We start from the raw sequence: 115,343 nt of genomic DNA, 5'->3' as shown, positions 1-115,343 counted from the left end.
AAGATATAACTGATGATGCCAAAAAGTACAAATCCTACATTGATGATTTAAATAATGTGTTAAAGGATACAACCATGCAAGACAAGAAGTCCACCAAAGAAGTTTTCGACAAAGTAGATCATTACGCCAAAGAACATTTTCCAATGTATTAAATCTAAAATAGATATCATTTAAATCATGCCTCTTCTGCTATGGAAGTCTCACTCCTTCCTTACAGAAGAGGTTTTTTCTAGGTCAAGTTGCTTACTCCTATACATAGTATGTTCGTCTTTTACTTTGACTAGAATACTTTAAACGTAATTCTTCATCCCTTTAACCATTATATTATCGGGAGATCCGAATCAGGCAAAAGTGCGCACTAACGATACCACCACCACCCTATTGACCTCTCCCCAATTCACGTCTATAATTAGTACCAGATACTAATACTTGATATCAACAAATTGGCCTTATTTTTTTAATTTCCTAATATACACCCCATCCTTTATACCCAAAAGAACTCAAATTTTCCTAAAAGGAGCGATTGATAATGAACCTTTCAGTATCGACAGCCCGCATTACGGCTATTGGCAGCTATGTTCCAGAAAAAAAATTGACGAACGCGGATCTGGAGCAAATGGTGGATACGAGCGACGAGTGGATCGTCCAGCGGACCGGTATGCGGGAGCGGCGGATTGCCGGTGAGAACGAATACTCCTCTACCATGGCTTATAAGGCCGTGGAAGACTTGGTCAGCCGTTACGGTCAGGACTTGACCGATGTGGACTGCATCATCGTGTCGACGACGACGCCGGATTACGCTTTTCCGAGCGTGGCCTGCCAAATTCAAGGGTACTTTCACATCCCCAGCAGTGCGGCATTTGACCTGAACGCCACCTGCGCTGGCTTCACCTATGCGCTGCATATGGCCAACGGCCTGATTACATCCGGTCTGCACCGGAAGGTCCTGGTCGTCGCGGCCGAGACGCTGTCCCGCGTAACAGATTATACGGATCGGTCGACCTGCATCCTGTTCGGCGATGGAGCCGCGGCCGTTCTGGTCGAGAAGGATGAGCAGCGCCCAAGCTTTATCGCGGCCCATCTGGGCACGAACGGCGAAGGCGGCATCCACGTCTATCGCACGAACCTTTCCAAAACGATGAATGGTGAGGATCTGCTAACGAGCGAGAAAATGGTCCAAAACGGACGGGAAGTCTACAAATGGGCGACGCGCACCGTGGCTCAGGGCGTAGAATCTTTGCTGGAGCAGGCGGGAATGACGGCCGGGGACGTGAATTGGTTCGTTCCGCACAGCGCCAATTTCCGCATGGTCGAATCCATCTGCGAAAAAGCCGGCATCCCCGTGGAGAAGACACTGACCAGCATGGAGTATTACGGCAACACGTCTTCGGTTTCGATCCCGTTGGCTCTCCAGCTGGGACTGAACGAAGGCAAGCTGCAGAACGGAGATACACTGCTGCTGTACGGATTCGGCGGCGGCTTGACCCACGCCGGACTGATCCTGAAATGGGATTTGGATGACCGCGGTTGATTTGACGACGTTTAAACGGTATTAACAGGCTTCCGGCCTTGTCGGGAGCCTGTTTTCATTGAATTCGTTATGTCCGGGCTCCTGCTCCCCCCACCTTTACGACCGATATCCTACACGTTAAAATAAGAACAACTCATCGATCTGATGGATGCAACATTTCGACGCATTAAAAAAATCGATGATTAGGTCATAAACAAGTATACAACTACAATTAATTGCAATTTGAATACAATCCAACGACAAAGGTGGGAAAAGGATGAATCTGCACGCATTGCGCGTATTCGCGGAGGTGGCTAGTACGGGAAGCGTGACCCGGGCCGCCGGCAAGCTGCTGCTCAGCCAGCCCGCAGCCACCGCCCAGCTGCGGAATCTGGAGCAGGAGCTCGGGATGAAGCTGGTAACCTCCAAGGGGCGCTCCATCCAATTGACGCCAGCCGGCGAGCGGCTGGCTGCCCGGGCACGGCAGCTGTTTTCGCTGGAATACGAGATGGAGCGGGAAATGAACGCACTCAAAATCGGGCTCGAAGGCAGCCTCCGGATCTGCGCCACAGATCTGCCCGGCCGGACGGTGCTTCCCGCTTGGATCGTCTGCTTCAAGCAGCAGTATCCGAAGGTGCATGTCCAGTTGACCCGGGGCAGCTCCCGTATCGCAATGGAGCGGCTGCTCGACCATTCGGTGGACATCGCGCTCATCTGCGGTGAGGGTCCGAAGAATTCCGGTTTGGAATACATCACACTCATGGAAGATGAGCTGATCTTCATCGCCCACCCGGACCACCCCTTAGCGGGTGCCGCCACTACGCTCCAAGAGCTGATGGCAACCGCCTTTATCCTCCGGGAAGAAGGCAGCTATACCCGCAGGAAGCTCTTCTCCCTCTGCGATGCCTACGAAGTACCGAAGCCGCGAACCGGGATCTGCATTGAAGGGATGCATGAAACGATTGAAGCCGTCAAATCGGGATACGGCGTTTCTTTTGTGCCCTCCCTTGCGGTAGCCCGGGAGCTCAAATCCGGCGAGCTTGCGGAGGTGCGTGTTCCCGGGATGCGCGTCAAGGACCCGATCCGGCTGTACACCCGGATTGGCGAAGAGCCTCTGGCGCCGGCGGCTAACTTTATGGCCATGGTTGCACCGCCGCTATCCCAGGTCGGATCATAAATCATCAATTATTTTGATGATATTGCTTGATATATATATTGGATTTATACTCAAAATCTCATTATGCTGAAAGCACAGCACGGTCATGAAACCGACTGTGGAGAAGCATGGATGAGATTTTTGTTTTTCAGACCGATATCCCAAAGGAGGCACAACCTATGACATCAACATTGTTCACAACATATCAAAGCGCGGTCAAAACCCGACTGGAAGAAATGAAACGCACGGCCGAAGCTGCCATCGGGCAGCTCGAGGATTCTGCCCTTGCTTGGGCCCCGGAATCCGGTTCCAACAGCATCACCGTGATCGTCAAGCACATGAGCGGGAATATGATTTCCCGATGGACCGAACCGTTTACCACCGACGGGGAGAAACCGGACCGAAACCGCGATGCGGAGTTCATTCATGAAGAGCTCGACCGCGCAGCCCTGCTGGATCGCTGGGAACATGGCTGGAGCCTGTTCCTGGGACAAATCGCCGCGCTCCGGGAGGAGCAGCTGCTGACGGAAATCACGATCAAAGGCCGGTCCGTCACCGTCATCGAGGCCATTGAAAAAAGCCTGTACCATAACGCATACCACATCGGCCAAATCATTTATATCGCCAAGCAGTACCGCAAGGATCAATGGGTCAGTTTATCGTGATCCGTGGGCGGCGGTGTCTTTCAAAACAGGGGCATGCTGGCATGCCTCCCTGTTCCTTTCCATACCGCACGAATTAAAGCAACACATTCGCTAGGTGGGCATACCCGAAACATTTACGGTTACGGCGGCGCTTCCCGTGCTGTTTGGCGTATTTTTGTACCATCAAAGTTCATGACAATAATTGTCACTATTAAGCGATGCAATGACAGCAAGAACACCCTCTCTAAAACCACGAAGAAGGAAAGGAGAAGTAAATATGAAACTTACTGCGTTGTTTTTTCTGATCATGTTTATGATAGGGACGGATACCTTCCTCATCTCCCCGATGATTCCAACGCTTCAGGACCTGTACGGCGTCCCCACGGGAATGTCCGGCTGGATGATGGGCTCCTACACGCTAGGCGCCGCGGTCTTCGCCTTGATTGCCGGCCCGCTCTCGGACGGTCTGGATCGGAAAAAGGTCATGCTGCTCGGACTGCTGGGCTTTGCGGTATCCACCGCGCTGTGCGGAATCGCCGCAGACTTCTGGATGATGTGCCTATTCCGGCTGCTCGCCGGGATCAGCGCAGCTTTTGCCGCACCGCAGGTGTGGGCGTCCATCCAAACACTGCTGCCCGCAGAGAAAAAAGGTAAGGCGATGGGGCTTGCCTATGCGGGGCTCGCGGTATCCCAAGCGTTCGGAGTTCCGATCGGCAGCTGGCTCGCGGCAGAACGCTGGTCCCTCCCCTTTTTCGCGATCGGAGCCCTGTCCCTGCTGCTTGCCGGCGCCGCCTTTTTCATCCTGCCTTCCATGAAGCCGCAATCGAATGCCGTTCCATCGCGGCAGGCCTTCTGGCGCAGATATGCACCTCTTCTCGGAAGCGGCAGGGCTAGAGGCGCTTTCCTGGCTTATTTCCTGATCCATCTGGGCAGCAATGCCGCGTTTGCGTTTTTGGGTAAATGGTCAGCGGAACGCTTTCACCTACCCGTTGACCAGATCGGCACGATTATGATTTTCCTCGGCGTGGGCAATTTGGCCGGCAGTCTCGTGAGCGGATATGTCAACAACCTGTGGACGCCGTCCAGGATCGTAGCCGCTGCGGTGCCGCTCCTGATGATCGGCTATGCCGCGCTCCCGCACCTGCCGTCTTTCATGGCCGCGTCGATTATGTATTTCGCTATCTTTTTCATCCTGGGCATTCTTTTTCCAATGATCATGGGCGTCCTGAACAACTTGAATCCCTCGCTGCGGGGGACGATTTCAAGCACGGCTACGGCGACCATGAACGCCGCCACGACAGTCGGCGCCTCCCTTGCGGGCCTGCTGTACGCCGGAGGGTATGCGGCCGTCGGCCTGTTCTCAGCCTGCTGCTTCGCCGCGTCCCTGCTTATCTTTGGCACGAGCCGCGTGCTGGCGAAAGAGCCGGTACCGCAGGTGTAAAAAGCTATCCACGCACATTCTAAGCATCCATGCCCCATTCAACGGAAGTTTTTCTTTAATGACATAAGAAAATCCTTGTCTCTGAAGCTTATGCTCCCTTATATCTAAAAAAGCCCCGCCGACTCTGTCGGCGAGGCTTGCTTTCTTTTACAACGAAACCTAACAGCACGGGTAGGAACAGGAAGCAAGGGTATAAATGAACCCCATACCATGCCCTAGCCTCACGCCCCGGACAATGCTGGACTCGGCTGCTGGACGGTCACCCGGTATACGCCGGATCCCAGCTCCAGCTTCAGCACTCCAGCGTCGTCTTCCTTGGCGCTCAGTACACCCGATGCCTGATCCGCCGGCTGCCCATTGACCCGCGTCGTAGCGATCGAAGCGCCCGGCAGTTCAGCCACAGCGGTCGTGTTCGGCGGAATTTCGAATTCGTAGGACGCCAGCGGGCTGTCCCCGTCCCCGTCCTCGTCCGACAAGCTCCATTCGCTCCGGATCGTACCGTACATCGAATCCAGCGCAGCTTTGGCGTAAGACAGCGCCGAGTCCGTCCGTGGACGAAGCCGGATCCGCTTATACCCCGGTCCTTCAGCTTCATTCAAATCCAGCCCTGCCACGGCCCGGTACAGCCAGTCGCCGATGGCGCCGAAGGCGTAGTGGTTATACGAGTTCATGTCATCGCTCCAGAACGAGCCGTCTGGCTTGATACCGTCCCAATGCTCCCAGATCGTGGTCGCTCCCTGCTTGACCGAATACAGCCAGGACGGGTAATCCTCCTGCATCGCCAGCTTCACGGCCAGGTCGTGGTAGCCGTTCTCCGTCAGCACATGGCACAGGTACGGCGTACCGACGAATCCGGTGGTCAAATGGTGGTTCTGTTCCTTGACGTACTCCGCCAGCGTAGCCGCCATCCGGCGCTGAACCTCCCCTTCCACCAGCCCGAACATCAGCGGAAGGATCATCGCGGTCTGCGTATGCGCGGCCAGCCTTCCGCCCGGCGTGACGAACTCGTTCAGGAACGCTTCGGCCACACGTTCGTACAGCTGGCGGTAAGCGGCGGCATCCTCGGTACGCCCGAGAACCTCGGCGGTCTTTACGAACAAGGAAGTCGAATATGCATAGAAGCAGGTGGCGATCAAATCCCTTGGCGTCGCCCCGACGTAGCTGCCTTCCTTCGCGTCAAGCGCCAGCCAGTCGCCGAAATGAAACCCGGTATTCCACAAATATTCATTGTCCCCTTGGGCGCGGATATGGTCGACCCATGCCTTCATGCTGTCATATTGCTCCTCCAGAACCCGCTTATCGCCATAACAAAGATAGATCGTCCAAGGGCAAATGACGGCGGCATCTCCCCACGCTGCGGACGAGCAGGCGTTATCGTCGAGAACCTGCGGTATGACATGCGGCACGCCGCCATCCTCCCGCTGGTCGGCCTTCAGGTCGTGCAGCCACTTGGAGAAAAACGGTGCCACGCCGAAATTAAACGCGGCGGTCCGCACAAACACCTGAGCGTCCCCGGTCCATCCCAGCCGCTCATCGCGCTGCGGGCAATCGGTCGGAATGTCCAGGAAGTTGCCCCGCTGGCCCCACTCGATGTTATGCTGCAGCTGGTTCAACAGCTCATGCGAGCACTCGAACCGCCCAGTCTGCGGCATATCCGTGTGCATGACACGGCCTGTAAACCGGTCCGGATTCAGCGGCTCGGCATCCGGCCAGCCCTCGACCTTCACATAACGGAAGCCCTGGAAGGAGAAATGAGGCTCATACGTTTCCTCACCGCCGCCTTTGCAGATATACGTTACGGACTGCTTTGCCTTGCGGAGATTGCCCGTGTAAAAATTCCCGCGGCTGTCCAGCACCTCTGCGTGCTTTAGCGTAATCGCCGTGCCGGCCGGCAGGTTCAGGCGCATATGCATGCGGCCCACCATGTTCTGTCCCATATCGAGTACGGTATCCCCTTCAGGCGTCCGCAGAACTGTAACCGGTTTCAAATCTTGGATGACCCTCACCGGTTCATTTTCCTGCATGACGAGGATGTCCTTGGCGTGATCCAGCTTCACCATCCCTGTCCAGTCTGCATCATCAAACCCGGGCTGGCTCCAGCCGCCCGCCTCCAGCCGCGCATCATACGTTTCGCCGTGGTAAATTTCCGACATGCGTACCGGACCGGTCGACGCTTTCCAGGAAGGATCGCTTCCGATGATTTCTGTACTGCCGTCCGCATATTCAAGATGCAGCTGAAGCAGCAGCGCCCGCTGGTCACCATACAGGTTGCGATGGTTCTCCCAAGCCAAATTGCCCTTATACCATCCGTTGGCCAGCGCCGCACCGATGGCATTGTCAGCCCGGGATCGGATCAGGTCGGTGACGTCATAGGCCTGAACCTGCAGCCGGTGCCGGTAGCTGGTCCAGCCCGGTGTGAATGCCCAGTCGCCCACCCGCTCGCCGTTCAGCTCCAGCTCATAGAAGCCTAGGCTTGTCGCGTATATTCGTGCCTTTTGGACGTCTTTACTCACATGGAACGCTTTGCGAAGAAGGAACTCTTCCTCCGCCTGGGGATCGATTCGTCCCGGTTCGGGCGTAATCCAGTCCGCACTCCAGTCCGCCGTCCGCAGCAGCCCCATTTCAAAATAGGACGTGTCGCTCCATTCCGACTCCTGCCCCTGCTGGTCCCACACTTTGACGCGCCAGCTGCAGCATTGTCCGGATTGAAGCGCGGCACCCGCATATTCGACAAGCACCGATTCGTCCGAGTCCACGACGCCCGTGTCCCAGATCAGATGATCCCCGGCAAAATCCCCTTCCTCTCCCGTCACCTGAAGATGATAAGCCGACTGCAGTACATGCATCCGGCCGGACGTGAGCTGCCAGCTGAAGCGGGGACGCTCCGTGCCGAGCCCAAGCGGCTCGCTGCGGTATTCGCAGGTCAATTTCGTAATGCCTAGCGTTGACATAGACTTCCCTCCCGTTTTTTGCGTTGGATGCTAGCCAGGGTCTTTGGCCATGTGTTTCAAGCGTCAATCGACGTACCTTCAAAGAAGACAGACCGCATTCAAAGGTAATTTTTCTTGCAATATCAGGATGCAATGCCTCTGGTGTTTATACTTGCTGATATTATAAAAAAGGCTGCTTGGCGATACAGGCGGTGATCAGGACGAAAATATAGGCTGATCTGGACATATCGCGAATGATCACCTAGGATAGGAGCAAAGGTTGATTTTCAGAAAATCCACCATCGAGGGGTGAAGGCAAGTGAGCATAAAACGAAGCCAGGCCTTGCTGCGGATGGACGCTTTTTTCGAGCCCGGTGTACCCTTCTACGTCAACCGCGTGTCCGAATCGTTCGATATGCTGGAACACTCTCACGAGTTTGTGGAGCTGACCTATGTCAGTGAAGGGTCGGGTGTCCATTATATCGGCGGGGAAGCCTGGCCGGCCGAGCAGGGCAGCCTGTTTCTCATCCCGGTCGGACTCTCGCATGTATTCCGGCCGAAGACGCCGCGGAAGGACCGGCAGCTGGTCGTGTACAACTGCATCTTTCCGGCCGATTATCTCCGGGAGCTTGAAGCTGCTTTTCCGCGCGATCGGGAGGTGTTCGCCGCCTTTCTGGATCCGGCTATGCCCTGGCTGGAAATTAAAGATCAGAGCGGCGAATACCACGCTTTGTTCCGTGAGCTTTACCGGGAATATGCCGGCCGAAGCCCCGGCTGGCTGCTGCTGCTGGCCTCGCTGCTGGTCCGCGTGCTGACCGGCCTGTACCGGCACCGGCTGCAGCTGGATCCGCCAGCCGTCAGGCGCCAAGGCTCGTTGACGATCAACGAATCGATCGCTTATATGGAGCGTCACTTCGCCTCCGATTTGCGGCTGGGCGAGCTGGCGGCGCAGGCCAGCCTCAGCCCGAGGCATTTCAGCCGGCTGTTCACCCGCCAGACGGGAATGAGCTTCACCGCCTATTTGCAGGGCATCCGCATGGACGCCGCCTGCCGTATGCTGATCGAAAGCGACGGCAGCGTGAGCGAAATCGCCGCCCGGGCCGGGTACAGCGATTTGAAGTTTTTTCATCGGCTGTTCAAGCAAAAGACCGGTCTCACGCCCAGGCAGTACCGACAGCAGTGGAAGGGCTGAGAGACGGGTGTCAACTGGAATTCATTCAATAGTTAGCAGAGGCCCCGTACCTCCCTTTTCAAAGCGTTATTACAGTAACATTCCAGGGTACAGAAAAGCCTCCTCAAGAGAGGGGGCTGAAGTACTTCATTAACCTTTTACTTTTATTTTCCTCCGGTAACCCGAATCAATTCGCCGTTAATATTCCCGTTTGCCTCAGACCCGAGAAAGACGACCAGGTTCGCGATATCCTCAGGTGCGCTATGTTTGCGCGTAGGCACGTTCTCCCGCTCTTTCTCGATCATCTCCGCCGGAAAAATCGCTAGGGCTTTCTCCGTCATCGTCCAGCCCGGCATCACCACATTCGTCAGGATTCCGGCGGGTCCCAGCTCTTTGGACAACGTCGCCGTCAAACCGTGCAGACCGGCCTTGGCCGCTGTATACGCCCCGCCTCCAGCCATGCCGTCCTCAGCCAGCTCCGAAGAAATATTGATGATCCTTCCCCAGCCGGATGTCCGCATCAATGGCAGCACTTTCTGAATGGTATAGTAGTATCCCTCAAGATTTGCGCGTATGGTTTGTCTCCAACCGCTTGCATCCGTGTCTTCAAAGGCCAGGCCCATGACGCCGCGGTCTCCCCACAGAACAGCATTGTTAACGAGTACCTGAATACCTCCCCACGTCTCGGCAATCTGATGTACGGCTTGATCCATGGAACGATCGTCCGTTAAATCATAATGAACTGCAATGGCCTCTGCGCCATGGCTTCTGATTTTCTCTGCCGTACGTTCCGCCGCTTCCCGCCCGCTCGCATACGTAACGGCAACCTTGGCCCCTTCCATACCGAATTTTTCAGCCGTCGCCGCTCCGATTCCGCTTGAGCTTCCAGTGATGACTACAACCTTGTCTCTAAGTCCCAGATCCATCCCGATCTCTCCTTTATAAATGAAAATGAATCATAAATTGAGCTCCATTTTATTTAGTTACTTAAATTTTTAGTTATCCTAAATATATATCCAAAAGAAAAACGTCACGAATCATGATGCGTGCTTGCATCCCCGATTCTCCGACGCTTCCTGCCGGCTGTCCTTGATGGCAACCGCCAGGATACCTCTGATGCCTCCGCTGCTCCGCTACCTCTGTTATCCCTGCTACCTTCGCTGCTCCGCTACCTCTGTTATCCCTGCTACCTTCGCTGCTCTGCTACCACTGTTATCCCTGCTACCTCCGCTATCTTCGATACCTTCGCTTATTCCGAATCATTCTCAATAAATAATGAATGCAAGTCTTTCCCTCGATCCTCTCCTCCTTCCATCACGCCGTTGTGGATCTTTCTCAGCCAAACAAGCATCAAAGCGCTCTCCTCCGGGGTCAGCTGCTGTTGGATTCGTTCTTCGATGTCCTCCACAATACCGCCGCAAACCTGTTCTAACGACCGGCCGGCGTCCGTAAGAAATATACGCTTTACCCTGGCATCCTCTGCATCCTGTTTACGGATAACCCAGCCTCCCTTGACCAGCGGATCCAGCAGGTTGGTCAGCGAAGCTGGCCGAATGCGAAGCCGCTCATGCAGCTCTTTCTGGGTCAGCCCATCCCCGACGTTCCACAGCTGGACAAGGACCCCAACCTGCGAAGTGGTAATGCCATATTGGGCCAACCGCTGATCGTAAAGCCTGCCGGTCTCCCGGAAAATTAGTTTGATCCAGTACCCGATATTGTTTTGATATGAGTGCGACATTTATTTAGTCTCCCTAAAAATATATTAAACTCATCGTCGTCTGTCAATATTTCTATAATACACCAACAGTTTAGCACAAACAGGCGGTTCAGACACAACCATGCAGGTCTCATTTCGCGGTGACGATCCTGCGCCTTTTTAAATGCCTCCCCAAACAATCCGATCCAGTTTCCTTAAAATGATATTACCGTTCATTCGCCCCGGACCCGCAAAAGACGACCTGGTTTCACGTGGCCATCTCCCTTCATTTCTCCCCTAACACCCGACTGTATTTTGGAAACGGAATGGTCTAGAATGGCATGTAGACTTACATTTCCGTGAACTATCGCTTATGGCTGTTCCACCCGCATCTTAACACAGCATCTTCAGAGTTCACCCATCATTCCAAAGGAGAAACGCCTGCCATGACGATCCAATCCGTTTTCCGCCGGGCCAACCAAATCTGCAACCGCGAACTGACCCGGCTGGAGGAAGCCGGCCTGTCCATCGCCATGATGTACTGGGGGTTTATGCCCACGCACTATGACAATTCCATGCACCGCCACTCCTTCTTTGAAGCCTGTTACGTTGTGGACGGCGAAGGCGCATACATCGAACAAGGCAAAGAATACCCGCTGAAGAAAGGCACCGCCTTCCTGTCGCTGCCCGGCGTCTGGCACCAGATCCAAAGCGAGACGGGTCTTACGCTCGTTTATGCCGCTTTTGAGGTGGATGAAAAGCATACCGGGAGCCCATACCTGGAGGCTTACCGGCACTTGGCCGAGCATGGGCAGCCGGTGGTGGACGGTGCGGACGAGCAGCCCGCCGGGCATTTGTGGGATGCGCTCATCTCTATGTTTTTGACTCCAAAACCGGCCCTCCAACCGGTACTCAGCCACGTCTCGATGTCGCTGATGCTGTCCATCCTCTCCCTGCACGGAACACAGCAGCAGGATACGCCGGACGCCGGCTCGGATGTGGCAGCCGCCGAAGAGAACTCACTGTTCCGGCAGGTCAAGCTGTTCATTGACGACAACCTGGGCGAAGAGCTGACACTCGCCTTGGTTGCCGGGCACCTGCATATTTCGTCCCGCCATTTAACGAGGTTGTTTCAGGCCAACCTGAGCCAATCGTTTGTCCACTATATTCAGGAACGCCGGGTACGCCGGGCTTCCCAGCTGCTGCTTCAGAGCGACCTGCCCGTCAAGGACATCGCATCGCAGTGCGGCTTTCAGTCGGTCCATTATTTTACACGAATATTTACCCGCCGGCTCGGTGTATCCCCCGCGAAATTCAGACGTTCCCAGTTCACCGAAGGGCGTTCGGGCAAAGAACATTTCCCTCCGAACATGTCCTGATTGTACAAAAGCTGTTCTGGATCGTTTAAAGACGCTTCCTCTCTCTCGTCTTACAATGTTACACATAACGACAGACAAGAGGGAGGAAGCACCCATGACTGCATCAGTACCCCCATCCTTTAATCCGTTACCCGTCAATTCCATTCCCGTTCACAGCCTCGAAGAACCTTCTCTTATTCTGGACGGCTTCTCTAAAGATTACGATACCTTAATGGGCCGGCTGACCGCCATGTACAAAAATCACGGCGGAGAGGCTTTTGTCGTCGCGATCGATGCGGCGAACGGAGCCCAGTACGGCCGCTGGGTGAACCGGCTCCGCACTTACTGCGAGGAAGAGGACGTTCCCTGGATCGGAATCGATACTGCCCGTTATATGAAGAAACCGGAGGACCTTCTGCGGCAGTTTCATCCCTATCTGACCGATAACCGCGCGTTTGGCAGAATCGCCGCCGACGTTTCGGAAGACGGCTATTTTCAGGAAGGAGCCGGGAAAAAGTGGCTCCAGGACGTTCAGCAGAAGCTGAGAATCTGCAGCGAAGCGGTCAAAGCCGGCGAAACTCCGATTCCGATGGTCGTGACCGCCGGTCCCGGGGCGCTCTTCCTCTGCCCCTCTCCGGATGTTTCCGTCTACTGCGACCTGTCCAGGGAGTATCAGCAGAAGCTCCACCGGATGGGCATGGGCAGTCTTGGCCTAGGCGAAAGCGCCGATCCGGTGGAGACATACAAACAGGCCCTGTTCCTGGAATGGCCCGTGTGGGAGAACTATCGGAATCGGCATCTGTATGATTTCGATGTGTATATCGATATGAATCAGCCGGAATCGCCGGCCTGGGCTACCCTCCCGGCGCTCAGAGAACTGCTGGCTGCCGCCGCCCGACGCCCGTTTCGGGTCAAGCCGTTCTTTGCGCCGGGCATATGGGGCGGGCAGTACCTGAAGGAGCTGTGCGGACTGCCTGAAGATTGGCGCAACTGCGCTTGGGCATTCGAGCCGATCGCCCCGGAGAATACGCTGTTGATCGAAGCAAATGGCAGCGTCATCGAAGTGCCGTTTCCGCTCCTGCTTACCTCCCACCCGGAGGAAATCATGGGAGGGCGCAACGTGGAGCTGTTCGGAGATTATTTTCCGATCCGCTTCGATTACCTGGATACGATCGACGGCGACAACTTGTCGCTGCAGGTCCATCCGCAGCAGGCATACATCGAGCGGACGTTCAACGAAACGATGACGCAGCAGGAATCCTATTACATTATGGAGCAAAAGCCGGGGTCCTCCCCCATCGTCGCCTTGGGCTTCCGGGAGGGAACGGGCGGCAGCGACCTGCTTCAGGCGGTGGATCAGGCCCATGAGACGCGACAGCCGCTGGACATCGGTCAGTATGTTAACGTATGGGAATCCCGCAAAGGGGATCTTTTTCTGATCCCGCCGGGCGCCGTCCATTTTTCCGGTAGGGACAATCTCGTGCTCGAAATATCGTCCACCACCTGGTGGTTTACCTTTAAAATTTACGATCACCTCCGCCTTGACCAGGACGGCCTGCCCCGTCCGATCAACCGGGACCATGCGGAGCAGAACATGATCGACGCTTTCGACACCACGTATGTCCGTGAGCATCTGATCGCACAGCCGAAGATCAGCCGCGTGCAGGGAAACAGCACCGAGGAGCTGCTCGGCGAGCGGGACGACCTGCTGTTCCAGGTCAAGCGGCTGCGTCTGGACGGACCGTGGGAGGATCATACCGAAGGCGGTTTTGTCATGTACAACCTGGTCGAGGGGCAGCGCGTCCGTCTGATTCCGGAACGCGACGAGGAAGCCGCCGTGGAATGGGGGTATGCAGAAGCCTACATTGTTCCCGCCTCGATCGGCGGCTACCGGCTCGAGCCGGTTGGCCCCGGGCCCTGCACCTTGATCCGCGCCCAGGTTTCGCCAGGCTGGAATACGCCGCTCCTTCCGCACCACTGGAAGCCCGGTGAGCGGGCATGAGCGGGACCCCCGGCAAAACGCCGGCTGGGACGGTCGCCACATTGGCCATCGACGCCGGCGGAACCTTCATGAAAGGCGGCGTGCTGGAGAACGGGATCCTTCTGCCCGAGCCGTATCTGGAGCAGCCTTCACGCTCGGAAGCGGATGCCGAAAGCTTCATCGCCCATTTCACCAGCCTGATCATCCGGCTTGCCGGAGCATACATGAAGGGAAGCGGCACCCCGGAGCACGATGTGACGTTTCGCATCGGGACGGCATTTCCGGGCCCCTTCGATTACGAACGCGGCATCAGCCGCATCCGGGGGCTGGGCAAATACGAGCAGCTGTACGGCGTGCCCGTAGGTGAGCTGCTCAAGAAGGAGCTTCGCCGCCGCGCCGGGCTGCCGGGCAGCGCCTTATGGATGCGGACACTCGCGGAAGCAGACATTGCCTTCGGCAACGATGCCGTCCTGTTCGGCATGGGCGCCGCCAAGCGCTACCCCGGCGAGCGGCTGCTCTGCCTGACCTTGGGCACCGGTCTCGGCTCGGTCTTCATGGACCGGGGCCGGACGGTCAGCGGCTCGGACGGCGTGCCCGAGAGCGGCATGCTGTATGCCGAGACGTTCGAGGGCGCGCCGGTCGACGGCCAGTTCGGCAGGCGCGGCGTGCTGGCGCTGGCGGACACGCTCCAGGCCCGGCGGCAAGGCGATGATGTCATCGACCTTGCCGCGGCGGCCGCCCGGGGCGAGGCCGCCGCCCTCCGGGTCTGGCGCACCTACGGCGAGCGGCTCGGACGGATGCTGCGCCCGTATGCCGCCAGCTTTAGGCCGGACCGCCTGATCCTGGGCGGCCAGATTGCCAAAAGCCTGCCGCTCTTCGGCGCTTCACTTACGGACGCGCTGCTCCCGGTACGGCTGCCCGTGCTGTATGAAGACGATCTGCTGCGGCTGGTCTTTTACGGAGCCGACATGCTTTTTGACTAATACGGATCCTTTTTCCCTAAATCGGCTTTCGCTGGAAGGCCAATACAACTCTCCCCTTAAGGAGGATATACGATGACACTAGAACAACAGTTAAAACAGGCCGACGCGCCGCTGCCCGCCCGTAAATGGACGATTTACGCCATTCACCATTCCCACACCGACCTCGGCTATACCGATCGTCAAGAGAAGATCGAGCAGTACCATGTCGATTTCATCCGCCAGGCGCTGCGGATCGCCAATGCCGCTCATGCAGGTGCCAAACCCGAATGGAAAGGCTTCCGCTGGACGTGCGAAACGTTCTGGGCGGTGGAGCAGTTTCTGAAGGCGGCCACGCCCGAGGAGCAAAAATCGTTTGCCGAAGCCGTCCTCCGCGGCGACCTCGAGCTGTCCGGCACCTATCTGAACATGACGGAGCTGCCGGACGAACAGCTGCTCAGCAGCCTTCACAGCAAAGCCCAAGCCTACGCCGCCTCCATTGGCAGCCGTGTGGACAGCGCCATGACCGCAGATATCAACGGGTACGGCTGGGGGTATGCCGACAGCCTGCTGAACCATGAAATCGAGCATTTGTTCAGCTGTATCCATACGCATCACGGCATGTACGCCCTTGGCCGCAAGCAGGCTCCTTTCTGGTGGGAAACGCGCGACGGCCGCCGCCTTCTCGTCTGGAACGGGGAGCATTATATGATCGGCAACGAGCTGGGCCTGTGCCCTGGAGCGCTCGGCAAATATATGATCCGCGACGAGTTCAATCACCAGCTGGTGGAACCGGAAGCGATCCATGACGCCATCGCCACGGTCCGCATCCGCCGGTACTTGGCGCAGCTGGAAGCCGAGCAGTACCCGTATGCGTTCGTCCCCGTCATGCTCTCGGGACTCGGCACCGATAACGGCGCGCCGAACAGCCGGATCATCGAATGGATCCAGGCCTGGAACGAGCAGCACGGCGATCGGATTACGATCGAAATGACCAGCCTGAGCGGCTTTTTTGCCCGCCTGAAGCAGGAAAATCTGGCCGAACTGCCCGTCCACCGGGGAGACTGGCCGGACTGGTGGACGGACGGCGTCAGCTCTACACCGATGCATACCCAGGTCTTCCGGGATGCCCAGCGGACGCTCCGCAAGGCGGTCAAGCTGGACCCTGAAGCAAGCGTATTGAGCCGGGCCGAGATCGATGAGACTGAGGAAGCGCTGGCGCTGTATGCCGAGCATACGTGGGGCTACCATTCCTCCATTTATGAACCGTGGCATAAAAACGTCCAGCTGCTGGAGGTCCGTAAGCTGGCGCACGCCGCCGAAGCAAGCCGCCGGGCCTACCGCGCCTTGGACAAGGTGCTGCTGCAGCAGGGCAGTGCCACGCTGTACCCGGATCGGCCGTACCGGTTCCGGGTCAGCAATCTGGCCGGGCGCGAAGTGACAGAGCTCGTCACGCTCCAGCTGGACGGCTGGGAGCCCGGCGCCCTGCGCGAAGGCGTCGAAGTCGTGCGGGAGGATACCGGCGAAGTGCTGCCGCAGCAGTCCGTCCATCCGCACACCATCGTCACCGAGCTCAAGCTGCAGGCGCAGGAAACCTGCTTCCTGCTTCTGCGCCCGCTGGCTCAGGGACGGCAGCAGGGCACGACGACGACCAACACCCGCCTGATCGGAGCAGACCAGGTATACGACATGGACGACATGTTCCAGGGGACTTCCGGCGCTGCCGGCCATCCGCCGATCCGCATGACCCGGAACGGCCTGGAATCCCCGTTCGTCCGTCTGGCCTGGTCCGACAGCGGCATTCATTCCTGGTTCAACAAGGAACTGGACACCGAGATGCTGCGCAGCGGCAATCCGTACGGTGCGTTCACACCGATCTACGAAGTTACCCGGCCGGCGGATGAGACGGACGCCTCCCAGGTATGGAGCACCCGGGCACGGATGGGCCGCAATCGCAAGGGGCTTCACGCCGAGCGCTCCGCCGGGCGCATTACATCGGTGCGCACCATGGAGAACGGACCGCTTTATGCAACGGTAGAAATCACGTACCAGTTGAACGGCTTGTCTTACTTCGCCTTGTTCCTGCGGGTCCATGCCAACCGGAACCGGGTCGACGTGTCGGCGCGCTTTCATAAAGACAGCGTCTGGAGCCCGGAGAACGTCTACCTCTCGCTTCCTTTTACAAGCGGGGACACCTTGCGGGATACGCTGTATGCAGATAAACCGGGAGGCTTGGTGCGTCCGTGGAAGGACCAGATTCCGGGGACCTGCCTCGATTATGCCTGCGTCCAGGAAGGCATTGCCTGGCAGGATGACCGAAGCTCGCTGCTCCTGGCTTCGCCGGATACGCCGCTCATGCAATGGGGCCCGCTGGAGTACGGCACAAGACGCCTCCACACCCAGCAAGCGGAGGACGAGAAGCCGGAATCGTACGCCTGGCTGATGACCAACTATTGGGAGACCAATTTTAAAGCGACACTCGGCGGCTTTTACGAATTTCAATACCATGTCAGCTCGGAGCCGGCGCTGCCGGAGGATGAGCTTGCGGCAGCCCTCCGGGCGCTGCATGAGCCGTTTGTCGTGTGCCGGATGCGTCCGGAAGGCGTGTAAGCGGCCAACAAGGCGCAATATTTGAAGGACGTCCATCGGCGCCAGATTCAAAGAAGACAGACCGTATTTAGCGGAGGTTTTTCTTCCATATAAGAAAGATCACTCTCTGGAGCTTATACCTTCTTATATCTACTAAAGGAGCTGTCCCTCATGGGACGGCTCCTTTCTTGTTTGTTCTTCCGCTCATGCCAAAATGTACACACCGATCCGGCGGAACTGCGGCGAACCAGCGCTGCAACTTCGCCCTTCTTCTTCGCTCTTTAAGTCCGCACCATCCCCTTCTTCCCTTTCTCTATGCACTTTAGCTCGTCACGAACAATCCCCTTTCTCCCCCACACTTATACAGCAAAATAATGCTATTCCCCGCCAACTCTCTTTAGCAGTATTTTCTTCTTTCTCCTTCAATATTTAATTTGTTATTATTTTGTTATATAAATAACACTAATTTTTATTGTGATTAGTATAATAGAAGACAATAAATAACAAATGAGTACATTTAAAAAACGCATTCAAAAAGCTATAATAGCAATGCAAACGCTAACATATTCGAAATGGGGAGAGTAGAAATGAAAAAGAAATCTGTTACGTTGTTAGGATTTGTTATGATCCTGATGCTTTCCATGTCCCTGTCCGCCTGCGGATCAAGCGGCGGCAGTGATGATTCGGCCAGCAGCGGAGGAGGCACGGACACCACCGGCACTTCGTCCGGCGGATCTACCGGAAGCGGAACCGAGCTGTCAGGCAAAATCACCTTTTTGACCAACCGCACCGACATGATCGGCAAAGAGTATGACGATTATGTAAAGCGCTTTAACGAGAAATACCCGAATATCAAAGTGGAATTCGAGGGTTCGCAAACCGATTATAACCAGCAGGCCAAAGTGAGAATGGCCGGCGATGAGCTTCCGGACGTGATGTTTATCCCGACGATTCCGAACTCCGACCTGCCGAAGTATTTTGCTCCGCTTGACGATCTCGGGCTGGATGACAAGATTACGTTTAAAGACTTCAGATCTTATGAAGGCAAAGTATACGGGATCACAACAGGCAACTCCACTTCCGGTATCGTGTACAACAAAAAAGCGTTCGCCGATGCAGGCATTACGGAAATCCCGAAAACTTGGGACGAGTTCCTGGCGGCTTGTGAAAAGCTGAAGCAAAAGGGCATCGTGCCGCTGGCTTCCAACTTCAAGGATAAGTGGCCGCTGAACAACTGGGTGTATGACCTGCCGCGGCTGATCGAGAACAATGCGGACTTCCCGAACGCGAAGCTGAACACGGACACGCCGTTCACGATGGACAACGGTTACGGCAAGGCGTTCAGCCTGATCCGTGAACTGAATGAAAAAGGCTACCTGGAGAAGGACATCAACTCCACCAACTGGGAGCAGTCCAAGAAAGATGTGGCCTCCGGCAAGTTCGCCATGTACTTCCTTGGCAACTGGGTTATCAATCAAGTCGTCGGTGCAGGAACGACTTCGGACAACGTCGGCTTCTTCCCGCTGCCGTATGACAACTCCGGCACGCTGCGCGCCGCCCTTAGCCCTGACTTCTTCTATGCCGTATCCAAAAACAGCAAAAACGTTGATGCTGCCAAAGCTTTCGTGAAATGGATGATCGAAGATTCCGGTTACGAAGATTTCGCCGGATTCATCCCGCCGCTGAAAGACAAAGAGTCCAAGCTGGCCCAGCTGAAGGAATTCCAGGCTACCGGCGTGGAGCTTCAGGAAGGCACACCGGACGACGCGACGGTTACCGACATCCTCAATAAAGCCCAGATCGATTTGCCGGCCATGGTTCAGGAATTCGTCCTTGCCAAGGATCCGCAAAGCGTCCTGGATAAATGGAACAAGGCGTGGGCCAAAGCCAAGAAAGACCTCGGCAAATAACGCCTGCTTACAGAAATAGCCCGGCAAAGTGGATTATCCGCCTTAGGAGGTAATCCGCTTTGCTGTCGGCTTGCATCCAAGAAACGCCTATAAGCTTGCAGAAAGAAGGTATAGCATGTTCGGAACGCTCTCGTACCGCAAACAGAAGACGATCATTATCGTCTCTTTTTTACTGATTCCTTTAATTCTACTAGCCACCTTCACCTACTACCCGGCGATCAAGCTGATCTATTACAGCTTTACGAACTGGGACGGCTACAGCCCGGAGAAGCCTTGGGTCGGCCTGGACAATTACCGGGAAGTGTTCTCCAATTCGGATATTTTCAAAGTGTTTGAGCACAATTTCGCTTACTTTGCGATGGGGATCGTCCAGAATATCATCGCCATTTACTTTGCTGTCGTCCTGAACAGCCGGCTGCGCGGCCGGAACGTGTTCCGGATTCTGTTGTTTCTGCCTTACATCATGAACGGCGTGGCGGTCGCTTTTATGTTCGGATACGTATTTGACACGACCAACGGCTCGCTGAACCTGTTCCTCTCAAGCCTTGGACTGAAGCATCTTGGCGAAACGAGCTGGCTTGGCACGGAAGGGCTTGTCAACTATGCGCTGGCCTCTACCGGACTGTGGCGCTTTATGGGCTACAACATGGTCATTTACATCGCTTCCCTTCAGGCCATTCCGAAGGATATTTACGAAGCGGCGAAAATCGACGGTGCCGGCTCTTTGCAGACCCTGTGGAAAATTACGCTGCCGAACATGAAGCCGGTTATTCAGCTGAACCTGTTCCTGACCGTGACGGGCGCGCTCGAAGTGTTCGACCTTCCGTTTGTGCTGACCAAAGGCGGACCTGCCGGAGCGAGCCAGACCTACGTGCAGCGCGTCGTGGAAACGGCCTTCGCCTACAACAACTATGGATTGGCCTCGGCGATGAGCGTCATCTTATTGTTCTTTGTGGTCATCGTACTGGCCGTTCAGCAGCTTGTGCTCAGCAGAGGAGGAAATAAATAATGCATTCGTCCAAATTCCAGATCCAGGATCTGATTAAATACTTGACCCTGCTCATCGGAGTATTCGTCGTCCTGTTCCCTCCCTATGTCGTCATCATCAACGCATTCAAATCGAGGGATGAATTTAACAGCAGCAGCTCAATGTCGCTGCCCCATAACTTTTTGAATTTCGAAAATTTCAAGGTCGTGTTCGAGCGCGGCGGCCTGCTCAGCGGATTCGGCAACATTCTGATCATTATCGTCGTCTCGCTCGCGCTGAACATTTTGTTCGGCACGATGGTCGCCTATGTCCTGGGCCGGTTCGATTTCAAACTGAAACCGATCGTGTTCGGGGCGTATCTTGTCGCTACCATCATCCCGAGCATCACGACACAGGTTGCCACATTCGGCATTATCAAAAGCCTCGGGCTGTACAACACGATGGGTGCCCCGATCGTCCTGTACATCGGAGCCGACGTGATCCAGATCATTCTATACCTGCAGTTCATCCGCAACATCCCTTATGACCTGGATGAAAACGCCATGGTGGAAGGCGCATCCCTGTTCAAAATTTACCGTTCGATCATTTTCCCGCTGCTGACACCGGCCACGGCAACGCTCATTATTCTGAAAACGATCAGCATTTATAACGATATGTACATTCCGTATTTATACATGCCGAAGCAGAGCCTCGGCGTCGTTACCACTGTACTGATGCGGTTCCAGGGCGTCAACACGGCCGATTGGAACCTCATCTGCGCCGCGATTCTGGTCATCCTTTTGCCTACGGTCATATTGTACTTTTTCCTGCAGCGTTATATCTTTGAAGGAGTAACCAGCGGAGCGGTTAAATAAGACAAGCATCAGGGAGTGGACTATCGGTTATGAGTACTGCAATCGGCCGCATCATACGCAGGGGATGGCTCTTTCTGGCCAATCTGTCATTGGAGAAAAAGCTGATTCTCGTATTTGTCTTTCTGTTATCGCTGCCCATCACTTATGTCAGCTACCTGTCGGCAAGGTCCACGTTCAATTCCGTGCTGCAGAACGCCACCAACAACGCGGGACAGATGGCCGACAACGCCTCCGATACGATCGACCGGTACGTGGACGACCTGAAGCGCTACACGGCGCTTCCCCTGTATAACAAGGATGTGCAGTACTATCTCGGACAGGAACACACCGACTGGTACAAGAACGAGAGTATGGGCATGTTTCTCAGCTATCTGAGCCATACCAAAAAAGACGTCGTGGCCGTCTACCTCGTTGACCGGTATGATCATATTTTTTATGACAAGAACGGGAACATCAACGATCTGTCGGCCGAAAATCAGCTTCCCGGCTGGAAGAAGCTCTTAGGCGAGGCGGGCGGAGCCCGTCCGATCCTGGAAGGCCGCCACCCGATCACGGTCAACGGCAGCAGTACGATGGATGTCATCAGCGTGCTGCGGACCATTAACTCGGCCAGCTCGCTCCAATATCTCGGCATCATCGTCCTGGATATCGATATCCGCCTGTTTCAAGGCATCGTCGAGCCAATGGATCGGGTGACCCAGGGCAGCTCGCTCATTATGGATGAGCAAGGACAGTTGGTGTACGCCAGCGGTGATGCGAATTCGGTTCAGGATCGGCTGACCGCGCTGATGACGGCGGCCAAGGGTCAGAAGGATGGCCATTTTGAATCGACGATACACGGAACCCGTTATCTGACCGTCTACTACACGTCGGATCAGACCGGATGGACGACGTCCGTCACGATTCCGCTGTCCAAAATTTTGTACAAGGTCCAGCAGAACAGCCGGGCGCTGATGGTTACGACCTTAATCCTGCTGGCGATCGCCCTGTTCGTCGCAACCTTCTTCTCTCACGCCTTGACCAAACCGCTGAAATCCATGGTTCGGCTGATGCGCAAAGTTCAGCACGGCAACCTCGACGTATGGATTTCGCCTAAATACAATGATGAGATCGGCATGCTGGGCAGCCATTTCAACCGGATGATTTTGCGGGTCAAAGACCTGCTCACCGAAATCAAGCTGACGGAAAAACGCAAGCAGACCGCCGACATGAGGGCGCTGCAGAGCCAGATCAACCCTCATTTTATTTACAATACGCTCGAGTCCATCCGCATGCTGGCCGAGAGCAACGACGATCCGCGCGTCGCCAAGCTGACCTACCTGCTGGGAAACCAGATGAGGTATTCCATCGTCCGCAGCGGGGACCCGGTGACCATCCGGCAGGAGCTGGAGCATGTCCGTAACTATTTCGACCTGCTGGCCATCCGTTTCCCGGATAAATTCCGGCTCATCATGGATGTGCCTGAGCCCTACCTCGGCCTGTCGGTGCTCAAGCTCGTGTTCCAGCCGATTGTGGAAAATTCGGTCTTTCATGGGCTGGAGCGCAAGCCCGGACTCGGCACCATTACCATCACCGCTTCGCGCGAACAGGACCACGTCGTCTTCGTGATCGGCGATGATGGGGTCGGCATGGATGCCGATACCGTCCAGCAGCTGAACCGCAGCCTGAAGCACGGCGACGCGGGCGGTGCATTCGGCATCGGGCTGCATAATGTGGCCGAGCGGGTACGTCTGCATTACGGCGGCACCTGCGGTCTTGAAGTGGAGAGCGAGCCCGGGCACGGAACCCGGGTCATTGTGCGCATTAAGGAAGAACTCCCCGACGAAGACCAAGAGTAAACATCATTACAGCAAAGGCGGGAGAGAAATATGCTTCGAATTGTGATTGTGGACGATGAAGTTCTGATTCGCGAAGGCCTGTCGCGCATGATCGAAAAGGAAAGCGGCCTCTTCCGTGTGGTCGGGCAGTTTCCGGACGGCAAGGATGTACTGGACAGCCTTCCCGGCCTGGAGGTCGATGTGGTTATTACCGATATCCGGATGCCGGTTGTGGACGGTCTAGATCTGATCAAGCAGCTGAAGGCTGCCCGCCCGCACGTCCGTTCCATCCTGATGAGCGGTTTCACTGAATTTAACTATGCCAGGGAAGCGATCCGCGCTTCCGCGGTCGACTATCTGCTCAAGCCGATCAACAAAGAACAGCTGTTTGAGCTGTTGTACCAATTGGACGAGGAGCATCAGTCTTCGCTCGAGAAAGAAGCCTTGAGCCGCAAGCGGCTGCTTCATTCCTGCTTTCTGAGCGAGTCTCCCCTCCCCTATCTATCCGAGGATACCGGGCTGCCCCTGTCCTGTTATGCCACGTTCGTTCAGAAAGGCGGGTCGCTGGAAGCCGCAGCCGGGCGGATCCAGCAGCACCCGGAGCTCGTCTGTGACTGGATCTCGGTCCAGGAGCGAATGCTCGCCTGGGTCTTTTATTTTCCGGAAGCTCCGGGGCAAGAACAATTGGACCGGATCGCCCGTCTGCTGGGCGGCGCGGAGGAACCAAGCGAAGAGGAAACGGCGGTTCATATCGGATTCAGCCGCATCCACAACGGCACTGCCGAACTCAGAGCCTCCTATGAAGAAGCCATGCGAGCCTGCGACCTGGGCTTATACTCAGATTCGGCCCTATATTATGCCGCCGGTTATGCCGGGGAAGCTTTCGGAGACATCGTCGAAGCGGAGGATGCCGTCCGCGGCATGAACCTTGCCGAGCAGCTGCAGCTCCTCCATATTCCAGCCGTGCTGGAATGCGTCCGTCAGGGCTTTGAGCGGCTGAAAGAGCAGCGTGCAGGTACCGGGACGATCGTCCGTGTCTGCAGTCTGCTGGAGGATATGGCATGCCGGGAAGTGCAGGAGTACCGGGAGATCCGGGGCAAAGAAGCCCGCGCCCGGCTGGAGACGCAGCTGCGAGCCTGCATGAGCTTCTCCGGCATGGAAGAATGCTTTGTGGAGGTGTTCAGGTCGGCGCTGGAGAAAGTGTACGGACTGCGCAGCGAGATGGGCGGTAAAGCCGTAGAGATCGTCAAGCGCTGGATCGCCGAGCATTACAGCGAGCATGCCGAGCTGAACACATTGGCGGCCATGGTGTATCTGACACCGAGCTACCTCAGCAAGCTGTTCAAACAGGAAACCGGTCTGACGCTGACCGAGTACATCACCGACGTACGACTGAAAAACGCCAAACGCCTTCTGCGGACCGAGACGAACATGAAGGTGCACCAAATCGGAGCGGAGGTAGGATATGCGGATCCCGCTTACTTTAATAAGCTGTTTAAGAAAGTGGTCGGCGTCACGCCAAATGAATATAAAAAGTGGAAATAGCCGCCAATAAACAAGCGCCCTGAATGATCAGGACGCTTGTTTGTTTTTATCCGCCGTTTTTTTTCGTTCCCCATGTCACAAATCAGACCCTTACCTTGTTATATGTGCAGAACGTCATAAAGCTGAGAAATGATCATTGGATTTACCCTACCACTTTTTCAAGGGAGTGTTGTTCCATGGCGGTCAAAGCATTATTGGATCAAGCAAAGGAAGGTTTTGTTGTCAAAGCGCCTCAAGAGGTGCAGTCGCAAGTTTTTCGGCACATTCAGGAGCAGCAGGAGTCCGGCGTCGTTTTCGGCCTCACCGAAGAGGACAAAGCACCGGATTTTACGCTAACGGGTCCGCTCGGTGAACAGGTGAATTTGTATCGCGAGCTTGCGAAAGGTCCGGTCATTCTGACATTTTACCGCGGCAGCTGGTGTCCCTTCTGCAATATCCAGCTTCGGGCTTATCAACAAATGCTGCCGGATATTGTGAAACTTGGTGGCCGACTGATCGCCGTTTCCCTGCAGAGCCCCGACAACTCGCTGTCGCATAAGGAGAAGGAAGAACTAACCTTCCAGGTGCTGAGCGATCCGAACGGGCGTGTCGCAGAAAGCTACCGAATCCTGTATGAGCTGCCGGATTACCTGCAGGATGCCTACAACAATTTCGGCCTGGACCTCACCGAGTTCAACCAAACCGATCGCTGGATCCTGCCGCTTACGGCCACGTTTATTATAGATCAGGAAGGGAATATCCGCCGCGTTTATGTCAATCCGGACTTCATGAAGCGTATGGAGCCTCAGGAAATCATCGATCAATTGATAAAAATCCAAACCACCCACGAACGATAGGCAGCATCGTGCAGCTGCGGATTTCAAGACAAAGCTGTCCCAGATGTCATGATGACAAATGGGGCGGCTTCTTCATATTGACCAGACCTGAATTTCGGCAGCCGGTGAGTTTTCACCGCCCTTTTTTTCTTGACGTAAATGTGGTTTTTTATTGAAAATGAAAGAACTGGCATGGAAACTCCGCATGCACGCCCTTGAAAAGGAGAGACACGAATGGAGGAGCTGTACGGGAAATATAAAGCACTGCTGTTCACGCTGGCTTATCAGTTGACAGGGTCTGCGGCTGACGCGGAAGATGCGGTGCAGGACGTGTTCTTAAAGGCGTACGGCTTGCCCCCCGAACGTTTGGAGGAGCCCAAAGCGTATTTATGCAAAATGGTCACTAATCACTGCCTCAATCTGCAAAAGACGGCGCGCAAAAAGCGGGAAATGTACGTCGGTCCGTGGCTCCCTGAGCCGATCCGGACGCCGGAAACGGATACGCTCGAGACGGCGGTCGTTCGCCGCGACCTGCTGTCTTACGCCATGCTCGTCATGCTTGAGCGGCTGACGCCGACAGAGCGGGTCGTTTTCGTGCTGCGCGAGGCGCTGGGCTTCGATTATCCGGAAATTGCCGAAATGCTCGGCAAACAAGAAGCAAATTGCCGCAAGCTGATGAGCCGGGCAAAGGGCAAGATGGGCATATCCGAAGAGGAGACGATCTCAGCCGAAGCCCCCGATATGGAATGGGTTGGCCGTTTCCTCACGTCGCTGAAGCAAGGAAACGTCGATCATGTGCTCTCCCTGCTGACTGAAGACGTCATGCTCGTCTCCGATGGAGGCGGAAAAGTAACTGCGGCCACCCGTCCAATACAGACACGCGATCAAGTCGCCCGATTCCTTGCCGCCGTGTTCGAGGGTATACAGCCCTATGATCAAGGAAATCTTCACTCCGAGATTGCCCCTCTGAATGGCGGGTCCGGCATCGTCATCCGTTCGGGGGACGATACCGTGAAAGCTGTCTTTATGCAGCTCCGGGGCGGCAAGCTGTCCAGAGTCTATATCGTACGAAACCCGGATAAGCTTACCAGGGTTTAGCCCTCGCTTCGCATGACCAGATCATGAAAGAGCGGCTAACGAAGACTTATCGCCTACATTAGCCGCTATGTTCAAATGGAAATCAGTCAAAATCGGTTGAAAAAGCGAGATCCTTTTGCTGTTCCAATTCCGCCAGCCGCTCGGTAAGAGCTTTATGAATCGTCGAATAAGCGTCGCTGCCCAGCACGATTCTTTTAGGCGCCGGATTCTGGTCTACACTGTTGATCATCGCAGCAGCCATTTTGGCAGGGTCCCCTAGCGAGGGTGCCTTGGCTTCTTCGATAATCCGCCGCGCATGGATGGCCGGGGAGGCCTCATAAGCATCTATCTTTGGTGCCAGCGCGGAGCTTTGATACCGGAAATTTGTCCTTGCACTGCCCGGCTCCACAATAGTGAAGCCTATATTAAAAGGGGCAACTTCAGCCATGACGGATTCGGCAAACCCCTCAATTCCCCATTTGCTCGCATGATACAAAGAACTGCCCGGGAAAGCGGCCTGGCCGCCTACGGTCGACAGCTGGAGGATCCGCCCATAGCCTTGTTTCCGCAAGTGTGGAAGAGCCGCACGCACCACCTGGATGGATCCGATCAGGTTCGTTTCAAGCTGATGGCGTATCTGCTCATCTGTCAACTCCTCTGCTGCGCCGAAAAGGCCGTATCCCGCGTTGTTGACCACAACGTCAATGCTGCCTAGATCATGAAAAGCGTTGTCCACAACCCGGTGTATGGCGAGTGTATCGGTGACATCCAGCTTGGAAACCCATAATAGGTCGCCGTATTTTGCTTGCAAATCATTCACAGCCTCCATATTGCGGACCGTTCCCGCAACCCGTTCCCCGCGTTTCAAAAGCTGCTCCGTCATTTGACGTCCAAAGCCGCTGCTAATGCCGGTGATCAGCCAAGTACGATCATTCATTTCGAATCCTCTCCCACTCTCTTAGTATACGCCATTAGCTTTAATAACTAACTGGTTAGTTATAAATTACACCTATCGAACGATATTGTCAAATGGAAATGACTCATAGACTGATCCCGATACTATAATGCCGTTTCTTCGACGGAAGTTATGACCCCGCCCTGTTGAACCATGCCCGTTCCGGTTAAATACTATTGTAGTCATTTTGATGGGACGACAGGAGGGAATGATTATGTACAAAGATCTTGAAGGCAACACAGCCATTATTACCGGAGCTTCTTCCGGCATCGGACGGGCAATGGCGCTGAGGTTCGGTCGGGAAAAGATGAATGTGGTCATTAACTATCGCAGCGGGGAGCAGGAAGTGAATTCGATCATCCAGGAGATTGAACAAAGCGGCGGTCAAGCGATAGGCGTGTACGGCGATGTCACTCGTGAAGAGGATGTCAAAAAGCTGGTAGCCGCCGCGCATGAGCATTTCGGCTCGCTGGACGTCATGGTCAACAACGCGGGCATCGAAAACGAAGTTCCCTCGGAGGATTTGACGCTGGAGGACTGGCGCAAGGTGCTGGACGTGAATTTGACCGGGGCTTTCCTCGGCTGCCGCGAGGCGATCGATTACATGCTGGAACACGGGATCAAGGGACGGATCATCAACGTTTCGAGCGTGCACGAGATGATTCCGTGGCCCCATTTCGTGCATTATGCCGCGAGCAAGGGCGGGATCAAGATGATGACGGAGACGCTGGCGCTGGAATTTGCGCCGAAGGGAATCCGCGTCAACAGCCTCGGTCCCGGTGCGATCGATACGCCGATCAATGCCGCCAAGTTTTCCGATCCCGCCGCCAAAGCAAGCGTTGAGGCGCTGATCCCGCTCGGGTATATCGGCAAGCCGGAGGAAATCGCGGCTGCAGCCGCCTGGCTGGCCTCCTCCGAATCCAGTTATGTTACGGGCATTACCCTGTTTGCGGATGGCGGGATGACCAAATACCCCGCTTTTCAAGGGGGACACGGTTAATTCCCGTACAACCCATTTCATGCACGGACAGGAGGAATGCGCACATGAACGAAACCTGGTGGAAAGAAGCCGCCGTGTACGAGATTTATCCCGTCAGCTTCATGGATACCAATGGAGATGGCAAAGGTGACCTTCGCGGAATCATTTCCAAGCTGGATTATTTAAAGGACCTCGGGATCGATGTCATTTGGATCTGCCCGATTTACGAGTCTCCCGGCAAAGACAACGGATATGACATCAGCGACTACTACGCGATCAATCCTGAATTCGGCACGATGGAGGATTTCGATGATTTGCTGCAAGAAGCCCATGCCAGAGGGATGAAAATCATGATGGACCTCGTGCTGAACCATACCTCCGACCAGCATCCCTGGTTTAAGGAATCGAAATCGTCGACCGACAACCCAAAGCGAAGCTTTTATATTTGGCGCAAAGGGGTCAACGGCCTGTACCCGAACAACTGGGAGTCCTATTTCAGCGGCTCGGTGTGGGAGATGGATCCGGAGACGGACGAATACTATATGCATCTGTATTCCAAGCATCAGCCGGATTTGAACTGGAGAAACGAAGAAATGGTACATGAATTGTACCAAATGATCCGGTGGTGGCTGGAAAAAGGCGTGGACGGCTTCCGCTTTGATGCCATCGCCCACATCGTAAAGGCGAAAGGACTGCCGGATGCCGACAATCCCCAGCATCTCCCTGTCGTGAGGGCGTACCAGCTATTTTCCAACCTGGAAAAAGTCCATTTTATGCTCAAAAAGCTGAACGAGGAAGTGCTGATGGACTACGATATCATGACCGTCGGCGAAACCTCGGGACTCGGCCCGGAGCAGGCTTTGGAGTATGTGGGAGACCAGCGCCATGAGCTGAACATGGTGTTTCAGTTCGAACATATGACGCTGGACTCCGCCTCAAACGGCACCGGTAAGTGGGAATCCCGAGCGTGGACGCTGCTGGAGCTCAAAAAAGTGATGAGCCGTTGGCAGACTACACTGCATAACCAGGGCTGGAATGCGAACTACCTCGGCAATCATGATCAGCCCAGAGCCGTCTCAAGGTTCGGCAATGACAAGCAGTACCGCGTCCAATCAGCAAAAATGCTGGCGACCTTCATGCTCACCCTGGAAGGGACGCCATACATTTACCAAGGCGAAGAAATCGGGATGACCAATGCAGCCTTTGACCAAATCGGCGACTACCGGGACGTGGAAACCTTGAATTACTATGAGCAGTCCCATCTTCAAGGCAAGCCGATCGACCAGACGATGCAGGCCATCCAGGCGAAGAGCCGGGATAACGCCCGCACCCCGATGCAGTGGGACGACGGACCTCAAGCCGGCTTTACGACCGGCGAACCTTGGATCAAGGTTAACCCCAATTATACGGATGTAAACGTGGCTTCGGCGATAAAGGACCCGGATTCCATTTATCATTACTACAAGCGGATGCTCTCCCTGCGTAAGACCCATAAAGCGTTGATCTACGGAGAGTACAAGCTGCTGCTTCCATTGGATCCGGATCTCTATGTTTACACCCGTACGCTGGAGCAAGATACCATCCTGGTCATCCTTAACTTTTTTGATGATACGCCGATCATGGAATGGCCGAAAACGCTGCGGGGCATGTCGCGAGACCTGCTGATCAGCAATTACGATCTGCCGCCTGACGCGGAAGGAGACCGCATTGAGCTGCGCCCCTATGAAGCCAGAGTATACCGGTTGTCCTGACCGGGGTTTGGGAACAAAAAAAGGCACCCGCTGCAAGCCTTACGGCTGCAAACGGTGCCATTTCCTTGCTTCAATGATCTTTTCTCCGTGTTCTTTATACCCGTTAATCGTTCAACAAGGCCAGGTCAAGCTGGCGCAGGCGCGCCGGATCGGCAATCATTTCGATTTCGGTGATTTTATCATTCTTTACCGTAAATACGAGTACGAACAGGATTTGATCAAGCGGACCTATCACGGCGCCTACGGAACCGTTCACGAGCGCAGGCTGGGCGCCTTGGGCACGGCCGGCGAATTGCTTGGCCGCAGCTTGCGAACCATGAACAACCGGCGCGTTTGCGGCCGGCGGAAATGCCGGATCGTTTCGTGTCACCACATCCGGATCCAGGATAGAGAGAAGTTTCTCAAAATCTCCGGCGCGCGATGCAGCAAGGAATGCATCTACCAGCTCCTGTTTGCGCCTGAGTTCTTCTGCTCTCGAAGCCGATTCATCCCCCTTCACCCGTTGACGTGCACGGCTGGCAAGCTTTCTGGCTGCCGCCTCGTTTCTCCCCAGGATGGAAGCGATATCCGCGAAAGACATGCCGAAAATATCGTGCAGCACGAACGCGATTCGTTCGGCGGGACTTAATGTTCCCAAGACCACAAGCATGGCATTCCCCACAGCGTCGGCCATCAGCGCTTCATACTCCGGGTCGCTTCCGTCACGGAAGTGGGTAACCGGCTCTGGTGCACGATCTATCGTCAGATCTTCATGCCGTGATTTACGGGCTCGGAGCATATCCAAACAGACCCGCGAGACGATCGTCGTCATCCATCCCCCGATATTTTCCACGCTGCTCATATCCGAACGGCTAAGACGTATCCATGACTCCTGTACGGCGTCATCCGCCTCATTCTGTGATCCCAGTATTCGGTAAGCCACAAACTGAAGGTGATTCCGATGCGATTCGAATTGTTCTGCAAGCCCGTTGTGATTGTTCACGCGCCCCAACCTTTCCTTTTCCTTATTACTCATATGTCGTAAGAAATCTATCGGATGTGACCGAAATCGTAAAATAAATCGCAAAAAAATATATTAACTTTAACGGTCACGTTTACCTGCCAGCGAACGACATGGGTAGTGAAGGGAATCCCGCTGCCAAATAAAAGGTCCGTCGGTATCCCGGTAAAAAACATGTACAGGAGATGAGTGTTGTGAGCACGAGTTTAATCCCTTTTATTGAAATGAACGGTCAAGCAAATGAGGCCATCGATTTTTACGTCAAAGCGCTGGAAGCCAAGATTGTCTATGCACAGCGGCTGGGCGATTTACCGGAAAATCCGGAATCCCCGCTGCCGCCGGAGAAAAAAGACTGGATATCCTTTGCGGTCTTGGTCATCGGCGAATCGCAGCTCCAACTGTCCGACCTTGTTACCGGCAGCAGCTACCAGAAGGGCTCGCCAGTGACCATCGTTGTGCAAACCGATGACAAAGATCAGGCCGCACGATACTTTGACGCCTTGAAACAGGGCGGTCAAGTGAACACGCCGCTTGAAGCCAGCTTCTTCAGTCCCGCTTACGGCAATGTGACGGATCCATTCGGCATTACATTCCGGATTCTTGCCAAAGGACAGCAGTAATCCATGGGCACAGCTCTCCCTTTTCACCAAGGTTAACCAGTTTCAGGAAGAGAGTACCGTATAACAAATCATAAAATAACGCATCGAATCCGCCTTCGATGCGTTATTCAGTCTATCAATATTGTATCCTGGAACTAAAAGCGGGCTCAATGCCCTCTTTTAGTTCGCAGGTTTTTGTTGTGATCGGTTTGCCCTGGATAGCATGAACTCCAGCGACCACTTAACAAAACAGGCTTTAGCTATATATAGCGGGAACGAATAAATAGATTTCCAATGGTCCATGTCATAAATATCAATCCAGACAAAGAAAGGCTCTGCAATGAAGGCAGCTCCTAGGGCCAGTATGACGTTGGCAACAAAGAATGACTTCCAACTTCTGAAATACTGATAGATCAACATATGAATGACAGGTAATACGGAGTAATCAATCGGGCTTAAGCGAGGAATCAGCCTGAAGACTTGATGAGGGTAAGACCATAATCCGAGCTCACTTCCAATATCATCCAGAAGAACAATAACGATGGTTATTGCAAAACCGTAAAGTAAAATATCCTTCAGTCTTGATTTATCAACCACTTTCCACCAAATGATCCACGGCACAATCAAAAGCACCAACAAAAACCACCATTGAATCGAGAACAGGTCATGGCGATAATAATACAGTCTTCTCATTTCAGTAAGTTTACGATCTACATCTTTGATTTCTTCAAAGGAAGGATATCGGTCTGACAAAAGTAATGCAGCTCCTTTTTTTGCACCATTCATCGTCCATGGATTGACCTTAAACTTCCCCAAAGTAATCCCGCTAATTCCATGTCTTCTTTAAGCCAATCGCGTTATATCTCCCAAAGAAGAATAATCTTTCGCCAATTGACAAAAAATTCGATTACACTGTATTCCATTGGAGCGTTGAAAAGTGGATAACTTTAGAGCCAAATATAGAAATCGTTATTATCATGCCTTTGTCACGACGTTCGGCACCATCCAGCTTCACCAGCGTAATCCCCTGGTCGTAGCGTTATGGTCCGTAGCTTTTCCTGGATTCGGCCACATCTTATTACACAAATTCATTTCCGGCTTTGCATTGTTTTTTTGGGAATTTTATATCAACCAAAAGACTCAGCTGAATACGGCCATTGTTTATTCTTTTAACGGAGATATCGCCCACGCAAAGGCTGTATTAAATGAAAAGTACATATATCTCTATATCCCCGTTTATTTATTTGCCATATGGGACAGTTACCGGACCACAGTCGATATCAATAAGATTCACCTGCTGGCGAAAAGGGAAAATGCCAAATACCCGAATTTTTCGATGAGCCCCTTCGAGGTCAATTATCTGGACAAGAAAAAGCCATGGATTGCGTTAGTCTGGGCAATGACAATTCCAAGTCTTGGACAACTATATATTCATCGAATCTTAGCTGCTGTTCTGACGCTTGTTATGACTATGATGATTGTCATTCAGTCCAATATGATCGAAGCGCTGCATTACGTTTTGCTGGGAGACTTCCCGAAATCTAGAGAAGTGATTGGAGTTCAGTGGTTCCTTTACTTCCCCTCGGTCTATTTCTTTACCATGTATGATTCTTACACGAATGCCGTAGAGCTGACAAAACTGTTTGATTGGGAACAAGCCGATTATTTGAAAGAAAACTATCAGCCGCAAAATTTTGTACTGCATAAGGGAGAAAAAGTCTAATGGGAATCCAATTTTTCTCTACATTTCAGCATTCACACTACGTTGAGCTGGCTATAAGCAAGCTTAAGGAAAACGATGTCGTCCAGATTTACGCTGTACCCCTGGATAATCGTTCGATGGATATGAAGTTGGTTGATACGATGCATGGTACGGACGGAACCTCGTTAATCGATATCGGGCTTATCCTAGCCATGATGGGCGGGACCATTGGGGTATCCAGAGGATTTGTTCTCCATTGGGGTCCGGTCTATTGGGGGCTAATTGGAGCGGCTGTGGGATTTGCTATTGGCTTTGTTTACGATTTGATCAAAAACCTTGTGAAACGAAAAAAGATCCGAACGGTCAAGACCACAGCCGGTGAAGTGATATTGATCGTCCAATGCAGAGCGGAGCAAGCCCCGTTTGTTGAGCAGACGCTGTGGGGGAACAGGGCACTCGGAGTTGCCAAAACACAAATGCAAACCGTTCCATCCGAGCACGTAACAACAGACTTATGATTTGTCCAAGCCCAGAAGGAAGTTGCGTGTATATTCGTAAGCGTCGGTCCATCCCATTTTGGCATAGAAGCGAAGTCCGTCCAGTCCTTTGAAGTAATAAGCGCCCTTTAATCTCTCATTGAAATCGGGGATGACGATACCCGCTTGCGCTTGATGGTTCTGATAAGCCTGTACGACGTTGTGCCCGTCCATGTGCCGGTCCAGAATGGCCAGATCCACAAGAAAGTCGCCGTAAGCGCAGTTGCAATCCAGAATTCCCGTAATCCGGCTGCCGTCAGATAAGATGTTCCACTGGTGAAAATCCCCATGTATAAAATAGCGGTACGGTTCGTTAAAGTGTGAATAAGCCGTTAACCGGCTGTAAATTTCATCGAATACCTCTTTCTCCAAACAGGAGGTATGGAATAAGGCGTACCAATTCTCCCAGAAGCTGCCCGTTTGGTCTTCCGCATAGACGGATTCCCAATAATCCTTCCAGGTTGGGAACGCACCGTCACCGCCCGCCCCGATCCAGCCGTATCCACGGGCTCCACCCAGGTCAATATGGTTCAAGCGCGTCAAAATCCGAATAAGCTCCGGAAGCCGGGTTCGCTGCTCCTCAGCCGAAAAATCCGCCAGATTGCGGCCTTCTATCTTTTCCAAAATGGAATATTCGAGATTCCCTGTTTTTCCATGTCCGATGCACCGGGGGTAAGGTATGCCCTGGCTGGACAGCAGATCCGATACGTAGATTTCCGACTGGTACGCCCCCTCCAGGTCGCTGAACTTGATCACGTACCCTTGACCTTCATGGTTAAAGGAAAAAACGCGGCTTAAGTTCCCCCCTTGCAGCGGCGTGATTTCTACCGCACCATCACCCAGATGCTCACTGATCATCTCCTCGACCAAAGTGATGTCCACGATTGGTTTTTCGTATTCGGTCATGCCGTCCGCCTCCCTTTCACTTCCATATCGTTCGATCGGTTACCCGCGATTCCGGATTGAACCCATTATATCCCGGATTGTCTCATAGAAAAATGGGGTCGGGCAATAAAAATATGGTTTATCATGCGGCTCTTCAATGCTCCATAGAGCTCCGCCCGTACCCGTGGAAAAAATACATTTCTTTTGTGTTGACCATATACTGTTTATATAATATACTGTTTTCAGAAGTTACTGTTTATATAATAAACAATAAGGAGAGGAATTTTAAATGAGCATTTCACCCCCCGCAGCGGCCAAATTGGCCGGCCGCAAAGAATGGATCGCGCTTTGCATCCTTTGTCTCCCGCTGATGGTCGTCTCGATGGACGTGTCCGTCCTGTTCTTCGCGGCACCGGCCATTGCCGCGGATCTACTGCCGACCGCCACCCAGCAATTATGGATTTTCGACGTTTACGGCTTCATCCTCGCCGGGCTGCTGCTGACGATGGGCGCCGTCGGCGACCGGATTGGACGGCGGCGCCTGCTGATGATCGGTTCCGTCGGATTCGCCCTAAGCTCTTTGTTCGCAGCGTACGCCCAGTCGGCCGAAACGCTGATCCTGGCCCGCGGGATTCTGGGGATCGCCGGTTCGACCCTCATGCCGTCGACGCTGGCGCTCGTCCGCACGATGTTCCAGGACCCGGCACAGCGGACGAAGGCGATGGCCATCTGGAGCGCCGTCATGGCGGGCGGCGTCACCGTCGGGCCGATTATCGGCGGCCTGCTTCTCGACTCTTTCTCCTGGGGATCTGTGTTCCTCATCAATATCCCCGCCATGGTCCTGCTGCTCATCATCGCGCCGTTTTTGCTGCCGGAGTCCCGCAGCACGGCAAAAGTCAAAGTCGATGTATTCAGCTCGACTCTCGCGCTCGCCGCGATCCTTCCCGTGACTTACGGCGTGAAGACGCTGGCGGAAGACGGCTGGGCCATCCTTCCCGCTGCACTGCTTGCCGCAGGCTTGCTCATCGGCATTCTGTTCGTACGGCGCCAGTTGACCATCTTTAATCCGCTGCTCGATATCCGTGCGCTGATGGAGCGGCGGACCGGCGGTTCGATCCTTGTAAACTTTATCGCTACGTTTACGCTCATGGCCAGCTCGCTCATCAATACCCAATTCCTCCAGTCGGTTCTTGGATACTCCCCGTTCGTCGCTTCCCTCTGGAGCGTGGCGCCTTCCGTTGTGGTCGGCGCAGCGGCACCGATTGCCGGTAAACTGTCGCAAATCTACGGAAGACCGCGCGTCATGGCCGGCGGCTTTCTCCTGTCGGCAGTCGGATTCGGCGTACTGACCCAGGTCCGCCTGGAAGGCTTCTCGCCGCTGACCGTGCTGCTCGTCGGCGCCGCCTTGGTCGCCGCGGGCATCGTATCCGTCATGACCCTCGTCACCGATTATGTCGTAGGCGTCGCTCCGGCCGATCGAGCAGGAGCCGTCGGCGGCCTCATTGAAACGTCCAACGAGCTCGGAGGCGCATTCGGCATCGCACTCCTCGGCTGCGTCCTTGCGGCCATCTACCGCCATGCGGTCACCCCGTTCCTGCCCTCAGGACTCGCGCCGGATGCGGCCCAGGCAGCAGGGCAGACCATTGCTGGCGCATCGGCCGCCGCCCTGCATTTACCGGCGGATGCTGCCGCGCAGGTCATGAAGGCTTCCCGTGAAGCGTTTATCACCGCCATGCACGCCACCTGCCTGATCTCCGCCGTCATCCTGCTCCTGGCCACCGCAGTCACGCTCGGAATGCTTCGCGAACAGAAGAAGGCCGTCCACACCGCTGCGTAAGATCAGCGCAAATGAAATGAATAAAGGCTGCTTCCAAGGAATTATCCCTGGAAGCAGCCTTTTTTAGCGGCAGCTTTATTTGTGTATGCCGCCGCTAATTTTCCGGTTCAAATACTGTTCAATCCCGTCCAGCAACCGCTCCAGCCCGAATTCCAAATCATCGCCTACCGTATTTTCGGCCTCGTTCTCGCCCGAATAAACCCCGGACATGACGATCGGGTACAGGTTCGGATATTGTTCAGGCTTCACCAGCGTCTGAAGCGCCACCGAATAATTGATTCCGCTGAACTCCTCCTCGCTCGAACCCGCCTGAACGGCCCGGTCGATGTCGCGCTGGAGCATCCCGCAATGACGGGCATAGCCGCTCAGCAGAAGAACGATCGACATTTTCTCAAAATCGTCCAGAGGCATGTCCCGCAGCGGCCGGAGCGCCCAATCGACGATCCGTAAATTGTTAGGCGTGATCGGAATGCCGAGGATCGGAATATCCCCATACCATGGATGTTTCCGAAAAATAGCGACCGTTCCGAGTACATACTCGCGCATACTCTCCCGCCATTCATGCTGGGGACGCTCAGGAGTCAGCGGAATATCGCATGCCGCATCCTGCATGAGGATGAGCAGGTCGTCTTTGCTTGGAATATAACGATAAAGGGACATCGCCGTAAAACCGAGCGCCGACGCGATCCGGTTCATCGAAACGGCGGCGAGGCCGTCCTGGTCCGCGATTTCAATCGCCTTCGACACGATCTGGTCGATGCTCATCTCCCGCTTGGGCCCCCGCTGCGGAGGCTTCACCAGTCCCCAGCTCAGCGCTGCGCCGGCAGGAAGCATCTTCGCCGCTTCTTCCGGTGTCACTTCTTCATTACTCATCAGATCTACCCCCTAGTCGTCCTTAGCCATTATGCGCCCAAAAAAATGTATATACCATAAACAGTATATCACATTTGACTGCATTTTAAAAAGTCACGGGAGTCATTCCCCCATACTTCTGTCCCCCGCCTTTTTCACTCACCGGGCCGATTCGTTCTTAGGCATCCCATCCAGGAGGCTTCGGCGAAATTCGTTCGGAGTCATGCCGTATTCCTTTTTGAAGACGCGGTAAAACGAACGCAAGCTGTTGAAGCCGGAGTCAAACGCAATCTCGGTGACCGGATCGGCGGTGGACAGCAGCAGCATGTGGGCGTAGGCCGCCCGCTGACCGTTGATATAATCGCGGAACGAGACGTGAAACTGCTCGGAGAAAATTCGCGAAATGAGGAACTTGCTGATCCCGAGTTCTTTGGAAAGCGTGTCCAAGTTGATCGCCTCCAGAAAATGAAGGTCGATATAAGCAAGGATCTTTTGGAAGAGATCCATATCTTTTGTGTAATCCACCCTTTTCAGAGACAGCAGCGGCAGCACATGCCCTAATAATACCGAAATGTACGCCTTGAGCAATCGGCTGTCGCCAGGTTCGTGATACAGCTTGTACAAGCTGGTCAGGGTGCCTGATACGACCGGATGTTTGTGGACGACCGGGTGGTCCGGAACATAATGAAGCAAATCTCCTGTGTAATCCCCCGGAAATGAAGCGTCAAAGAAGATCAGCAGGATTTGGCTGTGGTCAATGGTTTGATAGCCGTGCGGCTGATTAGGGAAAATGATCGCCATGTCCCCTTCGGAGAGGACGTACTCTTGTTGATCGATGTGGACACGGATGTCGCCGGACAAGACCATGGCAATTTCGACGTTTTTATGCAGATGCAGAGGATAGGTATTGTTGGTGGAAATGAATAAATGAAACTGCGGGTCCCTGTGCTGGTATTTGATTTTCATTGCGATCCCCCGTTTCGGTCTGATGTGAACCCTGGCAGCCAAGCTTGGTTTGTTATGAAAAAGATAATATGGATGTCTGTATCTGCACAAGCACCGGGCGCAACTTCTGGCACAAAAAAATTCGTTTTTGGCAGGTAAAAGCAGCCTAAAAGATTTAAAGTTAGAGCAGTAAGCGGCTCCATGGAGCGGAGAAACGCAGCATTCCACCGGGCTTCCTGCTCCATTTGCCGTTGAAGGGAGGAAGTGTGATCGAATGACAAATCGAACAGTAAGGGGTGCATTTATGTTACACGGCAAGCGGATGAAACAGAAGAACAAAGGAATGAAAAGCATGGCTGTTGTGTTGAGTATTATGGTAGCGTTTCCATTTGTGGGAATGCCGCATTCCGGTTCGGTTTCGGCCCAGTCGGCGGATGAGCAGAAGTTTGCGGGCGCATCGATTCCCGCTTTTCCGGGCGCGGAAGGCGGCGGGGCTTATACGAGCGGCGGCCGTGGGGGCGACGTCTATATCGTCACGACCTTGGAAGATTACGGCGCCAACGAAAAGGCGGTCCCGGGATCGCTTCGCTATGGGATTATGTCCACCCCGAAAGAAGGCCGCACGATTGTTTTTAACGTATCCGGTACGATCGAGCTGGAAAGCTCCCTGCTGTTCAAAAACATTAAAAACCTGACCATCGCCGGGCAAACCGCGCCGGGCAACGGCATTACCCTTGCAGGTTGGGACACCAACATCAGCAACTCGGAGAACATCATCCTCCGGTACCTCTCCTTCCGGCCGGGGGCGACCAACGTGTACAACGGCAGCGATTCGATGGATGCGCTCTGGGGCAGGGACAACAACTATTTTATCATTGACCACTGCTCCTTCAGCTGGAATACCGATGAAACGCTGTCGCTGTACAGGGGCGAAAATGGCACTGTCCAATGGTCCCTCATTTCGGAGAGCCTCACCCTGTCCGGGCATTCCAAAGGCAGACACGGCTACGGCGGCATCGCCGGCGGAGACAAAACGACGTTCCATCACAATCTGTATGCCAGCCACACTTCCCGGAATCCAAGGCTCGGCGGCGGGTATGCCGGCGCGGCGGATGCCGATCACGTGGCGGTCGTGCAGCTCTCCAACAATGTGATCTATAACTGGGGCTTTAACGGCACCTATGGCGGAGGGTTCACCTTTACGAATTATATGAACAATATCGAAATCGCCGGTCCAGGCACAAGGGATAATGTAACCGGCCGGGTCATCGATGCGGGCGAATCCAAAAAGCTTGGCGGCTTCTACATCGCCGGGAACCGGATCAACGGCAAGCTGACGGGATGGCTCGACGAATCGTCCCCATTGGTGAAAAGCTCCGGTGACGCCAGCGGAGACCAGCCGACATCTTTTGCGTCCAAACCGTATCTCTCTACGGACAGCACGGGAGTCAATCACAGGGTGACCAATCCGGCGTTTGACGATTACGTGCAGCACGGCGTGGAAAAAGCAAATGAGCCGCTGCTGAAGGCCATTTTGCAGAAGGCGGGTGCGACCTACCCGCGGCGTGATGCCATCGACGCAAGAATCGTTGCGGAAGTCGAGCAGGGCCTCGGCAGATACATCAACACCGAAAACGAGGTTGGCGGGTATGTTTCCCCATTCGGCGTGATCGAGGAGCAGCGCGGCGCCGATTTTGATACGAATCGGAACGGAATCGACGACCAATGGGAAAAGAAAAACAACATCTGGGGCATTCAAGATGCCTATAAGACGGTAACCGGCACGGGCTACACCTGGCTTGAGCTGTACCTCAACAGCCTGGCCGACATGGACCATGCAGCCGAAAATCCGGATGCTACGCTTGCGGCGCCGGCGAACAATTTGCAGTTTGCTCTGGGAGAGGACATTGAGATCAACGTCAAAGCCTCCTCCAAATTCGGCAATAAAATCAACAATGTGGCCGTATACAACGGATCGCAGTACCTTGGAGAAGCGGTGAAAAAAGGCGGCGCCTATGTGTACACCATCAAGGGCCTTCAGGATGCTTCCTACAATATTTCCGCCAGAGTGACGGACACGGACGGAAATGCGACCCAAACGACCGCAGCCACGATCCATGTCAACGCGGCTCCGCGCTCGCTGGCTGATGCAGGCTGGGAATCGGCCGATATCGGCCGCCCGGATATTAAAGGGACCGGAAGTCTGACGGACGGCGTAATCACCGTTAAAGGCAACGGCAAGCTGGGAACGAGCGAAGGAAGCACCGAGCAGTCGCCGGAAAACGATGCTGCGAAAGACGATTTTCATTTTGTATATAAGGAAATGACCGGAGACATGGAATTCACCGCGAAGCTGGAAGCCATCGGAGCCGTTGACAATCATGCCTTTACCGGACTGATGATCCGTGATGATTTGCAGGATAACAGCGCCACTGCAGCCCTTGGATTATCCTGGGTGAAGCTGTCCAAAGAAACAAGCTGGTCGGCTTATCTGACGGGTAGAGATCAGCAGGGCTCAGGCTTTGATCCTTTGACCGAAACATTGGACAGCGCATCCAGCGCGCAGGAAGCCGGTATTCAGCTGGTTCCCGACATTCCGTTCAAAATCGGCGGCGTCGAGCAGGGCTACTGGCTTAAGCTCGGCCGGAATGGCAACACCTTCTACGCCTACGGATCGACGGATGGCAAGGAATGGAAGCCGATCGGTCAGAGAACCATCGCGATGAAGGATTCGGTCTATGTCGGTTTTGCCGTGGACAGCAACGATGTGGCCAATGCGATCGAGCAATTAAACTTTGCCAAATTCTCGAATGTGAAACTCGAAGATCAATTTTCACCCATAAGCAACTAAGCTATGGGCGTCCCTCGGAGATAACCCTTTTTCCGGAATGTAAAAATCGCCCGGCGGCCGTTTCCGCTCGGGCGATTCCTTTTTTTATCACAACTTAGGCTTCGATCGTTTTAATGACTTTCGCCGGGTTGCCTCCCACGATCATGTTGTCCGGAACATTCTTGGTCACGACCGCTCCGGAAGCGATGACGACGTTGTTGCCGATCGTTACGCCCGGGTTGATGACCGCCCTCCCGCCGACCCATACATTGTCACCGATCGTTACGGGTTTGCCGTATTCCGGTCCCTTGATCCTTTCATACGGATCCACCGGGTGAGTCGCGGTATAGACGTGAACCCCGGGACCAAACAAGCAGTTGTCCCCGATCCTCACTTCGCACACATCCAGGATGGTACAGTCAAAGTTGGCGTAGAAGTGTTCACCGACGTGAATATTGTAGCCGTAGTCAAAGCGGATGTTGGGCTCCATCGCCAAGAAGTTCCCGGTTGAGCCCAGCAGCTCCTTCAGGATTTTCAGCCGCAATGCTTCATCCGTTTCGGTCGTCTGGTTGTACATGCGGGTCATTTGCCGGGCATATGCCCGCTCCCGCGTCAATTCAGGGTCGGCAGCGACGTACAATTCGCCGTCCAGCATCTTTTGTTTTTCTGTTTTCATCTCAGGAGTGAAGCCCCCTCTCATCTTGATGTAATGTTTGGTGCAGCTGCACGGGCTTGGCTGCTCTAGACAGAGAACCTGCGATCCCAATGCCGATCAGCACTGCGATCAGTGCGTGCAATAACCCGAAATGCTCTCCAAGGAACCCCAGCGCAGGCGGGCCCACCAGAAAAGCGATGTAGCCTGTGGTCGCCACGGCTCCGACTCTTGCGGCAGCGCCTTGAGGATCATCTCCCGCCGCCGACAGTCCGACCGGAAAACCAAGAGAAGCTCCAAGTCCCCACAGGACAACGCCTATGGAGGCCACAACGTCATTCGGACCCCAGATTACCAGCGATAACCCCAAAATGGCTGCCACGGCGCATCCGGATAACACCGGCACCCGGCCATAACGGTCCAGAACCCATCCGCCCGTAAACCGTCCCAGCGTCATCGCCGCAACGAACAATCCGTAAATAAATGAACCTGTCAGCGAGCTCACCCCGTATCCATCCACCATGGTGAGCGGCAGCCAGTCATTGGCGGAACCCTCGGCAAACGCCATGCCCAAAACGATGATTCCAATCAGCAAGGTGCGCCTCTCCGTCCACATCCTTAACTGCTGCTGAATCGCCGATCCTTTAGGTGCTCCAGCACCTGCCGGTTCCTTCCCAGACTCCTCAGGCAGGTAACGCCAGCTATAGAGCACAGCTGCCGCCATAATTAAGGCAAGGATCGTGAAATGGACCATCACCTGAAGATGGATGGCGACCGCGGCGGCGCCGAGTGCTGCGCCCACAAGCGTCCCCACACTGAAAAAGCCGTGAAACGCCGGTAAGAGCGTCCGGTTCAACGCCTTTTCCGCAGCTGAACCCTCCACATTGAGCGCAACCTCTGCCGTACCATAGCCGCCGCCGAAAATAATTAGACCGATAATAACTACGGGTACCGAAGCCAGCGACGTACCGATTCCCGCAACGACAAAGCCAATCACAATCAGCAAAGAGCTGATGAGGATGACAAATCGTGCGCCTTTCCGGGCTACGATCGAACCTGACGTAAGCAGACCGAACAAAGAACCGGCGGCAATCGCAAATATAATCATGCCCATCCCGGCGGTGGAGACTTGAAGCGTGTCCCGAACGTCAGGCGTGCGGGAGACCCATGACGCAAAGGATAGACCCGGCAGGGCAAACAGCAGAAACAGAATATTCCGGACCGTTCCCGGATGTGGTTTACTTTTCGAAGATGTCATTGGGCTGACCCTCACCTCCGCTTCTCTACCAACTGCAGGGAATAAGCCAGGCTTTCCAACGTCATGGTCGTCAGCCCGTACATGTAGTCCTCATCCGGATGCTCCAGCAGCGCCAGCTGCGGCATATGCATCTCCGGGATATACTTCAGGCATTCCTGGCGGATCAGATGGATATCATCTGCCTGTACCAGACTTCCCGTCAGAGCGATCGTCTCCGGGTTCATGACTGCAATCAGGCTGGACACCGCATGCGCAGCCAGGGAATGGAAGGTCTCCCGGTCGTGCAGCTGCCGCAGCTGCTCCGCCTGCGAAATACCATACGGTAAAAAGGCGATCTCTCCGGCAAAGCGGGTATTCCCCCGATGAATATGTCCATCGACGATTAGCCCGGCACCCGGCAAGCTCCCTTCGAGAAACGTCGCAACCGCAATCGACTTCTCGCTGTCATATTCCTGCTTCCGGTAAAAGCCGTACACGGTCGAGTTCATGTCGTTCTCCAGTATGACCTCGATCCCGTGTTTGTCGCGAATGATCGCCTCCAGCGGGGCATGAATCAGTTCAGGTATATCGCTGACATTGATCACGCCCTGATAAACCGCACCCGGGACACCGATCCCAACCGCCCGGATTTGCGGGTATTGGGAGATGAGCCCGTCGATCAGTTTCTCAATCGCTGCTACATCGATCCGGCCCGCTTCCTGCTGCCCCTCCTCTACCGCTTCACCGGCCAGGTTAGCAACCCTGTACGTGAGGGAGTGCACCTTCACGCCGGCCCGGATGATCACGCAGGCGATATAAGCATAGTTCACATTATATTGATACAGTCTAGCCGGACGGCCGCCGCTCGATTCCTCTCGATCCAGCTCGAGCAGTTCACCGGTCTCCAGCATTTCGTTCAGAATGCTGCCGCAGGTCGCCACGCTTAATCCGGTCATTTGTGCCACCATCGACTTGGTACCCTGCTTCATCGATTTGAGCGCTTGCCGCACGAGCTCCTGATTCATCTTTTTGACTCGCATCGTATTGTGCGTCACGGGATTCATTGCCGCCACCCTCCCCTTCCGGACTTATTAAAATACTTTTAATAAGTAATAACATAAATGATTTTGCTGTATCTGTCTACCCATTGATTTTGATCGGGTGCTAAAGCTGGATGACCTTTTACCAAGACACGGGACGCTGCAAGTAATTAACGCCATGCAAAAAAAGCCGACCGATTTTTAAAATCAGCCGGCAAATTTTATTTTTAGTTCTTCGGACGCGGGGAATCGAATAAGTACGATACGAGGTTATCCACAAAAGGATCCTCCAGGGTCGAATGCCGGTTCAGAAGCCGGTACCACATCGGTCCATAACACAAGTCCGCGATAAGCTCCAAGTCTGTATCCCTGGGCAATTCGCCACGCTGCTGTCCCCGCTCCAACAACCGAATCAAGGCTGCTCTGCGCGAAAAGATAAAGTTGTCACGAAAGGCTGCGGCAAATTCAGGGTTAAATTGGGCTTCCGCCATCAAACTGCATACGATTTCATCCTTTCCTTCTATCAGGGAACGGAAGGTCCGCTTTAAATATTCAAGCACATCGCTCTTGAGATGGCCTGAATCCGGCAGGCCGATCTCCGTACCCGCGTGCAGTTTCAGCGCCTCCATTACGATAAAAGGAACGCCAGGCCACCAACGGTATAACGTAGGCTTTCCTACACCAGCCTCTTTTGCGATTTTTTCCATCGTTAAGCTCGGGTACCTGCCCGATTTGAGAAGGTCAAGAGTCGCCTTCATCACGGCTTCATACGCTTTTTGGCTTCTTGGCCGACCTACAGCTGTTGTTTTGTCTTGCTCAGTATCCATGATAGCTCCCTCAAAATAATTTATTTACAGAACGTTACGTAATATATTATAATTCAAACCAGAACTTCAATCAAGCACAGTGAGGAGTCGATCCAATGGAACAATCTTTAAAAGGTCAACGTGTCATTATTATGGGTGGAACATCGGGAATGGGGCTGGCTTCAGCCCAGTTGTTGGTCGAATTGGGTGCTGACGTCATCGTCACGGGGCGGGATCAGGCCAAGTTGGAGACCGCTCTTCAACTTCTGGGGTCTGGCGCTAAAGGAGAGCAGCTTAATGCAGCTTCTTACGAAGATCTGAAATCTTTTTATGAACGTCAAGGAAGCTTTGATCACCTGGTCATTGCGGTCTCGGGGGCTAAAGGTGGCGGAAACTTCCGTGAACTCTCGCTCGATGAATTGCGCAGCGGCTTCGATGCCAAGTTTTGGCCGCAAGTGACGTCTGCCCAGCTCAGCCTGAATACGTTGAGCGGCAGCGGCTCGATCACCTTCCTCACTGCGATTTCGGCCCGTTCCCATGCGCCAGGCAATGCCGGACTCGCTGCGATTAACGCCGCCCTGGAGTCTATGGTTCCCATATTGGCACAAGAGCTGGCACCTGTACGCGTTAACGCTATATCTCCTGGTGTCGTGGATACGCCTTGGTGGAATTGGCTGCCGAAAGATCAAAAAAACGCCGCGTATGAATTTTACAAAGAACAGGCCCCGCTTAACAGAATAGGCCAGCCGGAGGATATTGCCAAAGCGGTCCGTTACTTAATCGATAACACGTTTGTGACCGGAACCGTGCTGGAGGTGGACGGCGGGCTGCGACTTCGGTAGCACCGATGCATCCGACAACGTCCTCATCATGGAATCATGAGTATTTCTTGTGACGCTGAACAGGCTGCCGTTATGAAGCGGCAGCCTGAGTGCTAACTTTCGATGCACAAACATAAATGATTTTTGATCATTTAAAAGAACTCGTCGATCAATGACATTCCTTTCGTTATTCGCATCTGACTGCCCTGCAAAAAGTCGCGGGTCCAATCGTCCGGTTCACGTAAATCCCAGCTCCGGTGCATACCGACGAATACAATGATTTCACGCAGTCTAAGGAAGAGCGGCAGAAGGTCTTTCCAGCCATCAGGCATAGTACGCCCATCCTCGGTATAGCCACGCACGAAATGTTTAACGAAAAGTTCATACTGTGCTTTCCGCTCGGATTTCGAATCTTCCCCATAAACATACAGCAAATAATAAAGCTGGACGGCGATGTCTTCGACATACCAACTGTACTGGCATTCGTCGAAGTCGAAAAGTGTGATTCCTCCAGCTTCATCCACCATAAAATTCCCGACATTCATATCCCCGTGAATCAAACCAAATTGATCTTCAGCAACAGGCAGGACAGCCAGCTGTGCTTTAAGCTCATCCAGGGCCAGAAGAATCGGTTGATGCTCTGAGGGCAGCACATTTTGGGCCTGCAAGAGGTATTCATTAGACTTCCACGTATGTCTTCTGAGCGTTGGGTTATAACGCTTCGACAGTTCATGAAGGTGTCCGGTGATGCGTCCGCATTGTTCATAAAGCAGGGCATTTCCTAAGCACTCCGGATATCCAATCTTGCGACCAACCGCGTGCCTGAATGACGTTACATAGAAATCAATCGTATTTCCCTGCACCCGTTCAATGTCTTTACTGTCAACTGAAGATACCGGTTCTGAAACAGAAAGTCCATTCGCCGAAAGATAACGAATCCATTCGATCTCAGCCGCAAGTCCATTCCATGTGCGAAGCGTGCTCGGGGTGAAACGGAGGATATATTTTGAATCGCCATTCATGTAGGAATAAATAAAGTTCTGAAAGCCGCCGATGAAAGTCAGCTCCTTAGGGCTGACGCCAAACCGGGCGGCACCTTCTGCGGCATGCTCATCCTTGAACATTAATTTTATTAGGGGGTCCATGATTTCTCCTTGTGAATATAAAGGTTCATAAGATATTAGGAAACACGCTAGAACTTTGCCTTAAAGGTTATTACGCCTCAAACTGTAAGGTGAATACGAGTGCCCACTCCGTTTGGCTTAACGATTCCGTTGAAAGATCCGATGTACGGATCGTATTGGAGCTTGTGGCTTGCATGCCAAACACATACACGGCCTGATCGGCCGTAAACGAACGGGGCTCCGCATCCTGAATCAATCCTCGGGCCGCCAGCTTCTTCTCCCAAGGGATATGAAATGTGGTTAGGTCTGTTCCCGAGCGATTCACAATGCCTACCTTAATGATTGCGGACTCGTCCTTCTCCCCAATAGATACCATATCCGTGGATATGATCACTTCTATTTCGTTATTCTTCTGCTCATCCGGACTGTAAAACACATCCCCTATCCAGCCTATAGAATCTACTCTCTGACCGTCCTTCCAAATGTCTATGTCCAAATTAGCGATCGGCTTGCTTCCTTCATATTTCAGCTTAAATGCACCGGACATCGCCCCGAGGAACGGCTGAAACTTGGCTGCCTCCCCCTTGAACAAATCAACGGGCACCAGCTCTATTTTGGCAGGGCTAGATTCCCTATCAGGTGACGTCGTTTCCTTACTCTCTGCAAAACATCCCGTTAAGACGAAAAAGATGATCAATATGCATGCTTTTAAGCGCATGTTACCTCCCCAAAGATGTTCTCATAATCCCAAATTGTACCATAAATTGCGTTATAAATGAGGTTATCCGCGCGGTTAGCGAAAAAAAGCAGCCGATCGTTGGGATCCGCTGCTTTGATTTGCTTTATAGTTTTGGGTGGGTTATCTTTTACACCGTTCCGAAGGTGATTTTCATACCCGCTGCATAGGTGGCCGCTGTTGATGAGGTAAAGAACTCCGACATTGCATTTTCACATTCATATTGTCGGATGGCCTCTTCCATTGACATTCCTCTCTTTAACAGGCTATCAATAAATGCTGAACGCTCCCCCGGGTTACTGAACTGCATAGCTTCATAAATATCGGTACCTATCTTCGCTGTGGGATCATAAATGTTTACTTTATCGCTCATCCGGCATTGGACATTACGTAATCCCAACCGATTGAAATATAAAGGCAGCTTGATTCCGATGTTTCCGTCCTTACCGGTGCGTTTCAAGTCTCGCTCAAACAACTCCTGCAACTGCCCTAATGGAATCACCGTGGACTGATCCATGCCATCCAAGTGGAAACCTGCACTATTTCCGATCCAGTGAGGCTCGAATGCAGCAACTTTTCCTTCGGGTTTGACAGAAGCTTTCATTCTTTTCAGCGTGCAAAGCGGGTCGTTCATATGCAGCAGCACCGCGTGGCATACGGCAAGATCAAATTCCTCATCAAAGTATACCGAGTTAAAATCCGCGGCAATGAACTCCGAACGGTATGGTAGATTTCGAAAGAGCTCTCTTGCGTGCTCTATCAGCTTAACACCGGCATCGACACCGACATATTCCGAACCGGCTGGCAGCAGAGGCAACAATCGGAGCCCCAAGTGCCCAAACCCGCATCCAAAATCTAAGATTCGAACGGGATCATCAATGTTCCATACGCGATGAATCAAAAAATCAATATAATCATCGTTATAATACAAGGCAGTAGACCTTTTTAAATACTCGATTTGACCATCCCAATAATATGGCTCCATGAAGGATCTCCCTTAACGTATTTGCGCCGCGGTCGCTTATATAACATACAATCTACCCCAAAAAAGAAATAGACTTATCTTCAATTTTTTTATAAACTATTATGTATCTATGGCTTTTTTAGTAAACCCATTAATGCATGGAACCGGCACACTTTGTGCCGGTTTTTTTATTACTTCTACACTGTTCCATCTGCACATCTATTTTCCGCCTATGCCTCATAACGTCCACGATTTTGACGCCGGTCCGTACAGATCATACATCGAAACCGGGATGCCAAGCTGCTTCATATAGGTAAACATTTGGCCGCGGTGGTGATAGATATGCGTCGTAATCTCGATCAACCATTTGATCTGAACAGAAGGCTGGTGCTTGGCAAAAAAAGGGGCGGTCGATTTATTCAGCAGATCTGCCTCATCCAAGTTGTTCATGTAGTCTTTTAACGCTGAGACTCCGCGATGCATAACCTCTGACAGGGCAGCTGCGTCTTTTACATGCATAACAGACATGACTAGACTTCTAACCTGCTCCATGGGTTGTTCCTGCAAAATAGCCAGTTCTTGCTCGGGGACCTGAACAAGATGGCGGGCAAGCTCGATTAAGCTCCGCATGTTCTCGCGAGGACGATACTCCCAATGCTCCTCCTCAATCATAGAGAGCAGCGAGGCGATTGTCGTGAGCGCCAGCTCCATCTCTTCAAACAGCAAATCCTTGATGCGGGATACTTCCGGATTCATGTCTCTCATCCTTTCTTCGGGGCAAAGAATCATTACGAGCATGAATATAACACCTAAATAAGTCAGAACTTGGCTTATTTTATGTGATAATATGGATGAAAAATATGTGGCGAGGGATGAGCGTGTATTGATCAAATCACAGCGCCTAATTCAATTAATGATGGTGATTAACGCCAAAAGGTCGTTTACGGTCAGGGAGCTTGCCGACGAGTTTGGCTTGTCTCCGCGGACGATTACCCGGGATTTACAGGAACTGAGCGAAGTAGGGTTTCCGATCTATTCCGTGCAAGGGCGCGGCGGCGGTTACCGGCTGCTCCAAGAAAGGATGCTTCCGCCGATTGCCTTTTCAGAGAACGAAGCGGTCGCCGTATTTTTTGCCTGCCAATCCCTGCAGTACTTTGGTTCCGTTCCCTTTGACGAGAGTGCGGCTTCGGCGATTCACAAGTTTTATCACTACTTGCCTGCCGATGCGAAAGAGCAGATCGACCGGCTGCGAAATCGGGTGGTCATTTGGAATCCTCATCGGACGATGTCCGCCGATTGCCTTCAAACCCTGCTTCAGGCGATCATGAACGACAGCGTCGTGACCATTTCATATAAATCCGGCGATGGGGTCACACAAAGAGATATCCAGCCCGTCGGTCTCTATGCGAGTGAAGGATACTGGTATTGTCCGGCCTATTGCTTTCTCCGCCAGACTTACCGGCTTTTCCGCGCAGACCGAATCAGCTTTGCGAGTCTGAATGGCGGCTTTCCTGACCGGAAGGATCTGGGTGGCCGATCCGTATTTGATTGGATCACACGGATTTTTCCCGCTTCGAGCATCAGTGCGACTTGTTGGTCGAATTAACAGAAGAAGGCGTACGTTCGCTTGAAACCAACGTCTGGTTCAGTGCTCACATAGAACTCCATGAAGATGGAAGAGGTACTTTACGCATGCGGATCCCCGTTCAGAAAATCGAATTTTTTACGGATTTGATTTGGCCCTTAGGGGGAGAAGCAAAGATCGTGGAGCCTATTGAGGCTGTAGCTTATATCCGGCGAAAAATAGAAACGATCACAAAATGCTATTTTGATCCCATGAGTTAAAAAAGAAGGTAGCCGTTCGCACTGACCGGATACCTTCTTTTCCTGATGAAGTCGGGACACTTCACTCATCTGTCGACGGTTGCACCCATGACGGCTGCTTTTACGTAGGGTTGGCCCTGCAATGCTTTCAGGCTTTCAGCCGTTCCCGTTACGACAACGCCAAACAGGCGCACGTCGCTTGTTTCCGGTTGTTCCTTATCCTTGCGTAAATAATCATAAATCCGCTTAAATTCCTGCTTATATTTTCGATTGTGATGCACTCCATATTCCAGGGCGTCAAGAAAGTTCTTTTCTGAAATATCATCACTATCTGGATGAATTCCAAAACCGTATACGCTGCTCGCCCAGTCAGGAAACGGATCAACAACGGATCCATCAGGCATTTTAGCGGCCGTATAGGGCTTCATATCCGAGTAAGTATCTACCCAATACCACACGGGATGGACACCTGGCGGAAGCATCGCCTTGATCTGCTCTACCGAATAATTTTTATCAAAAGAAATGCCCATTTCAACCCGCTTCCGTCCATCCATGTCCTTCAGCTGCGGAAGCTCGTTAAGATAGTTCGCGTATTTTACGCTCGGAAGATAGAACAGCATCTCTCTTTCTCCGTTATAACGGTTATAGGGGCGTGAATAATGAAATCCTTTGGCCTTCATTTCTGGGTCCATAAGCGACAGGTCAGAATAGTCGCCGGGAGGCAGAGAGAAACTTCCCCAGGAACTGAACTCGTAGTTTTCTTCCCCCCAGATGATTGGGACTCCATCCACAAGCTTATATGTCCGGTACCCGAGTGTACCGTGAAGAAAGCCGTAGTTAAATTGGAAACTAATTATATACTGATTGGGACCACTGATCGCTTTAAGCATCTCAATATCACGCATCGCATGTTCCGAGCTTCTGTACTGAAGCTGTAAATTCGTAAACCACCCTCCCGCAAGGATAAATATCGTAACTGCCAATGATATGATTGCGTTCCTAAGTATCGTTCTGCGGCGTGCCTTCTTGACGAGAGCCGACAGCTTCGCCCCATCATCAAAGCTGGATTCGTTATCGTTCATCGTATAGTCCTCCATATTTTTTCTGAAATAGTTTGCGTGCCCGATATAGGTACGTCTTCACCTTCTCCTCACGAATGGCTATGAGTTCAGAGATTTCTTTATAGCTAAAACCCAGTTCGTATTTTAAAATAAGCAGCTGTTTATAGATCGGAGCCAGCTCTTCCATCACCTTTTCGATCTCTTCTCTCCGTTCCTTTCGCAGCAGGATTTCCTCTGGAATTTCACTGCCTTCCACATTCGCCTCCTCAATCGAAATCTCGATTCGTTTGCGTTTTCGGAGCATGTCATAATATCGATTGAGTGCGACCCGATACAGCCACGCCGAAAACTTATCAGGCCCGATGGAATCAATATACAGGAGACCTTTATATACCGCGTCCTGGACGATATCCTCGGCGTCAGCCCTGCTTGCCCCAAGGCGAATCAGGTACCGCTGAATCTGTTTCATTTTATCCTGCATCAGCCGCAGCATCTGCTCGTTATCCACTTTCAACCTCCCTCCAAGCAGTACAACGTTTGGATAGGTGCATATGTATACAAGTGCGGCAAAAAAGATTTTCCCCCTCGTAGAATCGGACCCATCGGTGAGTAGCAACAGCCATGAATTAAACAAAAAACAGCCGATCTTATCGATCAGCCGCCAGACTACTTACTTATTTATAAAATTGAACACTTTTGCCGCACCGATCTCAGCCCGCAGTTCCTTGTCCTCTTCCGTGAACCTGTTGTTCGTATAACGCGCGAGGGTTTTTCTCCAAAAATGAATGGTCCTTGAATTCCTCTCTGTCGGGGTCGTGTAGATCAGCCATTTTCCCTGGAATCGGTTGAAGATTTGGGTTATGGCTTCCTCGGCCACGCCCTGACCCCGGAAAGGCTGCAGTATAAAATATTCGTTCACCAAAAAGTCGCTGTCATCCTCCACATAAGGAGGTGTGGCAATCAATGCGAATCCTGCGGGCACTTCGTCGACCCGAATCAAGAAAGGAAAAAGGCACTCCTCTTTTTCCCACCAAATATCAAACTCCGGCATTTGCTGCTGAAGCGTTTGAAAGGCATCGCTGTCTTCAAAGACGCCATACCGATTGGGAAGCACGTTACGAATCCCTGCTAAATCGTGAAGGTACAGGGGGTAAAGGTTATAGATGATTGATTGTGTATCACGCCTGCTTAATTCAACCGTTATTTCCGCCATGTTGGATCCTCCTCAAAGAGCCTTTTATCTATTACCGTAAAGTATATCGGCTGGCGCTTTGAAACAATAGGCAGAGAATACACATAACCATTTAGGATACAAAAAGGGGCTCGCGCTGGTTTGATCACACGCAAGCCCCTGGCATTAATTTTTCTGGTATACGATCTTTCGGATCGTTTCTACCGCGAGGCAATAGGACTGGGAGAGCTGCTCCACATCAATTCCTTTACGGAACGATTGCCTGATCTCTAGATTGCGTTTCCGCAGATAGTCCCGCTGTCCCGAAAGCTGGCCCCATTTTTTGCGGCCATCCTCGCGAGAAGGTATATAGATCGTCCTGCCTTGGACGTATTTTTGAATTTCCTGAAGCAGCTGTTCAGGTAAAATGTCGCTCGCAGATACATATTTCATTGGCTTCGCCCTTTCATCTAAGTGAGTTGCAGATGGTAAGGTAGCAAAGCCTGCATGACAAACATCCTGCTAATGAATTGAAAATGATGCGGTTAATAGATAAGGCTCCATGCAAAACAACCGCCGCTGTTTGTCATATAGACTCTGCATGGAGCAAAGATGTAAACTTTGCATCGGGTATGCTTTTGGATTCAGTTGGTCCAGAACCGGCATCATCACGATATTCCTCTCTTTCGGTTATTCATCTGCCTAGTAGTTTCCACATAGGGTTTGAGGATTCCTTTTTATCATTAGAAAGAGAGACTCCACTTTCAATCCCACAAAATCGTATCCGTCGTTATATAGGCCGCACCCGCCTCCTCAAACGGCCGCGAAATCTCCCGCTCGTTTACGGTCCAGATCGACACGTCAACTCCGGCCTTGCTGCAGTTTAGCACGTCATCCGGCGTCGCCGAACGATAGTCGTAATCCAGAAAAGCAGGCTGCAGCCGGCCGATGAGCTCAAGGTCTGCTTCGCTTGGCGGCTTCGCCGATAGAAAGCCGAGCGGCACCGCCGGATCGATGGCACGCACCTTCAACAGATCGTTGGCATTGAAGCAGATGAAGCTCATTTGTCCCATCATGCCGGAGCCGCGGACCAGCTCAACGAGCCTTTCCAGATCGCGATCCTGGTGGTATTCCTCGATCTCGACGAATGCGTGCATGCCGTATTTGACGCATACGGACAATACTTCCTCCAGTGCCGGGATTTGCAGGCCGGAATAATCGCTGATCCCGTTTCCGGAGGTGATGCTCAGCCCTCGGATCTCGGCAAACGAGAAATCCTTCGTCCTCCCCGATCCGTTCGTCATCCGGTCTACGGTACGGTCATGATGAACAATCCAGCGGCCGTCCGTCGTGCAGTACGTATCGCATTCGATGCCCCAGAATCCCGATCGTCCCGCCAGTTCAAAAGCCGCGACGGTATTCTCAGGCGCCTGCATACTAAGCCCCCGATGGGCTACATACTTCGGTTGCTGATTCACCTGTTTTCACCCCATGATCCGAATTTTTGTTGCTGTCCTCATCCTTTAATCGAACCGAGCATAACCCCTTTGTTAAAGTATTTTTGCAAAAAGGGGAATATGATCAGCAGCGGCAGCGCCGTTAACATGATGGCTGCCATTTTGGCTGCAGGCGTATATTTATACAATACAGTGGACGCGTTGGAGATGGAAGGGTCATCCTCAACGAGCATTTGCCTCAGAAAGACCTGCAGCGGCATAAGCTTCGCATCGTTTAAATATATAATAGCGGAAAAATACGTATTCCAGTTGCTCACCAGATAAAACAACGTAAAGGTCGCAATGACCGGCATAGACAACGGCACGATGATTGATAGAAACAGGCGCCACTCTCCGCTCCCGTCGATCCGGGCCGACTCCTCCAACTCAAGCGGCATGGACTGAAAAAAGCTTCTCATCACAATGACGTTGAACGCGGCAATCGCCGAGCTAAGCCAGATCGCCCAGAAACTGTCCAATAGATGGAGCGATCGAACGACCAAATAGGTTGGAATCATGCCTCCTGAGAACAGCATCGTGAAAAATACAATAAAATTCATTGTACTGCGCAGCTTTAACCATCGCTTGGACAGCCCGTAGGCCATAAGGGAGGTCAGCACGATATTCAGCGCCGTCCCTCCCAAGCTGATGATCACTGCATTGCGGAATGCTAGGGTAAAGCCCGGATGGGCCAGCAAATACAAATAACCGTCCAAGGTAAACTGCTTCGGAATGACGAAGAATCCCCGCGTTAAATACTCGTACTCCGTCGAGAACGAAACCGCAAGCACGTAGAACAATGGAAAAATCGCGATCGCGGCCGCCAGGAAAAGGATGAAATAAACAAGACACGTGAAGAACAGATCGGGCCCTTTTGCCTGCCGCATTTAAAATACCCCCTCCTGGCCGAATCTCTTGGCGAGCCGGTTCACACCCCATACCAGCACCAAACCGACCACGGATTTAAATAAACCGACGGCCGTCGAGTAGCTGTAATCGCCTTCGATCAGACCCTTTTTGTATATAAAAGTCTCAAACACCTCGGACACCTCTTGGTTCATCGGGTTCTGCAGCAGGAAAATATGCTCGAAGCCGAGGTCCATCATGTGCCCGAACCGTAAAATAAACATGACGACAATGACGCCCCGCAAGCCGGGCAGCGTAATATGCCACACCTGGCGCCATCGGTTCGCGCCGTCCATCTTAGCCGCTTCGTACAGCGTAGGTTCGATGCCCGACAGGGCGGCCAGGAAAATAATCGCTCCCCACCCGGCCCCCTGCCAAATGTTCTGTAACAGCCACACCCACCGGAAGTAGCGGGGATCCGTCATCAGTTCAATTGGGCCCAGCCCCCAGTCCTCCAATAGCTGATTGATGCCTCCGGAGCCGGTGGCGAAGAGCACGATCGTAATACCGACGATCACGACCCACGATATAAAGTTGGGTGCATACAGAATGGTTTGGACCGCCGCCTTCATTCGTCTGGCTCTCAATTCATTCAACAGCAGAGCGACGAGGATCGGGGCTGGGAAAAAGAACAGCACATCCAGCAAATTGAGCAGCAGCGTGTTTTTGAGAAGCAGCAGGAAGTCGCCTTCAGCAAATAATCTGCGGAAATAATGAAGACCTACCCATTCGCTCCCCATTATTCCCTTGAAGGGACTATACTTCATAAAGGCGATCGAGATCCCGAACATCGGGATATATTTAAAAATGATAAAATAGAGCAGACCCGGCAGGATCATGAGATAAATGGGAAATGCCCTCTTCCAGTACGCTTTCATGTCTTCAACCTCCAACTCGCTGTATAGCCAGCCTGGAAATAAAAGGCCCCAGGCGGCCGCAGCCGCCCGGGACCTTCAGGCGAACGTTATGGATTCGCCGTGTATGCGGCATTCACTTCCTCGATAATCTGGTCTCCGCCGCTGCTCTTCCATTCTTTGATCGCTTCATCGATGCTCTCCACCGGCTTTTTGCCTGCGATAATTTCAATGACGGTTTTGTGGAAGCTTTCGTCGAGTGCCGTTCCTTTCTCCAAGTACGTATTGGACGAGAACAGATAGGCGTCGGACGCGTTCTTATATGGATACTTGCCAGCGTTATCAATGGATTGCTCCATCTCTTTAGCCCATGTGGGATCGCTCCACTTGTAGGTGTTGAATGTATTGGAATTGTTCCGCAATACCCAGTTCCACAAGAGACTTTGCCGCCCCTCGCCTTCGGCCTTCAACTCATCGGTCATTTCATAGGCTCCGCTGCTGTTTTTCTTGTAATGGATATTTTCAATCCCGTTCTTCAAGATGTCTTCCCCTTCCGGCGATACCCACCAATCAAACAACTGCAGGATGCGATCCCGCTTCTCGGCATCCACGTCCTTGCTCAGGACGACTTTGATCGTTCCGCTCGTTGGCGTCGGTGTTCCCCGCATCCCGTCCTTGCCCATCGGCGGCGCCAGCTCCACAAATTTGGCTCCAGGAGCAATCGTCTGCAGCTGCTGATTGGTTTGCTGGCTGAACTGGTAATGCATGTCGGCAAAGCCCACTTTGCCCTGCGCGTATTTCTCGTTAAAATTCGTGTTCGTAACAAAGTCTTTGTCGAGCACGCCTTCTTTATATGCACGGCTCATAAAGGTCAGGAACGCCTTCCATTCGTCCGATTGGACCTGCATCGGAATCAGCTTACCGTTCTCCTCCTTCCAGCCATTCGCGAGCCCAAATGGCGCGAACAGCTCCGGCATGCCCAGCAGGCTTGCATTGCCCAGCGCCGAGAATCCAAACGTATCGTTCTTCCCGTTGCCGTCCGGATCCTGAGTCGTGAAAGCTTTGGCCATATCATAAAATTGGTCGATGGTGAATGTATCAGGAGTTGGTACGGGAATTCCCAGCTTATCCAGCCAGTCCTTGCGGACGTAAATGGTATTCTGGGCTGTGGCATAGATCGGAATGCCGAAGATTTGGTCCTTCGGGTTCAGCAGCGCCCATTCTTCCGGTTTTGCGATGCTTTGCAAATGAGGATATTGGGCTAACTGAGGCTTTAAGTCCTGAAAAACGCCCTCCTCCACCCATTTCAAATACTGGCTTGGACTATCGATCCGCATCACGTCGGGCAGTTTGCCGGATGCCGCAATCACGTTCAGCTTTTCGTAAAAATTCGCATTCGGCACCCATTGAATTTGAAGGTCCACATTGAATTTGTCATCGATGTACTTGATGATCGGATGATTGTTGTCCGGCCAGCCCCCTCCTTTCCATGACGCAATCATCATGTCAATTTTGATTTTCTTGGGCTTGTCCTTATCTCCGTTCGTTCCAGATGCGGTACCCGTATCCTCCGATCCCGCGGATGAACATCCAACGGCCGCTAAAAATACGAGACTCATAACCAGGATGATTGAGAGCATTCGTTTCACTTCAGGTGACCTCCATTACCCATTGGATTTTGTCCTCTTCCATTTCAATATATCTTGCTGACAGGGGTCACTTTTTCACAAAATGATGATCTTTTTATCCAAATTTCCGATCATGGATTTATCTTTTTTGGGAATTTCAGCGTGACGACGCTTCCTTTACCCGGTATTGACTGTACGCGGACGCCGTAAGCTGAACCGTATTTCAGCACCATTCGGGCATGAACGTTAATGATTCCAACCGATTCCTCCTGAGCGAACGGCTCTGACTGCTGCTCTACCAGCTTCATTCGATGCATGATCCGCTCCAGGTCTTCCTCAGGGAATCCATTTCCGTTATCGGTGACGTCAATGACGAGGTCGCCCGCTCTCTCATAGGCTTCCACCGTAATTTGGGCATGGCCGTTTTTGGGTTCCACCGCGTACTTCACGCTGTTCTCCACGATCGGCTGCAGCGACAGCTTGATCATGCGGCAGTCCATGCAGGACTCAGGCACCGATATGCTGCTGTGAAAATGATCAAAGCGAATATGAATGATATCCAGATAATTGAGCAGATTCTGCAGTTCATCCCGCAGCAGCACTTCCGATCCGGGCATTTTCGAGGTATACCGGTAAACGCCCGCCAGGCGGGTCGCCATTTTTTCAATGGTCGGCACCTTCTCGATAAAAGCGATGCTCTTGATAATTTCCAGCGTATTGTACAGCAAATGGGGATTGATCTGGTTCTGAAGCGCCTGAATATGCGCATCCCTTTGCCGCAGCTGCAGCTTCATCTCATTGATCTCCAGACGATGGACGGTATGGATGAGCTCATTCAGCCTGGACGTCATCTGATTAAAGCTCCCGTTCAGCTGCTGTATTTCGTCCCTGCCGGGAACCACGATCGCACTGACTTTGGTATCGCCGGTTTCCACGCGCTTCATCAGATTCCTCAGGTGAAGAATGGGCTGGACCACTTGGCCGACCATCCTGGGGATAAAGAACAGCGATAACACAATGATGCCCGTCATCACCCACAACGTAGCTTTGCGGGCGAAGTCCAGGCCGCTGGCCATCTCGTGCATAGGCACGGAGGCGACCATATTCCAGCCGGTCACTTCCGAGCGATTGCCGGACATCAGAATTTTTTCCCCGTTTCGTTCGATGACGGCATCCTGCTTACCAAGAGGAAGGACGCCCAGAGCTGTGTCCTCCACGTGCCGGCCCGCCAAACTCACGTCCGGGTGATACACGATTTCGCCGCTCGAATCGACGATAAAAAAATACCCTGTTTTCCCAAGCCTCGTCTGTCCAAGAATATCCTGGACTTCCGTAATCGATAAAGCAATATTCAGATTGCCGATGAGCTTAAGCGAATTCGGATCAAATACAGGGACGATGAGCGTAATATAAGGGTATGCGGGCACAACCGCATCTTCATGGCGGTAATAGGAGGGAACGATTTTTAATTGATCGGACAAGGGGCCCACCATCCAAGGCGAGGATTCAATCATCGGATGGCTCAGGGAGTGATCTTTCGAATAAATCAGCCGGCCGTCCAGCGAACGGAGAACGATGCCCAGGACGTTGGAGTAGTTGATCGCGATATATTTCGACATGATGCCTTCGACCAGCGCTTCCTGTTCCCGGTTGAAATTCTCGCCGCTGATGAGCCATTTCTGAAGGAGACCGCTCTCCGGATTGTCGCCAAGCAGCGAATTCGAGGGCAATGGACCAGCAATCGAAGCGTAGGTCGATTGGGCCATTTGCGTAAAATACCGGTCCAGCTGATGATTAATTCTTGCGGTTGAGTCCTGGGCAATCGTGTAGAAATCATCCTTGGCTGATTCCGTGTAGTAGTAGGATGTGAAGCCCGCCATCAGTGCAATGGACACAAAACTCACCGACAGCACCAGCCCGAGGATCTTCGTCTTGAACGAAAATCGGTAATGCCAATGGCCCCATTTCATGATCCCATCCTCTTTCTGTATTCGAGGGGCGCCACCCCGGCAAGTGCCTTGAATACCCGCGTAAAATAGGGCGTAGACGAGTAGCCGACGATTTCCGCAATTTCGGATACGGCGTATGAAGTCGTTCGGAGCAGCTTTTTGGCCTCATCAACGCGCAAACGGTTGACGTAGCTGACAAGCGAGCTGCCCGTATGCTTTTTGAACAGTGCGCTGAAATGGGAGACGCTGAAATTCGTCAGGTTCGCCATGTCCGTGAGCGATAAGTTCGTTTTATAATTGGCGTCGATATACCGGCACGACTCGGCAATGGCCGCGGGTATGCTCGTTTTCGGTGTTCCCGGGTATCCAAGGTACCACTTTTCCAGCAGTGTCATGTAATATTTCAGGGTGGACGCATCATCGCCTGACTGATATTTCGGCACGTCCGTAAAGTCCAGGCCGAATTCATTCATCAGGTTCTTCAGCTTGTGCTCCATCATATTCAGCAGCCCGACCCGGGCATTTCTGTTCAGCAGATGCAGCCTTAAGATGGACTCGATGAATTGGCGCTGCTTTTGCATCACCGCATCGACCGCCAAGCCCTGGCTGTTATCCAGTAAAGACTGAAACTTGACGATGTAATCGTTCAGGTCCTTTAGCGACTCCAGCTTCTCCTTCGATCGGTTTAATGCCTCGGTCAGCGTTTCAAATTCTACCGGCTTCAGCAAATAGTCCGATACGCCATACGTCATCGCCTTCTGGGCATATTGAAAATTGTCGTATCCGCTAATAATGACCGATACGAGTGGAATGCGATGCTCAGCTATTCTTTTGATCAGAGATAACCCGTCCAGTTCAGGCATCATAATATCGGTGATCACGAGCATGGGCCATACTTCTTGAATCATGCTCCACGCTTCTTCCCCGTTGCTGCATTCTCCGACGACCTCGAATTCCTCCCCGGCCGTCTTCACCATCTGGACGATTCCTTTTAATACCCACGGTTCATTTTCGGCGATCAGAACGGTGTACATTTTGCGCTAAACCTCCATTGTTGGCCATTATCCAGGATGCTTGGGATGTCCTTTCTGACATCTTTTAAAAAAACCATTCGTGAACGAATGGTTTTTTCCTGCTGCATGACGGCCGGGTAATTACATCCGTTCCATGATAAAATATCCGGTATATCCTAAAAAAAGGTAAGGAGGCAGGAAGCTGCAATGGATGTAAGGCTATCAGAACGACTCATCGAAAAATGGGCATCGGCGAACGCCGATGCGATCGGCCTAGATCCCCATCATATCCAGGCTTCATACATCTATAATCCGGGAGGCTTCGGCAATTTGTCCCTCCGCTTGTCGGACGGCCGCACGCGGTTTCATGTTAAGCTGGCTCCGCCTGATCGGAGCGAGCGGCTGCAGCAGTGGGCGGGCGTCAGCGATTATCTTGCCGAACACTACGCCGCCCCCAAGCTGGTCCACAGAATTGAAAGCGAGATCATAGAAGGGTATCCGTACGGCCTTGTGTTCGAATATATCGAGGATGCGGTCCCGCTGGCGGAAGCGCCGAATTCGGAGGCTATTCTGACGGGCGTCATCGAGACCGCCTCCAGGCTGCATCGCGACGGCATTCTCCGCGGAATGCTGCCTGAAGCGGAAGTCCGCACTTATGCGGATGCATTTGAAGACGAGTACATATCCAGGTTTACGGAAGACTTGGAAGGAATCCGCGGATCCCGGGAGCTGCTGCGGGACTTCGTATCGGATGAGACCATTTTGTGGTTTGGAGAAGAGATCGAAAGGCTGAGGGAAACCGTCCGGCAGACCCCGGCATTTGGACTCCCTGCGCGCGATGTGGTTCATAACGATCTGAACGGAAACAACGTGCTGACTTGCGGCAAGGACAGCTTTCGGATCATCGACTGGGACGATCTTTCCGCCCAGGGAGATGCGGCGATGGACTATTCGGTTATGTTATGGCCGCTAAGGCATGGCCCATCATGGCCGGTTTGGAGGGAAAAGGTGTTGGCCACGGCAGGAGATACGGTTGCCCAGCGGCTTGAGCTGTATTTTCGGGCAAAACTGCTGGACGACGTCATTGACGTACTGGCCGATTACGTCGAGTCGGAGGAGGTCCCGGAACATCGGGAAGAGGCCCAGCGCAAGGCCAAAGCGGTCCATCTCCGCTCGTATCCGCAGTATCTCGCCCAGTATGGAGCCGGATAAGCAGGCAGCGTTAGAGGCTGGAAACGGATTGCTGTTCTTGAATAAGGAGAACACATCATAAAACTCTTTCCACCCGCCTTGATAGACGGGTAGGAAAGAGTTTTTTCACGATGTACAGACTGCGTTTATTTCCGGGCAACGAGCCGCATCAGCATGTCGGCCTTCGGAATTTGATACACCTTGCTTCCATTCGAATTGATGACCATCACACCGGAGAGGACGGATAAATAACAAACGATGAGCTCACGCGGATCTCCTTCCGCCAATTCCCCTGCCTGCTGGCCCTCTTCGAATAACGGAAGCAGCATATCCACATACGTATCCATAGAATATTGCTGTTGGAGCTGCTTGACTTGTTCAGGCACCCCGTCGGACGTGGCTGCCTGGTGAATCAGCATGAAGTATGGAGTGCCGTCTTCATTGAGGATTTCCGCCGTTAACGCCCTAATTCTCTCGAGCGGCGTTCCCGGCATGTCATAGACACTGCGCAGCGCCGCTTCCGATTCGGCCATCGCCTCCTGAACGAGTGACGTGAACAATTCGTCTTTGGATTTAAAATAATGGTACAGCAGCCCGTTGCTGATGCCTGCCGTCTCCGCGATCATACTCATCTTTGCGCTGAGGATGCCTTTGCGGGCAAACACCTGCAGCGCTGCCGCCTTGATTTGTTCTTTTCGTTCATCGCGAATTTGGTGCAACTGCTCTTCGTTTAATGGTGCCAATGTCAAGTACCCCTTTACCGGAAGCTACCGTTTTTTCTACCAGTATATCAAATCCATCTTGGCTATCGCTATGGTCTGACCAGCTCGAACGCCGATTCCGGGAACTGCGGGAGCATTTCTTCAAGAATCGTTTCAACCGGCTGGCTGTTGTCCGCTGTAAGACGGGAGAGCAGTTCCCTACCTTCTTCCGAATCGGTTAACACTTGGACTGCTGTTTCAGGGTTGAAAATGTTTCGGGGGGAAACCGCTAACGTATTGACCGCCCAATAGAGTCCATAGAACTTCCAATCGGGTTTGCTGACCGCATATCTCAGGAACAGCTCCATATATTCCCGGCTGAAGGCGTTCCTCTTGCTCGAATCCGTCCCATGGTATTCGACTCCCTCCCACCGGAGATCGGCCGTACAGTTCAGCCAGAACGCCGGCTCGATGGCCTCCTTGATGCGGCAGAGTACGCCATGCTCCCAATCCGACCGCTTCTCGGGGCGCTGTTCCCGCAAACAAGCCTCCAGGATTTCGACAGAGATGGCAGCCACGGTCATGCCCTGGCCGAAGATCGGGTCATAGATGCAGTAAGCATCTCCCAGGACCAGCAAGCCTTGCGGCCACTGCGGCATCTGTTCGTATCGATGGCAGTACAATTCCGGAACGCGGAAAGGTCTGGGTGACGCCATCGGTTCGAAATCGCGGACGAGTTCTGCGATCTTCGGGCTCGGAAGCTGCTCCAAGGCGCTCTCGAATTCGGCGGCATCCGTCGGAGGGTAATTCCCGCCCGGACGGGCGAGCAGCACTTCAGCCGTATCATTCTCGATAAAAGAGAAGACACTCGTATACGTACCGCTCGCCGGCTGCCCTTGAATGTTGATGACATCCCATTCATCGATCAAATGAGTCAGGTGCGGCGGTACTTTATAGCGGCGGGTGCTGTATCCGAGCGAAACTTTCAACAGATCCGGCTGGGGAACCTCGTAGCCCAGGTCCGTAAGCCAGCCCGACAGCTTTGAAGATCGCCCGCTTGTATCAATAACCAGGTCGGCCATCAGAGCTTTCTCCTGGCCGGACTGCTCACGGTCTCTGGCTTGCACCCCCATTACCTCGGATCCGTCAGGACTCGTTAACAACCCCGTCACCTGGTGTTTCGTCAGAAATTTCACGTTGGAAATGGCTGCCGTCCGCTGCCGGATGACCCACTCCAGAATCGCTCTGCTGAATTTAAGATCATCCCGGTCGTACTTCATTTCCAGGGTGCCGTACTGGTTCATGAAATACGCGTTTTTGTTCAGTGAAGATGGGCAGCCGTTCGCGATCATATCCTGCTCATAACCAGGAAAGAGGCGTTCGATGACCGCTTTCCCCCGCGCCGTAAAGCGATGCGGATGGAATGCCTGAGGCGTTCCCGGCCGGACGTCCGGCCCAGTCGGATAGGCATCATTTTCGACGATCAGTACCTCTTTGAAATGTTCCGAGAGCACGCGTGCGGTCATGAGTCCAGCCATACCTCCACCGATGACGATGGCCTTGCTTGTGTTCGCCTTGGTAACCATAAATTGATTCCTCCCTAGTTTAGATTGACTCGTTCAGTCGATAATATTCCAAAAAAATATGAAGTTCCATAATTTAGATTGACTCAGTCAGTCAATGTCATTATGCGGTGATTAACAGTTATTGTCAACCCTTTTTTTCATGCATCAGCATTTGACTGTTCAGACACTTTCGGGCACAACAAAACGGCGGCCGGCGAAGACTTGAAGAATCGCAGTCTATCCCTGCGGCAGCCGTTGTTTAACCATGCTTTCCGTTACATTCCAATATGAACGTGAAACCTGTCATGTTGGATCACTCCTGCGGCAGTATCGGCCGGATCCTTTTGATTCGTATCCACAAGATAATCCGCATTGACTGCTGCAGACTTCAGTTTATTTAGCAAAAACAGCGAACGGTCCAGTAAATGTATATCCCCTCTCTTATGGAGACGCTCCTTTACCGTTTCTTCGTCTGCGTGCAGTACCGCATATTTGAGCTGAACGTTTAAATCGGCGATCTGCCGGCAGAACCACTCGAATTCATCTTCGACGACAAAGTCGATCACGACATGAAAACCGCTTTGGATAAAGTTTCTGGTGACCGAAAGGATATTCATCCAGGCCAAGCTCAGACGCTCCTCCCATGTCGGGGCAGGCTCCGTCATCTGCATGTGGAGTAAATCGTCGCCCACGATCAGCACACAGCGTTCCACGAGCCGAGCGAGCTCTTTCGCCGTTGTCGATTTTCCGACCCCGAGCGGACCGGAGATCAGATAGATTTGCTTCTTATCACCGTCCATATGTAATCTTCCTCCTCTCTATACAAAAGCCATCAGCTGCGTCTAACCTGTCCAATCGGCTGGGTTCAGACTTCTGTAATATGCCAGAGAACGCCGGCGGGATCCAGCAGGTGGATGGCCCGTCTGCCGTAAGGCTGGATTTCAGGAGGCTTGGCTTTCACGCCGTATTTTCCGATGACACCGGAGTGTTGAAGGTGGGTCCACCACGCATCCAAGTCCTGAACGCATAGCTCCAGCATATAGTTCATCTGCAATTCAGCGTTCTGATAGTTCTGTAAATGGAACTCCGTTTCGTCCATCCGGAAAATCGTAAGCTCATCGCTGGTGAAGATTTTTTTAAATCCCAAATCCTCATAGAACTGCACAGCAAGCGGATAATCCTCACCGGACGGAACAAAAGGCCTCAGCTTCAGCGCTTTCATCGTCATCATCTCCTTAAAAAGAGTTATTAAAAACGCCCCACGGCATCATTATAACAGCCGCAGGGCGTAATCCAACGAGTATTATATTTTTATACTGATTATATGCCTAACTCAGCCAGCGATGCCGGTCCAAATGGATCATCGGCGTGTCACCCGAGCTCAATAGCCAGGCAGTGGGCATGATTTGTCGGCCCATGCTCCGGAAGGGAAACAACCAGAGCTCCGTAAGGCTGTTCGAACGGTACATCGCCCACACCCAGCAGCCGCACGGACTTTACTTTGTCAGCCGGGGTCAACGTACGAATGACGGCCAGACGATCCTCCGGCCAGCGCATTTGGAAGGCGTAGAGAATATTCCCCTTCTGCGTAAATCGGTAATCTGCCGCTGTCCATTCCACTTTGTTTTCGGTGAAATGGTCAATGACCACCTGCGAAGGGCCTTCGCCCGACACGCGGAACGGGCGGGTGCCAAATATTCCTTCGCCGCAGACTCGAATCCACTCGGCCATCTCCCTGAGGATATGCGTGCACTCGTCGTCGATTGTACCATCCGGCTTCTGCGGAATATTCAAGAGAAGATTGCCGTTTTTAGAAACGATATCGACCAGGATTTCGATGACATGCCCCGGCTTTTTATACACAGACCTCACATTATAGAACCAGTCCCCTACGCATGTGTCGGTCTGCCACGGCTCAGGCTTAATGTCAGGCTCTTGGCTCCGCTCGATATCCAGCACACCGATCGCGTATATTTCCTTGCGCCGATCCTTCTGGTTATAGACCGCACGGTTCACGCCGCCATGAATCGCCGCGCTCGTATTATACAGGTGTGCGACAGCGCGCAGTCCAGCCTCGTAGGCGGGATCATCCAGGGAGAGCTCCGGCTTTTCCCAGTAGCCTGGTGTGAACGGCAGCCCGCCGTCCGAGTACAGCAGATCCGGCTGATATTTATCAATGATTTCCTTCATCACGGAAAACCAGTGACGATGCCACCATGGATTGGATGTATACCAAGGCGCAATCGAATCAGCCTGTATCCTGCCTTGATGGTGTTCCTTATTGGGCAGGTACAAATCCTCATTCGCCGGATCGTTCCCATCGTAAGGAATGCCGGCATATGGCCCCTCCTTATCGCTACCTTTATTCCAATGGAACCAGCTGAATGTGGCGCCGAGATGCTCCGTTAGGCCAAAAGGCAGCCCACGCCGTGCGGCCGCATCCTTCCACAGAGCGACAATATCTTTTTTGGGTCCCATATTGACCGAGTTCCAGCGATGGATGCTAGAATCATAATTGAAGAAGTTATCATGGTGCATCGCCTGCGCCACGAAATATTTGGCCCCGGCTGCCGTGTATAGGTCCATTAATGCATCCGGGTCAAACGCCTCCGCTTTCCACAGCTGCACAAGATCTTTATAGCCAAATTTCGATGGGTGCCCGTAGTGACGGATATGGTATCGGTATTGTTCCGAACCTTCGATGTAGATGTTCCGTGCATACCAGTCTCCGTACATCGGTACGGACTGGGCGCCCCAGTGCGACCAAATCCCGAACTTGGCGTCGCGGAACCACTCCGGACATTCGAATTGGCGGAGGGACTCAAAGGTAGGTTGGTAGGGGCCAGCGGCGATTTCGTTCCAGTTCATCGGTATTGCCTCCTTTGCTCGAATCAGGAATTGATTTTATCCTAGCAATCCTCATGCCATGAATGAATACAGAATCCTAACCTTCTGTTGGATAAAATTATCTACTCTATATAGAACGGGGAATACAAATATGGGCAACCAATCATTAGCAAGGCTGTATATGGAAAATCTGGATGTACGGGTCACATCGATGGGATATAACCAGGTATGGACGGATTGGCGGGAGCTCGACTACACGCCGGACTTTAACAAGTTTTATTTGATCTGTGACGGGGAGGGATGGCTGAAAATCGGCGATTCGGAATTCAGACCCAAACCCGGACAATGGTTTCTTATGCCTCATGGGGTTAAGCAGTCCTATTCTTACACTTCGGGCCCCAGATACACGAAATATTGGTGCCATTTTACGGCTCGGATTGGAGACCGCAATCTCTTTGACCTGATTCAAACCCCACTGTATGTGGACACAAAAAATGACAGCGAAGCGATCCGGCTGTTCCGCGAATTGCTCGACAGCGATGCTGCGGCTTCCATTAGCGGTCCGCTGCTTGTGAAATCAGCCATGCTAAGATTGGTTTCTTATTATATTGAGCATGCCGTTTCCTCCGAGGTCAGCCTCCATCGTTCGACGGAGCCCGAACCTCTCGAACAGGTGATTTCGTATATTCAGAGCAGCTACCGTCACAACCTGACCATTACGGACTTGGCCGAAAAGGCTCATTTGCATCCCAACTATTTCATCCGTGTATTTAAACGCCAGTTCGGGATTTCCCCGATCCAATACATCAAGAAAAGAAGGCTGGAGGAAGCAAAACTGCTGCTTGTGACGACGAACCTCCCGTTATCTGAAATCGGCGACCGGATCGGAATATCCGATATCTCCTACTTATCCAGAATTTTCAAGGAATCGACCGGCTTCTCGCCGACCGCATACCGGATGACCTTCAATTCCCATCAAACGGTATCGCCTTAATTAAAAGCGGTGCAGCTGCCGTTAACACGAAAAAAATGGTGCTTGTATAAGCACCATTCCAATGAAAAACATGCCTTGCCTAAAGAGTCAAGCCCACGGTCTTCAGCACTTCCGAATAAGACGGTTTGGGCTGATGCTTCGCATCAAATAAGAATGGCCAATTCTTTCGGCCCCGTACAGGGAAATGGTCCAGCCAGGTATAATCATCGGCAGCGCCCCAAAAAGTGACGGAAGTGATATATTCGCTGTATTCCTGGAACAACCGGAAAAATTGACCGTAACGTTCCGCTTGAAGAGCCAGCATCTCTTCCGTCGGAGCCGTGAGGTCGGTCCGCCGGTCATCGAACGCAAACATCGAAACGTCCAGCTCCGTAATATGCAGCTTCACGCCCAAACTGGCGTATTTCTCGATCGCCACGCGGATATTATCCAGCGACGGGTGATACAGGCTCCAGTGCGCCTGAAGCCCGATGCCATGGATCGGCACCCCCTGCTCGAGCAGCGATTTGACGAGCGTGTAGATTTTCTCACTTTTCACCGGATCGGCCTCGTTGTAATCGTTGTAGAACAGCAGCGCCTCCGGATCGGCTTCATGAGCGTACTCAAACGCCTTGGCGATGAAATCCTCGCCGATAATATCGAGCCACTTCGAAGGCCGCAGCAGCTCGCTGCCGCTGTCGGATACCGCTTCGTTCACCACGTCCCAAGCATAGAGTTCTCCCCGGTAACGGGATACGACCGTGTTGATATGAGATTTCATGCGGGCCAGCAGCGTCACCCGATCCGTTTGGCTGCCGTCTTCATTTTCAAACACCCATGTCGGCGTCTGATTGTGCCACACCAGCGTATGGCCCCTTACTCCCATACCGTTGGCTTTAGCCAGGGCCACCATACGGTCTGCCGCCTCAAACGTATACCGGTCCTCCGTGGGATGCAATCTTTCGAATTTCATTTCATTTTCGGCAGTCACGCTGTTGAAATGCTCAATAAGCAAATCACGCTGCGAGTCCAACGTCACCGGATTGACGGCGGCCCCGATCAAAAACTGTTCTTTAAACGCTTCGCGCAACCTCATCATACCTATCCCCTCCTAGAGAAGTTCTAAACGCCAATGCTTTATGAAAGACACCTTCATCCCAAAGTGTAAGCCTCCTCATGATCACGCAACAACCTGCCGTTGACCGTGTCCTCACCCGGCAAAGTATGGTTGTCTTTGACCACACCTTGCGACTTTCAAACAGCCAGCGCAAACGAGGACATTCCCGGAGGAACATCCCCTTTGCATAAAGAGCGAACGAAGTCGGGTTACTTCAGCACCTGGTATTGAAAATCGGAAAAATCCGCCGTCCCTCCGACCTCCCGGGTGGAAAACAAAAACAGACCGATGCGGCATCCCATAAAATGGTCCAGCTTGTATACCATTTTGTGCGTAATCCCGAGCTGCCTCCAATCCGCGCCATCCCGGTAATAAAACATGCACTCATCCGCGTTATTCACGAAATTGCCGATCGTCTTGAGTGTGACGACGTTTCCGGAAACGGGAATTCTGGCGAATTCGGTCCCGGGCTCTTCGTCGACCAGTTTGCCGAATATGGAGCGGTCTTTGGCCTCTCTGGCCAGCATCACCAGGTAGGAGCGGCCGGCCTCCTTGGTCAGGGCAATCAAGCCGTACGTACCGATCAAAAAGCATAAGCCTGCATAATCGCCATCTTTCAGCCCGCTGCCGTCCAGCGTGACTGTCACCTCGCATGCCGGTCCCATGGCGCGCTGCGTCAGCGTATTGACCGCGAACGTCAAATTGGGGCTGATCTTGCCGGATGTGACCCGGTAGACTCCCGGTTTGTCCGTTACGGACCATAATGCATCGTCAGGCGTATGATTCCACTGCCAAACATCCTTCAGGCGTACTTTGCCGTCTTCGTCCGGCGTGTAATCAAAGTCGTCGCTTCCAACCAAAGGCTGGTAGGTATACCCCGGTCTTGTGCTTGGCAGCTCGATCATTGGGGGTGCTGCTTTGGCGAATACCGGAAAACCGTTCTCAAAGCGCAGCGGAACAAGCACCGGAATCCGGCCGACGGCGCCGTGATCCTGGAACAGCACAGCCACCCATTTCCCGTCCGGCGTATCCACGATGCCGCCCTGCGCTACGCCTGAATTGAAATACCCCATATCGTCATTAAAGACCTCTCCGCCCGTAAATTCACCCTCCAGGGAATCCGCTGCAAAGCAGGCCTGCGTTCGGCGCCCTGAAGCCTTCGAAATATGGATAAAGAAAGCATAATACCTGCCGTCGATCTTATAAAAGTGGGCACCCTCGTACCCGAGATGATACGGCTCCCGTTCTTTCACGATAACGCGGTTCAGCCCGCCGGGTTTGGGACCGGAAAGATCCTCCTTCAATTCGAGCAGGTGAATCTCGGTGTTGCCGTATATCAAATACGTCCGGCCATCATCGTCAAACAGCAGGGAGCAGTCGTGATAAAAACCCTCGATGTATTGCTTCGTCCATGGACCGGTTACGCTATCTGCCGTGTACAGGTAAGTCCGGCGGGTATCGTTCGCCACGAAGATGACGTAGAATTTACCCTTATGGTATCGAAAAGATGGCGCCCACATGCCTTGGCCGTAAATATGTTGGCCGTCTTCGAGCCGCTGCGCCGGCGTATTGTCCAGTACGTCGTACACATGTGAGGCCACTTCCCATTGAATCAGGTCGTATGATCGCAGAATGACGCAGCCCGGCATCATGTGCATCGTCGTGCTTACCATATAGTAGGTATCCTCTACCCGAATCACGTCAAGATCCGGATAATCGGCCCATATAATCGGATTTGGATACATGTTCTCTCTGCCCCTTCCTAATCGCGTTGTACAATGATTTCGATCGACACCTCGGCCAAAGCCAGGTTCAAATCCCTTTCTTCCGTTAAATCAAGCACCGGATATCCGTCCATGCCGAAATGAACGCGGCGGATTCCGGAGCCTCTTGGCCCCTCTACTCCAGGTCGGGCATGATATACGTTCCAAGTGACGTCATCGTCATCGGTAATATAAGAATTATGGCCCGGACCGTATTCGTCCGGGACACTTCTCGACGTCAGCAGCGGATAATTGCCCTTCGTCCAGCTGCCGGGATCCAGCAGGTCGGCATTCGCATCGGCGGTCAGCAGGCCTACACAATAAGTAGCGTCTACCGCCGCGCTCGAGAAGGTTAGAAAAATCCTGCCGTCCCGGAGTAAAGCAAACGGCCCTTCATCGACAAAGGTATGGTTATTGGCCCAGCCAAAGTCCGGCTTGGTCAGCAGCACCGGATCGCTCGTCAGCCTCCACGGCTCCTTCGGATCCAATTTCGCGATATAAACCCAGGCGCCAAGATCTACAGGCACGAACTGCCGCTCCGACCAAGCCGCGTAACAATCCCCGTTCACTTGGATGACGGTCATGTCCAGTGAGATCACCTTGCCCGCCTCGCATAACTCGGTACCGTCTTTCCTGACGACGCGCCGGGGCATCGACCAATCAGCGGCGCAAGTGGGGTCCCCACCCTCGTGCAGCTTCATCACATGGCACTCTTCATAGAAAAACTCGCCTGTCGTTGCCGCATGAAAAATGTACAGCTCGTCCTCGATAATATGGAACTCGGGCGCCCATAACAGCCCTTTAATGTGATCATAGGTTTGTGTATCCAAAATTAAAGACTCGCCGGCCTGAACCAGATCGGATATCGTCTCTGCTTCCCGGATATACAAGGTTCGGTTGCCGTCGGCGTCGTTGGTCGCAATGAAATAATACTTGCCGTTCCATTTCGCGATGCAGGGGTCCGCCCGGTTCGGCGCGATCGGAAACGCATAATGCTCCTGACGAACCCTTCCCTTCACCCGATAGGTTCCCGCCTGATCCCAGCAAACCGCTGCCGTATCCCAGTCCACGGCTTTGGGGGCCGTGGTGCCGTCACTGTATACCGCGGTCGCTTTGAGCGCTTTCAAATCCTCGGCCGATGCCGCCTTGATGCCATCCGGAACTTCAATGGCGATATTCTCGGGAACCGTAAGCCGGCATACGAGCCGTTGTGCCGTTTCCCGCGGAACGCGGATCACGTTACGGGGCTGGACGCCTTCAATGTCTGCCGATACGGCTTCGAGCGTAAACGCCTCCGCTTTTTCCGGAGTCCCGGCGCCAGCCAAATTATAAAGGTCCTGAATCTTATTTTGGTAGCTGCCGCCCTTCCCGTCGCTCCACCGGATGACGTATGCCTGGCTTGTTTCATCGTACTCGCAAGCGACATCATGGACGTAAACATCGCTCTTCAAATCGACAAGCCCGATTTCTTGATACTGCAGCAAATCGTCGGAAGTAAAGAACAGCACCGCCCCTCGGCTCTCTTCATCCTGCTGTCCATCCGCCTCCGTCCGTACGGCAACGACACCGAATTTTCCGTCGGCCATGCGGAAGAGGTACGGATTTTTCAGGCTTTTGGCCCGGAGCGTCCCGTTTTCATGATTCGTTGCCTTGGCGAACAGAACGCCTGAATTATGGTTCAAGGCTTGGAAGTCCCTGCCGTTCTCGCTATAGGCAAGATGCATGCTGTACGCCAGTCTAGGTGCATAGATGATGTCCTCCTGCGGAGTGCGGGTATAGCATAGTACTTTGATAAATTCGCTTTTCAATATCATGGCATGCCTCACCTTTATTGATCATTTCAAATACGGATTTGCTGACGGAGTAACGCCATTTCTGATTATTCTATTGACTTTATATTGGGTTTACTATGAAATTATAAATTAGGACATCTCAGCAATGAATGATCTATGCTGACAGAAACTTGATCTATTCTAAGATTGGAGATCGTGATGACGACATCCATTTACTATGTCGGATATGATGCCGCCCATCCCGGAGACTTTATTTATGACATTCCGGAAGGACATGATTTTTGGCTGCTGATTCTTACGCAAACGCCGGCCGAGTTCTGGGTTCAAGGAGAAATCCGGGAATACCCGGCAAACTGTGCCGTTCTCTTTCCCCCTCGGCAAAAGATTATGTACCGCGCCTGCTCAGGCCAATTTGTGAATGACTGGGTCCGTTTCGAGACGGACGAATCCTACGTTCTGGAGACGACACTTCCGCAGGGCGTTCCGATTCCGGTCCCGGATCCCGGATACTGCCGCCAGCTGTTCCAGCTTCTGGCCACCGAAAATTTTTTCAGCTGCGATTACCGGGAGCTCTCGATCGACTACCTGTTTCGGATCTTGTTCAACAAGCTGCTCGAAGCTTTTCAATCCAAGGAAAATTCGCCGCATTACCAGAAACTGCTGAATCTGCGCAAGGCGATCCATAACCGTCCCGGCGCTGAATGGAGCGTCCCTTCCATGGCCGATGACGTTCATTTGAGCCCCGGGTACCTGCAAACGCTGTATAAGGCGACTTTCGGGATTTCCTGCATGGACGACGTAATCCAGTGCAGAATCCGCCTCGCCAAGGAAAGGCTAATCCACGGATCGCTTCGAATCGCTGATATCAGCGAGCTGTGCGGATACAAAAATGTCGAGCATTTCTCCAGACAATTCCGGCGTATCGTGGGCTGCACGCCTCGTGAGTACCGGCAGTCGGGTGATTTACGGCTATGATTGTTCATTTTGCAAGCTGTTTCTCTTCAACTTGCAAATATAAAACGGGTATTTTGAAAAAGTGTCGTATTGCTCTAATTGTTCAATGCGAAGATCACGATCTTTTGCATAATCCACCAGTTCGTTGACAGGATTCCTGCTTATATGTGCCATGAACAAGAGCCAGCCTTCCCGTTTGAGCAGACTCATGCAAGCATCGATACAGCGATCGAAATCGCCCGTTTCATTCACTGTAGAACCAATGAGCGTCACAAGGTCAAAATATGCTGATGGCAAATCAACGTCAAAAATACTTTGGTTCTTAACTATCGAACGATTTGGATGTCCTTCTAGATGCTGTCTCATCGAGAATATACTGCAGATTTCCGGATCCATATCGATGCTTGTCAGCGTTCCTGTGCCGTTCAGCCAGTATCCAAGATAGTCATCCCAGTCGCCAGTTCCGATCCCAACATTGCACACCCTAATACCGTCCTTTAGGGCCACATATCTTCTGACATAATCCCTTGTCATACACTCTGCGTACAGGCACTCCGGTGACAAATTCCATTCCGCAGCTTCCGGGCTTTTCAGCGCGAGGTAATAATCAAGCAGCTTTCTATCCGTTTCCAATAGAAACCTTCTCCTTATAGATAACTAAAATAGAGCAGCAGCATGCGGGACCGCATGCTGCTTTTTCGTTAATACCATAACCCAACCTTACCCGACAATGCCGGTCCGTTCGATGCTTTCCACAAAGTAACGCTGCACGAACAAATAAATAATGATCAGCGGCAGGATCGCCAGCAAGATGCCGGTATCCTGGACCATGCTCATATAGAAAGGATCCTTGTTGGTCGCCACCCCGCCCTCGAGCATGATGGAAAGGTTGTGCGGCAGCGACGCCAGTTGGGTGGACATCACTTTGCCCGACGTTAAATACGTTGTCGTAAAGAAGCTGTCATTCCACTGCCATACGAACGAAAACAACAGCACGGTAACGATGGCCGGAACGGCATTCGGGAGCATGATGCGCATAAAAGTTTTGCTTACGCCAGCCCCATCGATATAAGCCGCCTCCTCCACTTCTTTCGGGATCCCCCGGAAAAACTGCCTGAAAATAAAAATGTAGAGACCCGCCTTCAGCGAGTTTGCGGTGACTGAGGTTAGAAAGAAAGGCCAGTACGAATCCAGCAGGTTCACCGACTTCCCGGTCAGCAGCGGGATCAGCCCCATGAGGCTGAAATCCTTCAAATTCATGTAGATCGGTATCAGAATGGTCGTTGGCGGCACCAGAATGGTCAGAATGACGCCTCCAAAGAGCAAATTGCTGCCTTTGAATTTAAGCCGCGCGAAAGCGTAGCCTGCAAACGCGCAGGACACGGCCGTCAGGATCGTTGTCATGGCCGATAACGTAAACGTATTGAACAGCGTGTGCCAGTAATCCATGATCGAGATGGCTTTTTTGAAATTGTCCAGCGAATAATGCTCCGGGATAAACACGACGATCGGCGAATACAGATCGCTCTTGTCCTTGATGGCCGTTGAAATCTTTTGAAGAATGGGGTACAGAATGACAAACGACAGTCCCGCCATCAGGACCAGCCGCACGACGGTCCACAGCCAGCGCTTCCAGCTTTCGAGCGACAACAAACGGGCGATGATCAACGCTGCTCACGCTCCTTCTATTCTTGATAGAAAATTCTTTTGGAAATGAAAAACGTAATGATTAGCAAAATAACCATGATCGCCAGGAAGTATATCCAGGCCATCGCCGAGCTGAGGCCGAAATTGAAATTTGTAAATCCCGTTTCCCTGATCAGCGTTGTCATTTCGCTCCGGGAGAACGAGTCGATCACCGTATAAATCACGTTGACCAGGATGAGCGGGCTGACCATGGGCAGCGTGATTTTCCAAAACGCTTCGTAACCGGTCGCTCCCTCGATCTTGGATGCCTCATACAGCTGGGGGGATACCGACTGGATCCCTGCCAGGAAGATCAGAATTTGCACGCCCGACTGGCTGACGATCTGGTAGATGCGATCCACGGCGCTGGTCAGGTACGCGACGATGTTATCGCTGACACCGGAATTGACCATGATCCGCGTCAGCTCGCTGGTCCCCAGGCCGCTCACGGCACCGCCGGCGTTCTGCTCATTGATGGCCTGAACGAGGCTGGATGTCTCCAAATTCGCAATGACTCCGGACGCCAGGATGACCGGAAGGAAAAAAATCGATCTGGCAATGGCTCTGCCGACAAACCTTTGGTTCAGCAGTACAGCCAAAAACAGGCTGAAGATCACAATGAGCGGCACGTTGATGACCATGTTTACGATCGAGGTCGTCAGCGTACGGTTAAAGCTCGTATTGACCGTAAGGGCTTCCACGTAATTGGAGATGCCGATAAAGCTGATGTTCATGCCGTTAGCATTGGCTTCGATGGAGCTGAAGCTGTACCTTAATGAGGAAATTAAGGGTATCAGAAAAAAGAGAAGGAATCCGATCAGCCACGGCAAAACGTAGATAAAGCCCCAAAGCGCCTTCTGTTCGGCGTACGTCCGCCGCTTCGCGCCGATTTTCATGATCGACTTCAAGATTGCACACCACCCGTCAAATAGCTCTCGGCTTTCACCGTTTGGCCGTCCACCGTCACATCCGTACGGTTATAGTTCACAATGACGTATACGCCGTTCCCGTACACGGTCTTGAATACGCCTTCGCCAAGCTTCTCATGGCCCGTGATCGGCTCATTCCGGACGTTCTTCAGCACATCGTTCACTTCACGGTACATTTCGGCGGCCTGGTCGATCCACTGCTTGTAATGGACGGCATACAACTCGTTATAATCCGTATCCTTTACTTTGTCATTCGGTTCATGGATCCATTCGAAGTACACGCCCGCTCCGTATTCGAGGCATCTCAGGATATACTGCCGTTCATCCGTATAGGTTGACAGGTTAAACGGGCTTCCCGTGTAGTCGACAGACCCCCGAATGACCATTTGATAGAATGGGATCTCTTCGTCCTCGATCTTGAATCGGCTGCCGGACATCGGCGCGTTCGTAATATCCGACAAGAATGGAAGCGCATAAGCGTTGCCGCCGTCTGCCATGACCTTCAAATTTTGCTGCGAGATGCTGCCCAGCGCCTGAACCGATAGTTTCTCGGACTGCGTGCGATCCAGTTGATTGTGCTTGCGGTAATCGCTGTTGAGCTGATCGGCGAGATCCCGGAGTGAAATGCCGCCTGTCTGATACCCCTTCAAGCCCTCCAGCACCGACTTGGTATAGGGAACAGTAAGCCGAGGTGATACAACATAAGAAGGCGGCTTATCCCGGTCCCTTCGATTGAGTGCCTGATCCAGCGGATAAAGAGCAGCAGGAACGCCTCTCAGCGTTCTCGCAGCATTCGCGTTCTCGTTGAATCCCTTTCCTGTATTCGCGGTCAAAACGGCTACATCAGGAAAGAAAGAAACCCCTTGATCCCTCGTGAACGACAGGAAGCTCTGCAATCCATTGCTGCCGCCGACCGCCTTGTCGACCGAAATGTGATCCGGAACCTCATGATCCATCCCGCCATTGAACCAGCCCGAAAGTTTCAGTTTGATGTTGGAGATGTCGCGGCTCTTCATCTGGTTGATAATATCCTCCGACTGTTCGAACGTCGTGAGGGGCTCAATGGTCCGGTAAGGAATGCCGGCGAAATGCTTTTCTTTGGCGATGCCGCCGACCAGCTGCAGGTAGAACGGCGTATCTGTCGTACCTGCGGTAGCCTCTTCTGGCTTAGGGAGACCTCCATGCTGCTCCAAATAACGCTGGTAGTAGCGGGCCAAGCCTTGGTAAGAAGCCTCCTCTTTGTTCAGGAATGCGTACCGGACCGTAAAATCCGTTTTCATAGCCTGTTCCTGGAACCTGGGGAGCGTACGCTCCTGGCCGTTCGCTTGCAGTGTCACTTCTCCTTTGTTCATGACATTGAAGCTGGGATATACATAGTTATAGCTGTTCAGCTTTCCGCTAATATCGGCATGGATGGCCGCAGCCGATGCGCCTTCCTCGATAATGCCGAGGATCGCGCCGCTTTCCCGGATGATGCCGAACACCGGCAGCCGGACGGCCTGCTCGGTCTTGGCATCCTCGGTCGTCTTCATCGTCAGGTCTTCCCCGTACACCGGCTGCTGGTAAGCGGGATACTGCTTCTTCCCGTTGTTGAAGTGGATGAGCGCACCGGATCCGTCCGGCACGAAGATCGCCCCCTTCTCCTTGGAACTGCCGGCGCCAAAAAAGCTGAGAAAGGAAATATTCCCGATCGGATATGCGCTCGGATATTGAATACCGGATGAAGGGATTTTGGCGACTAGGCTGCCGCCGTCCAGAGCATATTCGATCGATGCGAGGAATATCCGAGGTTCCGGCTTCTCCTGTGTAAAATGCAGCTCCTCCATGTCCTTCATGAGGTCCTCTTCCGTATATCCGGCATCGTCAAATGCCTTGAAGGCCCGATCGAGCTGCAGTCCATTTAAGGCGCTGTCGTTACGGACATACACCTTTTTATCCGGATCTTCTTTATAGGCGATTTTCAGAGCCCGCTGCCCCGTTTTGTCCAGCTTGCCCAGCATCGCCTCAATCCGCTCGCCGCTGAGCATCATCGGCAAATCGGCCGCTGACTTCACGGCCGTTCCGAACTGGTATGTGACCCTTACCCCGCTTGGGATCGGTTCGAATTTGATCTGCTTATGCGAGACGCTGTCCGTGAACGTATTGATGGAATTCACCTGGCCGAAATTGTTGTAATAATCGATCTTGAGCTGGGAAGAAAGGTTGGCTTTGTTCACCCCCGAGGCGAGCGGATCCTTGCCCTGCTCCGGCGGGTTGCTGTACCACGTCTCTCCGGTTTCCTTATTTAACACAGCAATAGCGCCCGTACTCTCATCCACGAACAGCCGCAGTCGTTCATTTTCGGCCACGCCTTTCATGCCGGCTGCGCGGGCGTCGGTGAAAGCCGCCTTCAAAGGCTGGCCCTTGGTGAATTGGGCTGCAGCCGGTGCATCCTTGGCCCCGGAGCGGGCGGCGTTCGAATCGGCACAGCCGGCCAGCGCGATCCCCGCGATCAGTACAGGGAGCCACAGGACGATTCTGGCTTTGCGCATGGTTTCTCCTCCTTTCTTTAGTTTCTCAGCATGATTTCCTGATAAATGACGTGAACGAACGAAATCATCTGCTGAATCAGTCCGAAAAACAGCAGGCATATAAAAGCCATAAATCCCATCGCCACGATCGTCAGCAGGATCGTCCCGATGGTCTTCGACGGCGAGTATTGATGCACGGTCATGTTGCCGACGAACAAAAGATACGCCGACCAGAGGAAGGCCGCGGTGCTGCAGAAGTTATAAAACGCCGTCTCCTGCAGCGATATGATATTGCTGAGCCAGATCCACGGGAAGTTGATGATCATCATCGGAACGAGGGCAAAACACGTCGACGTAAAAATTTCAACGAACTTCCCTTCGCCGTCCATGAGCGTCGTCAGCGACCAGTTGGCCACGCACCAGAACAAGACCGGAACAACGATGTACACTACTTCCATCAGGCTGTTCATATCATCCGGATTGGTGATTTTGACCAGGAAGCCGCTGTACTGGTTGCTAAGGACATTGGTGATGATCATCAAAAACAAAATGATCAAGGAAGCGATCAGCGTGTGCCGCTTGTTTCGTTCGTATTTCAGGTCCCAATAGGCGTTAAACGGATGCACGATGAGATAAAGCGGGTATTTTACGAGCTCACGATTCAATCGTAACACCTCCTTGTCTCCTCATCCGCTTCCGGAGCTTTTTGAAGAACAGGAGAGCAGCGGCAAGCACGATCAATCCGGTCATGACTGCCGGGAAATATTCCCTCATCACCTGCTTGCGGTAAAGCAGGTACGCCTTTGAATAATTGACTTGATCATAACTTTCCTTGAAGTACTGCATCGCCCCTTTGTAGTCCCCTTTCCGAAGGAGGGCCTTGCCCACGCCGGAATAAGCAAATTCCAGGTTCGCATTCATATTGATCGCCTGTTGATAGAGATCAAACGCCTTTTCCTCATCGCCCCTGTAGTAGCTCCGGACCGCTTCGTTCAACATCCGGCCGTACGCTGTTGTCTGAAACACCGTTATCTCGCCGAATGCCTTATCCAGCACAAGAAAATCGTCCCCGACCCGTTCAATCGCCGCGGGGGTGTTAAATTGGCCCATTTGGTTGCCCAAGCCGCCGAATATGTACATCAGATGTCCATCCCCGCTGTAAGTGAAGATCCTGCCCCGCTTCGAGTCGAGGACCGAATACATTTCGCTGTTGGTGACATCGATATCGATGAGCCGTGAAGGGCCGACATCTTTTGAATACCGGATATCCCCCACCAGGCTGAGATATCCCGTCCGCCGGAGAATATCGTTGCCCTGAGCGTTCAGTTTTTTGATCGGGTTATTCGAGTAGTCACCGCTTGTTGCGTAAATGAAGCCTTCGTCATCCATATCCAGATTTGTGAATTCGGTAGGCGTGAACATCACCATTTGGCTCCGCTGCGCCTGCGTAGACATCCTTTTCCAGAACAGCTCCACCGGATCGACCGTCACCCGGTTGGCGCCGATGAACGAGGTGAACGCCCCGTCCGGATTGAATTCCATAAAACCGTCAAATACGCCGGTCGACATGACGTAGATCCGCTGCGCCGTGTCGACAACCACCCGGACCGGCTGAAAATCGAAATTGGCCTGCAGCAGGTCGGACTTCGGCGCTTCAAGCACCCCCGCCACCCTTAAGTTTGAATCCAGATGAACCACCCGTTTATTGCCCGTATCGGCGATAAAGAGCTCTTTCCGGTTGGTCACGAAAATCCCTTGCGGGTTATTGAACGTATCTTTCTTCCCCTTGTAGTCAAAGGAATCCACCACCTTAACCGGCTTAAAATGCTCGTCGAGGACGACGATGCGGTTGTTGCCGGAATCGAGCACGTAAATCTCTTTGTCGGCCGTTACGTGGATGTCGCTTGGGTTTTTGAAGGGGCCCACGCCAAGCTGCGCGCCGTTCAGCAAGGACGTGGCCTCATACGCGGCAGGAGCCGGCGTCGTGTCATTCCAGAAGGAATAGTTGTAGGAGCCGCTGCCTTCGGCGTGAGCCGCATTTACGCCTATACTCGTCCCCAGCAGGCAGCAGAGGGCAGCCGCCAGGAGGTACTTTTTCACATTCGGTATGCTCATTCGCATCGTGCTAGTCTCCCCTCTATTCTTTCATTCCGGAGGTCGCCATCGTCTGAAGGACGTTGCTCTGCGAAATGATAAAGAGTGTAATCGGCACGACCATCAGAATCAGCGCGACGGCAGCTCCCACGCCGGCCCGGGCAATCCCGCCCGCGGTGATTTGGCCTAAGGCGTAGTGAAGCGTCTTGAGGTTCTCACTGTAAATAAAATTGCCTCCGTCCGAGCCCCACAGCATCGGAAACTGCAAAATCATCAGCGTTAGCCAAGCAGGCTTCACATTGGGCATGACGATCGTCCAATAAATCCGGTATTCGTTCGCCCCGTCGATTTTGGCCGCTTCCAGCAGGGCATCCGGAATCTGCTCCATGAACTGCTTCATCAGGAATAAGCCTAGCGGGAACGCAAGCGACGGGACGATAATCGATGCGTGCGTATTGATCCAGCCGAGCCACGACATCACCATATAGTTGGGAATCGCCGTAACATGCCCGGAAAACATCAAGGACATGACGACGATCGAGAACAGGATCCTGGATCCGGGAAAACGGTATTTTGCCAGCGGATAGGCCGCGGCAGAAGACAGCAGGATATGGCCGACAGTCCCTACAATCGTAATGAAGAGCGTGTTCACGATATACCGGGACAGCGGAACCCAGGAATTTCCCATTAACGCCACCAGATCGTAAAAGTTGTCCATCGTCGGATTGTTCACGAAGAAACGCGGCGGAAACAGAAACAGTTCGTTCAGCGGTTTAAAAGCATTATTAACGGCGTAGATCAGCGGCAGCGCCATGAATGCGCCGAATACGGCCAGGAACGCGAACAGCATAAAGCTGACGGTAAAAGAGCGGTTCAGCCTTCTCGGCATGCGAAAGGCGGCCATCATTCTCGTCACCAAATCACTCCCCTACCTTTCTGAGCAATCGCTGTGTCAATTTGTTGGCACCGAGCATCATGGCGAACAGCACGGTCGCAATCGCGGACGCATACCCCATTTCAAAGCGGATCGTTCCGTAATCCATCAAGTGAGTGACGATCGTATGCCCCGCGTAGTTGACGCTGGGAAAACCGGCGAGCGCCACCGAGATATCGGCCACCGCAAACGAGCTGGTGATCTGCATAACCGCGCCGAACATCAGCTGCGGCCTCATGGACGGCAGCGTAATGAACCACAGCTCCTGCCAGCGGTTGCGGATGCCGTCGATCGCTCCGGCTTCAATCAGGGACTTGTCGATCGTCTGCAATCCCGCGATAAAAGCCAGGAAGCTGGTGCCCAGGCTGAGCCACAACTGGACGATCATGATGATCGGCAAAATGTACTTCTCGTTCGTCAGCCATTGAATCGGTTCCAGCATAAAGCCGAATTTAATTAAAAAGCCGTTCAAATAGCCGTATCTGTCGCCTGAAAAAATAATGAGCCAAATAAAGAAAACGTTGCCGGAAATCGACGGCGCATAGAAAACAAGCGTCATCAACGCGCGGACCTTCGGGGACAGCTCATTGATAATCCATGCAAACAGAAAGCAGGCAATGTAGCTGATCGGTCCGCAAATGACCGCAAACAGCAGCGTATTTTTCAAAGCGATCATAAAGACGTCATCATTCAAAAACAATCTGGAGTAGTTCTGCCACCCGACAAACCGGGGGAATTCCAGCATATTGAAATAAAAGAAGCTGAGAACGATCGAGAAAACGACCGGAACCACCGTAAAGGCAAAAAAGATCAGCATGTACGGACTCATCAGGATGTAATAATGCTTGTTTTTCTTCAGCTCTCTCCAGACGTTGGCCAGCCGCGACTGCTTTTTCGGCTGCACGAGGCTCGATACGGCGGACGGGCTGGTTGTTTCGGCTTGCATCCGATTCCCCCCTTACTGTTCAGGTAAATTGAATTCCTTCCGCTTGACCGCAATTTCGTCATTGATGTACAAGAGGTAATCCGACAAAGCCTCGCGGGGATTCTCGCTGGCGTTGACGACTTTGCGGAATGCGTTGTCCAGATGCCGGCCGGTAAAATAGCCACCCGGAACTTGAGGGATTCCCCGGACCCATTTCCATTGATTCTCCAGATTACGATAGTCTTTAACCGGCCAAGGCAGCTCCTCGAGCGCCTCGACGTTGGCTGTCGGATAACGGGCCGCCTCGCCCATCAGCCCTTCCATCTCGCGGCCGTATGCGATTTGGGTATCCTTATCCGTCCACCATTTCATGAACTCCCAAGCCGCCTCTTGATCCCGTGCGCCCTCGAGCATCATCACGCCGGTCGTGTGGCTTGCCACTTCATGATGGATCGTGCCGTTCTTCTCCGTGCCGGGCACCATGGTAAATTCCCATAACCCCTTGATTTCCGGCGCGAGGACGGTCAGCATGTTGTACGTCGTATAATCCGCGATGCCGATCGGCATTTCGCCGGTGCGGAACCGGTTCGGAAAGTCGGCAAGCAGCGGGAACTTGTAGCTCGTATAGAACTGCGTCCATTTCTTGAAGGCATCCATGGAGATTTCGGAATCCAGCGCGCTCTTTCTGCCGCCGTCCCGGTAGAATTCGCCGCCGTTCTGGTACAGCAGCATGGAGAACGTCGGGTTCGGCACCAGGCTCGCGTTGGCGGCCTCGATCGGCAGATAAAATTCCATGTTGTGCTTCTGCAAAACCGAAATCATGTTATAGATATCCTGCCACGTCTGGGGTGGCTCCAGGTTAAGCTCCTTCAGGATATCCTTGCGGTAAAAGAGCATCGGGAACGACTGCTGCTCCGGCAGCGCGTAGACGCCTCCGTCATATTCGTAAGGCACCAATCCGCTGTCGCGAAAGCGGGATGCGACTTCGTTATAATCGGCAAATTTCGACAAATCGGCGGCGGCTCCCCGCATGGCATAGTTCACGGGCACGTCTTCGCCGATCTGCATAGCCACATCCGGCCCTTCCCCGGCGAGTGTCGCGGGCAGAAGGATGTTGGCGGGTACGAGCTTCAGATTGACCGAAATGCCCGATTTCGGGGTAAACGAATCATCGATCAGGTTTTTCAACACCTGTGCCTGATCCCGTCCCGTCGTAATCCAAACGGTCGTCGACCGCTTCTGCTTGCCGGTATTGCCGATGCTGTCGTAATCCTCGGTATAAGAAGCGGTAAGCGCCCCGGCTTCATGCTTCACCACCTGCAGAAACGACGCATCCGCTCTCGGCAGCTTATGATCCGGGGAGGAAACGACCAGATAATCCAGCGTAAGCGGCTGTTCCCGGACGGTCAGAATCCAGGTACCCAGGCCGCCGACGTTGGTCTTGAAGGCCTCCAAACGGTTCGCAACCGTATCCGGCCGTTCGGCCATCTCTTGGAGCTGCTTGACCATCGTGTGCAAAATGGCCACCTTGTCGCTCTGTTCGCCTGTCGCTTGTTCCAGGTAATCGGCCACGCTCTGGATCGTTTCGGCTTGTTTGCGGAAAACCTCCGCCATTTCCGGGATCCGCTTCTCCAATTGGTAGTCCCGGTACGGATCGGGCGAATTGGATGTGATCATCAAAATTTTGCGGTACATTTCGTTCAGCTGCAGCACGCTCGACTCGATCGTCTGGATCAGCGGGGCCAGCTCGCCAAGGGAAACCGTCATGCGAATCCGGTGCTTGCCTTGGGTCAAATGAAACAGGTACGGCTCATCCTCTCCCAAGACGTACATGCTCCAGTCCCTGCTGAATTCAAAAGGGATCCGCTTCATCTCCTTGAACGGAACCTTTCCGTCAATCGTCAGGCTTCTCGTGGCGAAGACGCCGCGCAGCTGATCCTGCTTCTCTTTTAAAGCGATCTGGTACAAGCCGTCCTCCGGCGCTTCGAATTCCCACTCGATCCATTGTCCGGGCAGCTTCCAGTTCAGCCCTCCGATCGTGTTGATCCGAATTTTGGACACATCGTATGGAATAACCGTCGGGCTCGATCTGTCAGAAACCGGATACAAGGTCGGAGAGGACTTATACACCGCATCCTCTGCCTGAATCAGGGTGTATTGGTCTTTGACCGGCTGCAGCCCTTCGGTTGAATAATCGCTCTTGATTTCTTCGTACGTCTTTAATGCTTCTTCCTGGTACAGCTCGATATAATCGATGGCCATAGGCTCACGCAATGCCGTCAAGGTCACGCTTTGGTTGCCTTTGTCAAAATAGAACAAATAGGGTTCGTCATAATAACCGCTGCGGTCGGTGACGGATTCGACCTGCCAGATCGGCTTCTCTACCTGACTCGGACGCAGCTCGTTCCCTCTGTCATCGCGACCGATCTTGTCGTCCCGGTTGCCCCAGACCCGGTCAAACGTAACCAGGTCGGCGCCCTTAAAGGGCAGCTGTTGATTGATTGTCAATCCGCGTTCGATCGCGGAACTTTTGCCTTCAACCGGCAAATACCGGATTCGGATGTTGTACAGGCCCGCCTGTTCGATGGGCACGTTCCAGCTGATGGAACCCGACTCCGGCGTGAGGACGGCGGTTTCCCCTGACGGATGGACGACCTCGAATCCCGGCCCGTCGGTTTGGGTAAAGCTCTCGCCCTCGATCCGGATAACCTGATCCGGGCGCTTAGCAGCCGAATGGGCTTTCACATATGCATCGTAGCCGCCGTCATCCCCGCCCGATCCCGTAACAGCCGCAAAATCGGCCATGGCTTGAACGCTCCGCACTTCGGATGAACCGGAAGGGTAGAATGCCCAAATGGACACCAGTATGGCAAGGACGAGCAGGACAGCGACGTAGCTCTTCTTTCGGTTGTTCACGCTTCTCCCTCCTGAAGCAAGAGACATGTCATGTCAATAACAGTCCCCGTTAGAAAAAATTTCTAATAGGGACTGCTGCTTCAACATGTGAAATTATTTCGATCCGTATACCTCATCAATGGCTGCCTGGAACGGCGCTTTGTACTTTTCCACCACCGTAGACACCGAGGTTCCGCTGGTGATTTCGCCGAGGAAATCGTAGAACTTCAGGTTCGGGAATGTGAAGTGGTCGAGGACAATCAAATTGGCGGCAACTTCCTTCGCATTGTTAATGTCGTTTTCGTCCGTGAACGAGGTTTCATAGTAGGCCTGGTCCGGATAGTCATACATCGAATCGATGTCGTTGATTTTCTCCCAAATATAGAGCAGCTTATCCGGATCCTTCACAGCCTTAGGGATGAACAAAGATTGATAGAGGCCTTCGTAAGAGTGGTACGAGCTTGCACTAGGCCCTTTAGGGAATGGCACAAATCCGATATCCGCGTCAGGCATATCCTTCTTGAAACCGCTAAGTTCGTAGAGCGCTCCCGTGTACATCAACGTGTTGCCTTGGCGGAAAAATTGGCCCGGCTCCGTCCAGTCGCCGCCTTCCGTTGGTCTGGCCACTTTTTCGGTCGCAATCTTGGAAATAAAATTAAGCGCTTCGGTCGTTTTCGGATCTTCCAGGTTTTGCTTGTTGTCCTTCGTCAAGCTCGTTTCGTTGGAAGCGAGCGCAAATTCGAGCGGCGCCGGGTTAGCGAGCCCCCAGGAATCAAGCTTGCCGTCATTGTTCGTATCCTTGTTGGCTTCTTTGGCTACTTGCAAAAACGTATCCCAATTCCAGCTGTCTTCGTTGACATAATCTTGAAGCGACTTCAAGCCAAGCTTGCTCATGAGCGTCCGGTTGTAAAAAATACCCATGACATTGTTGCCCTGCCCTTCTGAGAATCCGTAACCCCTTCCGTTATATTGCATGTATTGATTGGTTACACTTTGGTTAAAGGCTACCGGATTTTTCGTATACTCATCGACGGGCCACAACAAGTCCTGTTTCACAAGTGCCGGAATCGTGTAGGTTTTGCCCAATCTGACGATGTCGCCAAGCGGTTCGCCGGCCAACAGGGAAGCCGTCACTTTTTGCTGGTATTCGCCGTAATCGATCGCGACGTATTCGATTTTGAAGTTATGCTTCTTCTCCAACTCCTCCAGATTTTTTTTGCGCTGGATGTTATCCGGGTTATCCTCCGGAATCGTCATATCCCACCACGATACGACCTTGATCGTTCTTCCGCCCATGTCGAAATCCATGTCAGGCGTCTTGTACGTTTGCTCCGCATCCTTCTCTTCCGCACCTTTATTGTCGGTGTTGGTTGCCGCAGTCTCGGTACTTGACTCCGTACTCGTCTCCGCCGTACCGGCGCTTGACCCGCTTTTAGAGCCGCCGCTGCTGCACGCCGAAAGCACAAGTAACAGTGTGCAGAGCAGCAGCATCATTTTTCCCATACGCATTCCTCTAATCCCCCCGTTAAAGTGGTTTGCATCCCAATTACATTCAAAGTGTAGCGCTTACATTGAAAGGGCAACAACCTGTGGTAAGTTAGATATTCTACCCGTCAAAATATAGGTTGCTTGTAACCCCTTACATTACAAATGGCCAATAAGTAAACAACGGATAGCAAAATAAAGAAAAGCACATTGTTTGGGTATCGGGTTCTTTTTCATAATGAGAGATAAGCAGCTTCACCGGAGCCAATGATTGACGAAAAAGAAACAGGGGGGAATATCGTGTATAAGGTGCTGCTTGTTGATCCCGATCATCATGCGAAGGAATGGATAAAGCGTATGCTGGACAGACACCAAGCGGAATTTGAATTGGAGTGCCATGCCGCTGCAGCTGCCGAGGCGATGTCGATGCTATCCGCCCAGGATCATCAGCTGGTGCTGATCAGCATGAGAGCCTCGGAGGAAGAAGGACTTCAGCTCTGCGGCCGTATCCGGGAGAAAAGCCGTGTCCCGATCGTTCTGATCGGCGGGCGCAATGAGTTTCAGCTTGCCCGGAAGGCATTGTATTATCAGGTGAACGACTACCTGCCCGACCCCGTATCACCGGAGGAATTCGCGGCTAGCCTGCAGACCGTGAAGCGGGAGATGGACGAAGCGCCGTATTCCGGACATCAACCGGTCCCATGGGCAGGAAGCGTTCAGGAAGCTGCCTCCGCCATCTCTTCGGCCGGCATCATCGACAAGGTGAAGGCGTATGTGGAAGAGGCCCTGCATCAGAACATCACGCTGAAGGAAATCTCCCATATTTTTCACTTCAACTATTCTTACCTCGGCCAGAAATTTAAAGTTGAAGAGAAGATGACCTTCAAGGAATATCTGCTTCAGCAGCGCATGGAGAAGGCAAAATTCCTGCTGGAGAATACCGACATGAAGGTGTATGAAATTGCTAATGAAGTCGGCTATACCGAGATGGACTGGTTCTATAAGAAGTTCAAAACGTATACCGGTGTAAGCGCTAACAAATATAGAAAGACCCTGATCATAACGGCGTGATTTAAGCACACTTCGGCATACATGGCGCACATTCGATGAAGCCTGATCACCTGATCCCTTAAACCAAAGGCCGCTTCCCGGCTGTTTATCCGGGAGCGGCCTTTATTCGTTCCCCCACTCGCTGGGGTTATTCCAATGTTAACAGTCCGATGTTAGACAGGTTTTGCCACGTTCTGTCCGATGTATCATTCCAGATCGCCACGCTGTCGCGAACCCCGTCGTCGTTCCCGTCATTATTGACCTGTACGTCAAACCCGATGAGGCTGCCCGCCTTTGGAGGCGTTCCGACCCAATCGACAGCGGCCTCAATGATGTAGCCGGTCGGGGTCCGCTTCGCGGCGGATGTCAAATTGGCGCCGAGCGATCCGGGGCTGACCGACGGCTCGTTATCGAAGTTGACACGATACTGCCCGTCGTCGCTGTCATAAGAAGCGGCTCTTGCGTTGTTCTGATCGATGAAGATTTCGACCGAATCCTGCTCCCACGCATTGGCGCTCCGCTTGGTCACCAGAGAGTCGGTCACCTCGGCCAGCACGTACAGACGGTGATCGTCCCAGAGCGTCCGGACCTTTGCCGTTGAACCCGAAGTTCCGCTGACCCAGCGGTCGGTTACGATCTGCTCGGCCTTGTTCCAAATGTCATCGATGTCTCCGTCGATGACCGCCGTTCCTTTTACAGCCTTGGCGGTTCGCGGACCTTCCACCATCGTCAATACGCCAAACCCGGACGTATCCGAATCCTGCCTGTGATGAATATCGTTCCAGGACGCCAGCTCTTCCGCTGCACCGGACCGGTCGCGAATACGGACGTCAAAGCCGATTTCCTTTCCGGTGTGCGCACCGTCGACCGGGATCGAGGCTTCGATCCGGTATCCCTTCTCTGTTTTCACCACGTTATACTCGGCCGGTTTATGCGGATTGGCGCCGCTGCGCCGAAACGTATACTTTTTGTCGTCCGCTTCATAAGCATTCGTTTTGCCGTTATTGCCGTCAATGTACACTTCGACGGAGTCATTGCCGTTCACCGTGGCATCATCGACATCAACCCATATATACAGATGTCCCGCATCCCACAGCGTCTTATAAGTCGCTGCCGCTTTGCCGCCTGTCTGGATCGGTACCGCCTGCGCCACATTCCATACCGCCTCCGCCTGGCCGTCAATCTTCGCGCTGGCCTCCAGGGCTTTCGTGCGCTTCGTTTCAACCGGAACCTTCGCCGGATCGACGAGCGCCCAGTATGCGTATTTGGCTTGCAGCCTTTCATCGAACAGCAGCGGCCAATTGTTGCGAACGACCGGGAACGTGCGCAGCCAGGTGTTCAGGTCATCCTTGCCCCAGAATATGACGGCGCTGAGCTGATCCGAATGCTTCCTGAATACGTCGAAGATCTCCCTGTAGCGGTTGGCCTGCTTGATTTGCAGCTCGGTTGGGAACGTCTCATAAGCCTCCGTGTCATTCGTATAGATGCTCATGTCCAGTTCGGTGATTTGCTGATCGATGTCAAGATCCCGGAACGCCTGAATCATATCATCCAATTCCTGCACCCGGGGATATTCGATCCCGATATGCGTCTGGTGACCGACGCCGTCAACCGGAATCCCCTTGGCCTTCAAACGCTTAATGAGATCATGCAGAAACTGCCGTTTCACGGGATCATTCGTGTTGTAATCGTTGATGAACAGCTTGGCGTCCGGATCGGCCTCATGTGCATAAATGAACGCCTTTTCAATGAATTCCTCGCCTGCAATTTGATACCATAAGCTGTTGCGGAGGCCCCCCGGTTTCTGATCGCCGGGCTCAATAACCTCGTTTACAACGTCCCAAGCGTAAATTTTTCCCTTGTACCGACCGACGACGGTATCGATATGTTTTTTCATCCGCGCATATAGAAGCTCCTTGCTGGCGAGGTTGCCGTCGCTGTCATAAAACACCCATTTCGGCGTCTGGGAATGCCAGATGAGCGTGTGGCCCCGCATGGCGATCCCGTTATCCATGGCAAAGTTTACAATTTTATCGGCTGCCGTAAAATTGAATTGACCCTCCGTGGGCTCGGTGGCGTCCCATTTCAGCTCGTTGCCGGCCGTCAGACTGTTGAAATGCTTCCGGACCAGCTCCGCATCAGGGCTGGTTGGATTCTGGATTTCATTGACCAACACCGCCGTCCCCAGCTTGAATTGGCCGGCAAACACGTCCTTCAGGCTCGGAATGTCCTTCTGAATCTCGATCGGAACCGGATCGGGAGCGCGCTCAATCACAACATCGTCCACGTAAAAATCAAGCGTCGGATAATCGAAGGATTCGATATAAACGGCTAGGCTTTCAATTGGATGTTGCAAGGTATATTCTCCGCTGAGCTTGACCCATCCGCTGTCGCTCGCCTGGACCGATTTGACGAGTTCATAGGCATTGGCGCCATCCGTCGTGCGTTGCACCACAATCGATACCGGCGAGCTTGCCGTTCCGGCAGGCAGCTTGACCCAAGCCGATAAGTGGTATGTCTTTCCCGTTTCCATGATTGGCGTCACGTCGAGCTGCGGGCCGTTCCAGCCCTGGGTTCTACCGGTGACCTGCAACCCGTAAGATCCCGTATGGGCTGCATTCGGGGAAACCGTCAGGACTTCGCTGCCGCCCCGCCCGTACCAGCCTTGAAGCGTCCCGTCCTCAAAATCTTTTGAGATGCTTACCGGAACGCCTGCTGCCGCATCGCTCGTTCCGGCTGTTCCCATGCGGCCTTCAGATAGCAGGCCGGCCGGCTCCTGCTCAGCACTGGCCAGACCCGGGCGTGTGCCGAGCGATAAAGGGGTCAGTACGAGAACAAGCGCGAGCATCAGCAGAATAGAACGTTTGATTCGATGCTTTTTCATGAATCCACCTCTCCTCATGTCATCTATTCCATTAAAACGCCGCTTAACGGCGTTCCATGGCCATGTTATGGATCACTTCATTCCATAAATAAAACCAGGTTAAGTTCAGACCGTCTGCCTTTCGTTTGCCGGGTACAGAACGATACGCCCGTCTTCAAGCTCGACACGCACCTTGTTGCTGTCCTTGAAGCTCCCCGTGTCGAGGTAACCGGCAGGAATTTGCAGCCGTCCCGCCTTGTCGAGCACTGCATACTCGATATGGCTCTCGGCTTCCCGCCGGGCGGTGTCGGCGTCCATTTGCGTCAGCACATCGGAATAAGAGATCCTGCGGATCATCTCGGCCGACGTCTTGCCGTCGCGGATCTGAACAACCCGGTCGACCTTGCGGGCCAGCTCCGGATCATGAGTCACGATCACAATCGTAATCCCGATCGACCGATTCAACGTCCGGAACAAATCGAGAACCTGATTCGACGTGCCCGTATCGAGTGATCCGGTTGGCTCATCGGCCAGCAGCAGCCGCGGTTCGTTCGCCAGCGCGATGGCGATAGCCACCCGCTGCTGCTCACCGCCGGACAATTCGCTGAGCTTGTTCTTCACCCTGTGGCTCAGGCCGACCGCTTCCAGGAGCTCGAGCGCGCGGGCACGGCGTCTTCGGCCCCGCAGGAGAATCGGCAGTTCGACATTTTCGATCGCGGTCAAATAGGGAATCAGGTTGCGCGCGTTATTTTGCCAGACGAACCCGACCGACTCCCGTTTATATTGCACCAGGTCGCGCTCGCTGAACGCGAGCAGGTCCTTGCCGTCTACGAACAGCTTGCCGGCCGAAGGTTTGTCGAGGCCGCCCAGCATGTTGAGCAGCGTCGATTTGCCGCTGCCGGAATTGCCGATGATCGCCATGAATTCACCGTTCTCCACCTGAAGGTCCAGGCCCTGAAGGGCGACGACTTCCAAATCCGCCGTTTTATAGATTTTGACGAGCCCTTCGCATTGAATCATGCTCTATTCCTCCCCGAGCTTCAGCGCCTGTGCGATGCGGATTCGTGTCAGCCGGTACCCCAGAATGAGCAGGCCGACCGCCAGCGTGAATCCGATAATGCCGTACAGCTGCAAATAATCGCTGAGCTGATATGTAATCGTGAATGGAGGGACTTGTTCTTTGGACGCAAACGACATTTCAAACAGGGGCACGAATTTCATGCTCGTGACGTTGCCGATGAACACGCCGATGAGGACCGCGGCCCCCGACGTGAGCAGCTGTTCGCTGACGAGCATGCCGATCATTTGCGGGAAAGAGATGCCCATGGCCCGCAGAACCCCGTATTGAAGCGTCCGGCCGGACAAGGTCAGCACCCAGAACAGCAGGAAACCGATGAAGCTGACCAGCATCGAAATGGAAAAACCGAGCGTCATCACGCCGTTCATCGCCAAACGGAACGGATCATTTCTGGACTGGACCAACTCCTGCGTCGCGTCCCGCAGGCTCGTCACCTGCAGCTTCTTCGCCTGCAGCTCCCTGTAGATTTGTTCGCTGTTCGTGCCGTCCGCCAGCTTCAGCCACACCTCATACGGCTCGACGGCCAGCCTGTTCTGAATCGTGCCCAGATGTCCGACAACGAGATGCGGCTGCTCGGGTTTTCCGCTTCCCTGATCGGATGGCAGCGGGCTCCAGCTGGGCCAATAATCGATGATGCCATACACCGTGAACGTCGCCCCGTCCAAGCTGTCCCAGTAAACCCGGATCGGATCGCCGGGCTTCAGTTTGGCATCCTCTGCGAGCGACCGCGAAATGAGCACGGCCTCCGGATTCGGGGCGATCAGATTCAGGTAGCTGTTGATCGGATACTGCAGCAGCCCCTCCTTCATCCAGGCGGTACTGCCGAAATCCTTCGTGTCGATGCCAAAGAGAGCCGTTTTGCCGGACTTTTCATTACCGACGGCACTGAATCTGGCCTCCTGCTTCTTGAACACCTTTGCTGTCGCTTGCACGCCGTCAAGCTCCTCAAAGGGCTCGAAGGGCGGCTCCGTATACTGAACCCGTTTCTGCACCGTTGTCGTTGCCTGCTCAGACTGAGGCTGCCCTCCCGCCCCGGGGGATACAGGTGGAGGCGCATCGCTTTCCCACTTTGTCGTCAGCGCAATGTCCGTGCCGACGGCATACCGAACCTTGCTGTCCATGTTGTCGTTGATCGTCCTGGCCGCGTTCGCACTGAACAGGCCCGTCGCCACCGTCATGATCAGGAACACCTGAATAGTCAAATACTGCCCGGACGAGCGGCTGATCTGAACGAGCGTATGATACAGCGCAGGCGGCCATCCGTTTCGGCCCAGCCAATAAACGAGCCGGACGAACCAGGGGTATACCCGCAGCACCAGCAGGCCGCCTCCAAGCGCGAAAAGAGCCGGGGTCAGGAACAGGAGCGGATCAACCTGCAGGTCGGCAGATCCCAGCGCAAGCCTCCGCAGATCCTCCTGGCGCTGGTTGAAATTGTACAGCAGGTAAGCTGCCAGGCAGATAAGAACAAGATCCAAACCTGTCCTGTGCCAGATCGACAGCCGGGTGAGGCGCGCCGTCTGCTGCTTGTGGCTTACGATGCTGACCCGCGTTGCGAGGAAGGCCGGAATGAGGATCAGGATGATCGCTCCCGCCACAGCGGCTGCAGCCACTTGATAGGCGCTACTCGTCATGCTGACCTTCAGCGCGGAGCGCTGCACGAACTCCAGAAACCCATTGGAGGCGCCAAGCAGTTTGGTAAACCATACGCCGAGAAACGGCCCGGCCGCCAGCGCGCTCAGCCCGAGCAGCAGGCTCTCCAGCAGGTAGGCAGCCATGATCTGCAGCCGGCTTGCTCCCCGGCTGCGGAGCACGGAAATTTCCGTTTTTTGCCGGTCAATGATCAGATTGGCGGTCATATATAAATAGAATGCCAGCATCAGCATGACAGGGGTATACAGCGAAAGCGTCACCGTATCGAGCTTCTCCTGTTTGCCCTGGTACGATGCGATGGTCGGGCTCGCCGGAATTTTGATTTCGGCTACCCCAAGCTTGCCTTTGAAATAACGCCGGACCTCCCGGTCCGCCTGGGTGAACGCATCGACCTTGCCCAGCGACAGCTGTTCGTAATTGAGCGCGAGCCGCCATTCCATGTTGGAGACCCTGGCTTTGCCGCCTTGCGTAAATTCTCGCTCGAACTGCTGGAAGGGGATCAGGAATCCGTCCTCGTTCTCCGTGGTCAGAAACGGCAAATACCGGTCCGCCTCCGGATTCGTCTCTACGATGCCGACCGGGATGACCCGAAAGCGGGTACTTCCGCCATCCTGCGGCTCTACGGTCAGTTCTTCACCAAGCTTCCGCTTGGTCGCCAGCTGAAACTTCTGCGTGACCAGCGCCTCGATGATCCCGTCCGAACGATCCGCAGGCATCCGCCCCTCGATCAGCCGGACCCGCTTCTCCAGATCAGACAGCGACATAAAGCTTCCTAACGTCTTTTGCGATTGCTTCTCTTGAGCCGAAGCATCGGCGCCGTATACCTTCATCTTCGGCGTGAACCGCTGCTGATAGAACGACAGTGCTTCCAGCCCCATGCGCTCCGGAATCGTCTTCACGAACCGGTCGGCGCTTCCGATGGCTTCCTTCGTCTTTGCGTCCATGGATGATGCCGAGACCGTCGTGCTTATTCGGAGAAAGCCCGGATACACGCCGTTCCCGGTCTGCACGGACTGCAGCTCCTTCAGTAATGTCCGCTGCAAAATGGCCTGCGAGTAGAGCGGCATGGAGCTGAACAGGGCCACACATACGGTAAGGCCGATCCACAAATTCAGCTGCAGCCATTTGTTGTTGGCCATCTTGCGCAGGATCATCGTCCACAAAGCCAATACATACACCCCATCCCTAAATGCCCGGTCGGCCCGGGCCATAGCTCATCGGTTAATTGTTCAGAATGACCTTCTGGCCTTCCTCAAGTCCTTTGACAATCTCGACTTCCGTCGGCGTCGTCAATCCGATCTCGATGTCAACCTCCTTGCGGCGTTCTCCTTCGGCGATTTGAACATAGGAACGCCCCATATAGGAGCGGATTGCCGAGCGGGGTACAATGATGGCGTTATCCCGCTTCTGAAGCTCGATCGTCAGCTCGGCGCTGTCGCCGACCTTGACGTCTCCCGGAGCATTGTCCATGCTCATGAAGATCGTAACCCCGTTCTTCTCGGCCTTCGAACTGTCGGCGGCTGCCGGCAAATCCGAAGGGGCTTGAAGGACCTTTCCCTTATAGTCCTTGCCTTTATACTTGAGACTCACAGGCATGCCGGCTTTGACCGGGTTCAGATCCTTGCTGTCCGCTGCAACATAAGTCAGCTGCACTTTGGACGGGTCGGAGACCGTGACGATCGCTTGATAAGCGTTCACGTTGTCTCCCGCATTCAGCTTCTCGACAAACGTCACCGTTCCCGAGACGGGAGCGTACAAGCGTGATTGGCCAAGCTTGGCCTTCATCTCCTGCAGCGACATCCGCTCGCGCTCCAGGTCGATTTCCTTGAGCCGCAGGTCTACGGCGCCTGCACCGGCATCGCGTGCCTGTTTGTACAGCAGCTGTGCGCGCTCTACATTCAGCTGCTGCAGACGCACCTGAAAATCGAGGTCGCCCGTCTCCAGCTCGGCCAGCAAATCGCCCGCCTTCACCTCCTGGCCCACCGTCACCGGAATCGATTTGAGCCTTCCGCCCATCTCCTTGAAGGACAGCGCTTCGGATTGGGCCGACACAAAATAAGCCGTCCCCTTCAGGAAGGTCTGAATCTTCCCGCGGCTGGCCTGCACAAGGTTAAACTGTTCTTTGGCCGGCTCGACCAAGGGCGGCTGCAGTGTTTCCGGTTCGACCGGAAGGAGCGAACAGCCCGAGAGCAGCATCAGCGCCGTCAGAAGCGCGGCTATTCGCCGCAGACGCCGGTCTATTCTAGATAAGGGGAGATTCGTTCGTTGTCTGCGATACAATATTTCCATCCTCCAATGCGATAACGTGATCGACAAGCTCCATCATCCCGGGGTCATGCGTCGTGAGAACGACCGTCATCCCCGATTCTTTCACCAGCTCGCGAAAAATGCGGACGACCTGCAGCCCCATCCGGCTGTCCAGTTCGGCGGTCGGCTCATCCGCAATCAACAGCTCAGGCTGGTGCACGATTGCGCGGGCAATGGCTACGCGCTGCTGCTCGCCGCCCGACAGTTCGGACGGCCGATGCTTCATCCGCTCCTGCATGCCGACGCGGTCAAGCGCATGCTCCACCACCTCCCGGTTACCCTTCAGTCCCGCGATACGCAGCCCGAATTCAACATTTTCGTAAGCCGACATCAGCGGAATCAAGCCATACGACTGGAACACGAGGCCGATCTCCTTGCGCCGGATCTGGCTGCGTTCGGAGCCGGATAAACCGGTGATTTCCCTCCCTTTGAAATACACCTGTCCCTCCGTCGGATCGTCTAATGCGCTGAGAATGTTCAATAGTGTGGTCTTTCCGGAACCCGAGCGCCCTCTCAGAGCCACGATCGTTCCAGGCGGAATGTTCAGATGGATATTTTCCAAAGCGGTAACGGCGGTATTCCCCCTGCCAAAAATCCGTGTGATCCCGCTTGCCTGCAGAATCGGTCCGCCGCCCGTAACCTTCGTCTCCGTTTCCTTACCGGTCATTGCACTCGCCCCTTTGTTCTGACCCGATTCGCCTTCACCAACCTCATTGTAGCGCTTCCATTCAGGGGGAAGTACCCGCCAGTTCCCGTTCGTTTACCTGAGAAAATGTAGATATGTGCAGGCTGCAAGTTCTGCGGCTGCGTGTATTTGCAATAAGAAAAACGACTATCGACGTACTCTCAAAGGAGACAGACCGCGTTTAGATGTTGTTTTTCTTGCGATATCAGGAAGGTCTCGCTTCGAATTTTATACTTTCTGATATCTTAAAAAATGCCGCCCGATGAAACGGACGGCATTTCTTACAACGACCTTACTCTCACATATTCATTACCGACGCATTATCGAAATTGCCAATAGTCGATCTGGAACAGCTCGATATCCGGCTTCCCTTTGAAGATCAGGAACAAATCATGCACGCCCTCAGCACCGCTGACGGGCGCCGCCATTTCGCTCCACTGTCCGCCGGTCGAAGACACTTGAAGCGTACCGATCGATTTGCCTTCAGGGCTGTCCAGGCGGAGTTCGATGACTCCCCCATCATTCGCGCACGATACAGACGCTGAAAACGCTGAGGCCCCGGCGCCGAAATCAACGCCGGACACGGCGGTCCAGTCCCCATGATGAATGTCCGTTAAAACCATGAGGTCCTCGCCCTGTTCCCGTCCATCCGTCTGAAGCTTACGCACATTCACGCCTGCGCACCAAGCGATCGTCTCCGCTCCAACGCGGTCATATGGATTCAGCGGCTTGATCTGCTCAACGCCGGCCATGTCCGCTTCAATGGATTGGATCGCACCATCTTCGTCCAAGATCACCCGGTTAAGGTGGGTCGACCGATACCCCTTCACCACGCCCATGGCCTTCGACAAGGTCTGGGCGTGATAAGCGATATACCAATCCCCATGAAACTGGAACATGGCATGGTGGTTGTTGCCGCTGACACCGAAAAAATGGCCGGGATTTTTAAGGATCGTCCCCTGGTACGTCCATGGCCCCATTGGGCCGGTGCTGGTCATATAGGCAATCTCCCCTGCCGGAGGACTTCCCTCCGGGCGAACGCCATTGTAGAAGTTGGAGCAATACGAATAGTAATATTGGCCGCCTGCCTTATGAATGCCGGCATCCTCGAACATAAACGGAGCCGGGATCGGCTCGGCTTCGCCGATCACGCTGATCATATCGTCACCCAGCCGCATCATCCGAGCGGTCCCGGGATTCTCATCCTGGCCTTCCGGAACGCCCCCGCCAAAGTAAATATAGCCTTTGCCGTCATCGTCCACCAGCACGGCCGGATCGAAGAGCCATACGACGCCTGGAACGCCCGGCGTGTCCCTTGCGATAAGCGGCCTGCCGATCGGATCGATCCATGGGCCGGTCGGACTGTCGCTCGTCAGCACACCGATGCCGCTGGCGTTGTTGGCAAAGTACAGGAAGAAGCGGTCTTTGCCGTCTATTCTTTTGTGAGCTGCCGCAGGGGCCCAGGATTGCGTCGCCCATTTGGCTGCTCCATCCGGACCTGCCACCTGAATGGCGCCATGGTCCGTCCAGTTCGCCAGATCATCCGAGGAAATTACCGATATGCGGTTGATGGAGCTATAGCTGTTTTCCTTGACCGCTCCTTGCTCGTCATACTCTAATACATCATCTGTATTGTAGAGGTATACGCGCCCGTCGAACACCAGTACATAGGGGTCTGCTCCAAATTTATGGGCGACAAGCGGATTTCCGTTTCGCGGCAGCTTGCCGATCGGTGCATGAACGAGTTCATTCATTTTTGTGTCAACTCCCGTATTCAGCATTTTTTGTATAACCAAACTCTCTTAAAAAGAGTAAGGCTTGCGTTCAGCGGTAACAACCTGTCTGATCCGTCCGGATCACCCGCCAAACTCTAGTTTCCAGAGGTTCAATTCAAAGAAAGTGTATCCCGGTATTCCTGTGGCGTGAGCCCCGCTGCTTTTTTGAAAAAACGGGTGAACGAATGGGCCGCCTCGTAACCGACGGATAATCCCACCTCGCGCACTTTCAAATCGTTGTCCCGCAGCATCTCCTTGGCTTTCTTCACCCGGCACTTGTCGATAAAATCGGATAAGTTGATTCCTTTCTCCTGCTTGAAGAACCGCGACAAATACGAGGGATTGAAATAATGGATTTCCGCTAGGCGCACCAGGGACAAATCCTCACTTAAGTGCTCTTCGATGTACTGGCAGATCCGGTCGACAATCAGCGAGGCCCTGTCCCTCTCCTGCGTTTGTTTGCTTAGGAAAATGGATTCCGCGACGCGTTTCAAATAACCGAAGGCCTCCTCCATTGAGGGATGATCGTTCAGCCGCAGCAATTTTCCGGTATCGCCGATATGCCCGTGCATTCCCATACGGCCAATGCTGGAATGCAGCATCAGCGCAATCGTATAATACGTCTCGATCGTTAACTGAACCTTACAGCTCATCTTCAGTGCACTGGCCGTTACCTCCTCAAGCGCTTGGATAAATTCATCGTGTCTCCCCGACTCCAGATAAGCCCTCAGCACCTCCGCTGTCTGACTGTCCGCAAAGCTCGCTTTGCAGTCCATTCCATCGAGCGGCTCGAAGCCGTCGCGTACAATGATGGCTCCCCCGCTGCCGCTCCTTAACTGCTGCAGCTCCCGCAGCCTTTCGTATTGGCGCGTCAAGCTTTCCCACCTGCATGCTTCGCTGCTCAGCGCCAATCCGATGCTCAATCCAAGAAAACCAATGCAGGATTCCTGAACCAGCTCCAAGGTCCCCTCCACGAATCGGATGAAATGGCTGTCGGTCCCGCCCTCGGCCAGTTCAGACGGTTGCAGAAACCAAAAGGCGTCGCCATGCTTGTCGGTGATCCCCATACTCCGGGCCCTGCCCGAAAAATAGGTATCCCATATCCTTCTGACGGACGACAGGATTTCGCCTCTTTCCGTATACGTCCTGCCCTCCGGATACGAGATGCGGCCAAGGACCAGCACGACAGGCTGGGCGGGATCGAGGCCGATGCCCAGCTTGCTGAATTCGCGAGCCAGCATGTCTGTATCCTCATCCAATACACGGCTGTTCTGGAGAAGGTGCCTCATATAGTCACCCTGCGCCATGAATTGGAACGCCAACAGCTGCTCGCGGGACTGTTCCAGCAGCAGACTGTCGTGATGCGCGCGTTCGATATCGTCCAAGACATCCTGCACGGTGTCGGTCACTTTGGCGTACCCTTCCGTCTTCAGCACATAACGGGCATTGGTCATTTGGATCGCGCGGTACGCATATTCGAATTCACTGTGGCCGGTCAAGAATACGACTCTGCATCTGGGCCAGTACTTCCGGATTTCCTCGGATAATTCCAGCCCGCTCATGCCGGGCATGGCTATATCGGTCAAGACGATGTCGATTCTCGTGCGCGACATCCAATCCAGCGCTTCCTTGGCGGAATAGGCTTTGCATACATCGAGCCGCTCCGGCTGATAGCGGTTGAACACTTCATATAGTCCGTCCGTAATGATATCTTCATCGTCAACGATTAGCAGTCTGTACATCCCCGTTCTCCTCCCTGATCTTGATACGAATGGCGGCCTGAAGCCCGCCCAAACTGCTTCTGGACAAGAACAGTCCGCTGCCTTCGCCGTACGTAAGCAGGATCCGCCGATGGATGTTGATTATCCCGGTCATTTCGTGGGATTCAGCAGGACCTGTTACCCGATGATGGAGGGCTTCGAGCCCGGCATCGTCGATGCTGTTCCCGTTATCCTCCACCTTGATGACGCATTCGGAGCCGGTTCGCTCAAACGTAACGCGGAGAAACCCTTCGTTCGGCATGCTCTCCAGACTGTGCTCATAGGCGTTCTCGATCAACGGTTGGACGATCAACCTCGGCACCTTGATGCGCTGCATGTCCACAGGCAATTCGTCGAACTGGACACGGATGCGCCGGGAGAAGCGGAGCTGCTGGATTTCCGTGTACATTCTCGCATGTTTGATTTCTTCCGACAGCGTGGCATGGTCCTCGCCGTTGCGGGCGATGAACCGGTAATACTCGCCGAGCATAATCGTAAACAGCTCGATCCGGTCCGTATCGCCCGTCTTGGCCAGCGAATTCAGGATAAAGAAGCTGTTATACAGGAAATGCGGTTTGATTTGCGACTGCAGCTGCTTCAGTTCCGCCTTCTGCATCATCAATTTCTGTTTAAAATCTTGATCGATCAACGTCTGCAGCTTGACGAGCATCTGATTAAACCGGTCATACAAATAGCCGAACTCATCCTTCTGCTCATGCTGAATCGGAATATCAAGGGACCCGCCTTCCATCCTTCGAAAGCTTTGGACGAGCGACAGCAGCGGACGATGAACGTAACGATAAGTGGAATAGGCATACACGATAATGGCAAAAACCGAAGTTACCGCAAACACCCATGCCCACAGGTTGAATTTGATCAGCGGTCTCTTGACCGTCCCCTCCGGTAAGTACGAAACGAGCGAGAGGGCCAGCTTGTCGGAATTGGCGATATTGAAATGGTACTCCCTTCTCCCGATATCGAGCAGTATCGTACTGTCGTCCAAGCCCTTGGTCGCCTTTATAAAATCCTCCAGCAGCTCTGGCGGCGTGCCGTTGCTGGACAATGTGAATCCAGCTTCCCTCGCGATCAGAATCGAGCCGCTTCCGGGATACACGCTGAGCGGTTTCAATGAGTCCTTCAGCTTGTCGTTATCCAATTCGATTTCAACGAGGTACAGCGGATCCTCCACATTGTTCCCGCCAAACTTCGAGGCGGTGAGCTGAAGCGAATCCCCCTGCCGCATCAGCCGGGCGCCGCTTCGTTCTCCGATGGAGCGTATTGCATCATATCTCTGCTGGTCCAGCGAACGGACAGCATTGCTGGCCGAAATCGTTTTACCGATCGAATGAATATGGACATAAATATCTTTGATGTACGGGCTGCTGTTTTTTATGGAAGTCAGACGGTGGAGCAAGTAATTTACGCTGGACCTTTTCTCGGCGCTGTCCATCATCCCCCAAGTGACGGCAATTTTATGAAGCTCGCTTTCCTGCAAAATGTCGAACTGCTGAATTTCAAGCCATTCGATTTCCCGGTTCAGCCCCTCGAGATAGGACGATAACTGCGCCAGTGAATTTCTTGATATTTCTTCGCTTGCGTTGGTATAGCTCCAATTGTACAGGTATACGCCGAGCAGAATAATCGGGAGGATCACCACCAGATACATCAGAACGAGCCTGGCCAGGATGGTATGACGCAACGAATTCACAGGAATCCTAATCAAAACAACGCCTCCGATGCACTAATCTTTCTGTTTGTTCGAGTACCATTCATTGACTTCGGCTGTCATTTTATCACCGCCCAGACGATGCCATTCCTCGACGAAACGGTCAAATTCATCGATGGGATGACCAAGTATAATGTTAGTGAACGTATCCATCGTCAGAGAGTCCAGAATCGATTGTTTTTCGATCATCGTATCGGTTGGCGCGCCCACAAAACTCTCATACAATAACTGGTTGTTCCTTTTATACCGGTCAAGGATGGAAAACGCTCCCGACGGGCCATAGGTTCGTTCCCAGCCCCAGCCGGACGGATTGCCACGGGTCAGATAAGCCTCGATGTTCTTTTGAATCGACCTTGCCTCATCCTTAAGCACATTAGGGTTTCCGGTTCGGCGTGCCTCTTCAATTTGGTAGTAGGCGTCCAGATTCTTCAGTGCAGGATACGGAGTAACCGGAGAAAGCTGCCAAGCCGGATATGGGGTGCTGTAATAGATTTCGTACTCGGCCGTCGCTCCCCAATTCTTTTCCAGATGCAAATTGAACAGCTTGACGATGGCCTCGGGATGCTGGACTCCCTTACGGACGGCAAGAAATTGATGGGTAGCGAAGCGGAGCGGCACTTTCGCCGGTTTCCCTGTGGCCGAAACAATGGGAAAAGCCTGCCATCTGGCTTCCGGATCCTGCTCATGATTGCCCTGCACGACAAACGATCCCCACTGTTCGCCGTACATCATCCCGTATTTACCTGCGATAAGGTCTGCTTTGGCCTTGATGCCGTCTTTAAACATAAATTCCTCGTCAATTTCTCCGTTCCGATACATGTCCTGAAGGACTTTCAGCGCAGTTTTGACTTCAGGTTGAACGGCTCCGTATACGAGCTTGCCGGATGGATCGCGAATCCATATATTAGGGAAGGCGTCGTAACCGGCCATAAATGCCGACAAGCCCATCACGGGATCCCATAAATATTGGGTTACCGGGAGCCCCAATGTATCGTTTTTTCCGTTTCGGTCGGGGTCATTTTCTGTAAACGCTTTCGAAATGTTCAGGAGGTCATTCATCGTTTGTGGCGGCTGTAAGCCGAGACGGTCCAGCCAATCCGTCCGGATCCAAATATACTGTGCTCCCTCGATCGATGAGCTTGTCTCGGGAATTCCCATCAATTTGCCGTCTACCGTGGCCGCTTCAAACGGCCCGCTCCCCTCCTGGCTCAAAATTTCCTTCGTGAACGGCGCCGCATATTTCTCATAGGCTTCGGTCAAATCCTGAATCAGGCCTGCATTGCTCAGCTGACGCAGCTGATCTGCATCGACTCTCACGACATCAGGCAGGTTTCCCGAGGCAAGCGCAACGCCCAGCTTCTGGTTATAGAGGGTGCCTTTGGCTGTCCAATCATACTTGATCTGGATGCCCAGAACTTGTTCATACAGCCGGGTCCATCGGTTATCTTCCAGCGTTTCTCCCTGAAACGTTTTGATCAGGTTGTCCAAATCATCGCTCGTCTCCCGCACGAAAGTGAGCTCAATCGGGGGATCATACTTCTCCAGGCCGGGTTCCGAGTAGATGTACTGACCATCGGTCTTCCCTGTTACCTCCTCACCGTCAGACACCCCGACCCGGTCGCACGAAGCCAGCATGGACAAGGGCATCGTGACCGTCAGGACTAGACCAACTACACTCCATTTGGGAATACGCAATGCGCCAACCCCATTTCGATTAGATTCATTAAAGCGTATCAAGACTATTATCTTGATGGCGTACGCACACACACAACCCGCAACTTTTTACTTGCTCACCCGTTTTTTACTTTTTTGTGAAAGCGTAAACATTTTCTCTATTTATTTTAAATCAGTTTTTATGATCCTTCCTATTCATAAACTAAAGAAATACCCCCAATAAATGTAGGACTTTGCGTCAGTCAATTCCACTTCATTTCCTGCTCGGCCAGCAGTTTCTTAATTGCTTTCGCGGCTACTACGAATAGTTCAGGTTGGCTGAGCCCCGCGAGCTTTCCGGTTGCTTGCAGGTGCGGTTCCAAAGACATAAATCCGGAATATCCCGTCTGTTTCAATTGCTGGAGAAGCAGACGCAGCTGGCCGTCTCCCTCGCCGGCAGGAACCACTGAACCATTGTCCATCCGCGCGTCCTTCACATGAATATAAGAGATGTAGCCGGCGAGCAGCGGGTATGCCTCAGACATGGGGTGTACCCTGCATTGCACAAAATTTGCGGGATCAAAGGCCGCTCTCATGCCGGGCGACGAAACGGCCTCCAAAATGTCCTTGCAGCGTTCTCCGGTATCGCCGTAAATGTGGCTTTCATTCTCATGCAGCAGTACGATTCCGGCATCATTCGCCAGCTGAACGAGCCGCTTCATACGACGGAATACTTCCTCTCGGAATCTTTCATGTTCTCCCTCCGGAATATAAAACGAAAAGATGCGGACAAACTTCGCTTCAAAAAACGCTGCCAATCGTATGGCGTGCTCGGCCTTCGTAAAATGCGGATCAAAGTCCTCGGTGATCTTGATTTTTCCCAGAGGAGAGCCGATTGCAGAGACGCCGAATCCCCGCCGGGTCATCCGTTCTTTAATCTTCACCGTTTCCGCTTCGGTTAAATTCAATACATTTTTCCCCCAGACTCCCCGCAGCTCCAGATACCGAATATTTTCCGAATCGAGGACATCCAGCTGTTCTTCCAAATCCGATGAAATCTCATCCGCGAAACCAGTTAATGTAATCATGACAAAACCCCCTTCATTTGTTGAACTGAAATGAAATACTTCATCATGGATGATTCATACAATCTCGATTTTCTCTTGAATTTTCTGGAGCGAAATCTATGATTAGCTTAAAGGAGGCGGTGTACTTGGAAATTGAGCATCATCCTCATCTTGTTCCGAATATCTTTCTGTTCATCGACCGTAGATGCTTTCCCGAGTGGACGATCCAGAAAGCGAAAATCGGCTTCCACGATCTGACGTTTGTGGTTGAAGGCATGGCGAATTACTATATTAATGGAGAAAAATTCACAGTAGAAGCAGGTGACATGATCTACGTCCCCGGGGGAAGCATCCGGGAAGCCCATACGTTCAAGGAGTCCCTCATGCATTCGTATCCGTTCAACTTTTTTTGGGCCGAACCGTATAATCATATCCATCTCCCGTTTAAAGGCGTCACCAAGAAAGTGATCACCAAGGAGATTCTGGGGTATATTCGTGAATTCAACCATGTATGGATGAGCAAGCAGCCGTTTTACCACATCCAGGCACGTGCTTTGTTCGAGCTTATCCTCCACCGTCTGCTCACCAACTATTACCGGAAAGCGCCCATGCCGATCGATCCGCGGATCAAGAAATTAACGGAATACATTTCAGAGCATTACTCGGAAAATCTCTCGATCGCCGAATTGGCGGAATGGCTCCATCTGAGCCCCGTCTATTTGGGCAGGTTATTTAAGCAGAATACCGGTACGACACTCAAGGAGTACATCAAACGCATTCGCATCAACAATGCCGAAATGATGCTGTCATCCGGTGACTTTACCGTGAAGAACGCGGCGGAAATGTGCGGGATTGACGATATTTACTATTTCAGCAAGCTGTTCAAGGAAATGAAGGGCTATTCTCCATCCGCTGCAAGGAAGCAGGCAGGGCAGAAGCACCTCCTTGAATAAGGAGTCCCCACTTCGGATATTTTCTTCGTGGGGACGATACCTATCACCGCTACTTTTTCCAAACCTCATCAATCGAAGCCTGGAACGGCTCTTTGTATTTTCCAATGACCGTGGAAACGGAATTTCCGTCAATAATGTCTCCGACTAGCTCGTAGTAAGGCATGGAAGGATACCCGTCTTTGCCGTCGACGACGTTGATGCTTTCCCCTGCCATTTTTGCATTGTTGATGTCGTCTTCGTTCTTGAATAACGTTTCGAGTGAAGCTTGTTTCGGGTAGTCGTAGATGGACTCGATATCGTTGATTTTTTCATAAATGTAAACCAATTGCTCGGGATGTTCGACCGCCTTCGGGATCGTTAAGTAATTCGGAATCGTAAGATGGGAGTGGTACTCTGTCGCGCTGGGCCCTTTAGGGAAGGGCAGGAAGCCTATGTCCAAATCAGGCATATCCTTTTTGAATCCATCCATCTCATAATCGCTCCCGGCATACATCAGCGTGTTCCCTTGACGGAAAAATTGGCCGGGTTCGGTCCAATCACCGCCTTCGGTCGGTCTGGCGATGTTTTCCGTTGCGAGCTGGGATATGAAGTTTAAGGTTTCTTTCGTTTTCGGATCCTCCAGGTTTTGCTTATCTCCCGACACGATATTTGCGTCGTTGGCTGCCAGAGCCTGAACTAAAATGGAAGCGGAAGCAAGCCCCCAGGTGTCCAGCTTACCGTCATTATTCGTATCTTTGTTCGCCTCTTTGGCTGCCTGGATGAAGGTCTCCCAATTCCAGTCGTCTTCGTTGACGTATTCCTGCAGCGGCTTAACGCCCAGTTTCTCCATCAAGGTCCGATTATAAAAAATACCTGATGAAGCACCGTTGATGCCTGCCCTGAACCCATAGCCCCTGCCCTCAAACTGCGAATAATCGTTCGTGTACTGCTGAATAAATACGTTCTGATTTTTTGTGAATTCATCAACCGGGGAGAATAAATCCTGCTTCACGAGCGTTGGAATCATCCAAGGTCTGGCCATCCGGATGATGTCGCCGAGCGGCTCTCCCGCGAGCAGCGATGACGTCACTTTATTCACGTACTCGCCATAGTCGATCGTAACGTATTCCATTTTAAAGTTATGCTTCTTCATGAGTTCGTCGAGGTTCTGCTTCTTTTTAATATTGTCCGGATTATCTTCCTTGATCGATTCGTCGTACCAAGATACCCATTTGATCGTCCGGCCACCCATGTCGAAATTCATTTCCGAAGTACCGCTCTCTTCTTTTTCGTCCGGCTTCGCGGGTGCATTCGTGCTTTCCTCAGCGGCATTTCCGCCGCTTGAATCCGTGTTGGATGCGCCTCCTCCGGAACCGCTGCTGCAAGAGGCCATCAGGATCAGAATCAAACACCAAACCAGCACCATTGACTTACGCTTCCTCATAAAATACCCCCCCCCCTTTGGATTTCGCTGTCTCATAGGACAGCGCTTTCAAAACATGAGCTTGCACGCGTATGCCTCCGTGAGACCGAAAGAATCGGTTTCGATGCCGGTGGTTCCTGATGAACTGCAAGCACACGGATCATGTTAAATGGATTTCCGGCAAACAACCATAGATAATCTAAATGGCATTTGTAAGTTTTAAACATCATTTTTCAGCCTTCCTGAACCTGACCTGCTTTAACTAAAAAAAAGAAACCTATCCGTAAAGGAAAGGTTTCTTCCTGATCCATGATGCTAAACTCGAAACAGCAGCTGCGAGAAATGGTACAGATCGTTTTTCCAAACCGGCCAATCGTGACCGCCGCTTTCCTCGTACCAGACATGAGGAACGCCGTGCTCTGACCAATACGAGTGCGTCCGGTCACTGATATGCTTCAGGTCATCCTGGTCTCCGCAGGATAGCCAGAGCAGTCTGAGCAGATTTGCTGCCTCTTCGGGATTCGGTACGAGCAGTTCCGGGACCTTGGTATTCGGGGCCGGAGAAAAGGCTCCTACCCAGGCAAAGCGGTCGAGATGATTCAATCCGATATTCAGCGCCTGCCCTCCGCCCATGGACAAACCGGCGATACTATAATTCTCTCTGCCTGTGAATACCGGGTATTTCGATTCCATAAAAGGAATCAGATCATGAAGCAAATCGGACTCGAAAGTCTCGAAGGCTTTCACCTTGTCGGGGTCGAATATGTCTCCTTCCGCCCTGTCGTTCGGCATCGCGCGGCCATTAGGGAGTACGACGATCATGGGCTCGAGCTTGCCGTCGGCGTAAAGATTATCGAGCACGACCTGTATATTGCCGTGATTCTTCCATTCGGCTTCATCCCCGCCTATTCCGTGCAGGAGAAAGAGCACGTTATACTTGTGTTGTTCGGAGTACCCGGGTGGGGTGTATATGAACATTTTGCGGTTACAGCCGACAGTTTCTGAATAATATTCCACAAGTTCGATTTGTCCGCGGCTGATATGTTCCCTATATTGGTCAAAGCCCGTTGGCGCTGTTTCTATCAATTTCTTTTCCTCCCCTGTTATGACTCACATGATTAAATAGAACTGTATCAAGTACGAACAAGCTTTACAGCACGTAACCAAACCCCAGAATAGTAAACCGTTTATGTTCGCTGCCCGCCGCCATACGGATCTCGACGGTATGCTGCCCTGATTCCGGCTCATCGTACAAAATAACCGCGCTGCAGTGCGTCCAATTCACTTCATGCGGATCAGCGGTCAGCTTGTGCTTTCCGTCCACCCGAATCTCCGCGGATCCGAAATCGCTGCTTCCCGAGTCTTTAAATACGAGAATGAGACGCTTGCTCCTGATGGTCATTGTAAAATGGCCCTCTCCCGATCCGGCTGTATGCATCCAGTTATGAGGAAACTGGGGCGTGCCATAATCGTGATCGTCCATTTCCGCGAGCTGCAGATCGGTATCGGTCTCCCGAAAACCACCGGTATCGATCTGAGCGATACGGTCAACGTTCTGGCGATCCAGAAGCCGGGTCTGAACGTAATCGTTGCCGATCAACGGCGGTTTATCGGTCAGGACATCCTCCTCATCAGGAGCAGACCGGTCCGTGACTTCGAACAGCCAGTCCAGGCAATCCGCCATGATCTGATGACCGCTATTCGTCGGATGATAGATATCATAGAAAAACTGCCTTTTGGAGATGACGCCTCCTTGGTCCCTGGCCAAACTGAACTGCTCGACGACAGCATCCTTTATGCTGACCATGGGAAGGTCGTAGTGCCACCCGACCGGAGCCAGCCGATCCTGAAGATTCCAGTCGTTCAGGAACACGCTGAACAGCAAGATCACCGCAGGCCGGCTATCGCCGCCAAGCGCCTTGAGCACCAAGCTTTCGTAGCAATTGCCTCGCGTCTCATCGCCGGCGTCATTGACGGCAAACTCCACGATCACGATATCCGGATTCTCCGTACCGTCCCGGAGCACATCCCGATCATAACGTACGATCCCCAGCTCTGACGGCGTCCCGCCTACTCCCGCTTTGATCAGACGGATCGGACTGCCTTCGGAGGAGGCAAACCGCTTCCTAAAAAGATCGTACGACCTGTAGGCATAACAATTTGCAGGAAGCGGGATAGCCCCAGCTCCATGGGTGATGGAGCCGCCGATGTAGGCGATGGTGACCGGCTCCCCTCTCTTCGCTTTTTCGATGGCCGCTTTCAATCTCTTGTTGTTGCCTCGATTCAAAAGAGATTTGGCGACCATGCCACGGTAGGACTGCCCTTCAAAGTCAACCGGAGGATCGATCATGTCTTCGGCAGCTTGATCACCTTCACGCCGGTATTCGGGGTCCCGCGGGGCCGCGGGGCCGCGAGCTTCGTTCGTGGATGCAACTGGATGGTCTGTCATGGAAATCCCCTCTTCATTGTGATTAGGAATTTGCGTTTCGATTTATCAAACTTCATTATCCCTGCAGCGGACGGATAAACTCAATCCGCATCTCTTTACATACCCACCCGATGTTTACTGCTTACGGGGCAGAAATACCTAACCGACCTCCCGGTTGATGCCATTTTCTGTAAGCTACAGGTTTGAGAGCCGTCCGCTTCTCGAATTCTCTTAAAAAATGGTGATAGTGGACATATCCGAGATCCTCTGCGATCACCCGCACCGTTTCTTCGGTGTCGCACAATCTTCTTTTGGCTTCGGCAATCCGCAGATCGTGGATGTATTCCAGAATGCCGACACCGTTCTTTTTGATAAACGCCTGCCCTAAATAAACCGGATTGATAAAAAATCGTTCCGCGATCTTCTTGATCGTCAGATTCTGATGGAAATTCTCTTGCAAGTAACGCTCGATTTGCACCAAGGGATGCTCGGAATTCATTTCTTTGTAGTGCTTGACGGTTCCCATGCATAATTCTAAAAACGCGTGCAGCGACTGCTTTAACGCAGCAACGGAACCCGGCTTCGTTTTTAAAAAATGGAACACATCCCGCCATAAATCCGTGGTCCCCCCGAATTCCCTGAGCAGCTCGATACTTTTCATGACAATTTGAATGCTTGCCATGTACGCCACTTCAGGGGCAGTCTTGTTATCCTTAAATGTCTCGAACAACTGATGGAGCATATCGCAAACTTTCTGCTCCTGTGATCTCTCAACAGCGATGAGCAATTCATCCAGGACAAGGGACGGAGGAAGAACGTAACTCATTTCATGCGAGGAATCCGGGTCACCGTCAATCACCCCTCCCTCCTCCGAACGGAAGAAGTGCTGAAGGGAAGCCTTGGCTGCCCTCATATAAGACTCAGGCAAGTCATGAAGGGTTTGAACCAGAGGACCGACGGATACGGAGCAGTCAAGGCCATGCTCCAGCAGTTCTTCATACACGCGCCGCGCAAGCTCTAATGGATTACGGGCAGTATCTACGATAAGACCGGCTTGATTGCAGTACATATCTACATATAACGCATGCCCTGACTGGGACAGCGACCGGCAAATTTCCGTTCCTTCGCATGTCAGTCCTTCAATGTGGATATACCGCCAGCCGGTGGCTTGCTGATTCATCTGATCCATCAAATGCGCAATATCCCCGTCGACTTCGGTCAGTTCTCCGCGAAGCATTCGGGAAAGGGCGATGGCCAAGACTTGTCTGGAGGTGGCTTCCTCTTGTTCCCTGGTGCGTGATTTGGCGTCAAGTTCACTAACAATCGTCGCGATTATCGCATCCCACTCAGGCTCAATGACCGGTTTGAGCATATAAAATCTCACCCCGTACCGAAGAGCCGTGCGGGCATATTCAAAGTCGCTGTACCCGCTGAGAACGATAAAGATCGGATCATAATGTTCCATGGAACGGACTCGGCGTATCAATTCCAGTCCGTCGATCCCCGGCATGCGAATATCGGTGACCACCAAATCCGGCAGCGTGTCCATAATCAGAGACAGGGCATCTTCGCCGTCGTCGCATGCTCCGCAGATTTGAAAACCGAGTCCTTCCCAATCGCTCAACATCTTCAGCCCCTCGAGGGCAATCGCTTCGTCATCAACAAGAAGCACGCTATACATGAGTTTCACCTCCCGCTTGGGCATGAACCTGGTTCAACGGGATTTGGATTACGATCGCCGTACGTACATATGGATCGCTTTCAATGACAAGCTTGGCTTGACCGTCGTAGTACACTTTCAGCCGCTTATACACGTTGCGCAGTCCGATATTTTTTCCGGTGTCATCGTCCGAATGAAGATTGCGGTTGATCCAATCCAGCTTGTCCTTGTTCATGCCGATCCCGTTGTCTTCAACGGTAATGATAAGGTCCTCATAGGACCGATGGATCCCGATCCGGATCAACCGTGCTCCTTTGACCGATTGGAGTCCATGCTTGCAAGAGTTTTCCACGAGCGCTTGGATGCTCATTTTAGGAATCCGGTACTTCATCAGGCCGGGATCAACGTCCAGCTCATAGGAAAACCGGTCCTGGAACCGGAACTTTTCGATCTGGAGGTACATTTCAATGAACATCACCTCCTCCTCAATCGTCACCAGGTCATCTTTCCAGCTTAATAGTCTGCGCAGGATCTGGGCCAGATTGCGAATAATATCGGTCACCTGCTCGTACTTGTATTTTTTGCAGATGACCAGCACCGCATTTAATGTATTAAATAAAAAGTGGGGGTCCACCTGGCTTTGCAAATAGTTCAATTCCGCCCTGACCCGTTCCAGCTCCAGATCCTTCTTCTGAATTTCCAGCTTGTAGACGTCGTTGATCAAATTGCGGATTTTTTCGGTCATCACGTTAAAGCTCCGCAGGAGCCCGCCGATTTCGTCTTTTCCTTCGTACATATGAATCGTTTCAAAACGTTCGTAATTCACAAGTTTCATATGCTTATACAGCTGCTTTACTCTTAGATTATAGGAACGCAGAATGACTACAAATAAGATGGCCGGGATCAGCGTGGTGATCAGAGCCAAAATCACGATAAAACGAAGGATATGACGAAGCTCACCGTTGATATCTTTCCTTTCGGGCGTTCCGACCAGATTCCAGCCCTGTGTGTAATTTGCCGGTCCTAATGGCCTGATAATATCCTTTATCGCTCCATCTCCGGAAGCTCCGCTCTCAACAGGGAGGCTCAACAGCTGACTGTCACCCGCATCATCATGCGACTGATCAGATGCCAAAACGATTCTGTTTTTGTCATCGATCAGCTTTAATGTCATATAATCCCGTTCCTTGGCGAACAATTCCTTCAGACTGTCCAATCTCAAATCGATCCGCAGATACTTTGTATGCTTTAATAGTCCGGGGTAATTGTCCATTTTCCGAATGATGCTGATGTATACTTTCTTTTGATTCGGGTACATCGGGTTCGTATCCAAATACGAAGTGAGCAGCACTTTTTCTTTGCTCCCGGCGATTTTTTGATACCACTCGCTGTTCTTATCGCTGTCTTGCAAGACAAAATAGCTGTTGCCGCTTTGAATGGTCGGATTCGTCGTATATACGCCAAGCCATAAAATATAGGAATGCAGGTTACTGTACTGACGCAGCCGATCTCTTAATACATTATCGTAATTTTCATAGTACTCATCATAATCCGCATAGTTATAATCCAGCATTTCATTTAACGTCCGGTCCGCAGCTACCGTGTTGCCGATGGCAACGCATTCATTAACCATTTGCATAAAATCATAGCCCGCCCGCTCTACCGAAATTTGCAGATTTTCCTGTTCACGGGTTTCGGCATTCTTGCTGGTCTGCAAATAGAACAGCGTATTAATGCTGATGATCGGAATAAGCACACCGAGCAGGATGATTAAAAACTTGTATCTTAAAGGGATATCGTCCATGAGAGCTGAGGTCTTCCACTTCACGTTCATGCACCTGTCTCCTGCATCATATTTTCAGCCCTTCTTATAAACCGAAGGGGATATGCCGTTGATGGCTTTAAATTTGGCCGTAAACTGATCGGTATCGGCATAGCCGACACGAGCCGCAATCTCGCGAATGTTCAAGTCGGTTCGCCGAAGAAGCTTCATAGCTTCTTCAATCCGCACGGCATGATAATATTCGTTAAAGGAAATGCCGAGTTTCTTCTTGAAGCGCTGTCCCAGATAGGCCGCATTGACATGCAGAACCTCGGCGATATCCTGCAGCTTCAGTTTCTCGGGATAATGATCACGGATGAATTCTATCGCTTTCGATATGTTTTGATCCGTCTGAACCCCATCTTCTTCAGCAAACCACTCAGCCGCTTCGCGAAGCTCGGTCAGGGTTTGTTGTTCAAGGTCGCTTTGCATCGTCAACGCCGGTGAGCCAGTAAACCATCTCCTCTCCCAATCCGCTGTGCTGCCTCCCCTTCTGCCGATTTCATAGAGGAGTTCAACCTTGATATTGGCTGCATAAGCGCTGATCCACGGTTTTGAAGCGTGGTCTCCCGAAATGACGGCGAAAAACTCGTGCACACGACCGGGCAGCTCATCCACCCTGCCTTCCACAACCGCCTTTGTGAGCGATTTCATAAACGCAGAAGGAAGAAGGAGCTGCTGTTCCAGATTCTCCTCCTCATAATAGTAAACCTCTTGATGACGGTTATCGAGACGGGAAACCCCAGCGGCAACGGCTTCTTGGAAAATGGTGTTGAGGGAATACGGTCCTCTATGCTCATCGCTCACCGAGAAGGTGACATTCTCCTGATAATCGTTTCTAATACATCGAATGAACCGGGTAACAAGAAGGGGAGTCAGTTCCGGGCCGTCGGGGCCGGATATCAATACGTAGCCGTGCTTGTCCTGCCCAATCACGAAAGGAAGCACGGTAATATGCTCTATTTGCTGTTCGGCCAGACGGCTCAGCCGATCCAGCAGCTGACAGCCGCGAACATTTCCGTGCTCCAAAGCAGTTCCATACACGAGCATGCAGCGAATCCGCGATTCATCGCCGATGGGGAGCTGCCTAACCGCCTGCTCCAGCTCTTGCGGAGCGTATTCTCTTGTGAGAAGCTGCGAGAGCAGTTCTGTTTGGACATAGGCAGTCTCGGCTCTGCGGCACGCATCCGATTTCCGCTCGGACCGGATCTCCGAAGCTATGTTTTTCACGGCCGATTCCAACTCGCCCTCATCCAGAGGCTTGGTCAGATAGTTGCAAACGCCATATTGAATGGCTGTCTTGGCATATTGAAAATCAGCATATCCGCTTATAATAATAAATTTCGGTTGGAGAGACCCGCCCTGCACCTGCTTAATCAGCTCTAATCCATCAATGACGGGCATACGAACATCCGTAATGACCAAATCGGGATTGAGACTTTGGATTAGCTGCAAGGCGTCATCCCCATCCATAGCCGTACCACAAATCTCAAAGCCCAATTCGGTCCAGTCGACCAAAAAACACAGACCTTCCAGCATCAAGGGTTCGTCGTCGGCAAGTAAGACTTTAAGCATTTGGCATCACCGCTCCACCGATTGAATTTGCTTCATTATACACCCATGGAATAGGAGAAACCGTTCCGGCAGGCTGCCGGAACGGTACTGTTCTCGTCTGAAACGAGCACCCGAAAAATTTTTATTCTTTGACACTTCCCAAGTTCAAGCCTACCACAAAGTACCTTTGCAAAAAAGGATAAACGAATAATATCGGCATCGCGGTCACGATCGTGATTGCAGCCTGAATGGACGCCGGCGTTACCATGGCCTGGGTTTGGTTCGTATTAGCCCCTGCCATCATGGACGGATCGTTATTCGTGCTCATGGTCGATCCAAGCAGCTTCATCATTTCATACTGGAGTGAACTGAGGTTCTGTTCAGAAGAAGCGTACAGGAACGTGTCGAACCAGGAATTCCAGGAGCCTACGGCGATGAACAAGGCAATGGTCGCAAGGACGGGCGTACACAGCGGAAATACGATCCGCCAGAAAATCCGGAAATCACCGGCTCCGTCAATTTTGGCGGATTCTACCAGGCTCCCCGGGAGCGACCTGATGTACGTTCGGATCACGATCAGGTTAAATGCGCTGACCAAACCCGGCAGGATATAGACCCAGAAGCTGTTCCGCAAACCCAGATCTTTGATCAAAAAATAGTTGGGAATCAAGCCTGCGTTGAAGTACATCGTCAATATAAACAGCATGCTTATTTTTTTGCGGAAAATATAGTGAGGCTGGGCCAATGTATAAGCCAGCATCGTCGTCAGAAATACGCCGAGCACGGTCGAAATGACGGTACGGGACACAGAAATGAACGCGGCGTGATAGATCGTGCCCGATACGAATACCGCTTTATAATTTTGCAGGGTCCAGGTGTGCGGCCAAACGTACACGCCCCCCTTCAGTGAATCGCTTCCGTCATTAAATGAAATCGCCATCGTATGAAGAAAAG

94 protein-coding genes (2 of these 94 running past the window's edge) are annotated in these 115,343 nt (G+C 52.8%); 32 read left to right on the top strand and 62 right to left on the bottom strand.

Annotated features, from left to right (window positions below; translation table 11 throughout):
• The 5 genes from BCV73_RS04520 to BCV73_RS04500 all read left to right on the top strand — a co-directional run.
• A protein-coding gene (locus BCV73_RS04520; RefSeq protein ID WP_089546246.1) for a hypothetical protein crosses the window boundary here: on the top strand, positions 1-152 show its 3' portion. The gene continues 376 nt to the left of window position 1, outside the view; 152 of the gene's 528 nt are visible here — the last part of the coding sequence; its start codon lies beyond the left edge, outside the window; its stop codon occupies positions 150-152.
• Positions 153-529: 377 nt separating this feature from the next.
• Positions 530-1,531 (top strand): ketoacyl-ACP synthase III, encoded by a 1,002-nt coding sequence (locus BCV73_RS04515; RefSeq protein WP_089546245.1) that lies wholly within the window; start codon positions 530-532, stop codon positions 1,529-1,531.
• A 256-nt stretch (positions 1,532-1,787) separates the two neighbouring features.
• The gene (locus BCV73_RS04510) at positions 1,788-2,687 is read left to right on the top strand and encodes a LysR family transcriptional regulator (RefSeq protein ID WP_089546244.1); all 900 of its coding nucleotides are present in this window, start codon (positions 1,788-1,790) and stop codon (positions 2,685-2,687) included.
• 158 nt (positions 2,688-2,845) lie between these two features.
• A complete protein-coding gene (locus tag BCV73_RS04505; RefSeq protein ID WP_089546243.1) occupies positions 2,846-3,331 on the top strand; it encodes a DinB family protein in 486 nt (161 codons plus the stop codon).
• Between the two features lie 256 nt (positions 3,332-3,587).
• The gene (locus tag BCV73_RS04500) at positions 3,588-4,751 is read left to right on the top strand and encodes an MFS transporter (protein ID WP_089546242.1); all 1,164 of its coding nucleotides are present in this window, start codon (positions 3,588-3,590) and stop codon (positions 4,749-4,751) included.
• Positions 4,752-4,972: 221 nt separating this feature from the next.
• On the opposite strand, the gene BCV73_RS04495 is transcribed toward BCV73_RS04500, so the two are convergent.
• Positions 4,973-7,702, bottom strand: coding sequence for an alpha-L-rhamnosidase (locus BCV73_RS04495; RefSeq protein WP_089546241.1), 2,730 nt, complete (start codon positions 7,700-7,702; stop codon positions 4,973-4,975).
• Positions 7,703-8,000: 298 nt separating this feature from the next.
• Between BCV73_RS04495 and BCV73_RS04490 the strand changes: the two genes are divergently transcribed.
• A complete protein-coding gene (locus BCV73_RS04490) occupies positions 8,001-8,873 on the top strand; it encodes an AraC family transcriptional regulator (RefSeq protein ID WP_089546240.1) in 873 nt (290 codons plus the stop codon).
• Between the two features lie 143 nt (positions 8,874-9,016).
• On the opposite strand, the gene BCV73_RS04485 is transcribed toward BCV73_RS04490, so the two are convergent.
• Both BCV73_RS04485 and BCV73_RS04480 read right to left on the bottom strand, forming a co-directional pair.
• Complete coding sequence (locus BCV73_RS04485) at positions 9,017-9,778, bottom strand: SDR family NAD(P)-dependent oxidoreductase (RefSeq protein ID WP_089546239.1); 762 nt, start codon at positions 9,776-9,778, stop codon at positions 9,017-9,019.
• 323 nt (positions 9,779-10,101) lie between these two features.
• Entirely contained in the window at positions 10,102-10,590 is a 489-nt protein-coding gene (locus BCV73_RS04480; protein ID WP_089546238.1) for a MarR family winged helix-turn-helix transcriptional regulator, read from the bottom strand.
• Between the two features lie 404 nt (positions 10,591-10,994).
• On the opposite strand from BCV73_RS04480, the gene BCV73_RS04475 reads away from it, so the two are divergent.
• The 11 genes from BCV73_RS04475 (at position 10,995) to sigJ (ending at position 26,462) form a co-directional block, all read left to right on the top strand.
• A complete protein-coding gene (locus BCV73_RS04475) occupies positions 10,995-11,927 on the top strand; it encodes an AraC family transcriptional regulator (RefSeq protein ID WP_089546237.1) in 933 nt (310 codons plus the stop codon).
• A 94-nt stretch (positions 11,928-12,021) separates the two neighbouring features.
• A complete protein-coding gene (locus BCV73_RS04470) occupies positions 12,022-13,908 on the top strand; it encodes a class I mannose-6-phosphate isomerase (RefSeq protein WP_089546236.1) in 1,887 nt (628 codons plus the stop codon).
• A gap of 41 nt (positions 13,909-13,949) precedes the next feature.
• Positions 13,950-14,870, top strand: a complete 921-nt coding sequence (locus BCV73_RS04465; RefSeq protein WP_179231884.1) for an ROK family protein — start codon at positions 13,950-13,952, stop codon at positions 14,868-14,870.
• Positions 14,871-14,942: 72 nt separating this feature from the next.
• Positions 14,943-17,456 carry a glycoside hydrolase family 38 N-terminal domain-containing protein gene (locus BCV73_RS04460; protein WP_089546234.1) on the top strand — a complete coding sequence of 838 codons (2,514 nt, stop codon included), beginning with the start codon at positions 14,943-14,945 and terminating at the stop codon, positions 17,454-17,456.
• A gap of 566 nt (positions 17,457-18,022) precedes the next feature.
• The gene (locus tag BCV73_RS04455; RefSeq protein WP_076169141.1) at positions 18,023-19,345 is read left to right on the top strand and encodes an ABC transporter substrate-binding protein; all 1,323 of its coding nucleotides are present in this window, start codon (positions 18,023-18,025) and stop codon (positions 19,343-19,345) included.
• 115 nt (positions 19,346-19,460) lie between these two features.
• Positions 19,461-20,354, top strand: a complete 894-nt coding sequence (locus BCV73_RS04450) for a carbohydrate ABC transporter permease (protein WP_076169143.1) — start codon at positions 19,461-19,463, stop codon at positions 20,352-20,354.
• A complete protein-coding gene (locus BCV73_RS04445) occupies positions 20,354-21,187 on the top strand; it encodes a carbohydrate ABC transporter permease (protein ID WP_089546233.1) in 834 nt (277 codons plus the stop codon). Before BCV73_RS04450 ends, BCV73_RS04445 begins: the two co-directional genes overlap by 1 nt.
• Before the next feature lie 29 nt (positions 21,188-21,216).
• Positions 21,217-23,025 (top strand): cache domain-containing sensor histidine kinase, encoded by a 1,809-nt coding sequence (locus tag BCV73_RS04440; protein ID WP_089546232.1) that lies wholly within the window; start codon positions 21,217-21,219, stop codon positions 23,023-23,025.
• 30 nt (positions 23,026-23,055) lie between these two features.
• The gene (locus BCV73_RS04435; protein ID WP_089546231.1) at positions 23,056-24,549 is read left to right on the top strand and encodes a response regulator; all 1,494 of its coding nucleotides are present in this window, start codon (positions 23,056-23,058) and stop codon (positions 24,547-24,549) included.
• Between the two features lie 176 nt (positions 24,550-24,725).
• On the top strand, positions 24,726-25,385 hold the full coding sequence (locus BCV73_RS04430; protein ID WP_089546230.1) for a peroxiredoxin-like family protein: 660 nt from the start codon (positions 24,726-24,728) through the stop codon (positions 25,383-25,385).
• 213 nt (positions 25,386-25,598) lie between these two features.
• Positions 25,599-26,462, top strand: coding sequence for an RNA polymerase sigma factor SigJ (sigJ, locus tag BCV73_RS04425; protein ID WP_089546229.1), 864 nt, complete (start codon positions 25,599-25,601; stop codon positions 26,460-26,462).
• Positions 26,463-26,544: 82 nt separating this feature from the next.
• Here sigJ and BCV73_RS04420 read toward each other — a convergent pair whose 3' ends face one another.
• The gene (locus BCV73_RS04420) at positions 26,545-27,378 is read right to left on the bottom strand and encodes an SDR family oxidoreductase (RefSeq protein ID WP_089546228.1); all 834 of its coding nucleotides are present in this window, start codon (positions 27,376-27,378) and stop codon (positions 26,545-26,547) included.
• A 232-nt stretch (positions 27,379-27,610) separates the two neighbouring features.
• Between BCV73_RS04420 and BCV73_RS04415 the strand changes: the two genes are divergently transcribed.
• Positions 27,611-28,396, top strand: a complete 786-nt coding sequence (locus BCV73_RS04415) for a glucose-1-dehydrogenase (RefSeq protein ID WP_089546227.1) — start codon at positions 27,611-27,613, stop codon at positions 28,394-28,396.
• A 44-nt stretch (positions 28,397-28,440) separates the two neighbouring features.
• Entirely contained in the window at positions 28,441-30,126 is a 1,686-nt protein-coding gene (locus BCV73_RS04410; protein WP_089546226.1) for a glycoside hydrolase family 13 protein, read from the top strand.
• A 103-nt stretch (positions 30,127-30,229) separates the two neighbouring features.
• Here BCV73_RS04410 and BCV73_RS04405 read toward each other — a convergent pair whose 3' ends face one another.
• A complete protein-coding gene (locus tag BCV73_RS04405) occupies positions 30,230-31,141 on the bottom strand; it encodes a sigma-70 family RNA polymerase sigma factor (protein WP_481855776.1) in 912 nt (303 codons plus the stop codon).
• 179 nt (positions 31,142-31,320) lie between these two features.
• Between BCV73_RS04405 and BCV73_RS04400 the strand changes: the two genes are divergently transcribed.
• On the top strand, positions 31,321-31,746 hold the full coding sequence (locus tag BCV73_RS04400; RefSeq protein WP_089546225.1) for a VOC family protein: 426 nt from the start codon (positions 31,321-31,323) through the stop codon (positions 31,744-31,746).
• A 159-nt stretch (positions 31,747-31,905) separates the two neighbouring features.
• On the opposite strand, the gene BCV73_RS04395 is transcribed toward BCV73_RS04400, so the two are convergent.
• The gene (locus BCV73_RS04395) at positions 31,906-32,511 is read right to left on the bottom strand and encodes a CBO0543 family protein (RefSeq protein WP_076169613.1); all 606 of its coding nucleotides are present in this window, start codon (positions 32,509-32,511) and stop codon (positions 31,906-31,908) included.
• Between the two features lie 151 nt (positions 32,512-32,662).
• On the opposite strand from BCV73_RS04395, the gene BCV73_RS04390 reads away from it, so the two are divergent.
• Positions 32,663-33,448: a hypothetical protein gene (locus BCV73_RS04390; protein WP_076169153.1), complete on the top strand. Its 786-nt coding sequence runs from the start codon at positions 32,663-32,665 to the stop codon at positions 33,446-33,448.
• Positions 33,448-33,945 (top strand): YqgE/AlgH family protein, encoded by a 498-nt coding sequence (locus BCV73_RS04385; protein WP_244879198.1) that lies wholly within the window; start codon positions 33,448-33,450, stop codon positions 33,943-33,945. Before BCV73_RS04390 ends, BCV73_RS04385 begins: the two co-directional genes overlap by 1 nt.
• On the opposite strand, the gene BCV73_RS04380 is transcribed toward BCV73_RS04385, so the two are convergent.
• Positions 33,940-34,869, bottom strand: coding sequence for a phosphotransferase family protein (locus tag BCV73_RS04380; protein ID WP_089546224.1), 930 nt, complete (start codon positions 34,867-34,869; stop codon positions 33,940-33,942). The genes BCV73_RS04385 and BCV73_RS04380 overlap by 6 nt on opposite strands.
• A 268-nt stretch (positions 34,870-35,137) precedes the next feature.
• Here BCV73_RS04380 and BCV73_RS04375 point away from each other — a divergent pair, with 268 nt between their 5' ends.
• Positions 35,138-36,685, top strand: a complete 1,548-nt coding sequence (locus BCV73_RS04375; RefSeq protein WP_089546223.1) for an MFS transporter — start codon at positions 35,138-35,140, stop codon at positions 36,683-36,685.
• Between the two features lie 75 nt (positions 36,686-36,760).
• On the opposite strand, the gene BCV73_RS04370 is transcribed toward BCV73_RS04375, so the two are convergent.
• The gene (locus BCV73_RS04370; protein WP_089546222.1) at positions 36,761-37,558 is read right to left on the bottom strand and encodes a TetR/AcrR family transcriptional regulator; all 798 of its coding nucleotides are present in this window, start codon (positions 37,556-37,558) and stop codon (positions 36,761-36,763) included.
• A gap of 138 nt (positions 37,559-37,696) precedes the next feature.
• Positions 37,697-38,503 (bottom strand): AraC family transcriptional regulator, encoded by an 807-nt coding sequence (locus BCV73_RS04365; protein ID WP_179231883.1) that lies wholly within the window; start codon positions 38,501-38,503, stop codon positions 37,697-37,699.
• Between the two features lie 331 nt (positions 38,504-38,834).
• Between BCV73_RS04365 and BCV73_RS04360 the strand changes: the two genes are divergently transcribed.
• A complete protein-coding gene (locus BCV73_RS04360; RefSeq protein WP_089546220.1) occupies positions 38,835-41,333 on the top strand; it encodes an Ig-like domain-containing protein in 2,499 nt (832 codons plus the stop codon).
• Positions 41,334-41,427: 94 nt separating this feature from the next.
• On the opposite strand, the gene BCV73_RS04355 is transcribed toward BCV73_RS04360, so the two are convergent.
• The 4 genes from BCV73_RS04355 to BCV73_RS04340 form a co-directional block, all read right to left on the bottom strand.
• Positions 41,428-41,988, bottom strand: a complete 561-nt coding sequence (locus tag BCV73_RS04355; protein ID WP_089546219.1) for a sugar O-acetyltransferase — start codon at positions 41,986-41,988, stop codon at positions 41,428-41,430.
• 1 nt (position 41,989) lies between these two features.
• On the bottom strand, positions 41,990-43,222 hold the full coding sequence (locus BCV73_RS04350; protein ID WP_089546218.1) for an MFS transporter: 1,233 nt from the start codon (positions 43,220-43,222) through the stop codon (positions 41,990-41,992).
• Between the two features lie 11 nt (positions 43,223-43,233).
• A complete protein-coding gene (locus BCV73_RS04345) occupies positions 43,234-44,265 on the bottom strand; it encodes an ROK family protein (protein ID WP_076169160.1) in 1,032 nt (343 codons plus the stop codon).
• A 203-nt stretch (positions 44,266-44,468) separates the two neighbouring features.
• A complete protein-coding gene (locus BCV73_RS04340) occupies positions 44,469-45,068 on the bottom strand; it encodes a TetR/AcrR family transcriptional regulator (protein WP_089546217.1) in 600 nt (199 codons plus the stop codon).
• Positions 45,069-45,163: 95 nt separating this feature from the next.
• On the opposite strand from BCV73_RS04340, the gene BCV73_RS04335 reads away from it, so the two are divergent.
• Complete coding sequence (locus BCV73_RS04335; protein WP_089546216.1) at positions 45,164-45,889, top strand: SDR family oxidoreductase; 726 nt, start codon at positions 45,164-45,166, stop codon at positions 45,887-45,889.
• Positions 45,890-46,020: 131 nt separating this feature from the next.
• On the opposite strand, the gene BCV73_RS04330 is transcribed toward BCV73_RS04335, so the two are convergent.
• From BCV73_RS04330 to BCV73_RS04315, 4 genes are all read right to left on the bottom strand, one after another.
• Positions 46,021-46,992: a phosphotransferase enzyme family protein gene (locus BCV73_RS04330; protein WP_218828098.1), complete on the bottom strand. Its 972-nt coding sequence runs from the start codon at positions 46,990-46,992 to the stop codon at positions 46,021-46,023.
• Positions 46,993-47,083: 91 nt separating this feature from the next.
• Positions 47,084-47,539 carry a hypothetical protein gene (locus BCV73_RS04325; RefSeq protein ID WP_218828097.1) on the bottom strand — a complete coding sequence of 152 codons (456 nt, stop codon included), beginning with the start codon at positions 47,537-47,539 and terminating at the stop codon, positions 47,084-47,086.
• Between the two features lie 319 nt (positions 47,540-47,858).
• Positions 47,859-48,713 (bottom strand): class I SAM-dependent methyltransferase, encoded by an 855-nt coding sequence (locus BCV73_RS04320; RefSeq protein WP_089546213.1) that lies wholly within the window; start codon positions 48,711-48,713, stop codon positions 47,859-47,861.
• A gap of 216 nt (positions 48,714-48,929) precedes the next feature.
• A complete protein-coding gene (locus BCV73_RS04315; protein ID WP_089546212.1) occupies positions 48,930-49,448 on the bottom strand; it encodes a DinB family protein in 519 nt (172 codons plus the stop codon).
• A gap of 127 nt (positions 49,449-49,575) precedes the next feature.
• On the opposite strand from BCV73_RS04315, the gene BCV73_RS04310 reads away from it, so the two are divergent.
• Both BCV73_RS04310 and BCV73_RS35660 read left to right on the top strand, forming a co-directional pair.
• Positions 49,576-50,298, top strand: a complete 723-nt coding sequence (locus tag BCV73_RS04310; RefSeq protein WP_256992736.1) for a helix-turn-helix transcriptional regulator — start codon at positions 49,576-49,578, stop codon at positions 50,296-50,298.
• Entirely contained in the window at positions 50,286-50,537 is a 252-nt protein-coding gene (locus BCV73_RS35660; protein WP_256992735.1) for a WCX domain-containing protein, read from the top strand. Before BCV73_RS04310 ends, BCV73_RS35660 begins: the two co-directional genes overlap by 13 nt.
• A gap of 65 nt (positions 50,538-50,602) precedes the next feature.
• On the opposite strand, the gene BCV73_RS04305 is transcribed toward BCV73_RS35660, so the two are convergent.
• The 10 genes from BCV73_RS04305 to BCV73_RS04260 form a co-directional block, all read right to left on the bottom strand.
• Complete coding sequence (locus BCV73_RS04305) at positions 50,603-51,598, bottom strand: anti-sigma factor (RefSeq protein WP_179231881.1); 996 nt, start codon at positions 51,596-51,598, stop codon at positions 50,603-50,605.
• Positions 51,588-52,085 carry an RNA polymerase sigma factor gene (locus tag BCV73_RS04300; protein WP_089546208.1) on the bottom strand — a complete coding sequence of 166 codons (498 nt, stop codon included), beginning with the start codon at positions 52,083-52,085 and terminating at the stop codon, positions 51,588-51,590. The genes BCV73_RS04305 and BCV73_RS04300 overlap by 11 nt, the downstream gene beginning before the upstream one ends.
• A gap of 162 nt (positions 52,086-52,247) precedes the next feature.
• Positions 52,248-52,790 carry a GNAT family N-acetyltransferase gene (locus BCV73_RS04295; RefSeq protein WP_089546206.1) on the bottom strand — a complete coding sequence of 181 codons (543 nt, stop codon included), beginning with the start codon at positions 52,788-52,790 and terminating at the stop codon, positions 52,248-52,250.
• A gap of 144 nt (positions 52,791-52,934) precedes the next feature.
• The gene (locus BCV73_RS04290; RefSeq protein ID WP_089546204.1) at positions 52,935-53,201 is read right to left on the bottom strand and encodes a CD3324 family protein; all 267 of its coding nucleotides are present in this window, start codon (positions 53,199-53,201) and stop codon (positions 52,935-52,937) included.
• A gap of 311 nt (positions 53,202-53,512) precedes the next feature.
• A complete protein-coding gene (locus tag BCV73_RS04285; RefSeq protein ID WP_089546202.1) occupies positions 53,513-54,226 on the bottom strand; it encodes a glycerophosphodiester phosphodiesterase family protein in 714 nt (237 codons plus the stop codon).
• A gap of 38 nt (positions 54,227-54,264) precedes the next feature.
• Entirely contained in the window at positions 54,265-55,131 is an 867-nt protein-coding gene (locus BCV73_RS04280; protein ID WP_089546200.1) for a carbohydrate ABC transporter permease, read from the bottom strand.
• Positions 55,132-56,028, bottom strand: a complete 897-nt coding sequence (locus BCV73_RS04275) for an ABC transporter permease (RefSeq protein ID WP_089546198.1) — start codon at positions 56,026-56,028, stop codon at positions 55,132-55,134.
• An 86-nt stretch (positions 56,029-56,114) separates the two neighbouring features.
• Positions 56,115-57,644, bottom strand: coding sequence for an extracellular solute-binding protein (locus BCV73_RS04270; protein WP_256993117.1), 1,530 nt, complete (start codon positions 57,642-57,644; stop codon positions 56,115-56,117).
• A gap of 119 nt (positions 57,645-57,763) precedes the next feature.
• On the bottom strand, positions 57,764-59,602 hold the full coding sequence (locus BCV73_RS04265; RefSeq protein WP_089546195.1) for a cache domain-containing sensor histidine kinase: 1,839 nt from the start codon (positions 59,600-59,602) through the stop codon (positions 57,764-57,766).
• Positions 59,599-60,615 (bottom strand): response regulator transcription factor, encoded by a 1,017-nt coding sequence (locus BCV73_RS04260; RefSeq protein ID WP_089546193.1) that lies wholly within the window; start codon positions 60,613-60,615, stop codon positions 59,599-59,601. The genes BCV73_RS04265 and BCV73_RS04260 overlap by 4 nt, the downstream gene beginning before the upstream one ends.
• 186 nt (positions 60,616-60,801) lie before the next feature.
• On the opposite strand from BCV73_RS04260, the gene BCV73_RS04255 reads away from it, so the two are divergent.
• Positions 60,802-61,806 carry an aminoglycoside phosphotransferase family protein gene (locus BCV73_RS04255; protein ID WP_089546191.1) on the top strand — a complete coding sequence of 335 codons (1,005 nt, stop codon included), beginning with the start codon at positions 60,802-60,804 and terminating at the stop codon, positions 61,804-61,806.
• A gap of 125 nt (positions 61,807-61,931) precedes the next feature.
• Here BCV73_RS04255 and BCV73_RS04250 read toward each other — a convergent pair whose 3' ends face one another.
• From BCV73_RS04250 to BCV73_RS04230, 5 genes are all read right to left on the bottom strand, one after another.
• On the bottom strand, positions 61,932-62,528 hold the full coding sequence (locus BCV73_RS04250) for a TetR/AcrR family transcriptional regulator (RefSeq protein WP_089546190.1): 597 nt from the start codon (positions 62,526-62,528) through the stop codon (positions 61,932-61,934).
• 68 nt (positions 62,529-62,596) lie between these two features.
• Positions 62,597-64,072, bottom strand: coding sequence for an FAD-dependent oxidoreductase (locus BCV73_RS04245; protein WP_089546188.1), 1,476 nt, complete (start codon positions 64,070-64,072; stop codon positions 62,597-62,599).
• Between the two features lie 254 nt (positions 64,073-64,326).
• Entirely contained in the window at positions 64,327-64,851 is a 525-nt protein-coding gene (locus tag BCV73_RS04240; RefSeq protein WP_089546186.1) for a P-loop nucleotide/nucleoside kinase family protein, read from the bottom strand.
• Positions 64,852-64,916: 65 nt separating this feature from the next.
• Entirely contained in the window at positions 64,917-65,273 is a 357-nt protein-coding gene (locus tag BCV73_RS04235) for a VOC family protein (RefSeq protein ID WP_089546185.1), read from the bottom strand.
• Positions 65,274-65,422: 149 nt separating this feature from the next.
• On the bottom strand, positions 65,423-66,919 hold the full coding sequence (locus BCV73_RS04230; protein WP_089546183.1) for an alpha-L-fucosidase: 1,497 nt from the start codon (positions 66,917-66,919) through the stop codon (positions 65,423-65,425).
• Between the two features lie 130 nt (positions 66,920-67,049).
• Between BCV73_RS04230 and BCV73_RS04225 the strand changes: the two genes are divergently transcribed.
• The gene (locus BCV73_RS04225; protein ID WP_179231880.1) at positions 67,050-67,892 is read left to right on the top strand and encodes an AraC family transcriptional regulator; all 843 of its coding nucleotides are present in this window, start codon (positions 67,050-67,052) and stop codon (positions 67,890-67,892) included.
• 79 nt (positions 67,893-67,971) lie between these two features.
• On the opposite strand, the gene BCV73_RS04220 is transcribed toward BCV73_RS04225, so the two are convergent.
• From BCV73_RS04220 to BCV73_RS04210, 3 genes are all read right to left on the bottom strand, one after another.
• A complete protein-coding gene (locus BCV73_RS04220; RefSeq protein WP_076169180.1) occupies positions 67,972-68,970 on the bottom strand; it encodes an endo-1,4-beta-xylanase in 999 nt (332 codons plus the stop codon).
• A gap of 227 nt (positions 68,971-69,197) precedes the next feature.
• Positions 69,198-70,733, bottom strand: coding sequence for a glycoside hydrolase family 43 protein (locus tag BCV73_RS04215; protein WP_089546180.1), 1,536 nt, complete (start codon positions 70,731-70,733; stop codon positions 69,198-69,200).
• A 17-nt stretch (positions 70,734-70,750) separates the two neighbouring features.
• Positions 70,751-72,565: a family 43 glycosylhydrolase gene (locus BCV73_RS04210; protein ID WP_089546178.1), complete on the bottom strand. Its 1,815-nt coding sequence runs from the start codon at positions 72,563-72,565 to the stop codon at positions 70,751-70,753.
• 177 nt (positions 72,566-72,742) lie between these two features.
• Here BCV73_RS04210 and BCV73_RS04205 point away from each other — a divergent pair, with 177 nt between their 5' ends.
• On the top strand, positions 72,743-73,519 hold the full coding sequence (locus tag BCV73_RS04205; protein ID WP_089546176.1) for a helix-turn-helix transcriptional regulator: 777 nt from the start codon (positions 72,743-72,745) through the stop codon (positions 73,517-73,519).
• On the opposite strand, the gene BCV73_RS04200 is transcribed toward BCV73_RS04205, so the two are convergent.
• The 10 genes from BCV73_RS04200 to BCV73_RS04155 form a co-directional block, all read right to left on the bottom strand.
• The gene (locus BCV73_RS04200) at positions 73,514-74,131 is read right to left on the bottom strand and encodes a class I SAM-dependent methyltransferase (protein ID WP_089546174.1); all 618 of its coding nucleotides are present in this window, start codon (positions 74,129-74,131) and stop codon (positions 73,514-73,516) included. The genes BCV73_RS04205 and BCV73_RS04200 overlap by 6 nt on opposite strands.
• Before the next feature lie 87 nt (positions 74,132-74,218).
• Positions 74,219-75,166: a carbohydrate ABC transporter permease gene (locus tag BCV73_RS04195; RefSeq protein WP_076169184.1), complete on the bottom strand. Its 948-nt coding sequence runs from the start codon at positions 75,164-75,166 to the stop codon at positions 74,219-74,221.
• Positions 75,167-75,183: 17 nt separating this feature from the next.
• Positions 75,184-76,092: a carbohydrate ABC transporter permease gene (locus BCV73_RS04190; RefSeq protein WP_089546173.1), complete on the bottom strand. Its 909-nt coding sequence runs from the start codon at positions 76,090-76,092 to the stop codon at positions 75,184-75,186.
• Positions 76,089-78,644 (bottom strand): DUF5696 domain-containing protein, encoded by a 2,556-nt coding sequence (locus tag BCV73_RS04185; protein WP_089546171.1) that lies wholly within the window; start codon positions 78,642-78,644, stop codon positions 76,089-76,091. The genes BCV73_RS04190 and BCV73_RS04185 overlap by 4 nt, the downstream gene beginning before the upstream one ends.
• Positions 78,645-78,661: 17 nt before the next feature.
• On the bottom strand, positions 78,662-79,297 hold the full coding sequence (locus BCV73_RS04180; RefSeq protein ID WP_084203819.1) for a Yip1 family protein: 636 nt from the start codon (positions 79,295-79,297) through the stop codon (positions 78,662-78,664).
• Positions 79,278-80,744 (bottom strand): hypothetical protein, encoded by a 1,467-nt coding sequence (locus tag BCV73_RS04175; protein WP_089546169.1) that lies wholly within the window; start codon positions 80,742-80,744, stop codon positions 79,278-79,280. The genes BCV73_RS04180 and BCV73_RS04175 overlap by 20 nt, the downstream gene beginning before the upstream one ends.
• Before the next feature lie 16 nt (positions 80,745-80,760).
• Positions 80,761-81,624 (bottom strand): carbohydrate ABC transporter permease, encoded by an 864-nt coding sequence (locus tag BCV73_RS04170; protein WP_089550090.1) that lies wholly within the window; start codon positions 81,622-81,624, stop codon positions 80,761-80,763.
• Positions 81,625-81,637: 13 nt separating this feature from the next.
• Positions 81,638-82,597: a carbohydrate ABC transporter permease gene (locus BCV73_RS04165; protein WP_089546167.1), complete on the bottom strand. Its 960-nt coding sequence runs from the start codon at positions 82,595-82,597 to the stop codon at positions 81,638-81,640.
• Between the two features lie 12 nt (positions 82,598-82,609).
• Positions 82,610-85,492: an extracellular solute-binding protein gene (locus BCV73_RS04160; RefSeq protein ID WP_089546165.1), complete on the bottom strand. Its 2,883-nt coding sequence runs from the start codon at positions 85,490-85,492 to the stop codon at positions 82,610-82,612.
• Positions 85,493-85,585: 93 nt separating this feature from the next.
• Entirely contained in the window at positions 85,586-86,980 is a 1,395-nt protein-coding gene (locus BCV73_RS04155; RefSeq protein ID WP_089546163.1) for an ABC transporter substrate-binding protein, read from the bottom strand.
• 276 nt (positions 86,981-87,256) lie between these two features.
• Here BCV73_RS04155 and BCV73_RS04150 point away from each other — a divergent pair, with 276 nt between their 5' ends.
• Positions 87,257-88,027, top strand: a complete 771-nt coding sequence (locus tag BCV73_RS04150) for a helix-turn-helix domain-containing protein (protein ID WP_179231879.1) — start codon at positions 87,257-87,259, stop codon at positions 88,025-88,027.
• A 127-nt stretch (positions 88,028-88,154) separates the two neighbouring features.
• On the opposite strand, the gene BCV73_RS04145 is transcribed toward BCV73_RS04150, so the two are convergent.
• The 10 genes from BCV73_RS04145 to BCV73_RS04100 all read right to left on the bottom strand — a co-directional run bounded on the left by BCV73_RS04145 (position 88,155) and on the right by BCV73_RS04100 (position 104,591).
• Positions 88,155-90,890 (bottom strand): endo-1,4-beta-xylanase, encoded by a 2,736-nt coding sequence (locus BCV73_RS04145; protein ID WP_089546159.1) that lies wholly within the window; start codon positions 90,888-90,890, stop codon positions 88,155-88,157.
• Between the two features lie 105 nt (positions 90,891-90,995).
• The gene (locus tag BCV73_RS04140; protein WP_076169193.1) at positions 90,996-91,889 is read right to left on the bottom strand and encodes an ABC transporter ATP-binding protein; all 894 of its coding nucleotides are present in this window, start codon (positions 91,887-91,889) and stop codon (positions 90,996-90,998) included.
• 3 nt (positions 91,890-91,892) lie between these two features.
• Positions 91,893-94,775, bottom strand: a complete 2,883-nt coding sequence (locus BCV73_RS04135) for an ABC transporter permease (RefSeq protein ID WP_244867559.1) — start codon at positions 94,773-94,775, stop codon at positions 91,893-91,895.
• Positions 94,776-94,818: 43 nt separating this feature from the next.
• The gene (locus tag BCV73_RS04130) at positions 94,819-95,886 is read right to left on the bottom strand and encodes an efflux RND transporter periplasmic adaptor subunit (RefSeq protein WP_076169194.1); all 1,068 of its coding nucleotides are present in this window, start codon (positions 95,884-95,886) and stop codon (positions 94,819-94,821) included.
• A complete protein-coding gene (locus tag BCV73_RS04125) occupies positions 95,840-96,571 on the bottom strand; it encodes an ABC transporter ATP-binding protein (protein WP_089546157.1) in 732 nt (243 codons plus the stop codon). The genes BCV73_RS04130 and BCV73_RS04125 overlap by 47 nt, the downstream gene beginning before the upstream one ends.
• 338 nt (positions 96,572-96,909) lie before the next feature.
• Complete coding sequence (locus BCV73_RS04120; protein ID WP_089546156.1) at positions 96,910-98,370, bottom strand: glycoside hydrolase family 43 protein; 1,461 nt, start codon at positions 98,368-98,370, stop codon at positions 96,910-96,912.
• 104 nt (positions 98,371-98,474) lie between these two features.
• Complete coding sequence (locus BCV73_RS04115) at positions 98,475-100,106, bottom strand: response regulator transcription factor (RefSeq protein ID WP_089546154.1); 1,632 nt, start codon at positions 100,104-100,106, stop codon at positions 98,475-98,477.
• Positions 100,084-101,832, bottom strand: a complete 1,749-nt coding sequence (locus BCV73_RS04110) for a sensor histidine kinase (protein ID WP_481855775.1) — start codon at positions 101,830-101,832, stop codon at positions 100,084-100,086. Before BCV73_RS04110 ends, BCV73_RS04115 begins: the two co-directional genes overlap by 23 nt.
• Positions 101,833-101,865: 33 nt before the next feature.
• Entirely contained in the window at positions 101,866-103,497 is a 1,632-nt protein-coding gene (locus BCV73_RS04105; protein ID WP_179232124.1) for an extracellular solute-binding protein, read from the bottom strand.
• Between the two features lie 269 nt (positions 103,498-103,766).
• Positions 103,767-104,591 carry a sugar phosphate isomerase/epimerase family protein gene (locus tag BCV73_RS04100; protein ID WP_089546153.1) on the bottom strand — a complete coding sequence of 275 codons (825 nt, stop codon included), beginning with the start codon at positions 104,589-104,591 and terminating at the stop codon, positions 103,767-103,769.
• A gap of 98 nt (positions 104,592-104,689) precedes the next feature.
• Here BCV73_RS04100 and BCV73_RS04095 point away from each other — a divergent pair, with 98 nt between their 5' ends.
• A complete protein-coding gene (locus tag BCV73_RS04095) occupies positions 104,690-105,523 on the top strand; it encodes an AraC family transcriptional regulator (protein ID WP_256992733.1) in 834 nt (277 codons plus the stop codon).
• Positions 105,524-105,572: 49 nt separating this feature from the next.
• Here the strand turns inward: BCV73_RS04095 and BCV73_RS04090 are convergent, their stop codons facing one another.
• From BCV73_RS04090 to BCV73_RS04060, 7 genes are all read right to left on the bottom strand, one after another.
• Positions 105,573-106,946 (bottom strand): ABC transporter substrate-binding protein, encoded by a 1,374-nt coding sequence (locus BCV73_RS04090; RefSeq protein ID WP_089546151.1) that lies wholly within the window; start codon positions 106,944-106,946, stop codon positions 105,573-105,575.
• A gap of 294 nt (positions 106,947-107,240) precedes the next feature.
• Positions 107,241-108,011 carry an alpha/beta hydrolase gene (locus tag BCV73_RS04085; RefSeq protein WP_089546149.1) on the bottom strand — a complete coding sequence of 257 codons (771 nt, stop codon included), beginning with the start codon at positions 108,009-108,011 and terminating at the stop codon, positions 107,241-107,243.
• Between the two features lie 64 nt (positions 108,012-108,075).
• Positions 108,076-109,374 carry a GDSL-type esterase/lipase family protein gene (locus BCV73_RS04080; RefSeq protein ID WP_089546147.1) on the bottom strand — a complete coding sequence of 433 codons (1,299 nt, stop codon included), beginning with the start codon at positions 109,372-109,374 and terminating at the stop codon, positions 108,076-108,078.
• 121 nt (positions 109,375-109,495) lie between these two features.
• Positions 109,496-111,034 (bottom strand): response regulator transcription factor, encoded by a 1,539-nt coding sequence (locus BCV73_RS04075; RefSeq protein ID WP_179231878.1) that lies wholly within the window; start codon positions 111,032-111,034, stop codon positions 109,496-109,498.
• A complete protein-coding gene (locus tag BCV73_RS04070) occupies positions 111,027-112,847 on the bottom strand; it encodes a sensor histidine kinase (RefSeq protein ID WP_089546143.1) in 1,821 nt (606 codons plus the stop codon). The genes BCV73_RS04075 and BCV73_RS04070 overlap by 8 nt, the downstream gene beginning before the upstream one ends.
• Before the next feature lie 24 nt (positions 112,848-112,871).
• The gene (locus BCV73_RS04065; protein ID WP_089546142.1) at positions 112,872-114,410 is read right to left on the bottom strand and encodes a response regulator; all 1,539 of its coding nucleotides are present in this window, start codon (positions 114,408-114,410) and stop codon (positions 112,872-112,874) included.
• A 121-nt stretch (positions 114,411-114,531) separates the two neighbouring features.
• Positions 114,532-115,343 carry the 3' portion of a carbohydrate ABC transporter permease gene (locus tag BCV73_RS04060; protein ID WP_076169204.1) on the bottom strand. 100 nt of this gene lie beyond the right edge of the window, so only the last 812 of its 912 coding nucleotides appear in the window; the start codon falls outside the window, past its right edge; its stop codon occupies positions 114,532-114,534.

This window comes from Paenibacillus sp. SSG-1 (genome assembly GCF_002224835.1).
Taxonomy (GTDB): Bacteria; Bacillota; Bacilli; order Paenibacillales; family Paenibacillaceae; genus Paenibacillus_AQ; species Paenibacillus_AQ favisporus.
This window is presented reverse-complemented; position numbering and strand designations above follow the sequence as displayed.

Bases quoted from the DNA above. Each gene is read 5' to 3' on its own strand.
- BCV73_RS04515 (WP_089546245.1), top strand. From the start codon at position 530: ATGAACCTTTCAGTATCGACAGCCCGCATTACGGCTATTGGCAGCTAT.
- BCV73_RS04510 (WP_089546244.1), top strand. From the start codon at position 1,788: ATGAATCTGCACGCATTGCGCGTATTCGCGGAGGTGGCTAGTACGGGA.
- BCV73_RS04505 (WP_089546243.1), top strand. From the start codon at position 2,846: ATGACATCAACATTGTTCACAACATATCAAAGCGCGGTCAAAACCCGA.
- BCV73_RS04500 (WP_089546242.1), top strand. From the start codon at position 3,588: ATGAAACTTACTGCGTTGTTTTTTCTGATCATGTTTATGATAGGGACG.
- BCV73_RS04495 (WP_089546241.1), bottom strand. From the start codon at position 7,702: ATGTCAACGCTAGGCATTACGAAATTGACCTGCGAATACCGCAGCGAG.
- BCV73_RS04485 (WP_089546239.1), bottom strand. From the start codon at position 9,778: ATGGATCTGGGACTTAGAGACAAGGTTGTAGTCATCACTGGAAGCTCA.
- BCV73_RS04480 (WP_089546238.1), bottom strand. From the start codon at position 10,590: ATGTCGCACTCATATCAAAACAATATCGGGTACTGGATCAAACTAATT.
- BCV73_RS04475 (WP_089546237.1), top strand. From the start codon at position 10,995: ATGACGATCCAATCCGTTTTCCGCCGGGCCAACCAAATCTGCAACCGC.
- BCV73_RS04470 (WP_089546236.1), top strand. From the start codon at position 12,022: ATGACTGCATCAGTACCCCCATCCTTTAATCCGTTACCCGTCAATTCC.
- BCV73_RS04460 (WP_089546234.1), top strand. From the start codon at position 14,943: ATGACACTAGAACAACAGTTAAAACAGGCCGACGCGCCGCTGCCCGCC.
- BCV73_RS04455 (WP_076169141.1), top strand. From the start codon at position 18,023: ATGAAAAAGAAATCTGTTACGTTGTTAGGATTTGTTATGATCCTGATG.
- BCV73_RS04450 (WP_076169143.1), top strand. From the start codon at position 19,461: ATGTTCGGAACGCTCTCGTACCGCAAACAGAAGACGATCATTATCGTC.
- BCV73_RS04445 (WP_089546233.1), top strand. From the start codon at position 20,354: ATGCATTCGTCCAAATTCCAGATCCAGGATCTGATTAAATACTTGACC.
- BCV73_RS04440 (WP_089546232.1), top strand. From the start codon at position 21,217: ATGAGTACTGCAATCGGCCGCATCATACGCAGGGGATGGCTCTTTCTG.
- BCV73_RS04435 (WP_089546231.1), top strand. From the start codon at position 23,056: ATGCTTCGAATTGTGATTGTGGACGATGAAGTTCTGATTCGCGAAGGC.
- BCV73_RS04430 (WP_089546230.1), top strand. From the start codon at position 24,726: ATGGCGGTCAAAGCATTATTGGATCAAGCAAAGGAAGGTTTTGTTGTC.
- sigJ (WP_089546229.1), top strand. From the start codon at position 25,599: ATGGAGGAGCTGTACGGGAAATATAAAGCACTGCTGTTCACGCTGGCT.
- BCV73_RS04420 (WP_089546228.1), bottom strand. From the start codon at position 27,378: ATGAATGATCGTACTTGGCTGATCACCGGCATTAGCAGCGGCTTTGGA.
- BCV73_RS04415 (WP_089546227.1), top strand. From the start codon at position 27,611: ATGTACAAAGATCTTGAAGGCAACACAGCCATTATTACCGGAGCTTCT.
- BCV73_RS04410 (WP_089546226.1), top strand. From the start codon at position 28,441: ATGAACGAAACCTGGTGGAAAGAAGCCGCCGTGTACGAGATTTATCCC.
- BCV73_RS04405 (WP_481855776.1), bottom strand. From the start codon at position 31,141: ATGAGTAATAAGGAAAAGGAAAGGTTGGGGCGCGTGAACAATCACAAC.
- BCV73_RS04395 (WP_076169613.1), bottom strand. From the start codon at position 32,511: ATGAATGGTGCAAAAAAAGGAGCTGCATTACTTTTGTCAGACCGATAT.
- BCV73_RS04385 (WP_244879198.1), top strand. From the start codon at position 33,448: ATGGGAATCCAATTTTTCTCTACATTTCAGCATTCACACTACGTTGAG.
- BCV73_RS04380 (WP_089546224.1), bottom strand. From the start codon at position 34,869: ATGACCGAATACGAAAAACCAATCGTGGACATCACTTTGGTCGAGGAG.
- BCV73_RS04375 (WP_089546223.1), top strand. From the start codon at position 35,138: ATGAGCATTTCACCCCCCGCAGCGGCCAAATTGGCCGGCCGCAAAGAA.
- BCV73_RS04370 (WP_089546222.1), bottom strand. From the start codon at position 37,558: ATGAGTAATGAAGAAGTGACACCGGAAGAAGCGGCGAAGATGCTTCCT.
- BCV73_RS04365 (WP_179231883.1), bottom strand. From the start codon at position 38,503: ATGAAAATCAAATACCAGCACAGGGACCCGCAGTTTCATTTATTCATT.
- BCV73_RS04360 (WP_089546220.1), top strand. From the start codon at position 38,835: ATGGCTGTTGTGTTGAGTATTATGGTAGCGTTTCCATTTGTGGGAATG.
- BCV73_RS04355 (WP_089546219.1), bottom strand. From the start codon at position 41,988: ATGAAAACAGAAAAACAAAAGATGCTGGACGGCGAATTGTACGTCGCT.
- BCV73_RS04350 (WP_089546218.1), bottom strand. From the start codon at position 43,222: ATGACATCTTCGAAAAGTAAACCACATCCGGGAACGGTCCGGAATATT.
- BCV73_RS04345 (WP_076169160.1), bottom strand. From the start codon at position 44,265: ATGAATCCCGTGACGCACAATACGATGCGAGTCAAAAAGATGAATCAG.
- BCV73_RS04340 (WP_089546217.1), bottom strand. From the start codon at position 45,068: ATGGATACTGAGCAAGACAAAACAACAGCTGTAGGTCGGCCAAGAAGC.
- BCV73_RS04335 (WP_089546216.1), top strand. From the start codon at position 45,164: ATGGAACAATCTTTAAAAGGTCAACGTGTCATTATTATGGGTGGAACA.
- BCV73_RS04330 (WP_218828098.1), bottom strand. From the start codon at position 46,992: ATGTTCAAGGATGAGCATGCCGCAGAAGGTGCCGCCCGGTTTGGCGTC.
- BCV73_RS04325 (WP_218828097.1), bottom strand. From the start codon at position 47,539: ATGTCCGGTGCATTTAAGCTGAAATATGAAGGAAGCAAGCCGATCGCT.
- BCV73_RS04320 (WP_089546213.1), bottom strand. From the start codon at position 48,713: ATGGAGCCATATTATTGGGATGGTCAAATCGAGTATTTAAAAAGGTCT.
- BCV73_RS04315 (WP_089546212.1), bottom strand. From the start codon at position 49,448: ATGAATCCGGAAGTATCCCGCATCAAGGATTTGCTGTTTGAAGAGATG.
- BCV73_RS04305 (WP_179231881.1), bottom strand. From the start codon at position 51,598: ATGAACGATAACGAATCCAGCTTTGATGATGGGGCGAAGCTGTCGGCT.
- BCV73_RS04295 (WP_089546206.1), bottom strand. From the start codon at position 52,790: ATGGCGGAAATAACGGTTGAATTAAGCAGGCGTGATACACAATCAATC.
- BCV73_RS04290 (WP_089546204.1), bottom strand. From the start codon at position 53,201: ATGAAATATGTATCTGCGAGCGACATTTTACCTGAACAGCTGCTTCAG.
- BCV73_RS04280 (WP_089546200.1), bottom strand. From the start codon at position 55,131: ATGCGGCAGGCAAAAGGGCCCGATCTGTTCTTCACGTGTCTTGTTTAT.
- BCV73_RS04275 (WP_089546198.1), bottom strand. From the start codon at position 56,028: ATGAAAGCGTACTGGAAGAGGGCATTTCCCATTTATCTCATGATCCTG.
- BCV73_RS04270 (WP_256993117.1), bottom strand. From the start codon at position 57,644: ATGCTCTCAATCATCCTGGTTATGAGTCTCGTATTTTTAGCGGCCGTT.
- BCV73_RS04265 (WP_089546195.1), bottom strand. From the start codon at position 59,602: ATGAAATGGGGCCATTGGCATTACCGATTTTCGTTCAAGACGAAGATC.
- BCV73_RS04260 (WP_089546193.1), bottom strand. From the start codon at position 60,615: ATGTACACCGTTCTGATCGCCGAAAATGAACCGTGGGTATTAAAAGGA.
- BCV73_RS04255 (WP_089546191.1), top strand. From the start codon at position 60,802: ATGGATGTAAGGCTATCAGAACGACTCATCGAAAAATGGGCATCGGCG.
- BCV73_RS04245 (WP_089546188.1), bottom strand. From the start codon at position 64,072: ATGGTTACCAAGGCGAACACAAGCAAGGCCATCGTCATCGGTGGAGGT.
- BCV73_RS04240 (WP_089546186.1), bottom strand. From the start codon at position 64,851: ATGGACGGTGATAAGAAGCAAATCTATCTGATCTCCGGTCCGCTCGGG.
- BCV73_RS04235 (WP_089546185.1), bottom strand. From the start codon at position 65,273: ATGAAAGCGCTGAAGCTGAGGCCTTTTGTTCCGTCCGGTGAGGATTAT.
- BCV73_RS04230 (WP_089546183.1), bottom strand. From the start codon at position 66,919: ATGAACTGGAACGAAATCGCCGCTGGCCCCTACCAACCTACCTTTGAG.
- BCV73_RS04225 (WP_179231880.1), top strand. From the start codon at position 67,050: ATGGGCAACCAATCATTAGCAAGGCTGTATATGGAAAATCTGGATGTA.
- BCV73_RS04220 (WP_076169180.1), bottom strand. From the start codon at position 68,970: ATGATGAGGTTGCGCGAAGCGTTTAAAGAACAGTTTTTGATCGGGGCC.
- BCV73_RS04215 (WP_089546180.1), bottom strand. From the start codon at position 70,733: ATGTATCCAAATCCGATTATATGGGCCGATTATCCGGATCTTGACGTG.
- BCV73_RS04210 (WP_089546178.1), bottom strand. From the start codon at position 72,565: ATGATATTGAAAAGCGAATTTATCAAAGTACTATGCTATACCCGCACT.
- BCV73_RS04205 (WP_089546176.1), top strand. From the start codon at position 72,743: ATGACGACATCCATTTACTATGTCGGATATGATGCCGCCCATCCCGGA.
- BCV73_RS04185 (WP_089546171.1), bottom strand. From the start codon at position 78,644: ATGCGCAAAGCCAGAATCGTCCTGTGGCTCCCTGTACTGATCGCGGGG.
- BCV73_RS04175 (WP_089546169.1), bottom strand. From the start codon at position 80,744: ATGCGAATGAGCATACCGAATGTGAAAAAGTACCTCCTGGCGGCTGCC.
- BCV73_RS04170 (WP_089550090.1), bottom strand. From the start codon at position 81,624: ATGATGGCCGCCTTTCGCATGCCGAGAAGGCTGAACCGCTCTTTTACC.
- BCV73_RS04165 (WP_089546167.1), bottom strand. From the start codon at position 82,597: ATGCAAGCCGAAACAACCAGCCCGTCCGCCGTATCGAGCCTCGTGCAG.
- BCV73_RS04155 (WP_089546163.1), bottom strand. From the start codon at position 86,980: ATGCGTATGGGAAAAATGATGCTGCTGCTCTGCACACTGTTACTTGTG.
- BCV73_RS04145 (WP_089546159.1), bottom strand. From the start codon at position 90,890: ATGAAAAAGCATCGAATCAAACGTTCTATTCTGCTGATGCTCGCGCTT.
- BCV73_RS04140 (WP_076169193.1), bottom strand. From the start codon at position 91,889: ATGATTCAATGCGAAGGGCTCGTCAAAATCTATAAAACGGCGGATTTG.
- BCV73_RS04130 (WP_076169194.1), bottom strand. From the start codon at position 95,886: ATGGAAATATTGTATCGCAGACAACGAACGAATCTCCCCTTATCTAGA.
- BCV73_RS04125 (WP_089546157.1), bottom strand. From the start codon at position 96,571: ATGACCGGTAAGGAAACGGAGACGAAGGTTACGGGCGGCGGACCGATT.
- BCV73_RS04120 (WP_089546156.1), bottom strand. From the start codon at position 98,370: ATGCTGAATACGGGAGTTGACACAAAAATGAATGAACTCGTTCATGCA.
- BCV73_RS04115 (WP_089546154.1), bottom strand. From the start codon at position 100,106: ATGTACAGACTGCTAATCGTTGACGATGAAGATATCATTACGGACGGA.
- BCV73_RS04105 (WP_179232124.1), bottom strand. From the start codon at position 103,497: ATGCCCTTGTCCATGCTGGCTTCGTGCGACCGGGTCGGGGTGTCTGAC.
- BCV73_RS04100 (WP_089546153.1), bottom strand. From the start codon at position 104,591: ATGATTACATTAACTGGTTTCGCGGATGAGATTTCATCGGATTTGGAA.
- BCV73_RS04095 (WP_256992733.1), top strand. From the start codon at position 104,690: ATGATTAGCTTAAAGGAGGCGGTGTACTTGGAAATTGAGCATCATCCT.
- BCV73_RS04090 (WP_089546151.1), bottom strand. From the start codon at position 106,946: ATGAGGAAGCGTAAGTCAATGGTGCTGGTTTGGTGTTTGATTCTGATC.
- BCV73_RS04080 (WP_089546147.1), bottom strand. From the start codon at position 109,374: ATGACAGACCATCCAGTTGCATCCACGAACGAAGCTCGCGGCCCCGCG.
- BCV73_RS04075 (WP_179231878.1), bottom strand. From the start codon at position 111,034: ATGTATAGCGTGCTTCTTGTTGATGACGAAGCGATTGCCCTCGAGGGG.
- BCV73_RS04070 (WP_089546143.1), bottom strand. From the start codon at position 112,847: ATGAACGTGAAGTGGAAGACCTCAGCTCTCATGGACGATATCCCTTTA.
- BCV73_RS04065 (WP_089546142.1), bottom strand. From the start codon at position 114,410: ATGCTTAAAGTCTTACTTGCCGACGACGAACCCTTGATGCTGGAAGGT.